This is a genomic window from Alteromonas gilva (genome assembly GCF_028595265.1).
In the GTDB taxonomy this organism is placed as follows: Bacteria; Pseudomonadota; Gammaproteobacteria; order Enterobacterales; family Alteromonadaceae; genus Alteromonas; species Alteromonas gilva.
On the sequence record NZ_JAQQXP010000001.1, the window covers coordinates 692058 to 807400 of the forward strand.

At 48.7% G+C, this 115343-nt stretch carries 103 protein-coding genes and 1 tRNA gene (2 of these 104 cut by a window edge); 64 read left to right on the forward strand and 40 right to left on the reverse strand.

Going from position 1 to position 115343, the window contains the following annotated elements; genetic code table 11:
* The 7 genes in view from mreC to tldD are tightly spaced (each overlapping or abutting the next) and all read left to right on the forward strand, a layout consistent with a single transcriptional unit that may run on beyond the window.
* Positions 1-598, forward strand: the 3' portion of a protein-coding gene (mreC, locus tag OIK42_RS03080) for a rod shape-determining protein MreC (RefSeq protein WP_273638297.1). The gene continues 269 nt to the left of window position 1, outside the view; 598 of the gene's 867 nt are visible here — the last part of the coding sequence; its start codon lies off the left edge, out of view; its stop codon occupies positions 596-598.
* Positions 591-1070, forward strand: a complete 480-nt coding sequence (gene mreD, locus OIK42_RS03085) for a rod shape-determining protein MreD (protein WP_374211837.1) — start codon at positions 591-593, stop codon at positions 1068-1070. Before mreC ends, mreD begins: the two co-directional genes overlap by 8 nt.
* Complete coding sequence (locus tag OIK42_RS03090) at positions 1067-1648, forward strand: Maf family protein (protein ID WP_273638299.1); 582 nt, start codon at positions 1067-1069, stop codon at positions 1646-1648. The genes mreD and OIK42_RS03090 overlap by 4 nt, the downstream gene beginning before the upstream one ends.
* The gene (rng, locus tag OIK42_RS03095; protein WP_273638301.1) at positions 1645-3111 is read left to right on the forward strand and encodes a ribonuclease G; all 1467 of its coding nucleotides are present in this window, start codon (positions 1645-1647) and stop codon (positions 3109-3111) included. The genes OIK42_RS03090 and rng overlap by 4 nt, the downstream gene beginning before the upstream one ends.
* Positions 3108-6983: a YhdP family protein gene (locus OIK42_RS03100; protein WP_273638302.1), complete on the forward strand. Its 3876-nt coding sequence runs from the start codon at positions 3108-3110 to the stop codon at positions 6981-6983. The genes rng and OIK42_RS03100 overlap by 4 nt, the downstream gene beginning before the upstream one ends.
* Positions 6970-7803: a carbon-nitrogen hydrolase family protein gene (locus tag OIK42_RS03105; RefSeq protein ID WP_273638304.1), complete on the forward strand. Its 834-nt coding sequence runs from the start codon at positions 6970-6972 to the stop codon at positions 7801-7803. The genes OIK42_RS03100 and OIK42_RS03105 overlap by 14 nt, the downstream gene beginning before the upstream one ends.
* Entirely contained in the window at positions 7787-9229 is a 1443-nt protein-coding gene (gene tldD, locus OIK42_RS03110; protein ID WP_273638306.1) for a metalloprotease TldD, read from the forward strand. Before OIK42_RS03105 ends, tldD begins: the two co-directional genes overlap by 17 nt.
* Here the strand turns inward: tldD and yjgA are convergent.
* The gene (yjgA, locus tag OIK42_RS03115) at positions 9226-9777 is read right to left on the reverse strand and encodes a ribosome biogenesis factor YjgA (protein ID WP_273641388.1); all 552 of its coding nucleotides are present in this window, start codon (positions 9775-9777) and stop codon (positions 9226-9228) included. The two genes, tldD and yjgA, sit on opposite strands and share 4 nt — an antisense overlap.
* A gap of 71 nt (positions 9778-9848) precedes the next feature.
* Between yjgA and pmbA the strand changes: the two genes are divergently transcribed.
* The 3 genes from pmbA to OIK42_RS03130 all read left to right on the forward strand — a co-directional run bounded on the left by pmbA (position 9849) and on the right by OIK42_RS03130 (position 15258).
* Positions 9849-11180, forward strand: coding sequence for a metalloprotease PmbA (pmbA, locus tag OIK42_RS03120; protein ID WP_273638307.1), 1332 nt, complete (start codon positions 9849-9851; stop codon positions 11178-11180).
* Positions 11181-11396: 216 nt separating this feature from the next.
* Positions 11397-12356, forward strand: a complete 960-nt coding sequence (locus tag OIK42_RS03125; RefSeq protein WP_273638309.1) for a choice-of-anchor A family protein — start codon at positions 11397-11399, stop codon at positions 12354-12356.
* Between the two features lie 82 nt (positions 12357-12438).
* Positions 12439-15258, forward strand: coding sequence for a tetratricopeptide repeat protein (locus tag OIK42_RS03130; RefSeq protein WP_273638310.1), 2820 nt, complete (start codon positions 12439-12441; stop codon positions 15256-15258).
* Positions 15259-15379: 121 nt separating this feature from the next.
* Here the strand turns inward: OIK42_RS03130 and arcA are convergent, their stop codons facing one another.
* The 5 genes from arcA to trmB form a co-directional block, all read right to left on the reverse strand.
* A complete protein-coding gene (gene arcA, locus OIK42_RS03135) occupies positions 15380-16087 on the reverse strand; it encodes a two-component system response regulator ArcA (RefSeq protein WP_273638312.1) in 708 nt (235 codons plus the stop codon).
* A 147-nt stretch (positions 16088-16234) separates the two neighbouring features.
* Positions 16235-17890: a sensor histidine kinase gene (locus tag OIK42_RS03140; protein ID WP_273638315.1), complete on the reverse strand. Its 1656-nt coding sequence runs from the start codon at positions 17888-17890 to the stop codon at positions 16235-16237.
* Between the two features lie 111 nt (positions 17891-18001).
* Positions 18002-19435 carry a glycogen synthase GlgA gene (glgA, locus tag OIK42_RS03145; RefSeq protein WP_273638317.1) on the reverse strand — a complete coding sequence of 478 codons (1434 nt, stop codon included), beginning with the start codon at positions 19433-19435 and terminating at the stop codon, positions 18002-18004.
* 71 nt (positions 19436-19506) lie between these two features.
* On the reverse strand, positions 19507-20592 hold the full coding sequence (locus OIK42_RS03150; protein WP_273638319.1) for a methyltransferase: 1086 nt from the start codon (positions 20590-20592) through the stop codon (positions 19507-19509).
* Positions 20589-21308, reverse strand: a complete 720-nt coding sequence (gene trmB, locus OIK42_RS03155) for a tRNA (guanosine(46)-N7)-methyltransferase TrmB (protein WP_273638321.1) — start codon at positions 21306-21308, stop codon at positions 20589-20591. Before trmB ends, OIK42_RS03150 begins: the two co-directional genes overlap by 4 nt.
* A 124-nt stretch (positions 21309-21432) precedes the next feature.
* Between trmB and OIK42_RS03160 the strand changes: the two genes are divergently transcribed.
* Positions 21433-21939 (forward strand): NUDIX domain-containing protein, encoded by a 507-nt coding sequence (locus tag OIK42_RS03160; RefSeq protein ID WP_273638323.1) that lies wholly within the window; start codon positions 21433-21435, stop codon positions 21937-21939.
* On the opposite strand, the gene OIK42_RS03165 is transcribed toward OIK42_RS03160, so the two are convergent.
* Positions 21928-22617 carry an alpha/beta fold hydrolase gene (locus tag OIK42_RS03165; RefSeq protein ID WP_273638325.1) on the reverse strand — a complete coding sequence of 230 codons (690 nt, stop codon included), beginning with the start codon at positions 22615-22617 and terminating at the stop codon, positions 21928-21930. The two genes, OIK42_RS03160 and OIK42_RS03165, sit on opposite strands and share 12 nt — an antisense overlap.
* A gap of 111 nt (positions 22618-22728) precedes the next feature.
* On the opposite strand from OIK42_RS03165, the gene mutY reads away from it, so the two are divergent.
* The 3 genes from mutY to OIK42_RS03180 all read left to right on the forward strand — a co-directional run bounded on the left by mutY (position 22729) and on the right by OIK42_RS03180 (position 24279).
* Positions 22729-23769 (forward strand): A/G-specific adenine glycosylase, encoded by a 1041-nt coding sequence (mutY, locus tag OIK42_RS03170; RefSeq protein ID WP_273638327.1) that lies wholly within the window; start codon positions 22729-22731, stop codon positions 23767-23769.
* Between the two features lie 28 nt (positions 23770-23797).
* Positions 23798-24076 (forward strand): oxidative damage protection protein, encoded by a 279-nt coding sequence (locus OIK42_RS03175; protein WP_273638329.1) that lies wholly within the window; start codon positions 23798-23800, stop codon positions 24074-24076.
* 127 nt (positions 24077-24203) lie between these two features.
* Positions 24204-24279, forward strand: a tRNA-Phe gene (locus OIK42_RS03180).
* 194 nt (positions 24280-24473) lie between these two features.
* On the opposite strand, the gene OIK42_RS03185 is transcribed toward OIK42_RS03180, so the two are convergent.
* The gene (locus tag OIK42_RS03185) at positions 24474-25958 is read right to left on the reverse strand and encodes a sensor domain-containing diguanylate cyclase (protein ID WP_273638331.1); all 1485 of its coding nucleotides are present in this window, start codon (positions 25956-25958) and stop codon (positions 24474-24476) included.
* Positions 25959-26877: 919 nt separating this feature from the next.
* On the opposite strand from OIK42_RS03185, the gene OIK42_RS03190 reads away from it, so the two are divergent.
* From OIK42_RS03190 to OIK42_RS03210, 5 genes are all read left to right on the forward strand, one after another.
* The gene (locus tag OIK42_RS03190; RefSeq protein ID WP_273638333.1) at positions 26878-27498 is read left to right on the forward strand and encodes a DUF4402 domain-containing protein; all 621 of its coding nucleotides are present in this window, start codon (positions 26878-26880) and stop codon (positions 27496-27498) included.
* A 217-nt stretch (positions 27499-27715) separates the two neighbouring features.
* Positions 27716-28039 (forward strand): hypothetical protein, encoded by a 324-nt coding sequence (locus OIK42_RS03195; RefSeq protein ID WP_273638335.1) that lies wholly within the window; start codon positions 27716-27718, stop codon positions 28037-28039.
* Positions 28040-28048: 9 nt separating this feature from the next.
* Positions 28049-28891: a fimbrial biogenesis chaperone gene (locus OIK42_RS03200; protein WP_273638337.1), complete on the forward strand. Its 843-nt coding sequence runs from the start codon at positions 28049-28051 to the stop codon at positions 28889-28891.
* A 56-nt stretch (positions 28892-28947) separates the two neighbouring features.
* Positions 28948-32151, forward strand: a complete 3204-nt coding sequence (locus tag OIK42_RS03205; RefSeq protein WP_273638339.1) for an SdrD B-like domain-containing protein — start codon at positions 28948-28950, stop codon at positions 32149-32151.
* Between the two features lie 7 nt (positions 32152-32158).
* Positions 32159-32881, forward strand: a complete 723-nt coding sequence (locus tag OIK42_RS03210) for an SPOR domain-containing protein (protein WP_273638342.1) — start codon at positions 32159-32161, stop codon at positions 32879-32881.
* Between the two features lie 3 nt (positions 32882-32884).
* Here the strand turns inward: OIK42_RS03210 and OIK42_RS03215 are convergent, their stop codons facing one another.
* Both OIK42_RS03215 and OIK42_RS03220 read right to left on the reverse strand, forming a co-directional pair.
* The gene (locus OIK42_RS03215; RefSeq protein ID WP_273638343.1) at positions 32885-33511 is read right to left on the reverse strand and encodes a FlgO family outer membrane protein; all 627 of its coding nucleotides are present in this window, start codon (positions 33509-33511) and stop codon (positions 32885-32887) included.
* Positions 33501-33995: a FlgO family outer membrane protein gene (locus OIK42_RS03220; RefSeq protein ID WP_273638344.1), complete on the reverse strand. Its 495-nt coding sequence runs from the start codon at positions 33993-33995 to the stop codon at positions 33501-33503. The genes OIK42_RS03215 and OIK42_RS03220 overlap by 11 nt, the downstream gene beginning before the upstream one ends.
* A gap of 387 nt (positions 33996-34382) precedes the next feature.
* Here OIK42_RS03220 and OIK42_RS03225 point away from each other — a divergent pair, with 387 nt between their 5' ends.
* The 3 genes from OIK42_RS03225 (at position 34383) to OIK42_RS03235 (ending at position 38267) form a co-directional block, all read left to right on the forward strand.
* Complete coding sequence (locus tag OIK42_RS03225; protein ID WP_273638345.1) at positions 34383-35000, forward strand: hypothetical protein; 618 nt, start codon at positions 34383-34385, stop codon at positions 34998-35000.
* A gap of 260 nt (positions 35001-35260) precedes the next feature.
* Positions 35261-36901 carry a methyl-accepting chemotaxis protein gene (locus OIK42_RS03230; protein ID WP_273638346.1) on the forward strand — a complete coding sequence of 547 codons (1641 nt, stop codon included), beginning with the start codon at positions 35261-35263 and terminating at the stop codon, positions 36899-36901.
* Positions 36902-36959: 58 nt separating this feature from the next.
* A complete protein-coding gene (locus OIK42_RS03235) occupies positions 36960-38267 on the forward strand; it encodes an alginate export family protein (RefSeq protein WP_273638347.1) in 1308 nt (435 codons plus the stop codon).
* Positions 38268-38402: 135 nt separating this feature from the next.
* Here the strand turns inward: OIK42_RS03235 and OIK42_RS03240 are convergent, their stop codons facing one another.
* From OIK42_RS03240 to OIK42_RS03250, 3 genes are all read right to left on the reverse strand, one after another.
* On the reverse strand, positions 38403-40268 hold the full coding sequence (locus tag OIK42_RS03240; protein ID WP_273638348.1) for a DUF885 domain-containing protein: 1866 nt from the start codon (positions 40266-40268) through the stop codon (positions 38403-38405).
* Between the two features lie 111 nt (positions 40269-40379).
* Positions 40380-41546, reverse strand: coding sequence for a pyridoxal phosphate-dependent aminotransferase (locus tag OIK42_RS03245; protein ID WP_273638349.1), 1167 nt, complete (start codon positions 41544-41546; stop codon positions 40380-40382).
* 21 nt (positions 41547-41567) lie between these two features.
* Positions 41568-41999, reverse strand: coding sequence for a hypothetical protein (locus OIK42_RS03250; protein ID WP_273638350.1), 432 nt, complete (start codon positions 41997-41999; stop codon positions 41568-41570).
* A 414-nt stretch (positions 42000-42413) separates the two neighbouring features.
* On the opposite strand from OIK42_RS03250, the gene OIK42_RS03255 reads away from it, so the two are divergent.
* Both OIK42_RS03255 and OIK42_RS03260 read left to right on the forward strand, forming a co-directional pair.
* The gene (locus tag OIK42_RS03255; RefSeq protein WP_273638351.1) at positions 42414-44702 is read left to right on the forward strand and encodes a TonB-dependent receptor; all 2289 of its coding nucleotides are present in this window, start codon (positions 42414-42416) and stop codon (positions 44700-44702) included.
* Complete coding sequence (locus OIK42_RS03260) at positions 44703-45935, forward strand: dipeptidase (protein WP_273638352.1); 1233 nt, start codon at positions 44703-44705, stop codon at positions 45933-45935. It begins immediately after the preceding gene.
* 82 nt (positions 45936-46017) lie between these two features.
* Here OIK42_RS03260 and OIK42_RS03265 read toward each other — a convergent pair whose 3' ends face one another.
* On the reverse strand, positions 46018-46188 hold the full coding sequence (locus tag OIK42_RS03265; protein ID WP_273638353.1) for a DUF6435 family protein: 171 nt from the start codon (positions 46186-46188) through the stop codon (positions 46018-46020).
* Between the two features lie 249 nt (positions 46189-46437).
* Between OIK42_RS03265 and OIK42_RS03270 the strand changes: the two genes are divergently transcribed.
* From OIK42_RS03270 to OIK42_RS03310, 9 genes are all read left to right on the forward strand, one after another.
* Positions 46438-46914: a YHS domain-containing (seleno)protein gene (locus tag OIK42_RS03270; RefSeq protein WP_273638354.1), complete on the forward strand. Its 477-nt coding sequence runs from the start codon at positions 46438-46440 to the stop codon at positions 46912-46914.
* 5 nt (positions 46915-46919) lie between these two features.
* A complete protein-coding gene (locus OIK42_RS03275; RefSeq protein ID WP_273638355.1) occupies positions 46920-47246 on the forward strand; it encodes a thioredoxin family protein in 327 nt (108 codons plus the stop codon).
* A gap of 13 nt (positions 47247-47259) precedes the next feature.
* Positions 47260-47547: a BufA1 family periplasmic bufferin-type metallophore gene (locus tag OIK42_RS03280; protein ID WP_273638356.1), complete on the forward strand. Its 288-nt coding sequence runs from the start codon at positions 47260-47262 to the stop codon at positions 47545-47547.
* A gap of 25 nt (positions 47548-47572) precedes the next feature.
* Complete coding sequence (locus OIK42_RS03285) at positions 47573-48466, forward strand: MbnB/TglH/ChrH family RiPP precursor modification enzyme (protein WP_273638357.1); 894 nt, start codon at positions 47573-47575, stop codon at positions 48464-48466.
* Positions 48463-49215: an HvfC/BufC family peptide modification chaperone gene (locus OIK42_RS03290; RefSeq protein WP_273638358.1), complete on the forward strand. Its 753-nt coding sequence runs from the start codon at positions 48463-48465 to the stop codon at positions 49213-49215. The genes OIK42_RS03285 and OIK42_RS03290 overlap by 4 nt, the downstream gene beginning before the upstream one ends.
* A 216-nt stretch (positions 49216-49431) precedes the next feature.
* Complete coding sequence (locus OIK42_RS03295; RefSeq protein WP_273638359.1) at positions 49432-49983, forward strand: acyloxyacyl hydrolase; 552 nt, start codon at positions 49432-49434, stop codon at positions 49981-49983.
* Positions 49984-50087: 104 nt separating this feature from the next.
* Entirely contained in the window at positions 50088-50591 is a 504-nt protein-coding gene (locus OIK42_RS03300) for a TlpA family protein disulfide reductase (RefSeq protein ID WP_273638360.1), read from the forward strand.
* Positions 50592-50603: 12 nt separating this feature from the next.
* Positions 50604-50849, forward strand: a complete 246-nt coding sequence (nrtS, locus tag OIK42_RS03305) for a nitrate/nitrite transporter NrtS (RefSeq protein WP_273638361.1) — start codon at positions 50604-50606, stop codon at positions 50847-50849.
* Between the two features lie 62 nt (positions 50850-50911).
* The gene (locus OIK42_RS03310; protein WP_273638362.1) at positions 50912-51508 is read left to right on the forward strand and encodes a TetR/AcrR family transcriptional regulator; all 597 of its coding nucleotides are present in this window, start codon (positions 50912-50914) and stop codon (positions 51506-51508) included.
* A 110-nt stretch (positions 51509-51618) separates the two neighbouring features.
* Here the strand turns inward: OIK42_RS03310 and OIK42_RS03315 are convergent, their stop codons facing one another.
* The 7 genes from OIK42_RS03315 to OIK42_RS03345 form a co-directional block, all read right to left on the reverse strand.
* Positions 51619-52623: a hypothetical protein gene (locus OIK42_RS03315; protein WP_273638363.1), complete on the reverse strand. Its 1005-nt coding sequence runs from the start codon at positions 52621-52623 to the stop codon at positions 51619-51621.
* A gap of 15 nt (positions 52624-52638) precedes the next feature.
* The gene (locus OIK42_RS03320) at positions 52639-53112 is read right to left on the reverse strand and encodes a DoxX family protein (RefSeq protein ID WP_273638364.1); all 474 of its coding nucleotides are present in this window, start codon (positions 53110-53112) and stop codon (positions 52639-52641) included.
* 113 nt (positions 53113-53225) lie between these two features.
* Entirely contained in the window at positions 53226-54092 is an 867-nt protein-coding gene (locus OIK42_RS03325; RefSeq protein ID WP_273638365.1) for an AraC family transcriptional regulator, read from the reverse strand.
* Between the two features lie 29 nt (positions 54093-54121).
* Positions 54122-54958, reverse strand: a complete 837-nt coding sequence (locus OIK42_RS03330) for a helix-turn-helix domain-containing protein (RefSeq protein WP_273638366.1) — start codon at positions 54956-54958, stop codon at positions 54122-54124.
* Positions 54959-55179: 221 nt separating this feature from the next.
* Positions 55180-55656 (reverse strand): nuclear transport factor 2 family protein, encoded by a 477-nt coding sequence (locus OIK42_RS03335; RefSeq protein ID WP_273638367.1) that lies wholly within the window; start codon positions 55654-55656, stop codon positions 55180-55182.
* Between the two features lie 26 nt (positions 55657-55682).
* On the reverse strand, positions 55683-55847 hold the full coding sequence (locus OIK42_RS03340) for a hypothetical protein (protein ID WP_273638368.1): 165 nt from the start codon (positions 55845-55847) through the stop codon (positions 55683-55685).
* 350 nt (positions 55848-56197) lie between these two features.
* Complete coding sequence (locus tag OIK42_RS03345; RefSeq protein ID WP_273638369.1) at positions 56198-57169, reverse strand: AraC family transcriptional regulator; 972 nt, start codon at positions 57167-57169, stop codon at positions 56198-56200.
* A 498-nt stretch (positions 57170-57667) separates the two neighbouring features.
* Here OIK42_RS03345 and OIK42_RS03350 point away from each other — a divergent pair, with 498 nt between their 5' ends.
* The 4 genes from OIK42_RS03350 to OIK42_RS03365 all read left to right on the forward strand — a co-directional run bounded on the left by OIK42_RS03350 (position 57668) and on the right by OIK42_RS03365 (position 61654).
* A complete protein-coding gene (locus OIK42_RS03350) occupies positions 57668-58525 on the forward strand; it encodes a Rossmann-fold NAD(P)-binding domain-containing protein (RefSeq protein ID WP_273638370.1) in 858 nt (285 codons plus the stop codon).
* A gap of 6 nt (positions 58526-58531) precedes the next feature.
* Positions 58532-58969: an anthrone oxygenase family protein gene (locus OIK42_RS03355; RefSeq protein WP_273638371.1), complete on the forward strand. Its 438-nt coding sequence runs from the start codon at positions 58532-58534 to the stop codon at positions 58967-58969.
* Positions 58970-59539: 570 nt separating this feature from the next.
* Positions 59540-60847, forward strand: a complete 1308-nt coding sequence (locus tag OIK42_RS03360; protein ID WP_273638372.1) for a GGDEF domain-containing protein — start codon at positions 59540-59542, stop codon at positions 60845-60847.
* A gap of 90 nt (positions 60848-60937) precedes the next feature.
* Positions 60938-61654 (forward strand): hypothetical protein, encoded by a 717-nt coding sequence (locus OIK42_RS03365; RefSeq protein WP_273638373.1) that lies wholly within the window; start codon positions 60938-60940, stop codon positions 61652-61654.
* 51 nt (positions 61655-61705) lie between these two features.
* On the opposite strand, the gene OIK42_RS03370 is transcribed toward OIK42_RS03365, so the two are convergent.
* The gene (locus tag OIK42_RS03370) at positions 61706-62170 is read right to left on the reverse strand and encodes an Lrp/AsnC family transcriptional regulator (protein WP_273638374.1); all 465 of its coding nucleotides are present in this window, start codon (positions 62168-62170) and stop codon (positions 61706-61708) included.
* Between the two features lie 222 nt (positions 62171-62392).
* Here OIK42_RS03370 and OIK42_RS03375 point away from each other — a divergent pair, with 222 nt between their 5' ends.
* Positions 62393-63232, forward strand: a complete 840-nt coding sequence (locus OIK42_RS03375) for a PhzF family protein (protein ID WP_273638375.1) — start codon at positions 62393-62395, stop codon at positions 63230-63232.
* Positions 63233-63284: 52 nt separating this feature from the next.
* Here the strand turns inward: OIK42_RS03375 and OIK42_RS03380 are convergent, their stop codons facing one another.
* Together OIK42_RS03380 and OIK42_RS03385 are read right to left on the reverse strand one after the other, a co-directional pair.
* Positions 63285-64547 (reverse strand): tryptophan 7-halogenase, encoded by a 1263-nt coding sequence (locus OIK42_RS03380; protein WP_273638376.1) that lies wholly within the window; start codon positions 64545-64547, stop codon positions 63285-63287.
* Entirely contained in the window at positions 64544-66082 is a 1539-nt protein-coding gene (locus tag OIK42_RS03385; RefSeq protein WP_273638377.1) for a tryptophan halogenase family protein, read from the reverse strand. Before OIK42_RS03385 ends, OIK42_RS03380 begins: the two co-directional genes overlap by 4 nt.
* A gap of 366 nt (positions 66083-66448) precedes the next feature.
* Here OIK42_RS03385 and OIK42_RS03390 point away from each other — a divergent pair, with 366 nt between their 5' ends.
* From OIK42_RS03390 to OIK42_RS03410, 5 genes are all read left to right on the forward strand, one after another.
* Complete coding sequence (locus OIK42_RS03390; RefSeq protein ID WP_273638378.1) at positions 66449-67474, forward strand: EAL domain-containing protein; 1026 nt, start codon at positions 66449-66451, stop codon at positions 67472-67474.
* Positions 67475-67683: 209 nt separating this feature from the next.
* Entirely contained in the window at positions 67684-68100 is a 417-nt protein-coding gene (locus OIK42_RS03395; RefSeq protein ID WP_273638379.1) for a hypothetical protein, read from the forward strand.
* Entirely contained in the window at positions 68097-68306 is a 210-nt protein-coding gene (locus OIK42_RS03400) for a helix-turn-helix transcriptional regulator (RefSeq protein WP_273638380.1), read from the forward strand. The genes OIK42_RS03395 and OIK42_RS03400 overlap by 4 nt, the downstream gene beginning before the upstream one ends.
* Before the next feature lie 13 nt (positions 68307-68319).
* Positions 68320-68532, forward strand: a complete 213-nt coding sequence (locus OIK42_RS03405) for a hypothetical protein (protein WP_273638381.1) — start codon at positions 68320-68322, stop codon at positions 68530-68532.
* Positions 68533-68764: 232 nt separating this feature from the next.
* Positions 68765-69211: an STAS domain-containing protein gene (locus tag OIK42_RS03410; protein ID WP_273638382.1), complete on the forward strand. Its 447-nt coding sequence runs from the start codon at positions 68765-68767 to the stop codon at positions 69209-69211.
* Positions 69212-69308: 97 nt separating this feature from the next.
* On the opposite strand, the gene OIK42_RS03415 is transcribed toward OIK42_RS03410, so the two are convergent.
* From OIK42_RS03415 to OIK42_RS03430, 4 genes are read right to left on the reverse strand one after another with little or no spacing between them, the layout of a single operon-like run.
* The gene (locus tag OIK42_RS03415; RefSeq protein WP_273641390.1) at positions 69309-70580 is read right to left on the reverse strand and encodes a sugar MFS transporter; all 1272 of its coding nucleotides are present in this window, start codon (positions 70578-70580) and stop codon (positions 69309-69311) included.
* 38 nt (positions 70581-70618) lie between these two features.
* Positions 70619-71752 carry an N-acetylglucosamine-6-phosphate deacetylase gene (nagA, locus tag OIK42_RS03420; RefSeq protein WP_273638383.1) on the reverse strand — a complete coding sequence of 378 codons (1134 nt, stop codon included), beginning with the start codon at positions 71750-71752 and terminating at the stop codon, positions 70619-70621.
* On the reverse strand, positions 71753-72751 hold the full coding sequence (gene nagB-II, locus OIK42_RS03425) for a glucosamine-6-phosphate deaminase NagB-II (protein WP_273638384.1): 999 nt from the start codon (positions 72749-72751) through the stop codon (positions 71753-71755). It lies immediately after the preceding gene.
* Positions 72751-73635 (reverse strand): glucosamine kinase nucleotide-binding domain-containing protein, encoded by an 885-nt coding sequence (locus OIK42_RS03430; protein WP_273638385.1) that lies wholly within the window; start codon positions 73633-73635, stop codon positions 72751-72753. The genes nagB-II and OIK42_RS03430 overlap by 1 nt, the downstream gene beginning before the upstream one ends.
* A gap of 455 nt (positions 73636-74090) precedes the next feature.
* Between OIK42_RS03430 and OIK42_RS03435 the strand changes: the two genes are divergently transcribed.
* The 5 genes from OIK42_RS03435 (at position 74091) to OIK42_RS03455 (ending at position 86907) form a co-directional block, all read left to right on the forward strand.
* Positions 74091-75116 carry a LacI family DNA-binding transcriptional regulator gene (locus OIK42_RS03435; protein WP_273638386.1) on the forward strand — a complete coding sequence of 342 codons (1026 nt, stop codon included), beginning with the start codon at positions 74091-74093 and terminating at the stop codon, positions 75114-75116.
* A gap of 73 nt (positions 75117-75189) precedes the next feature.
* Positions 75190-77700 (forward strand): carbohydrate binding family 9 domain-containing protein, encoded by a 2511-nt coding sequence (locus tag OIK42_RS03440; RefSeq protein WP_273638387.1) that lies wholly within the window; start codon positions 75190-75192, stop codon positions 77698-77700.
* A gap of 386 nt (positions 77701-78086) precedes the next feature.
* Positions 78087-80801 carry an aconitate hydratase AcnA gene (gene acnA, locus OIK42_RS03445; protein ID WP_273638388.1) on the forward strand — a complete coding sequence of 905 codons (2715 nt, stop codon included), beginning with the start codon at positions 78087-78089 and terminating at the stop codon, positions 80799-80801.
* Between the two features lie 364 nt (positions 80802-81165).
* Entirely contained in the window at positions 81166-83721 is a 2556-nt protein-coding gene (locus OIK42_RS03450) for a putative bifunctional diguanylate cyclase/phosphodiesterase (protein WP_273638389.1), read from the forward strand.
* A 249-nt stretch (positions 83722-83970) separates the two neighbouring features.
* The gene (locus OIK42_RS03455) at positions 83971-86907 is read left to right on the forward strand and encodes a bifunctional diguanylate cyclase/phosphodiesterase (protein WP_273638390.1); all 2937 of its coding nucleotides are present in this window, start codon (positions 83971-83973) and stop codon (positions 86905-86907) included.
* Between the two features lie 117 nt (positions 86908-87024).
* On the opposite strand, the gene OIK42_RS03460 is transcribed toward OIK42_RS03455, so the two are convergent.
* Together OIK42_RS03460 and OIK42_RS03465 are read right to left on the reverse strand one after the other, a co-directional pair.
* On the reverse strand, positions 87025-87930 hold the full coding sequence (locus OIK42_RS03460) for a sugar phosphate isomerase/epimerase family protein (RefSeq protein ID WP_273638391.1): 906 nt from the start codon (positions 87928-87930) through the stop codon (positions 87025-87027).
* Positions 87931-87963: 33 nt separating this feature from the next.
* Positions 87964-88989 (reverse strand): LacI family DNA-binding transcriptional regulator, encoded by a 1026-nt coding sequence (locus OIK42_RS03465; RefSeq protein WP_273638392.1) that lies wholly within the window; start codon positions 88987-88989, stop codon positions 87964-87966.
* Between the two features lie 309 nt (positions 88990-89298).
* Between OIK42_RS03465 and OIK42_RS03470 the strand changes: the two genes are divergently transcribed.
* The 8 genes from OIK42_RS03470 (at position 89299) to OIK42_RS03505 (ending at position 97935) form a co-directional block, all read left to right on the forward strand.
* The gene (locus OIK42_RS03470) at positions 89299-90426 is read left to right on the forward strand and encodes a Gfo/Idh/MocA family protein (protein ID WP_273641391.1); all 1128 of its coding nucleotides are present in this window, start codon (positions 89299-89301) and stop codon (positions 90424-90426) included.
* Between the two features lie 39 nt (positions 90427-90465).
* Positions 90466-91524 carry a sugar phosphate isomerase/epimerase family protein gene (locus tag OIK42_RS03475; protein ID WP_273638393.1) on the forward strand — a complete coding sequence of 353 codons (1059 nt, stop codon included), beginning with the start codon at positions 90466-90468 and terminating at the stop codon, positions 91522-91524.
* Positions 91525-91577: 53 nt separating this feature from the next.
* Positions 91578-92804, forward strand: coding sequence for a nucleoside permease (locus tag OIK42_RS03480; protein WP_273638395.1), 1227 nt, complete (start codon positions 91578-91580; stop codon positions 92802-92804).
* Positions 92794-93732: a hydroxypyruvate isomerase family protein gene (locus OIK42_RS03485; protein WP_273638396.1), complete on the forward strand. Its 939-nt coding sequence runs from the start codon at positions 92794-92796 to the stop codon at positions 93730-93732. The genes OIK42_RS03480 and OIK42_RS03485 overlap by 11 nt, the downstream gene beginning before the upstream one ends.
* A 54-nt stretch (positions 93733-93786) precedes the next feature.
* Positions 93787-95472 (forward strand): GMC oxidoreductase, encoded by a 1686-nt coding sequence (locus OIK42_RS03490; RefSeq protein WP_273638397.1) that lies wholly within the window; start codon positions 93787-93789, stop codon positions 95470-95472.
* A 1-nt stretch (position 95473) separates the two neighbouring features.
* Entirely contained in the window at positions 95474-96091 is a 618-nt protein-coding gene (locus tag OIK42_RS03495; RefSeq protein WP_273638398.1) for a gluconate 2-dehydrogenase subunit 3 family protein, read from the forward strand.
* Positions 96092-96147: 56 nt separating this feature from the next.
* Positions 96148-96903 (forward strand): 3-keto-disaccharide hydrolase, encoded by a 756-nt coding sequence (locus OIK42_RS03500; protein ID WP_273641393.1) that lies wholly within the window; start codon positions 96148-96150, stop codon positions 96901-96903.
* Between the two features lie 156 nt (positions 96904-97059).
* A complete protein-coding gene (locus OIK42_RS03505; RefSeq protein WP_309568752.1) occupies positions 97060-97935 on the forward strand; it encodes a DMT family transporter in 876 nt (291 codons plus the stop codon).
* A gap of 28 nt (positions 97936-97963) precedes the next feature.
* On the opposite strand, the gene OIK42_RS03510 is transcribed toward OIK42_RS03505, so the two are convergent.
* Positions 97964-98407: a DUF2177 family protein gene (locus OIK42_RS03510; protein WP_273638399.1), complete on the reverse strand. Its 444-nt coding sequence runs from the start codon at positions 98405-98407 to the stop codon at positions 97964-97966.
* Between the two features lie 233 nt (positions 98408-98640).
* Here OIK42_RS03510 and OIK42_RS03515 point away from each other — a divergent pair, with 233 nt between their 5' ends.
* Both OIK42_RS03515 and OIK42_RS03520 read left to right on the forward strand, forming a co-directional pair.
* Positions 98641-99171: a helix-hairpin-helix domain-containing protein gene (locus OIK42_RS03515; RefSeq protein WP_273638400.1), complete on the forward strand. Its 531-nt coding sequence runs from the start codon at positions 98641-98643 to the stop codon at positions 99169-99171.
* A 145-nt stretch (positions 99172-99316) separates the two neighbouring features.
* Entirely contained in the window at positions 99317-100216 is a 900-nt protein-coding gene (locus OIK42_RS03520; protein WP_273638401.1) for a hypothetical protein, read from the forward strand.
* Positions 100217-100790: 574 nt separating this feature from the next.
* On the opposite strand, the gene OIK42_RS03525 is transcribed toward OIK42_RS03520, so the two are convergent.
* The 6 genes from OIK42_RS03525 to zapE all read right to left on the reverse strand — a co-directional run bounded on the left by OIK42_RS03525 (position 100791) and on the right by zapE (position 109700).
* On the reverse strand, positions 100791-101660 hold the full coding sequence (locus OIK42_RS03525) for a cation diffusion facilitator family transporter (protein ID WP_273638402.1): 870 nt from the start codon (positions 101658-101660) through the stop codon (positions 100791-100793).
* Positions 101661-101703: 43 nt separating this feature from the next.
* A complete protein-coding gene (locus OIK42_RS03530) occupies positions 101704-104814 on the reverse strand; it encodes an efflux RND transporter permease subunit (RefSeq protein ID WP_273638403.1) in 3111 nt (1036 codons plus the stop codon).
* 12 nt (positions 104815-104826) lie between these two features.
* A complete protein-coding gene (locus OIK42_RS03535; RefSeq protein ID WP_273638404.1) occupies positions 104827-106008 on the reverse strand; it encodes an efflux RND transporter periplasmic adaptor subunit in 1182 nt (393 codons plus the stop codon).
* Complete coding sequence (locus tag OIK42_RS03540; RefSeq protein ID WP_273638405.1) at positions 106001-107296, reverse strand: TolC family protein; 1296 nt, start codon at positions 107294-107296, stop codon at positions 106001-106003. The genes OIK42_RS03535 and OIK42_RS03540 overlap by 8 nt, the downstream gene beginning before the upstream one ends.
* 47 nt (positions 107297-107343) lie before the next feature.
* Complete coding sequence (locus OIK42_RS03545) at positions 107344-107715, reverse strand: hypothetical protein (protein WP_273638406.1); 372 nt, start codon at positions 107713-107715, stop codon at positions 107344-107346.
* 524 nt (positions 107716-108239) lie between these two features.
* Positions 108240-109700, reverse strand: a complete 1461-nt coding sequence (zapE, locus tag OIK42_RS03550) for a cell division protein ZapE (RefSeq protein ID WP_273638407.1) — start codon at positions 109698-109700, stop codon at positions 108240-108242.
* 671 nt (positions 109701-110371) lie between these two features.
* Between zapE and rpsF the strand changes: the two genes are divergently transcribed.
* The 3 genes from rpsF to rplI are packed head-to-tail and all read left to right on the forward strand — an operon-like array spanning position 110372 to position 111490.
* A complete protein-coding gene (gene rpsF, locus OIK42_RS03555) occupies positions 110372-110770 on the forward strand; it encodes a 30S ribosomal protein S6 (RefSeq protein ID WP_273638408.1) in 399 nt (132 codons plus the stop codon).
* 12 nt (positions 110771-110782) lie between these two features.
* Positions 110783-111010 carry a 30S ribosomal protein S18 gene (gene rpsR / locus OIK42_RS03560; RefSeq protein WP_273638409.1) on the forward strand — a complete coding sequence of 76 codons (228 nt, stop codon included), beginning with the start codon at positions 110783-110785 and terminating at the stop codon, positions 111008-111010.
* Positions 111011-111037: 27 nt separating this feature from the next.
* The gene (gene rplI, locus OIK42_RS03565) at positions 111038-111490 is read left to right on the forward strand and encodes a 50S ribosomal protein L9 (RefSeq protein WP_273638410.1); all 453 of its coding nucleotides are present in this window, start codon (positions 111038-111040) and stop codon (positions 111488-111490) included.
* Between the two features lie 78 nt (positions 111491-111568).
* On the opposite strand, the gene OIK42_RS03570 is transcribed toward rplI, so the two are convergent.
* The 3 genes from OIK42_RS03570 to OIK42_RS03580 form a co-directional block, all read right to left on the reverse strand.
* Positions 111569-112288, reverse strand: coding sequence for a 3TM-type holin (locus tag OIK42_RS03570; protein ID WP_273638411.1), 720 nt, complete (start codon positions 112286-112288; stop codon positions 111569-111571).
* Positions 112289-112296: 8 nt separating this feature from the next.
* On the reverse strand, positions 112297-112836 hold the full coding sequence (locus OIK42_RS03575; RefSeq protein ID WP_273638412.1) for a glycoside hydrolase family 108 protein: 540 nt from the start codon (positions 112834-112836) through the stop codon (positions 112297-112299).
* Between the two features lie 337 nt (positions 112837-113173).
* On the reverse strand, positions 113174-113818 hold the full coding sequence (locus OIK42_RS03580; protein WP_273638413.1) for an MOSC domain-containing protein: 645 nt from the start codon (positions 113816-113818) through the stop codon (positions 113174-113176).
* Between the two features lie 147 nt (positions 113819-113965).
* Here OIK42_RS03580 and OIK42_RS03585 point away from each other — a divergent pair, with 147 nt between their 5' ends.
* The 3 genes in view from OIK42_RS03585 to OIK42_RS03595 are tightly spaced (at most 11 nt apart) and all read left to right on the forward strand, a layout consistent with a single transcriptional unit that may run on beyond the window.
* Positions 113966-114544: an RNA polymerase sigma factor gene (locus OIK42_RS03585; protein WP_273638414.1), complete on the forward strand. Its 579-nt coding sequence runs from the start codon at positions 113966-113968 to the stop codon at positions 114542-114544.
* Positions 114537-115034, forward strand: a complete 498-nt coding sequence (locus OIK42_RS03590) for a hypothetical protein (protein ID WP_273638415.1) — start codon at positions 114537-114539, stop codon at positions 115032-115034. The genes OIK42_RS03585 and OIK42_RS03590 overlap by 8 nt, the downstream gene beginning before the upstream one ends.
* An 11-nt stretch (positions 115035-115045) precedes the next feature.
* Positions 115046-115343 carry the 5' end (the start) of a DUF4097 family beta strand repeat-containing protein gene (locus OIK42_RS03595; protein WP_273638416.1) on the forward strand. It continues 680 nt past the right edge of the window, so only the first 298 of its 978 coding nucleotides appear in the window; it begins with the start codon at positions 115046-115048; its stop codon lies beyond the right edge, outside the window.

Consider the following 115343-nt stretch of genomic DNA (forward strand, 5'->3'; position numbering starts at 1 on the left):
ATTGCAGCGTTTTGAGGTGCTCGAAAAAGAAAACAACGAGCTGCGTCGGCTTCTTGGCGCGCCGGTGCGTAAAGACATGCGAAAGATTGTGGCTGAACTCATGGCGGTGGATAACACCCCTTACAGTCAGCAGATTGTTATTAATAAAGGCGCTATCGATGGCGTTTACCTTGGCCAGGCGGTCCTCGATGAACTGGGTATTGTCGGGCAGGTTATGGAAGTGGGTACAACCAACAGCCGGGTATTGTTAATCAGCGATGTTACCCACTCTATCCCGGTCCGCTCAGTTCGCAATAACAGTCGCTTTATTGCTACCGGCGCTGGTGTTATTGACGAGCTTTACCTTACGCATGTGTCCCACAGTACCGACGTGGAGGTGGGCGATGTGTTAGTGTCATCGGGTCTGGGCAAGGTGTTTCCGGAAGGGTACCCGGTTGCTGAGGTGACCCAGGTACTGCGTGATGAATCACGGCCGTTTGCGCAGGTGACGGTTGTTCCCCGGGCGCACTTAAACCGGTTGAAGTACCTGCTGTTATTGTGGCCGGAAACAGCACCGACCGACCCTGAACCTAGCGAAGAAGACCAGTCGGATGATTAAAGTACGTCACTACGCTATTGCGCTCTCTCTGCTGGTGGCAATGGTTTTTCAGATCATTCCGGTACCGGTTCAGGTTGACCTTTATCGACCGGACTGGGTGTTGATTGTGTTGTCGTACTGGGTGATGGCGTTACCGCACCGGGCCAATGTGGGGGTCGCTTTTGTCAGTGGACTGGCGTTGGATCTGCTGTTGGGCACTGCTATGGGGGTGCACAGCTTTGCCCTGAGTGTCTCGATATACGTGCTGGCCGCCAATTACCAGCGCCTGCGTAACTACTCTGTCTGGCAACAGGCAATTATTATCGGGGTTATCTCGGCACTGTATCACTCCTTATTGTATTGGTTGTTACGGTTACTCACAGATGTAGCCTTTAGATTTGAAGAGTTGTGGCCAGTGCTCACCTCGATGGCTTTGTGGCCCTGGATGTTCTGGCTATTACGTAAAGTAAGACGCCAATTGAGGATTACATGAATCAACTGCGTGAGCTGACACTGGCTTCTGCGTCGCCGCGGCGCGCCGAACTTTTAACCCAGATTGGTGTCGAATTTACTAAGCGACCGGTAGACTTAGACGAGTCTGCATTACCAGCCGAGCGGCCCTCTGAACTGGTAATGCGCTTAGCGGGTGCCAAGGCGAAGGCGGCGGCTAAACTGCTGCAAAGTACAAACAATGTAATACTTGCCTCCGATACGATAGTGGTACTTGATGATGAGGCGCTGGGTAAACCGGTGGATTTTGCTCATGCCAGACAGATGCTGTCTTCTTTAAGCGGTCGTTCGCATCAGGTGCTAACCGCGATTAGTGTGAAGGACGCATCCCGCCAAAAAACGGTGTGTGTGGCGACCGATGTTCACTTTGCCACATTAAGCGATGAGGATATCGAGCAATACTGGGCCACTGGTGAGCCGGCAGATAAAGCCGGTGCCTATGGTATTCAGGGCATTGCGGGTCAGTTTGTTCGCTCTATTGGGGGCAGTTACAGTGCGGTGGTCGGTTTGCCGCTTTATGAAACCGTGCAGTTGCTGAAAGAGTTTGAGGTTATTAAATGAGCGCAGAATTACTGATTAACGTTACACCATCGGAGTCTCGTGTGGCGCTGATCGAAAATGGTATTCTGCAAGAAGTACACGTTGAACGTCACACCAAACGTGGTCTGGTGGGTAATATTTATCGCGGTAAAGTGAGCCGGGTATTGCCCGGTATGCAAGCCGCTTTCGTTGACATCGGCCTCGACAAAGCCGCGTTTTTACACGCCTCCGATATTGTAATTCACAATGAAGTGGTGGGTGAAGTATCAACCAGCCATATTGAAAAGCATGATATTCGCGACCTGGTGCGTGATGGCCAGGACATTGTGGTGCAAGTGGTGAAGGATCCCATCGGTACCAAAGGTGCACGCCTGACAACCGACATTACCATTCCGTCGCGCTATCTGGTATTTATGCCGAGCGTCACCCACGTGGGTGTGTCCCAGCGCATCGAAGATGAAAAAGAGCGCGAACGCCTCAAAGAGCTGGTTGCCGAGTTCTGTGACGAGGAAGGCGGTTTTATTCTGCGCACGGCCGCAGAAGGCGTCAGTCAGCCTGAACTAAAAGCTGACGCTGCGTTTTTACGTCGCTTATGGAGCAAAATACAGCAGCGCCTCAAGAAGAGAAAATCCCATGTGCTGTATGAGGATTTACCCCTGGCGCGCCGGGTGTTGCGCGACTTTGTGGGTACCGAACTCGACCGTATCCGCATTGACTCAAATTTATCGCATCAGGAACTAAGCCTGTTTACCAAAGAATACGTGCCGGAAATGCACCGTAAGCTTGAGTACTACCCGGGTGAACGGCCTATTTTTGATCTTAACGACGTTGAGAACGAAATGCAGCGGGCCCTGGAGCGCCGTGTCGATCTAAAATCCGGCGGCTATTTGATCATTGATCAAACCGAAGCAATGACCACCATCGATATCAATACCGGCGCCTTTGTTGGCCACCGTAATCTCGAAGAAACCATTTTTAATACCAATATCGAAGCCACACTGGCCATTGCCCGTCAGTTACGTCTGCGTAACTTAGGCGGCATGATCCTGATTGATTTTATCGATATGACCAACGCCGATCATAAGCGTCGGGTGTTGAGTAGTCTTGAGGCGGCAACCGCCAAAGACCGGGCTAAAATTAATATTCATGGCTTTACGTCGCTGGGGTTAGTTGAAATGACCCGTAAACGTACCCGCGAGAGTCTGGAACATATTCTGTGCAGCGACTGTCCGGTCTGCAAAGGTCGTGGGTCCGTTAAGACTATCGAAACCATTTGCTTTGAAATCATGCGCGAAATCGTGCGGGTGAACCGCGCCTACGATGCGGATATGTTTGTTGTTTACGCCGCGCCAATTGTGGTTGACTACCTGTTAGGTGAAGAGTCACACATGCTGGCCGAATTGGAAGTCTTCGTTTCTAAACAAATAAAAGTACAAACAGAAACCTTGTACAACCAGGACAAATACGATGTGGTAATGATGTGAACCGCCCCCTGATTATCGCCACTTATATTGTTAAAAAACTTTGGCTGATATTTGCCATTGTGCTGGTTATGTTTGCGGTTTTAGTCAGCGCATTACGCTATACGCTGCCCTATCTCGATGAAGAGAAACAGCTGCTGGAAGACTACCTGAGCGATCAGTACGGCATTCAGCTTACCATAGACAGCCTGTCTGCCGCCTGGCAGGGCACCGGTCCGAGCATCGTGTTAAATGGCGTTAAGTTTTTGCAGGGCGATTTGTCGCCGGTGGAACTGCGCCTTGAGCAGGTCTACGTCGAAGTTGATTTCTGGCAGTCAATTCAACAACGAGAGTTATCCTCCAAACGTTTCGATTTAGTCGGTCTGCATGCACAAATCGATACGCAACGCATAGAAAAAAGCGGCGAGGGCGAGTTTCCTATCGTTGAGGCGCTGCGCAGTCTGTTTTTGGATCAGTTGCAGAGCTTCTCACTGCGTAATGGTGAAGTTACCCTGGTGACACCGGAGGAAGAGCAGGTAATTGAGTTGTCCCAGCTATTCTGGGTAAACAAAGACGAGCGACACCAGGGACGCGGAGAAATCCGGGTGCAGGATCTCACTAATAACTCAGCCTCTTTTGTACTGGATCTCTATGGTAAAAAAACAGATTTGTCCGGCACCTTATACGCCAAAGGCGAAGCGCTGGATATTTCTCCCTGGGTCAGTGCGTGGCTGCCAACGAATTCTCCGGTTAAGCATAGCCGCGGCAATTTTGAATTCTGGGCCCAGCTAGACAGTAGCGAAGTCAGTGCTATTCAGATTGAATTTGCCGACAGTGATATAGCATGGCAACTTCCCGAAGAAGACCATATTTTAGAGACCCAAATTCGTGGCGGCAGTATTCAGGCTTTACCTACTGCGTCGGGTTGGTCATTACGGGTCGATCAGCTTACTCTGCAGGCAGATAACAATACCCTTATTACCGATTTAGTTGGCCAACTTGATCACAATGGCAACGTTATTGTGAATACCGTTAAGCCACTTACCCTGTCCCCAATACTGGCCATGACCCCCATATTTACCGGTGGCGATAAACTATTAAAAACCTTAAGTCCAAGCGCTGAGCTGGCCACTTTGCAATTGCAGTGGCAGCAAAAGCAACTTTCCGTGGCGGCTAAAGTCTTCGATATGCAGTGGCAACAAAGTGGTCATTTGCCAGGTGTGAATTCACTCGATGGTGATTTTTACTGGTACCAAAACCAGGGCGTACTGGAGCTTGATGGCAGCGGGGTTGAACTGGCTATAGACGGTCTGCTGCCAAATGATTTAACGCTGGATGCCATGCACGGCAAAGCCTATATCTATGCGACTGCTCCGGGAGACTGGGTGTTGGAAGTCGACGATTTGCAGCTCAGCAGTGCGCTGGTAAATCTGTCCCAATCCATGCGTTATGAATTTGGCAGTGACTTATTCATCGCAGCGCTCAATGTTGGTAGCATGCCATTGTCAAAGGTGCCTGAGCTATTCCCGGAAGACTATATGGGCAGCAATACAGTCAGCTATTTGCGCCGGGCGTTTAGCGGTGACGGGCAGGTAGAGCGGGCCAGTATATTGTGGTATGGCAACCCCGGGCAGTTTCCATTCGCCGATGGACAAGGGATCTTTCAGGCCGCGGTAGAGGTCAGCGATGCCGAATTTACGTTTGCGCGGGAGTGGCCAGCACTGTCGGAACTGGACATGCGGCTGCTGTTTGAAAACGAAGCGCTGATAATGACCAGCGAGGCGTCTACCCTGCACGGCATTGCCTTGTCGGATCTTCGCGCCGTTATTCCCCGGTTGGCAGGTTCGTCGGTACTGACTATTGACGCAAAGGGCGCCGGGACAGGTAAACAGTTAGCCAGTCTGATGCTGCAATCGAGTTTACAAAACTCGTTAGGGAAAGTGCTTTCTGAGGATGTTAAGGTGAGTGGACCACTCACCAGTGATATAAAACTGGAAATTCCGCTTAACGGCAGCAATGTGCAGGCTTCAGGGGTGGCTGCATTGCCGGGCAATACGGTCAATATTAGCAGTCTCGACTTAACCTTTGCCGATGTTACCGGCGAGGTTGCGTTTACCAATGCGGCAATTACTATTGATGCGTTATCGGCCAGCTTGTTTGAGCAGCCGGTTACGGTAAACCTCTCCGGAGTGCAGCAGGACAGTGACTATTTGCTCGACATGGCCGTGGACGCAAACTGGCGGGTACAACCGCTGATAGCGCAGTTGCTGCCCTCTTACGGTAAATACCTGGCAGGCGCGGCAAGCTGGCAAAGCGATATTTCAGTGACCCTGGGCGCAGACGGCTTTGAATATACGGCCAGTATGACCAGTGATTTACTTGGCGTAGCGTCAACCCTACCAGCGCCTTTTACCAAAAGCAGCGAGCAACCCAGGGAGCTTGAGGTACGCGTCAAAGGCAATACGGACACCTCGGGTATTAACCTTAATATCGGCTCAGAAGTTCAGTTTACCGGCGTATTGCCCCATGCTGAAAAACAATTTTCGCGTGCGCACCTGGCATTGGGTAACAGTGGTGTTGTGGGCCTGGGCACCGGCTTTAATATATCTGCTGCCCTGGAGCAGGTGGATCTGTCTCAGTGGTATCAGGCAATAGCTTTATTGGTTAATGACCTGCCAACCACCACGGTACAGGATAGCCGTAAGTCACCACCGGTATTTACTGTACCGCAACGTATTTTTGTCGAAACGGCCAATCTGGTTATCGCCGGGCAAACCCTGACCGATGTCACGCTTTCGGCCCGGCAGCAAAATAGTAACTGGTTATTAAACGTGGTTTCTTCTCAGGCCACCGCGCAGGTTAAGCTTTTTGAAGACTGGTTAGAGCGCGGCATTGATGTCGATGCCGACTTTATTCGCTTAACGCAGTGGCACACTGACGATGACCAGCAGGGGCCGGTTGGCGAGCAGTTACAACCCGACTCGCTGCCGCCAATTCGTTTTCAGTGTGGTTCCTGCGTTATTCTCGATAAAGACTTTGGAGCTGTCGATCTTGAAGTCACCCGCGCTCAGCACGGACTGCAATTAACGCGCCTGGCTGCAACCAACAATTTTGGTGAACTGCGTGCCACGGGCACGTGGTTAAAAACCGATGAAGCAGGCTCGCGAACGCACTTTGAAGGTGATATCAACAGCGACAATATTGGCGGAATGTTAGCCGGATTGGGCGTTAACTCGGGGATTAAGGATTCTCATGCAGACATCGAATTTAACCTTGATTGGAATAGCTCGCCATTTAACTTCACCTTTGACAGCCTAAATGGCTCTGTTAGCACCGAGTTAACCGACGGCTATCTGACGCAGGTGAGTGACAAAGGCTCGCGTATTTTTACATTGTTTAGCCTCAACTCGCTCATTCGTAAGCTTAGCCTCGACTTTCGTGATGTGTTTGCACAAGGTTTCTTTTATGACGATATAAAAGGCAGTCTGGACATCGTTGACGGTGTGGCCAGCACGTCTGATACGGTGGTTGATGGTGGCGCCGGTGAAATAGTGATTAACGGCTACACCAACCTTGAGCAGCAAACCTTGAACTACAATGTGAGTTTTACGCCTAATGTCACCGGCAATTTGCCATTTTTGGTGTACTTTATGGCGAATCCGCCGACCGCATTGGCAGCATTGGCTCTGGATCAGGTGTTGACGTCAGCGAAAGTCATCTCTAATGTGAATTACCGAATAACCGGCACCCTGGATGACCCGCAACTTGAAGAGGTCGGTCGCGATAGCACCGAAATTGAGCTTCCTGCACAGCAAAGGGAGACGCAGCCTGAGGTCATTGATGGCGTACCAGTGCAACCTGATAACCCGGAGGAACCTGACAATGCCGACAGTTAATCTAGTGGCTTTGCAAATGACATCCGGACCGGATGTCGACACCAACCTTGAGTTTGTAGAGACACAATTGGCCAGCGCGGATCTGCCCGCCAACTCGGTGGTGGTGTTACCTGAGTGTTTTGTTTGCTTTGGTACACGTGACGGATTCTTACTCACGATCGCGGAACAACCGGGGCAGGGCGCAATACAAGAGCGCTTATCTGCCATGGCCGCCCGGTATCGTTGCTATTTAGTTGCGGGGACCATGCCCGCCCAAAGCGCCAGCCCCGACAAGTTTACCGCCAGTTGCTTTGTTTACGGCCCCAACGGCGATGAGCTTGATTGTTATCAGAAAATTCACTTATTTGATGCAGCAATTGCCGATAACACCAAAGCGTATAAAGAGTCTAAGTATACCCAGGCGGGTGAACGCGTTGTCGTCATTGATACTGACGTTGGTCGCATTGGTGTGGCGGTGTGCTATGATGTGCGCTTTCCGGGGCTGTTCAATGCCATGGGCGAGATTGATATTTTAGTCTTACCGGCTGCGTTTACGCAAGTCACCGGGGCTGCCCACTGGCATACGTTATTGCGTGCCAGAGCAATTGAAAAGCAGTGCTATGTGGTCGCTGCGGGTCAAACCGGTACGCATGAGAACGGCCGGGAAACCTATGGCCACAGCCTGATTTATTCGCCCTGGGGTGATTTATTGGCCGAGCGGCCGTCTGCGCCTGGGCTCGTTCACCAAACCGTATCGTTAGCGGATATCAAAAAATACCAGCAGGCCATGCCACTGGCTCAACATAATCGTTTCAGGAGTCACATTGATAAATCAAGTTGAAACTCATTTGCTGGCTGATTCGGGGTTAACCCGGCAATCGCTGGACGCTGCACTTGCTTCGATTCACTCTCATCAAACAGATTACGCCGATCTTTATTTTCAATCCAGTCAGCACGAAAGCTGGGTAATGGAAGATGGCATCATCAAAGAGGGGAGTTTTAATCTGGAAAGAGGCGTCGGTGTCCGCGCTATTAGCGGCGAAAAAACCGGTTTTGCCTACTCAGATGAAATCAGTCTCGACGCTATTACCAAAGCGTGTAAAGCCGCCCGCAGCATTGCGCCATCGGGCGGCGAGGTAAAGGTCGCAGCCTTAAGCGATGTCACCCCCGTCGCGCGCTATGCGTCGGATAATCCCATTCTGGCCATGGCCGAAGCTGAAAAGATAGCCTTGCTAAAAGCGGTGGATGCCTACATACGCAAGCAAGACGGCAGTATTAACCAGATTGTGGTGTCATTGACCGGTGTGTACGAAGAAGTGCTTATCGCCGGTAGTGATGGCACGCTGGCCACTGATATTCGCCCGCTGGTGCGCTTAAACTGCTCGGTATTGCTGGAAAATGGTGACCGCCGTGAACGCGGCAGCGCGGGAGCCGGCGGCCGTCATACCTACGCCTTTTTCGAACAACAGTCAGATGGTAAACCTCTGTATGAACAACTGGCCGATGATGCACTGCACATGGCTCGTATCAATATGCAGGCCATTGCTTCGCCAGCTGGATTAATGCCGGTTGTACTGGGTAACGGCTGGCCCGGCGTATTGTTGCACGAAGCGGTAGGACATGGCCTGGAAGGCGATTTTAACCGCAAAGGCGCGTCTACGTTTTCTGGCCGCATGGGCCAGCGGGTCGCATCGAAAGGAGTAACCGTCGTAGACGATGGCACTCTGGATAATCGCCGCGGCTCATTAACCGTTGATGATGAAGGAACGCCCACAGCGCACAATGTGCTCATTGAGGACGGCATTTTAACCGGCTTAATGCAGGATAAAATGAATGCCCGTTTGATGGGCGTAAAACCCACCGGTAATGGCCGTCGCGAGTCGTATGCTCACCTGCCGATGCCGCGCATGACGAATACCTTTATGCTGGAAGGTCAGTACAGTCAGGAAGAAATCATTGCCTCTATCGACAAAGGCATTTATGCGCCTAACTTTGCTGGCGGTCAGGTAGACATTACCTCCGGTAAGTTTGTGTTCTCAAGTGCTGAGGCTTACCTGATTGAAAACGGTAAAATTACCGCACCGGTGAAGGGCGCAACCCTGATTGGTAATGGTCCTGAAGTCATGCAGAAGATTTCTATGATCGGCAATGACGTTGCACTCGACAGAGGCGTTGGCGTGTGCGGCAAAGATGGTCAAAGTGTGCCGGTTGGTGTTGGTCAGCCCACGCTTAAGATTGATGAACTGACCGTTGGCGGAACCAGTTAATCCTGGTCCGTTGTATGTTCTTTTAAATACTGAAATAACTCGCGATAGGCTTTTGGCGGAGCGTTTTTAGCCCGCTCTTTGTTTATCGCACGGTGATACTGACGTAGCTTTTGACGTTCCAGTGTTGGATACGCGTCGAGGGCCTGTTGAATGGCGGTGTCGCCTTTATCCGCGATAGCATCGCGAGTTTTTTCGAGCTGATGAAAGCGGGCATTTTGCGCCTGATGTTGATTTTGAAGTTTGGCGAGGCCTGCTTCAATAGGCGCTAAATCACGGTTACGCATTAATTTGCCGATAAATTGTAGCTGACGGCGAAAGCCATCTTTTTTGCGGTTTATCTTGTTGGCCAGCGCGATTGCACCTGCCAGTTCATCATCCAGCGGGATGGTTTTCAGGTGCGCATCAGACAAATTAACGAGTTGCTCTCCAATTTTCTGACATAAGGCAGATTGGCGTTTTAGCTCAGATTTACTAACGAATTCGTCTTGGTCGGGATAGCTGTCGTTATTATCCCAGTTGGCGTCATCATTCTGACTTGGGTCGTTCATAGGACTCTCGTGAAACTCTGATAATGCGTCAATTGTAGCCATGAACAACGGACATTTATAGCGAAACTTCTATGCAGATTGAACAACAGCTAGCAGAAATACAATCGAAGGTTGCCGATACATTAAAATTGGCCCTACAAAAAGGCGCCACTCAGGCCGAAGCGAGCATGTCTAAAGTAGAAGGCATTGCGGTGTCGTCACGACTACGCGAGGTTGAGAACATTGAATTTACCAATGACGGCGGCCTGGGGATCAGCGTGTATGTGGGGAAACACAAAGGCAGTGCATCAACAGCGGATCTGAGTCGCGAAGCGCTGGCGCTAGCGGTAGAAAAGGCCGTTGATATTGCACGCTATACCAGCGAAGATCCCTGTACCGGGCTGGCTGATGCTGAACTTATCGCTACCGAGTTCCCCGATTTGGATCTCTATCATCCTATCCCACTGGATCCGCAAAAGGCCATTGAAACCGCTATAGCAACAGAATCCGCAGCGCTCGACTATGACCCGCGAATTACCAATTCAGATGGCGCCAGCTATAATGCCAATATTGGCATGCGTGTTTACGGCAATACCCACGGCATTAATGCTGGCTATACCAGTAGCCGCTACAGCTTAAGCTGTATGGTGATTGCCAGCGAAAACGACGACATGCAACGCGATTATGCTTACACGGTGAGTCGCGATGCCAGTAAGCTCGACTCAGCGCAAAGTGTTGGACTTGAGGCTGCAAAGGCGACAGTTGCCAGACTGGGTGCGCAAAAAATTAAAACGGCGACGGTTCCGGTGCTTATTGATAAGCAGTTAGCCTCGAGCTTGTTTGGCCACTATGTTGGCGCAATCAGTGGCGGTTCGCTGTATCGTCGCTCGTCATTTTTACTCGACAAGCTGGGTAGTCAGGTGTTTCCTGAATGGCTGAATATCGTTGAACGTCCACGTTTAAAGGGCGCGTTAGCCAGCAGTAACTTTGACAACGAAGGCGTGGCAACCAAAGACATGACCATCGTGGATGGCGGCACGTTAGCGACGTATCTGTACACCAGTTATTCGGGCCGCAAGCTTAATGCTGTGAGCACCGGACACGCCGGTGGCATCCACAACTGGATAGTCGGTGACTCAGGCCACTCTGATGCTGATTTGCTAAAAACCATGGGCACCGGCCTGCTAGTCACAGAAATGATGGGCCAGGGGGTTAGCATAGTTACCGGCGATTATTCGCGGGGAGCTGCGGGTTACTGGGTCGAAAATGGCGTGATCCAGTATCCTGTACATGAAGTAACTATTGCCGGCACTCTACAGGATATGTTTGCCAACATAGTGGCGATTGGTAAAGAGCGCGATGAGCGGGGGAGTATCAGTACCGGCGCAGTGCTGTTGGAAAATATGACCATTGCCGGCGCGTGACGTCGGCGCCTGATCCGGCATTGGTACCCGTGGCTGTCGAATAATTTTACAGCCAGCAGTCACTCTTGTCAGATTTAAAACTAACCATATGATATGTAGTTAGATTATAATGTGGAGTGATTCTTGCAGAACATTGTTTGCAAGCTACACTTTGTACTTGCAAATCGTACTGTGTCTTACGATAACTAATGTGTGTTTTTTTTCAGAGGTCCTGAATTGAATTTTTCGCGAGCCAGGTTGTTATGTTTCTCTGCACTTTTTGTGCTGTCGGGTGCTGCGTGGGGCTCGGTAGATAACGTAGGGACTTACAACCTTATTCTAAAAAATGATTTGAGTACGTCAAGTGATATTGAAGGGCGAATCATGATTGGTGGAAACATCAATGGCTCGTCGACCGACGTAGGAAGTCGCATTCCTCTGGACGCCGATGTGGATGCTGTGACTGTGGTAGGCGATATCAACGCACCCAGCCTTAAAGCCCAAAATGGTCACATTGTTTATGGCGGTAATGCCAATACCAATAATATCATTACTAACAGCAGCACCGGTCAGATTATAAAAGAAGACCAAAGCCTGTTGCAGACCCGTTTTGATGAGATTTTTCAAAGCGTTATTGATGACAGTTATTACTATAAAAATCTGGCAGCAAACGGGACCTTTAATACCTCAGATCAAAACAAAAAGTTATTTGATTCTGACGCTACCGACGAGTTGTTAGTCTTTAACATCGACGGTGACGATTTGCGCTATGGCGGCCTGGAATTTAATTTTATGCCCAGCGTCCCTATCATTATTAATGTTGCCGGTACCGGTGAATTAAATATTAATGCTAAAGCGCAGGGCAACTATTTTAATAAAGATACCGTATCACCGCTGGTTTTGTGGAATTTCTACGATTACACCAAGTTGAGTTTTAACGGTGACGGCTGGAATGGTTCAGTGCTGGCTCCCTACGCGGATATTTCCAGTTACACGGGTAGCCTGGATGGTGGTATTGCTGCACTGTCTTATACCGGCGGCGTTGAGATCCACAATAAACTATTTACCTTTGAACCGAATACAGCCGGCCCTAAAGACGAAGAAATTCCCGTACCGGAACCCTCTACCTGGCTTATCTTTGCCGGTGGTTTTTGGCTGCTGTTCAGGCAATATAAACTGAACAGCGCGCGTAACTAGCGCAATTATTTGCCAACCGGTACTTAATTGGTGGCTATAAAATGTAATAATACCAGCAGTATTGTTGTGCTTAGCGGGTAATATGTTGCTGCTTAATGTTATTTTTTGGGTTTTATTTTTAGCTACTGCCCTGGTATCGCCGGTCGCGACTGCGCAAGACGAAGAAAAGCCTGCAGGCGTGATAGAGTGCGAAAAAGCAGAGTTAGCCTACCTCGATAAGAAAGTAAATGAAGCGCTGATATATTTGCAGCGTTGTCGCCAGGCGTTGCCTGATTATCTGCCTGCCCTGACCTTGTTAGGTAAAATTCAAAGTGAGTATTCGCGTCACGATTTGGCCGTTTTAACCTTTTCGCAAGCCTTGTCCGAAGGGGCAGACGCCGAGCTCTTCGCCATTCCCTGGTCGCGCTCTCTTTTAGCCAGCCGCAATTATAAAATACTCACTGATTACAATGGTTATGAAGAGTTTGACGCATCCGTGCGTATTGAGTGGCTGAAGGCCCGAGCCATTGCCTGCCTCAAACAAAATGAACATACCTGTGCACGCTCAAGCTATGCCAAATTAGCTGCCCTCACCACCGATATCACCGTGCCATTAGGCTTCGCGGGCTTAGCAATACGCGATAAAAACTGGCAGGAAGCAAGCAAACAACTCGATAGTGCCGCGGCGATTGATGCCAATGACGTGCGGGTGTGGCTGGCATATAGCCGTTTGGCGCTGAGTCGGCAACAGCATGATGATGCACTCGATTACGTGAATAAAGCATTTAAGATGGAGCCCGAAAACCCCAGAGTACTACGTATGCTGGTGGATGTTTATCTGGCCAATGATCAGCGCGAACAGGCAACCGCAACGCTTAAGATGATCATTGGTCAGTCGCCTGACGATCCGTTTGCTATGTTAGTCAGCAATAGCCTCTCTTATAACGAAAAATACGCGGCCATGCTGAGTGAATTAAAGGTGCGTATTGATCAGTTCAGCCGCGAGTCTAAAGCCGATAACAAGGAGTTGTATTATCTTCAGGGATTGATTGCTTATCAGGAAGGGCGCTATGAGCAGGCGCTGAAAAACTTTTTATTATTGCACACCCAACGTGCTTACCTGCCGCAGTCCCTGATTATGCTTGCCCGAACCTATGTGGCACTGGAAAAGCCGGCAGAGGCCATAAAGATCCTTGAAAGCGAGCAGGAAATGTTGCTCGATGGCGCGCCAGAATTGATGGCGATGCTGATTGAACTGTTCATCGAGCAGGGAACCGTGTTTAAAGCCCTGCCGAGCTGGACAAAATACGCCGAGCGTTACCCTGACCGCCTGGATGTCCATCTATTAGAAATAAAAATCCTCTTTAAAAGAGGATTACCGGGTGCTATGGACAAGCTCGATGCGCTGTACACACGTTATCCCGATTCTGAAGAAGTAGCCCGCGTATATGCGGTAATGTTAACGCGGATCGGTGAATCCAAGAAAGCGTTGGACATTGTTAATCACATGCTCGATAAAGCTCAGAACGAGGCTGCCTGGTATAACTTCAAAGGTGCCTTGCATTTAATGCTTAAACAGCAGGAAGAGGCCTACACGGCCTTGAGTAAGGCGCTGTCCTTAGATGAAAGCCTGCTAACAGCCCGGCTTAACCTCGCATGGCTTCAGTATGAAAAGGGAGAGGTAAACGAAGCGCTGGGCGAAGTGGTGAGTTTGATTGCACAATACCCGTCTAAGTTGTCAATCAAGCAACTGTATGCCGGCATGCTCCTCTCGGCAGGTAAATTTGCCGAGGCGAAGACTGAGTACGAAGCACTGTACAGTCTGGACAATTCACAGCGAAGCGTCATTGAAAGCCTGATCACGATTTATCAGCGGGAAGACCAGCAACGCAGAGTGATTGACTTAGTTAGCCGCCTAATTGAGCTTGACGTTGATGTCGGTAACAATTTGATTCGACGTGCACAGCTTTACGTGATCGATAAACAGCCCGCAAGGGCATCGGTGGATCTTTATAAAGCGCTATCGCTGGCCGATGAAGATAAAGCGCAAATCTTAAGTATTGCGAATGTTAGCTTGCAGGCAGGCAATGAAAAACTAACAGTCAGGTCTCTGAAAACTGCAATAGAGGTTGCCCCGGAAGATCCCTTGCCGCTGGTTAAATTGGCAGAGCTGTATTTAAATCTGGAGCAGACCGATAACGCTGAAAGCTTACTCGACGCATCACAGGCTAAATTCAGCGATGTACCAGAATACTGGATTTTACAGGGGCGTCTGGCCGAACAAAAAGGGCAACTAGAGTTAGCGGCAGCGCATTATCATCAAGTGCTTACTCTCAACCCGTCTTTTGATTTAGCCTTTGCCAAACTTTATACGTTAACCCGTTATAATGTAGGTGTTGAGGCCTTTGAGACTGCCCTTAAAGAGCATGTTGCCAACCACCCTGACGGCAATTTCAGCCGTAAACTGCTCGGTCAGTATTACTATTATCGAGGGCAATTTGAAGCGGCAGCCGAGCATTATCAGGTGTTGGTAGATAGTGTTGAGAAAGATCAGGGTAAAGCAGCACTGGCACGCAGATTAGCGCAGACCTACTTCCATTTCGATACGGTTAAAGCCCAGGAATTAGTGGCCACAGCGTTGAAACTCGATAAGGACGACCCACAAATAATGGCCCTGGAGGGATGGTCTTTGGTACAACAAGGGGCGTTAGAAGAGGGGCTCAAACGACTTCGCGAAGCTTACACCCTGTACGGCGATAATCCCGACACGCAGTATTTCATTGCTTACACGCTGGCGGAGCTCGAACTCTATGATGAAGCCTTTGAAATCATCCGCCAGTTGCTCCAGACACAGGTACACTATTCTTACCAGAATCAAGCGATGGCATTAAACGCCAGGCTCGCTGAACGCGCCAATTTATAGCTGCTTGTTAAAACCAGAACGCTGTATGCGGGGAGTAAAACACAAATGCCAGCCCCGTTTGTCGGTGCTGGCAATGTGCGAATGTAAAAGAGCGTAGGCGTAGCTAGAAGTAGCTAAACGATTAGCTGTCTACTGAACCGCAAAAACGATAGCCTTCGCCGTGGATAGTGACAATCAATTCTTCATCGTTAGGCTCTGATTCGAAATGTTTGCGTATACGTCTGATGGTGACATCAACAGTACGGTCATTCGGGCGAAGTTCGCGGCCGGTCATTTCCATAATCAGCTGTTCGCGGGTAAGTATTTTTCCCGGATTGCTCAAAAACAGGTGTAATGCCCGGAACTCACTGCGCGGCAAACGAAATTCATTGCCACTTGGCGCAATCAGCGAACGACTGTCACCATCCAGCGTCCAGCCATTAAAGCTTACACGGCTTGGCAGATCATCATCTTCACTGCTGCTGGTCGTGCGGCTTAGCAAGTTACGCGCACGAATGGTCAGTTCACGAGGGTTGAATGGTTTAGTCAGATAATCATCTGCACCAATTTCCAGTCCCAGAATACGATCAACGTCGTTATCGCGGCCAGTCAGGAATATTAAACCAATGTTCTTGCGGTCGCGAACCTCGCGGGCCAGGATCAGGCCATTTTTACCCGGCAGGTTAATATCCATGATAACCAGATTAATGGTGTGGTTTTCAAAGAAATCATGCATTTGTTCGCCGTTTTCAGCTTCGAAAACGTTATACCCTTCGGCTTCAAACAAACTCTTTAGTGTGGTTCGGGTGACCACTTCATCTTCTACAATTAATATATTGGGCGTTTGCATGTTCACACTCTATTTACAAATATTAGTACTCTGTACAAAGTTTATCAGATTTTATTGATATCGATCTTTTTATCTTGTAAATAAATAGCCATTTCCGTAAAAATATTACTAATGACCGGTTTTTTACAAGAAAAGGGCGGCAAAACCTTATTGTTTTTTTAAGCCCACTGGAATTATCACGGTAAATTCAACACCGTTACCTTTTTCGCTCTTGAGCGTTATATTGCCATTAAGTGCTTGGGTTACCAAGTTAAATACCAGGTGCATACCCAACCCGGAACCACCTTGCCCACGTTTTGTTGTAACAAAGGGATCAAAAATCCGGTTTTTTATATTATTTGGGATGCCGCTGCCATCATCACTGTAAATTATTTTCAGTTTTTGCTCATCCGTCAACCTCACTGTTATGTCTATATGGCCAACTTCAATATTTTCAAAGGCATGGATCAGTGAATTCATGACTAAATTGATTAATATCTGATTAAGTGGTCCGGCTTTACAGGTAACGTTGAGAGTGGGGGCGCAATCAATATTTATGACATGGTTTACTTTCTTCAGCCTTGGCTGCAAAGACATTAAGGTTTCATCGATCAACTGCTGTACATTGATATCACGGGGTTCCTCGCTCGATTGATCGACCGCAACCTGTTTAAAGCTCGAGATCAATTGTGCAGCGCGGTCCAGGTTTCGGTAAATAATATTAAGGTTTTCGCGGCTTTCGCTAATGAACTTTTGCATGCTGCTGGCCTTTAGCGTCTTGTCTTTGAATTGCTGATCGATGACTGCCAGCCTGTCGAGCATCATCGTTGACGCAGTAATACCTAAACCGATAGGAGTATTGACCTCATGTGCAACGCCGGCCACCATGTCTCCCAGCGATGCCATTTTTTCGTTTTCAACAATTTGATGCTGAAATTGGTGGAGCTTTTCCAGGGTACTAATCAGCTCTGAGTTAGCGGATTTAAGCGCGACCGTTCGCTGACTCACTTCCTCTTCTAACCGGCTGTTGAGCTCACGGTGTTGGCGCTCCGCAAGTTGTTGTTTTTCTACGTACTCTTCAACTCTCGATAGCAACAGATTGATCGCATCCAACATGAGGTTGTATTCGCGGATATGGCTTTGCGTAAAACGAATTGAATAGTCACGGGTTCGGCCTACTTTTTGTAGCAGAATAACAATGCCCTGAATGGGGCTAATGAGCATCTGACTGTATTTAAAAGCGACCATAATCGCGATCAACAATATGAGGATGAATGTGGCGCCTTGCAACATCAGGATATTTGCGACAAAGTCCAGATAAGACGCTGCTGAAACTCTGAGGTAAACATACCCGAGTGTTGTATCGTTTTGATTAATAGGCCGTATAATTTCAACGACATTCTCTTTTTCGTTGATTCTGGCGGTAAAGTAACGCGCCATTTCATTGATCTTACTGGATACAGGCGTTGCCGCTGAATTAGTGTAAGGCGCACGTAATTCTGGTGTGCCGGATTGTCTGGCGCTGTAGATATGGGCATTGAGCACGGTAGGGAAGCTTTCTAATCCACTGAGAATTTGCGCCAGGTGTTCATTTTGTAGCACCTTGGCTTCAAAATCACTAGCGTCAGTGAGCAAGACGGGCTGTGATGTTGATGCCAGCATCGACGCCAGAGAATGGACTTCACTTAATAATTGCCGTTTCACTTCTTCGTGTTGAAGATAATTGGTGATGAGCGTGGCAACGAGTATCGCACCGGCAGCGACAGTAATGACTAGCCATAAAAGGGTGTTTTTTATTGAGAATCTGGCTGGAGACAGCGACATTGCGTAAGGAAAACCCAAATAAATGCGTAAGTTAATAGTGGCTCAAAAGCGACAAAACTGCAAAAAGAAAGCTCAAATCAAGCTTGTAATGCGTTTTCCCGCGTAGGGGCTTTATTGGGGCTGTTGTAAGCTTTGATAAAGCGCTAAATATTGCTGAGCTGATGCTTGCCAGGTAAATCGCGTTTGCATGCCACGTTGCTGCATGGCGCGAAATGAAGCAGGACATTCATAGTAGGCGAGTAACGCGCGACGAATGCAATTTAGCAATGCTTCCGGACTAGGCTGATGAAACACAAAACCCGTGGCATCCACTGGATTGTCCTCAGGATCGATGACGGTGTCTTTTAAGCCTCCCACTGCTCGCACAATTGGCACGGTTCCGTAGGCTAAACTGTACATTTGATTGAGTCCACAGGGTTCAAACTGGGAAGGCATAAGAAAGAAATCAGCACCGGCTTCGATAAGATGGGCGTGTTCGGTACTAAAGCCATTAATAAATGAGAACTGTTGTGGATGTTGTTCCGCAAATTCACCCAAGTCCTGACACACGCTGGGATCGCCGGTACCAATGATCACCAATTGCAGTTTGTGCCTGATCAGCCGGTCAAGGATGGGGATGAGATAACCAAAACCTTTTTGTTCGGTTAGTCGGCAAACCATGCCAAAGACCGGGATGTCGGGTGCCTGAGGGAGCCCGGACTGACCCTGTAGCTGATGTTTGCAGTCAGCTTTGCCGCTGATATCGTCGCTGTTGAAATGGGCCGGAATGTACTTGTCGGTCATCGGGTCCCACTGGCTGTAGTCGCAACCATTCAATATGCCCGATAAATCGCGTTGTCGCTGCATGAGGCGTTCGTGTAAACCGTGGCTGCCCAGATCGGTGAGCAACTCCTCTGCATAGTTTGGGCTCACGGTGGTAACTTTGTCGGCACACTCTATAGCCGACTGTAATAAGTTTATATAACCGCCATGAACCTGACTGCTAATGGCCGGGTGATGGTGTAACAGCGGGATCTCGTCAATACGATGAACGCCCTGAAAGGCGGCGTTGTGAATGGTAAATACAGTTCTGGTGTCAGCAAAGTAACCGGTATTATCGTTGCGCATTAAATAAGGCAACATGGCAGTATGCCAATCATGACAATGAATGACATCTGGTTGAATACTCAGCGCCTGTAGCGCATTGAGAATGGCGGCACAAAAAAAGCTGAATCGCTCGCCATTATCCCGATAGCCTTCGTAGGCGTTGTTGTAAAGCCCGTCACGATCAAAATATTCAGGATAATCAATGAAGTATATCGTTATGCCGTGCCAGTCCAGTTGGCGGACAGTGTAGTGATAAACTTTGCTTTGGGCGAACACCGTTTGACTTGTGCATGACTCAGATAGTGAAAATTGTTCTGCAATAGCGCGGTAGTAAGGCATAAAGATACAAACGTCGTGCGCCATGCCTTTAAGTGCCAAGGGCAATGCTTTGCCGACATCTGCCAAGCCGCCGGTTTTTACCAAATCTTCAACTTCTGAAATAGCAAAGACGATGTTCACACTGTTCTCCTACATGGTAAATCCTGCTCATCGCTGTTATCAAATTACCACATAAGACAGTTTTTGGAACGTTAACTTTGCACAAAATATACGGCGAAGCGATTATCCTGAGCCAGCATTGACGGTTGAGCGAATTGCTCTTCAAGCAATTCGGCATAGGGTAAAAACCGGTTTGCCACAACAAACAGTTTACCCTTGGAAAGCAAGTGTTGTTTGGCCGTGTTAATAAATTCACGGGTAACGCGATAATCCGTTTTTACGCCGGTATGAAAGGGCGGGTTCGTAACAATTGCGCTGTAGCGGCCGTCGATACCCTGCAGGGTGTCGGCGCCAATAATAATGCCCTGACAATGGTTTAAAGCCAGTGTCTGGGCACTGCTCCATAGGGCCAGTGCGCTGACATCGAGCAGTTGAAAGGAGGCTTTACACCCCAAGGTTTGCAAATAACTGGCGATGACGCCCGCGCCACAGGCAAAATCCAACACTTTACCCGACAGGATAGCAGGCAGTTTACTGAGCAACATTGCCGTGCCCTGATCCAGCTCGCGATGGCTGAAGACGCCAGGCAGTGAGCATACCTGCCATTCATGATTGTTGTGTGTATAAGTATCAACGGCTGACCAGTCATGGATGTCAAACCCAGCGGGTGCGGAGCTAATATCACAGGTTAACCAACTGCAATGGCGCGCGGAATCGAGTTTACTGACATCGCCCAACGGCGTGAGTATTTTGCCGGCACTTTTAATACCGCCTTTGTTTTCTCCCACAACATGCACTCGCCCGCCATTACCACAAAGGGCTGCAGCCATATTCAGCAGCATGGTTAGATGGGCTTTGGCTTTAGGCATAAAAATCAGCACATCGCTGGCGTCCACCGCGCTAATGAAAGGGGCAAATACATGAGTGTGTAAATCGGCTACCCGTTCAACGCGAAGATTAGCGCTGTCAGCAACGATATCGCGACTATCAAAGGTGACAGCCGACTGAGTATTGCCGGACTGACTGAAGACATCAAAATACTGATGTAACACGGTGAGCTTAACGTCGGCCAGCAGGCTAAACAACGCGGCATCATCAGGGTTGATGATTAACCAGTTGCCGTGCTCAAACTGGTCGATATTGCGTTTTATTAACTGACTTTGCGGCGACAAACTCATTGCTTACGCTCGAAAATAAGATCCCATACACCGTGCCCCAGTTTTTGACCGCGCACCTCGAATTTGGTGATCGGCCGGTAATCCGGGCGACTCACGTAGTTTCCTTCGGCCGCGGTATTGCTAAAACCCGCTGCGCTATTCATGACTTCAGCCATATGTTCAGCATAAGGCTGCCAATCGGTGGCCATATGAAAGGTGCCACCAATTGCCAGCTTTTTGCGCACCAGTTCAACGAACTCAGGTTGCACTATACGGCGTTTGTGGTGGCGCTTTTTATGCCATGGATCAGGAAAGAACAACTGTAATCTGTGCAGGCTGGCATCAGGGATCATGTTGTTGAGCACCTCAACGGCGTCGTGCTCCATGAGCCGGATATTCTCGACATTCAGCTCGGCTGCATCGGCCAGGCAGGCACCCACGCCAGGACGGTGTACTTCGATACCAATAAAATTCAGCTCAGGCGCTTCGTGAGCCATGGTGACCAGCGACTTACCCATACCAAAGCCAATTTCCAGCACTACCGGCGCACTGCGGTTGAACACGTCGTTAAAATCGAGCTCAGACGCCTGGTAATCAATGCCTCTGGTTGGCCAATAGTCGTCCAGGGCCCGCTGCTGAGCCTTGGTTAAACGGCCCTCACGCTTTACAAAACTTTTTATTTTACTGATATAGACACCGGCCGCTTCTGCTTCGGCCTGAGATTTAAATTGTCGCATGGTAACCTGTCACCTGTTGATTGCAGCGGCATTATCCACGTCGCGTACAAAATTGCAACGATCAAGCGCTATACGCCGCGTAAACACTGATTAAGCGTAAGCCAAGGAAGAGGATTATAACAGCATGCCAAAGAATTATTGTCCGCGTTGCGGTAGCCTTGCTCTGTTGAGCCATGATGGCAATCAATACGGCTGTGAGCAATGTGATTTTGAATTGTTTCGCAATGTTGCGGCTGCGGTAGGTGTAGTACTGGTACACCAACAACATATTTTATTGGTTAAGCGCAGTAAAGCACCGCAGGCCGGGATGTGGGACTTGCCCGGTGGGTTTGTTAACCGCGGAGAAACCGCTGAGCAGGCATTACGCCGGGAATGCCAGGAGGAACTGGCCATTCAGCTCGATAGTGAACTGGCCTTTTTGGGCGCGTGGCCAAATCTTTATGCCTATAAAGAGCTGGAATACCCGACCCTCGATATTTTTTATACCGCTACGCTGACTAACCGGCCGCAACTCACCGCCGATAACACTGAAGTGTATGACGTTACCTGGATGAGCAGTGATGCCTGTCGCACCCTTGATATGGCATTTAACTCTGGCGCCCTTGCCATTGCGGCTTACTTACGACGGTGATACCAGAGTCTCGAGTAACTCCGCCACGGCTTTGGGTTGCTCAAGAAGCATCATATGGCCGCTATTTTCAATAATGGTTAATTCAGCCCCGTTAATTTGCTTACAGGCGGCTTGCATTGCCGGCAATGGCGCGACGGTATCCTGCCTGGCGGCAACCAGCCTTACCGGACAGTCCAGCTGACTTAACGGTGCCGTGAGATCCTTGCGTGGCGTGGTACTTTGAATATGCGCTTTGAGTGTGGCACTGCCTAAATCGTCGGCCATGTCGGTGAGAACGGGTAATAAGGTCTCTTGATGCGGTGCCAGCAGCATATTTTGCAAATAGCCTTGTGCCGTGACGTTTACCTTACCTGTTGCCAACTGCCGGAGCAGTTGCTGGCGGCGTTGCAGCTCTGCTTCGGATAAACCGCCGGGTGCATACCCCAGAATAGTTAACGAAGCCACCTTTTGCGGAAAAGTAAGGGCCCATAGCGCTGCGATATAACCCCCCATAGAATGACCAATGAGATGGCTTTTGCCGTCCGGATCTGTGCGATCGGTGGTGAGTGCGAGCATTTCGTCTAACGAGTTTGCCCACTGTAAAGGTACGTAGGCCCGTGACGGCAGACTCAACTGCTTCCATATTGGCAACCAAACCCGTTCGTCACATAAGGTGCCGGGTAAAAATACGTAACGCATAGTCTGTCCTTTAGATTCAACAAGGCGAGCGTATCAGGCACTACGGTATTGGTGCAATCACTGATACACTCAGGGCCAAAATAATAGAGCTGTCATTCAGAGAGGAGCAGTGTGAGTTCATTTTCAGACCGGGTATTAACATGGTTCGACGCCAATGGCCGTAAACACCTGCCGTGGCAACAACAAATTTCTGCATACCGGGTATGGGTGTCAGAAATTATGTTGCAGCAAACTCAGGTGACTACCGTGATACCCTATTTTGAACGCTTTATGCAGCGTTTTCCTGACGTTGTGTCGCTGGCTGATGCACCCCAAGACGATGTACTGCACCTGTGGACCGGTCTTGGCTACTATGCGCGGGCGCGCAACCTGCATAAAGCGGCGCAGCAAATTGCAGTGCAACACAACGGTGAATTTCCGCAAACGCTGGAGCAGGTCATGGCGTTGCCCGGCATAGGCCGTTCAACGGCAGGGGCGATACTATCGATTGCCTGTGGGCAGTCACACCCCATTTTAGACGGCAACGTAAAGCGCGTATTAGCGCGGTATTATGCTGTTTCTGGCTGGCCGGGTAAGCGTGCGGTAGAAGACACGCTGTGGCAGCATGCTACGGCGAATACGCCTGCCACCCGAACGCATCACTACACACAGGCCATGATGGACTTGGGTGCCATGATTTGTACCCGCAGTAAGCCGGCGTGCGATCAATGCCCGCTGCAAAGTGATTGCATTGCCTACGCTCAGGGGCAGCAAAGTGATTATCCGGGTAAAAAGCCGAAAAAAATCTTACCGGTAAAGCGTACCATCATGTGGATCCCGTTTTATCAGGGCAGTGTGCTGTTAACCCAGCGACCACAAAGTGGCATATGGGGCGGCCTGTGGAGTTTTGTGGAAGGTGACACCGACACCAGTTTACCCCATGCACTGAGGTCGGTTACCGGCAGTGACTTTAACACCGATGCGTTACCGGGTTTTCGTCATACCTTTAGTCACTATCATTTGGATATTCAGCCCATACTTATTGAATGTCGGTCGTTACCAGCCGGAATTAGCGAAGACACCCATCGCTGGGTTGATTTGAGCCAGTCACTGACCATTGGCGTACCCACACCAGTAAAAAGAATCCTCACAGGACTAACCAAACAGTTATAATGAGGGCAAAGCCCCACGGAGAATGATTATGCCTAGAACTGTACATTGCGCCCATTTCGATAAAGAAGCCGACGGGCTTGATTTTCAGCTTTATCCCGGAGAACTGGGAAAGCGAATTTTTGAGAGTATTTCCAAAGAAGCCTGGGGCGAATGGCAAAAAAAGCAAACCATGCTGATTAACGAAAAAAAGCTCAATATGATGGAACCAACGGACCGCAAGTTTTTAGAAGCGCAAATGGAAGCCTTCTTATTTGAGGGTAAAGAGCCCACTATTGAGGGCTATGTTCCGCCAAATAAGTCAAATTGAGCGCAATTTGACTAAAGAACGCGCAGTCGAACAAATTTCTTCGAAAAAACGGTTGACTTAAAAGCGCGAAACTCGTTAAATACGCACCCACAGCGAGACGGCAAACGTCAAATCGCTAAACAGTTTCGCCTCGATAGCTCAGTTGGTAGAGCAGCGGATTGAAAATCCGCGTGTCCCTGGTTCGATCCCGGGTCGAGGCACCATCATTGGAGCCCTTGCAGAAATGCGAGGGCTTTTTTGATCCTGATGTCAAAAACTCTCGGTAAATTGTACACGCGGGCGTGCCGCCTGCCGGTAACCGTGAGTCACGATCCCGGGTCGAGGCACCATTCTTAAAAAGCCTCGCTTGAAAATGTGCTTTGCTCTCTCGTTGTCAGCGGGGTCGCAAAAACGCAGCCTATAAATTGCTGATGATGATCTTGTTTCTGCCCGTTTTTTTAGCTTGGTATAACGCATTGTCAGCATCAATCAATAACTGATCCCGCGACCAGTTGGTGGCCGACTGGGCCGCAAGCCCAAAGCTACAGGTAACCCGAATTGTGACGTTTTCATTTTTGTAATCGAATGGAATGGCCAGTTCAGCGATTGCTCTTCTGCACCGCTCGAGACAGCTCTGTGCCTCTTCAAGGCGGGTATCAGGTAATAACAGTGCAAATTCTTCGCCTCCCAGGCGGCCTAAAATGTCTATATCGGCGCGAATTTGTTGCTTTATCGCATTACACACCGCGATTAGAACCAGATCGCCCGCAGCATGACCATACCGATCGTTGACCTGTTTAAAATAATCGATATCCATCATGGCCAGGCAGAGCGGGTTTAAAGATCGTTGTGCCTTGATCATTTCACTGTCGACTTGTTGCTGAAAAGCCCTTCGATTAAGTACTTCCGTAAGTGAATCGATGGTTGCCAGACGCTCCATTTCTAGCGCAATTCGTTTATTCGCTGCTACCTCTTCAGCCAACTGTTCGGTGCGCAGGTTAACCCGGTTTTCCAATAGATCCCTTTCTTCCCGGAGGTTTTTTAACAGTTGCATTCGTTGTAAATTAACTGCATGAACCACATAACCAATTAGTATCACCTGAGTAATATAGTGTTGATTACTTAGCCAGAGATTGGCGGTTAAATCGCCGTCAATAGAACTAAGAATGGCAAGCAATGCACCTGAACAAACCAATGTATAGTTGATGCACAAATAATGGGTTTGCTGCTTAAAAGCCAGTAACAAAACCAGAGGGGTTAATATCATGCTTACAATGTAATAACCCTGATGGGCTAACAATTGAGTTTCACCCATTACCCAAATGACCAGGATGGCTGTCAGGATTGGCAGAATCCGCAATAATATTTCCCCCGATGTTATACCCTTATTCGGCTGCTCAAAAATAATTAGCAAGGGCGCGAGCATAATCAGGCCTGTATAATCACTCAGGATCCACAGCCAGATTAGTTCGGGCCAATCTTCAATTTTATAAACGTAAACCATTATGCTGCCCCCCAGGATGGCTCCTGAGACTGCAAGAGTGAGAAAGCCACCAAACACCAGGGCGATGATATGAGGGAGAGAAGTAAGAGGATTGTTTTGGGAATTAAAGCGTCTTTCTACCAGTACCCCAAGGTAGGCAGCGAATGCATTAGTAACCGGTACTAAATAGGCAAGTGGTAGAATGTTGAGGAACAAATAAGCATGAAAGCTTTCGGCAATGATTATTGGCAACAGAGCGCGTTTGCCATATTTTCGGGCAACCCAGTAAGTCACCGCAGCTGAAGGCCAGATAGTGACAATATTTTGCGTTGCAAAACCTAGTTTATAGGTCACTGCAATTACAAAAAAAGTGAGTAGACTAACTCCTAAAAATTGAGGGAGTCCGTATCTTTTATTCATTACCCGCTCTGTTGTTGCCCGTGCCTGTTTCACATCACATCTTAAATAGTAGCTAAATAATCACCTTAGTCAGTTAAAAAATGAAATGTTGCTCAAGTTTAACGCCCAGTTGCGGTGAAGCGCTGCATTATCTGCAAACAATGCCAGAAGCTATTGGTCACAGTACCCGCACCAACAGCTTAGTGTGGCGGTCGCAGATGATATAGACGGTAACTCGCTCCGACAATTACCCAAAAGTTTAAAAAACGAGCATTAGTAAAATGTTTCGATTTGATACGCCGTTCCCGGCAATTTGAAACCATGGCTGGATGTAAAGGCGACACCGGCAGGATCAGTAAAAAGCATATAACGATCGATACAAAGTTATAGATCGTTATACTCATCAACCACAAAATTCCCGCCTGCAACATTAAATAACTGATGCCTGATTGACGATGAAACGACGAAACGCTTGCTCAGGGAGCGTATAGCAAATGTCACTGATGGCAACGGCTCAAGCCATGTGATCATGCGCTGGTTAGCGCAATACGTTTGATGTGGTGTTCGACAATACGCTTAGGCTCAGGGAATATTGTCAATGCTTCTCGTCATCGTTTGGCAACACGTTTTAATATAATAACAATGTCAACCTTTTTTTTTAGGCTACACTTTTTTTGAGATGTCTACATTATGCCGCAGTATTTACCTTTTGGCCGAGTTGAGCAAATATTAACCGTTGTTGGTTACAGGTGATTTTAACTGATTACCGCCCGTATTTGAATTCGGCGACGAAATGTAAGATTCGCGCGGAAAAGCTATAAAAATCAAATTTATGGCTAAAGATTCGGCGCGGCATGCCGATACAGACTCCGGCGCTGGGAGTTATCCACATATAAAAGATAACTAAAAAGCGTTGTTTATTACCTAATTAGGATTTCATATGAAAACTTTTAATAAAAATTTATCGGTAATTGGTACCGCGTTAATTGCTACCCTGGCCGGTTCAGCTTCTGCAGAAACTGTAACTGTACCCGTTACGTTAACGGTCGATAATACCATTGCGTTTACCCAAACCGGTACTCTTGATTTTGGTACCCTTCGCGCCACTGCCGATGGCTCAGCAGCTGTAAATTGTGTTGGTTTAACCATGCCGGCAAACCCTGCTTCTGCTCTAAACGCAACGCTTGGAACCGCGGGTTCAACGGCGTGTACTGCCACAGGTACCGCGGTTATCCAAAACGTTGGCGGCACGCCTACGCGTCCTGAGTTCGCAGTAGCCGGTCTGGCACCATTTACCGTGCTTACTTTAACGTTGCCAACAACGGCAGATTTGGCCCTTAACCCGGCTCCGGCAGGCGCGCCAATCTTCAGGTTACTTGATTTTACCGCGTATCAGTCTTCAGGCACGCCGGGCGCAGTAACCACCACTGTGACTGCTGATAATGTGGGTGATATTGCCTTTACCGTTGGCGCAACGATCATTACCGATCCGACTACCGCCAGCCTTCAATACGAAAACACCTCTTATACTGGTGATTTTGACGTAACTGTAAGTTACTAATTACTAAATTCATGAAAATTCAGGCTAAACGATGTATGCTTAAAGCATTCCTTGTTTGGCCTGTTATTTTATGTGGTTAATTAACAATCGCAGTTGCTGTATATGCTTACTAGGGTTGTTTTCATGCTTTTCTGTGAAAGGCGAGCTATTAACCGACAGCCCTTTTAGTTTTGGTAGAATAGCCGTTACGAATAACAGCTCCGTGAGTAGTGTGCAAATGTCGCGGACAGGCCGGGCAAGTGCAACAAATAGTATTTACATTTTAGAGCTGGGAACCCCCGGCGTATATTCTCTTACCGATCTGCCTCCGTATACGGTCATTAATCTGACTGCCAATGTGCCCGCATATTCTTCTTCAACAATTCCTGGTACACAGCAGTTTGTTTTACGCGCCGTTGACATGCCCGCGTCGGTGAATGCCGGACCGGCAGGTATCGCACAATTTTCTATTGGTGGTGTTCTTGAAACCTCGGGTTTGGGAGGCACGTATATTAGTCCTGCGTCCTACAACATCGACCTGGCAATTGACATAAGTTACTGAAGGTACAAAATGAAAAAAACAATAACCCTTCCTTTTATTATCGTAGTCTTATTGCTCGCTACGTTTAATGCAGCCGCAAATTTATTAATATATCCGGTGCGCGTTTCGTTTGACGAGAATGAGCGTACTGCAGAGTTATCGCTGACGAATACCTCCCAGGCAACCAATACCTACCGATTAAGTTGGCGAGAGAATATCGCCTTAGCGGAAGGGGGTTATGAGGAGGTCAAAAAAGAAGACATCAGCGGGTTACCGTTAGCGAGCCCGATGCTCAGATTTGCACCGCGACAGGTAACGCTTAAGCCTGGTGAGCGACAAGTGATCAAGCTGGCATTGCGACGCCCACGTGACCTGGCGGATGGTGAGTACCGCTCCCATTTACTGTTTAAAGCGTTACCGTCGTCAAATGATAACAGCGGCGCTGGCTCCGGGACCTCCATGCAAATCAATATGACGGTAAGTTTTGCGGTGCCGGTGTCAGTACAGCAAGGGAGTTACGATAGTGCTGTTAAGTTAGAAGACACCACCTTGGCTTATGACCCTAATCAAAGTTCGGGATCAGTCACCGTTAGATTATCTCGCCAGGGGTTACATTCATCCAGCGGTGATATTTCTGCGTTCTGGACGCCGGATGGTGGCAAAGAACAGCTGATTGCTAAACGTGCCGACTATAATTTGTGGGCTGAACTTGATGATGCGACAACACAGCTGGTTTGGGCTAAAACTGACTTTGAACCCCAGGACGGCACACTGCGAATTCTCTACGAGGGAGTCAGAGATTTTAAAGGGATGGTATATGTCGATGAAACGCTGCGGTTTAATAAATCAGATATTGATGTAATATCACAATAACACTATTGCTCATATGTAGCTGAATAACATTGAATATACTACGGTTGCTCTTGCGATTGACCATACCAGCAGCAGGTAAGCTGCTGGTCGCTGCCGTGATAACGATAGTTAGTGTTATTTCTCAGGCCAGCGCACAAATTGTGTTACCAGAGGATGTGCGGCAAACCATCAAGCGTATTAACACTATTTACCAGGCGCGGGCACAGAACACCACAACACCACAGACCGCGCAGAACAAATCAATGCCCGAGCCGTTGCAAACGCCTTCAGACGCGCTGCAAACCAGGACTGAGACTGCCGTTCAACCTGAGCCTCAGCCGCAAGTTCAGAATCAATCCAATGAAAGCACTGTTGCGGTCGGCGCTGACCAGGTAGCTAACGCACCGCCAAGCGCTTTTGAGAGTCGTTTTGCGGTGGGCGAAGAGCTTATCTATTCGTTGCAACTGGGTGATTTGTTTTTGGGCGATGTATTCGCTATTCGCAGTCCCAACGGATATCGACTCGGGCTGCAGGAGTTTACGCAGTTGGTCGATTTTGCCATCGATGTTGATATCGAAAACGTAACGGCATCGGGTTGGTTTATCGCCCAGCAAAACAGCTTTGCGTTGCAGCAACAGGCCGATGAGTCGCTGTCGGTGATGGCAGGCTCTGAGCTCTATTCTGTTGCGCCGGCGCGATATAACATCCAGGACGATATATACATCGAACTGGCTGATATTGAGCGATGGTTTGGCATCAATACGGTTATTGATGAGGCACAGTTGAACATTGCGCTCACATCCAGCGAGCCTTTTCCCATTGAACAACGTTTGGCCAGACAGCGAAAACGTTTCGATAAAAATACCTCTTTCTCAAAGTCAGTCTTACCCGTTAAAGAAAACGGTTATAAATTGCTGTCAACACCGTTACTGGATGTCCAGGCATCTACCCGAATTAAAGAATCAACGACCGATGCGTCTTACTCGCTGCTTTCAAGCCAGGATGCCGGCTATTTTTCCAGCCAGGTCTTTTTGTCGGGTAACGACAACAATGGTTTAGTTGACGCGCGCCTGAACTTATCAAGACAATCAAATAACGCAGATTTACTGGGGCCGCTAAAAATGACCGAGTACGCCTTTGGCGACGTTACACCGGTCAATATTGGCGCGGGGGATACGCAGGCGCAGGGACGGGGGTTCAGAATGAGCAACGCCCGCTACGGTATTGTCGATAACCGGCGGGTCAATCTGGTCGGTGAAATCCAGGTTGGCTGGGATATAGAGTTGTACAGAAACGGTGTTCTGATTGACAACCGCACCAGTGTGACCGAAGGTCGATACGAATTTAACGATGTAGAACTGGGGTTTGGGCAAAACGATTTTGAATTTGTATTTTATGGCCCTCAGGGGCAAATAGAGCGTCGCCAGGAGTCATATTATGTTGACTCTAACATTGCTGAGCAGGGCGAGAGTTTATTGCAGTTTTCGGCGGTGCAAAGTAACGAGTCACTGTTAGGTGTGGGAGATTTCACTGATGATCCAACCCGTTTGGGGCCGTTAGTAAGCTTGTCATATGACTATGGCGTAACCGATTGGCTGTCATTTGGCGTGGGCGGTTCTTACTTTTCACCGGAGCAAGGCGACAAGGTCGAAAGTCTCGCCCTGCGTTCAAATCTGGTGCTGGGTGGATTGGGTTTAATCAATAGCATTTTTCAGCTTGAAAATGATGAGCGCCGAACCATGCTGCACTCATTCCGCACGCAGATTGCCGGGGTGAGTATAGATTCCACCTACCGTCGAAGTGAACTGCTCAATGAATCATTGCTTGAGCAACCGGGTGTAGTTCAGCCCATTACCGAAGACATTAATTTGCGCTTCTCCGGGGCATTGTTTGCCAGCTTTGGCACGCCGCTTAACTATCAAAATGTATGGACGCGCTCCGAACTGCCTAACGGCGGTGTCAATCAGCAGTTTCAGAATGCCTTAGGTATTAACTCTTCCTGGGGATCATTTTCTCACGGTGTACTGTGGCAAAAGGAAACATCGCCTGGTGCCGAACCCGATAGCGCTGCGCCAATTGAGTCAACGCTCGGTTCGCTGGCCTATCGGAATCGCTTTGGGCCGGTATTTACACGCTTTTTTGGCGAGTATGAAATTGATCCTGATACCCGTTTTAGCTCAGTCGGTACGTCCCTGAATTACCCAATTACCAATAAACTTACCTCTGAACTGCGTTATACCTACGATGTGAGGTCAGAGCGTTCGCGCTACGATCTTCGCTTAAACTGGCTGGGCGATAATGTTTCATTGAGCGGTGTTGCTAACTATGCCGAAGGACAGGACTGGAGTATCAACCTGATACTTCGGTTTGGCCTTGGCTACGACAGTGCGACGAACACGTTTTTTACTTCGGGCCGGGCCTTGTCTCAATCCGGCGCGGTTGTGCTCAGGATGTTTGAGGACGAAAACCTCGATGGCACTTATAATGAAGGCGAGCCTACCCTGGAGAACGTTGAGGTAAGTGCCACGCAAGCCTTTCGCGATCAAAAGACCAATGAGCAAGGCCTGGCAGTACTTAAGTCGCTGCCGGCTAACAGACGCACTGATATTGTCGTGGATGAGTCGTCTTTTACACATCCGAGTATGACGGTGGCGACCGATGGGTTCGCAGTGGCGAGTCGTCGTGGCAGTATTCAGCAATTTGACATTCCGGTCGTCCGGGCCGGTGAGCTGGACGGGGTATTGTACTGGCGCACCAAGAACGACGAAGAGCAGGCCGCGCCTTACGTAAGAATGAATATGGTGAATCAGGAAGGCGAGGTCGTTGCCACTACCCGTACAGAGTTCGATGGCTATTATTTGTTTACAAAAATCATGCCCGGCACTTATGCTATTGAAGTTGATACGTCTGCCGGACGGCAGCGCGGTATGACACCTGAGCGCTATAAGAGTGTGACGGTGTCAAATAAAGGCGATTTAATTACCGGTGTTGATATGACCCTGCGCGAGCTACTCTCTGCAAGAGGGTTTGTTGCCGCGGCGGGCGAGTTTTCGTCATTACCCATGCTCAAACTCTATCTCAAGCTGCTGGACCGGCGTCTGGACTCTGATTTACTCAACAATGTGTTTTATTATGTATCAGAGTCAGACAAGTACATATTGGGCATTGCCTATCAAGAGGGGCAGAGAGAGCAGGATAGCGCCAGTATGATGGACGTGTGCAAACTAATGCGAGCGAAGAATGTGGCTTGCAACGTCAATACGGTAGAGTTTAACTATTAGGATAACAATGAAGAGACAGTATTTCGGAGCCATTGGGCTGATACTGGGAGCGCTGTTGAGTGGCTGCGCTAACCAGCCTGCGAATCAGCAAGCACCTGAAGCAGACTCAACTGTTGCACCGCTGACCGCTGAGGAACGCGCAGAAATCAGAACTTTGCTGGCTAATTATCCGCAACACAACGATGCCATTAATGCCTGGCAGGCTCGTCGCGGAGATGTCGAGCGGTTATTGGCGTTGGAAGACGAGTTTAAAATACTGATCTCCCAATTGAACGCGCTGGCGGTGTCTGCAGAGCCTGCCACTACCACCAATGCCAATAGCAATGAACAGGTCACTCCGGTGCCTGCGCCAACCACGGCGAGTAAAGCAGAGCCTCAGGCGGCTAAAAAAATGGCGCCTGTTTCTGAGAGTGTCAGGGTCGAAAAGACCGACGCGCAACAGACCGAAGCCATTGCAGGTCAGTATGGTGTGCAACTGGCGGCAATGACAGAAAAGCAATCCCTGGTGGCGTTATGGCGCAGCCTCAACAGTCAGGCGCCGACGGTTTTTTCAGCGCAAACACCGCGCTATCAAAAGCTGACGGTGAACGGCAACGACATTTTCAGGCTAAAAACCGGACTGTTCGGCAACCGGACCGGCGCCGATGAGATGTGCCGGCGCGTGAGAGCGTTACAAAGAGTGTGTATTGTAACCCAGTATGATGGCTCTGAGCAGGCGCTTACGTGGTAGGCGTTAGCGCGCGCTGACCTGACCAAATTCCTCGGCAATAAAATACGGTATAAGCTGGCTGTTAGAAGCCAGTACCCGCTTCGTCTGCAACTCCAGCAATTTGGTATTTACTTTTACGCCGCGACGTTCGTAAATAAGGTTGCCGCTTAATACGCAACATATGTCGCGGGCTAACTTGCCAGCATCGCGGTTAAAGGCAAAGCTACCGTTCGCATTCATTGAAATTGCGTTACTGGTGGTAATATCCATCATTGGATAGCCCATGTTAGACATTTCAATTAATACTGCTTCAGCCAGCTGATTGCCCAAACCGTTGGTGGTCGTCAGGTTGTCATCAAATTCAACGTATGAGGCAACGGCGATAGGCTTATCAAACTGACCGCGCAATTTTAATTGCATAACAATTTGCTCGGCGTAATCGGACAGTACTTTATTGTGATTAACCGGTGAGTATACAGAGTAGTCACGGTTTGGGGGGGCGTTTTGAACAGCAGACGCTGCTTGCTCATTGGCAAAAATGTCCAACACAACGTCTTCTGTTGAGACCTGCTCAGCGCTTTGACAGCCCGCCAGGAACAGGGCGAACAACGCCACACCAAACAGGTTTTTACCGTTGCGATTAACTCTCATAGTGAGCTCCGCTATTTTTAGGGTGGCGCAAAACATACTGCAAATACTCCGGCGGAATGGTCGTTTCGCCTGTCGCCAGTACGGTTTGCGAGGAAAGTTCAACAATTCGGGCATGTACACTAATGCCATTGTGCTGTACCAAATAGGTGCCCAGTAAAGCATAGGTTGCTGAAATACTTTCTTTGAGTTCAAGATAATCGCGGGTCATTACAAAGTCGCCCTGTTCAGTGACGCGAATATAATCGGCGGCTTTGAAGTCTACGGTTGTCAGGCCGAATCGGTGTAACTCCGACATAAACGCTTCGGCAAGCTCAAAGCTTAGTGTCGAACTTTGCGTGAGATCGGAGTCAACCCGCACAAAGGTGGTTACTGCGATTTTTCCGTCGGGATCGAGGTTACGCATATTAATGGCCATTTCGTCGACCATTATTTTAGCGTAGCCCTGAATGCTTTGTGATAGGCGCGGGGATTGCGAATGCTGCATGGTGCCCAACTGATATAAATTAGCTGTGCTGGCTGATTGGCTTGTCCCATTTGTATTGATTAAACTGCAGCTTTGTAAGCTGGCAGCGAGTATCAATAGCACGAGCTTAATATTCATTATCGAACCTATAACCGTTAGTAGTACAGAACTAATAATAGCAGAAAGCATGCCATGTATATTTTAAAGTGGCGTATATCTTGCGTGGCTTATTTTTGTGTACGATTACACTCACAGATAACCGAAGCTTTACAGGAGCTCACCTTAATGCCGCATAGTTTGATGTTGTATTGCAGAAGTCACTCACGGATTGTGCTGAGTCTTGTTGCATATATTGCGTTGAGTATCAGCGGCTGTACCAGTCAATCAGGCACCGCAATACAGGAGCCGATGACAGCAGAGGAGGTGACGGTTTTTATCCAGGAGTGGCAAAACGTAAAGCCACAAATTAATGAGCTTGCCGCCCTTAAAGCAGATCTTGCCATTATATTAGCCGAAGTGAACAGGCAGTCGGAGCTTACCAACCTGCCGCCACAATACGCCGGGCAACTTCAGGTTGACCACATAGAGGCAGAAGAAGATGACTACCTTTTGGATGAAGCATTCGAAAGCGACCCGTCGACGGTCGCGGAAGAAGGAGACGACATTTCCGATGACGCATCTGAAGGCGGCATGTCGATGCCCGCTGAAGAGGGTAATGCGCAACTACAACGGCAACCCTATGCCGCTCACCTGGCTTATTTCATAAGTTTGCCGGCAGCCAGACAGGGCTGGTCCAGAGTCACGCGTCAGTTTCCTGCTCTGCAGGGAGCCGTGCAGGTAAAAGTATTTACTGAGAGAATGGGGGAGCAAATGCTGCATAGTCTGAGAATCGGCCCCTTTGAAACCGAAATGGCCTCAAACCGAGTGTGTCAGGTATTTAAAACGCTTAATTTTAAGTGTAGGGCCGTTATGTTTGAAGGTGAAGATATAACGGTTGGCGACGATAATAGTCGTGTTACCGAATAGTCTGCAGGACGTCGTCTAATCCAATAATCGGGTGCTTTGCCGGATTAGCGCTCAATTGGTTTTTCCCTGATGTAACCCTTGTCCTATGACTATTAACTCTGTGTTTGACCCCTGGCCTGCTCCCAATGTTGTCGATCGTTTGATCTATAGTAATTAACTTTCACCTTAGAATTTATAATTAAACTTTAGTTTATTGCAAACAGCGGATTTTGTGCCAAGCTTTAGTCACGATAAGAGTGTCAGAGGTCTTGGGGCGATATATGATAGATTTTAGTCAGTTCTCAATAAGAAATAAATTTGCTCTTCCGTTGGTTATCATTTCTGCATTGTTTGGTGTGGTAGCAGTGCTGTCAATTTTTGCGTTAAGTAATATTGCAAGTAACGCTGAATTGATTACACAGCGTTACCTCAATGCTGTCGGACTTACCTTAAATGCCGATCGCGATTTATATCAGGCTCACACAGCATTGCAGGATGTACTGATATTAAGTGACGGCAACCAAAACATCGATTCAGCCGTTACCGATTTTGAAGATAATGCACAGCAAGCATTGGATAGAATGAAGCAAGCCAGAGCACTTGTTGAAGATGAAATAGCGGCCATCGGCAATCTGAGTGAGTTTCAACGGGATTATGACAAGTGGCTTAGCGGGGCAAACCAGGTTGTCACACTGGTTAAAGGCGGACAACTGGCAGAAGCAACAGTACTTCGCGCCAATCGGGTCTCAACCGAATTTGAGAAACTACGCGGACATTACGATGAACTCGGCGAGTCGATAAATAACGCCGCTAACGCCCTCGACAAAAATATGCAGGCAGAATCACAAAGCGGACAATTTACCCTGGTGATAGTCGTTGTGCTGGTGTTGGCGGTGTGTGTCTTGTCGATCATTTTTGCCCCACGGCTGATTACCGATCGTTTAAATACGCTGATTGCGGTAATGCGGGACATTAGCCAGGGAGATGGTGATTTACGCAGCCGTCTCGACAGTAAGGGCAAAGATGAGCTGGCGACACTGGCCTCTACGTTTAATCAGTTTATGAGTAACCTACAGGAACTCATCATTGTTATTCAACAGGATACAGAAGATCTTAAAGGTTCTGCCGCTAATCTTAACGATGCCTCGGTTAAGGTTAAGTCATCCACACATAAACAAAATGAAAACCTCGAACAGATTGCCACGGCGGTGAACGAGTTAACCCATGTTGTCGCCGATACGGCGGCTAACAGTCAGGGGGCAATGGAAAAAGTTAAGCTTGCATCAGAAATTAGCAGTAATTCTAAGGTTGTCGTAAATGACTCGGTGCGTAATGTATCGAATTTGTCGACGTCAATCAGTAATGCCAGTGATGTGATTTCCAGCCTTGCCAAAGAATCACAAAATATTATCGCGGTGTTAGATGTTATTCGGGGGATTGCCGAGCAAACTAACCTGCTGGCGCTCAACGCTGCCATTGAAGCGGCACGGGCCGGAGAGCAGGGGCGTGGTTTCGCAGTGGTGGCCGACGAAGTGCGCACACTGGCTAGCCGAACTCAACAATCCACCGAAAACATAAATGAAATGCTCGGTCGCCTGGAGCAAAGTGTCAGTAACGCCGTGTCGGCCATTGAGCAGGGAGCGGGCGAAGTAGAGTCTGTGGTGACCATCTCCGAGCAGTTAGCCACCGCCTTTGAGCAGGTTAATGACGCGGTGAACCAGGCTAATGAAACCATTTACCAAATTGCCGCAGCAACGGAAGAGCAAAGCCAGGTTGTTTCTGACATCAACACTAACGTGAGCAATCTCAACTCGCTTGGCCATCAGAACCAGAAAACCATTGAAGACACCGATCATATTGCGAATGATGTGAACAATACAGTGCTCCAGCTCGGCCAAAAGATCAGCCGCTTTAAAACCTGACATACCGGTCAGCGCTTAATCATATAAAAACCAAAAGTGAAGTTACGGGAGACACCGCATGAGATCACTGAATCCAAAATTTACCCAATCACTGAGTATGGGGGCTATCATACTTGGGTTGTCCTCGCCCGCCGCGGCCGAATCTCCTGCCTTTGACGTGTCGGGGCAATGGAACCTGCGTTATGAAAGCTTAACTAACCCGTTTTTCCCGACCACTGATGAACGCTTTCATCAACACAACCAACGCCTCTCCTCTAAGTTACAAGTGAAAGGCGTGATGTCATGGTCGCGGTTTGAGCTGGTAGGAGAACTCGGTGACTCAAGAGTTTACTTAGATAACGACGATCCGACGCTGGGTCGCTCGCAGGTGAATACACTGGAACCTGTTCAATTACATTTTTCGTTTTTGGGGGAGGCCGATACCAATAGCGATTTAAGTATGAAAAAAACCAGCGTTGGCCGGTTTTTGCTCGACCACGGTAGCCGCCGGCTGATTGCCAGTGCCTATTTTCGTAATGCGCTGAATACCTTCGACGGCGTCGTGAGTGACTGGCAGTGGCAAGACTGGAATGTCAGAGCGGTTTACCTGTTGCCGGTTACCCGTTTGCCTGGCGATGCAGCAAGCATTGATAATAACGAGCGAGCACTGGATAAGTCTTATACTGAGCGCAAGCTATATGGCTTTTATGCGTATTCTCCGGGCAAAACCTGGCAGTTGCAAAGTTACTGGTTAGATGAAAAAGACGGTCCTGATCTGAATACCGCCAACCGCCAGTTCCTCACCGTGAGTGCACATTACACGTTACCGAATACCACTGACTGGCGCGCCGATGCCGAAGTGATTTTGCAATCCGGCACCCGTCATCGAACCACGTCACCGGCTGACACCACAGAAATCGATCAACGCGCCTGGTTATTTCATGGCGCATTAGGGCAGATGATCACCGACAACACTTCGTTGCAGGTCGTGGCCGACCTTATTAGCGGCGATAACGACAGTAGTGACGGTACTAATCACGATTTTGACGGGCTGTATGGGGTGCGTCGCTTCGATTTTGGTCCTACCGAGGTCTATCGCGCGCTGCCGCGCCGCAACCTGGTATCGGTCGGGCTCAAGATGGTGAGCAAATTCACCAAGAAAGATAATTTGTTGGTCCGTTACCTTAACTTTAGTTATCACAAAACCCCGGTCGGCAGCGCCGATGATATTGGTAATCAAATCGAGTTTCGCTGGCGCCATCAGTTATTGCCCAAGTTTCGTCTGGAGTTTGGTGGGGCGTACTTATTCAAGGGTGAAGCCTTAGAGCAGGGCGACTACCCGGATAATACGGTGTATGGTTATACTGGCTTTCAGTTAAAGTTTTAACGGTTCGCTCAACCCGCAGCGCTGATGATGCAGCCTGATGTTGTTGATAAGCCTTATGGGCAGGCGTTAACAAAAAAAGCCGGTGACAGTCACCGGCTTTATAGTATGCATGAATAAGTCAATAGACCCTGATGATCAGGCTTTGCGTTCAGCAATCCAGTTATCTACCATACGTTCCAGTATCGTCAGCGGCACAGCCCCACTGCCCAGAATCACATCATGAAACGCGCGGATATCAAACTTATCACCAAGTTGCTGCTCTGCTTTAGCGCGCAGCTGCTGAATTTTGAGCATGCCAATCTTGTAAGACGTCGCTTGTCCTGGCCACACAAAGTAGCGTTGAACTTCGGCTTTAATCGCACCATCTGAAATCGGTGAGTTGTCTTTAAAAAACTGTTGTGCCTGCTCTTCTGACCAGCCTTTGGCATGAATACCCGTATCCACAACCAGACGAATCGCGCGCCACATTTCTGATACCAGACGGCCAAAATCAGACATTGGATCCTGATACCCGCCCATTTCCTTGGCAACAGATTCGGCATAAAGGGCCCAGCCTTCTACGTAGCTGTTAAAGAATGACTGGGTACGAAACTTGGGTACGCCTTCAAGTTCCTGCGCAATGGATATTTGCATATGGTGGCCGGGGTTGCCCTCGTGATAAGCAATGGCTTCCATTTCGTTCTTTGGCATGCTGGTCATATCCAGCAGATGCGCGTAGTACACGCCAGGCGTACTGCCATCCGGCGAGCCGGCAAAGTAATGCTGCGGCGCACCCGCTTGTTCACGGTATGACTCTACGCGTTTCACCACCAAATCGGCTTTGGGTAAAATGCCAAAGAACTCTGGCAATTTAGACTCAATGTTGTCCAGGTAAGCCGTGGCATCGTCAAGATAGCCCTGACGGCCTTCGTCTGTATTCGGATAATAAAAACGTTCATCGGAGGTGTCAGATTTGATATAAGCGAAGAACTCTTTTAGTGAACCATCGAAGCCTTCCTGCTCTTTTATTTTTTTCATTTCACCGAGAATTCGTTCGACTTCAGACAAACCGATTTGGTGTATTTCATCGGCTGTCAGATCGGTGGTGGTGCGATAGGCCAGCATTGAGTTGTAGTAGGCTTCACCCTGCGGTAAGGAGCCGGCGCCTTTGGCTTCCCGGTCGATATTGGGCAGATCATTTTCAAACCAGCTGATGAGCTTGTCGTAGGCTGGCATTACATGCTCGAGCAGGGCCGTTTCTGCTTGCAGGGTAAGTGTTTGCGCTTCTTCTTCACTTAACTTGCCGGCTTCAACCAGCGAAGCTATTTTACTTTTTACATCGGCAAGCAATGACGAGTCGGTATCACTTTCCGGCTCAAAAGGATAACCGGATATCACCGCTTTACTTTGTTTAATTACCCCTTCGTAAGCAAAATACGGTGCTTTAACGCCCTCGTCGGCATTAATTGCAACCCGGTCGGTCAGTTGCTCAACGGCACGGCCGATCCCTTTTAAGCGCGACACATAGGCATCCACATCGGCAGGCTCAGACACCTTGTGGTAGTTCATGATGAGCGTTGGCAGCATGGATTGCATACCATTCATTTGCGTTAACACGTAATTGCGGCGTAAAAACTCAGCGCGTTCTTTAGCCTGTTGATATTGAAATATCCAGAGGTCATAGGAGATCCTGGCGTTTTCATCCAACTTGTCGTAGTCGAAGGATTCTTTAAGCTCCTTGACGGTGGCAGCACGCCAGGCAAGCTGTTCGGCTTCGGCTTGTTCCGACATATCATCAATTTGATCGTATAAGTCTTTGCGACCCTGCCGGGTCAGTGAAAGCGGAGAAAACTGCAGCTGTTGTTCGTATTTTTCTTCAAACCAAGCGTTTAACCGCTCAGTTTCAGACTCTACAGATGCAGATTGAGTCACCGGCACCTGGGTTGTTGCGCTGGGCGGCGGCGCTTCTGAGCAGCCAGCCATAGCGAGCGAAATAGCACTTAACAGTAATAGTCGTTTCATTGGTGATTGAAGTCCCTGGTTGGTTATTATTATATTGGCGTGTGTAATAGCTGTTTAGTTAACGCTTTTCTCCGGCTAATATCAATAGGCTCGTGAACCTCGCCCACAAGCCTACAATGTACTCACAAACATTTTTATACGGGCAAGGCCTTCAACAAGGGCAGATTCAGAGGTCGCGTAGGATAATCGCACGTACTTTTCGGCATCTGCGTTACCAAAATCATTGCCAGGTGTCAGCGCAACGCCCTGCTCATCTAGCAGGCGCTGACAAAAAGTCATGGCGGTTAAATCGGTACTACTGATATCAATGTAAACATAAAACGCGCCATCGGGTGTCACAGGCACATGCAGGCCAATGTCAGCCAGACCGTCGAGTACAAGCCTGCGGCGCTGTAACAGCGACTCCCTGCGTGCTTCGCATAAGGTCAGTGTGTCTGGTGTAAAGCAAGCCATGGCGGCGATTTGTGCCGGTGTGGAAGGGCAAATATAGAGGTTTTGTGCCAACCGCTCGATGACCGCAACCATGCTTTCCGGCACTACCATCCAGCCAAGGCGCCAGCCAGTCATGCCAAAATATTTTGAAAAACTGTTGATGATAATAGCGTCATCGTCAAAGGCTAGCGCCGTCTGCGGCGCGCCGTGTTCTCCATCACTTAAATTCAGGTATATCTCATCGATAATTCGCCATGCGTTGTGGGCTTTGGCAAACTCGCACATAGCAGCCAGTTCAGCGGCCCTAACGGCGGTGCCGGTGGGGTTTGAAGGGGTTGCTATCATCAGTGCTTTGGTATCTTGCTGCCAGAGTTGCTTTACTAACGCGGCGGTCAATTGAAAGCGGCTGTCTGCATCGGTTGGAACTAAGTTAACCTTGCCACCAAAGGTGGTAACAAACTGACGGTTACAGGGATAAGCGGGATCGCCCATCATCACTTCATCACCGTTATCGACCAGCGCCGCACATACCAACAATAACGCCGCTGAGGCGCCGGCCGTGACAATAACCCGATTGGGTGCAATGGTCAGGCCGTGCTGAGTTTGGTAAAAACCAGCAATAGCAGCGCGCAGCTCTGGCGTGCCCAGTGCGCTGGTATAGGGTAACTCGTTGGCTGAGATGGCTTGTTGCATAGCCGCCTGCACAGCAGGAGGTGCGCCAAAATCAGGCTCGCCAATATTAAACCGGATAACCGATTTACCGGCAGCTTCGAGGGCGGCTGCTCGCTCGCCAAATGCCATAGCATAAAAGGGCGCTACAGATTGCGCCCGCTGGGAATATTGCATGAATAACTCGTTTGATTAAGGTTAGTGCAACCAGCCAGCTTTAACACCACGCTGACTAAATAGCACAAGAAACAATGCGATGCTGGTTACTATGACAGGCATAACCACAATTCCCAAGCCCATGATGCCAATGGCATCTACGACAATAAAATTATGATACTGCTGCACCAGCACCCCGGCAAAAGACATTACCAAAAGAGGAAACGCCAGCTTTTTGCCCAGGGCTAACACAATGGTGCCGAGCAAGCCGCCAAATACAGCTAACGCATAGGCGGCATAAGACCACGCCGGGATATCTCGATAAATCGTTTGTTGCGCTTCTGGCAGGGTGGCGATGGTTTCTGGTGTCATCATGATCTGACTAAAAAAAGCGGCCACGCCAATAGCGTTCCAGAGCACCATTATCCAGGCGAATATTTTCATGCCGGTGGTCATTTTCTTCGCGTTTTTCATGGGTATTCCTTGTCGCTGTGAATGGTCACTACTATACGAAAAAATGCTGGCAGAGCATAAGGAATTCTGCCGCTTGGTTAATGTTGGTGCAACGGCGCATTAAATGCTCCCCGTGACTGTGCAGCGGTGAATCTGGTTATATAACAAATGTTAAATAATCGTATTTAAAATAATGTATACGGTATCAAGTATGCAGGTTGTCTTTATTGATTGTTGTTTCGTCTTAATTCTCTATTTATTTCAATGTGTTGGTATGTTGTTTGATTGTTCCTTGATAGTTTGCACCGCAAAAGGAATTGCGCAGAATAAAAAAAGGGGCACCCATAAGGGAATTTTCACCTGATTGAGAACACATACAATATGACCAATAAAAGCCTAGCTAAACCCTTTACTTTATCTGTCTTAGCCGCTGTCATGAGCCAGCTCCTTATTGTCTCGGAAGTTCAGGCGCAATCGTCTTCTGATGCGCAGTCGGATAGCGACGAAAAAATCGTGGTGATTGGCCGCCGTATCTCACAAACCGATATTGCCATTGGTACCGATGAGGCCACCAATACCCTGGCAGTAACCCGTGACGAATTACTCTCTGCACCGTCTGGTATCTCTGGTTTGAAAATGCTTGAGAGTCTGCCGGGGTTTAATGTGCAAACCGACGGTGCACTGGGCCTGTATGAATTTGGTAATTCCGTACAAGTGCGGGCTTTTCAGTTAAGCCAAATGGGGTTTGTGCTCGACGGTGTGCCGATGGGGCGTTCTGATGCCTTCGGCGGCAGCCCCATTTTCCGCTATGTTGATAATGAAAACCTCGGCGCGGTTATCGCGTCTCCGGGGGCCGGTGATGTGTCGGCACCCAGTTATGCATCGCTGGGGCCTATCGCTGAGTACAGCACTATACGCCCTTCGGACGAAATGGGCGGTATGGTAGCTGTGACCGTTGGCGATTTTGATCTACAGCGCACGTTCGTTAAGTTGGAAACCGGTGATCTGGATGGCTTTAAAGCCTATGTGAGCCGTTCTAAAACGGACTCAGACTTATGGCGTGGCCCGGGCACAATAGATCGGGAGCACATAGAGGCCAAAGCGCTTTACGAATTTGGTGACAGCTATATCAGGGCCACCTACGTCGCCAACGATTTTTTTGACTATGACTCACCTTCTGCACCGGCCTCCACCTTTGCAGAAGATTACTACTACAGCTACGCAGACAGTATTCCGGAAGGATGTATCGGAGCAAAGCCCGGCGTGTATGATTTTAATGGCGACGGCAGTATTGATGACAGTGATTTTACCCCGGTTTTCACCGGTTCAAACTGCACCAGCTATTACGAAGATCGCATCAATATTCGCGACGATAAACTCTATTCTTTAGCATTTGGCACCTATATTAGCGAAGATGTTCAGTTTGACGTTACCGCATACTATGAAGATAAGGACGGCTACGGCGTGTCGCCCGACAGCTACAGCAATACGCTGGGTATTTACACTCGTCAGGCTGCAGCCGGTCTGGATGTCGTTCATCCGCGCGGTGTCCAGTATGGTTTGTCGGGCGTGGGAGGCGAGCGGGAAGGTTTAGTCGGTGGATTCACCTGGTTTATGGGCAATCATAAAATTGCCTTTGGCGGTTGGATTGAAGAAGACACCTACAACCGTACCCAGGCCCGCCTGAATAAGACCGGTGGCAGTGCCGATGGTGACGTGATATACGATGAAGTGGCTTATTACCGCCGTAATTACACCGCGGTACGCGATACCACGCAGCTCTATTTGAAAGACAATTTCAGCATGATGGACGACAATCTGATGCTGGAAATTGGCGTTAAGTCGTTATCAATTGATTACTCACTGGACGGTTATCGTGATTATGCCGACTACGAAATTGACGGTCAGCCGGGTTACGGCCCACAGTCTGTCGAAGCGGAATATACCGATAACTTTTTACCGATGGTGGGGGCGGTTTACCGTTTAAATGACACCGATCAGCTCTTTGCCTCGTTTGCACAGAATTTCGCTTTACCGGCCGGTACCGATGATATCTTTGATAATGCAGTAGGGTTTGCTGCCGACGCGCCAGAAGGTGAAGAAGCCGATAACTATGAGTTAGGCTTTCGTACTAACCGCGAAAACTACAACGGGGCAGTCGCGTTGTTTTACACCCGTTTTGACAACCGTTTAATCGCCAGCAGTGTTATTAACCCGGCGACAGGTCAACCCGAAACTTTCTATGTTAACGCCGGCGCATCAAAGGCTTACGGTGTTGAATTAAGCGGCGTATTTCAGCCTGAAGCTTTCGACCGTCAACTCTATTTTAACGCAAATTTATCCTATAAAAAGGCCGAGCTGGTAGATGGCTTTGGCAGCAATCCGGCAGGCAGTCAATTGCCGGACAGTCCCGAGTGGTTACTTACAGGTGGCATCACTTATGAGCCAACCGAATGGCTGGTGGCCAATATGTCGGCCAAGTATACCAGTACCCGCTATACCGACTTCAGCGAAACGTATGAACTTGAGAGCTACCTGGTGACGCAGGCTTATCTGGATATCGGTGGTCCCAATGATTTCGGTATGCCAGAAAATATGCGCCTGCGGTTTAACGTTGATAATTTGTTCGACAAAGAAGTGATGTCCTTTGGTTTTACCGGCTCTTCATTTGGCAGGCCGTTAAGTCCGCGGACTTTCCAGGCGACGTTAACGGTAGATTTTTAAATGAAAAAATATATCAAAACGACATTGTGTGCGTTAACGGTGGCTGCTGCTGGCAGTGCCGTTGGCGCTACCACCACGCCGCCGACAAAGGAAGCTTTGCATGAGTCGCTGGTGGTCATGGATACCCATCTGGATACCCCGGCGCTGCTGGTGCAACCGGGCTTTGACATTATGCATGCCCATACCTTTGACGATGATTTTTCGCAGGTCGACGTACCGCGTATGAATGAAGGTGGACTGGACGGTGGCTTCTGGGTGATTTACACCCCCCAGGGGCCGGTGACACCGGATGGCTTTATTGCAGCGCGGGACACTGCATTACTGCGCGTTATGGCCATTCACAAAATGGTGGCGGCAAACTCCGACACCTTTGCTCTGGCTACGGAGCCAGAAGATGCAAAGCTGATTGCACAGCAGGGCAAGAAGATTGTCTATATCAGCATGGAAAATGCCTATCCATTGGGTGAGGATCTCAGCCTGCTGGAAACGTTTTATAAAATGGGCCTGCGCATGGTGGGGCCGGTACATTTTAAAAACAACCAGTTTGGCGATAGCTCTACGGATCCTGATGGCACGCAGTATGGTGGTTTGTCACCTCTGGGTAAGCAACTGGTTAAAAAAGCCAACGAACTGGGTATTGTTCTGGATGGTTCTCACGCCCACGATACGCTGCTTGAAGACATGATAGAGCTGTCAAAAACGCCGGTGATTTTATCACATTCCGGTACCAAGGCGATTTACGAGCATCCGCGCAATATTGATGATGCGCTGCTTAAAAAGCTGGTAGATAGTGGCGGCGTCATTCACGTCAATGCCTATGGCTCTTATCTTAAAGAACTACCCAGTGATCCACAGCGTCGCAAAGCCTATGGTGCCCTTTATCAGCAAATGGGCAACATTGCCAGTATGACGCCTGATGAGGTAGCAGCATTAAAAGCGCAGCGCAAACAAATCGATATGGAACACCCCGCAGTACGGGCGACCTTTGAAGATTATATGGCGCACTTTCTGCACATTCTTGAAGTTGCCGGGCCAAAGCATACAGGCGTTGGTGCGGACTGGGATGGCGGTGGCGGTGTTGAAAAAATGATGGATGTTGCCGCATTACCGCTGATAACCGAACGTTTACTCGCCGAAGGCTACACCGAGCAAGACTTAGCCGATATCTGGGGAAACAACGTTTTGCGCCTGTTACAACAGGCTAAGGATTACGCTGAGTCACTCAAACAGTGATTCATTAACTACGTTTTTGCTTGTTCTCCGTAAAGCAGCAAGTAGGGCACACTGTCAAAGGTGTGCCTTTTTTATATCTGCCCTAGGATTTTTTAGCTGCTTCAATCTGTGCCCACAGCGTTTCAGCCTCTGCCGTCAGCATTGAGTAGGTTTTGATGTCGCCTTTGCGTTGGGCAAGCATCGCTTTTTCCTGCAGTGCGGCATGTTGCTTACGTAATTTCGCGGTTGGATCTTTATTAAATAGTCCGAACATAAATGGTCGCCAGGTTGGGTTTACCAAGTAAACGGTGCCCGGCCGTATAAGGATCAGAACGGATCAGCTTTAACAGCCACGAATCAACCCTAAAACCCCCATTTTTACCCCTTTGGACGAATAGCGCCATTTTGTGGCGGTTCTGTTTCCTTCACAGAGTCAATCTTTCATACCTTATACATCAGGGAATACATGCGCACTAAGCGCTCCCCAAACTCTGTTTACGTTAATCCATTAAAGGAAAATATTATGAAAATCTCTCGTTTATTCACTATCGCTGGCCTGGCCGGTTCTATTTTATTTAGCAGCTTGTCTTTTGCGTCGGCAGTTAACCTGGGCGACAACGATGTGGCCATCCATGGTTACGACCCGGTGGCGTACTTTGTAAAAAATAAGCCGGTTGAAGGCTCGGCGATGTATACCGCTACCCATGAGGGCGCTATCTATCGTTTCGCAAGTGCTAAAAATCGCGACATGTTCAAAGCCAATGCCGACAAGTATGCGCCTCAGTTTGGCGGTTACTGCGCCATGGGTGTTGCCTTAAACAAGAAGCTTGATGTTGATCCGGCGGCTTTTTACATCGAAGACAACAAGCTTTATCTCAACCTGAACAAAGCCGTACAGCAGAAATGGTTTGAAGATGTACCCGGTAACCTGAAAACCGCTTATCGCGTTTGGGATGGTATCGAAGCGCTGTCAGTAGCCGAAGCCAACGCCGAGGAGTAATTGCAATGGAATCAGGCACTCAGGGAATCTCCAATAATGGTCATCAGTATCCTGAGCCCGTTGTCATGCTGTGGTTCAGCGCCCAATGGTGTGGTCCCTGTAAGCAGGTTGCGCCGGTGATCAATATGATCGAGCAGGCGTATGCCGGCACTGTGCGCATTGTGAAGGTTGATGCAGATGAAGACTTTGAACTGGCCCATCGCTTAGGCGTACGAGCGGTTCCGACTCTCATCCTGCTCGACCACGACAAACGTCTCGACACTAAGGTTGGGGCGGGAAGTTACGCTGAGCTGACTCAGTGGATTGAAGCAAACTTAAACTTAGTAGCATAACGAGGTAAAGACTATGAATCATAAACGAACTATCGCAGCTGCCGCTTTAGCCATGGCGCTGACAACCGTGGTTTCTGCGCCGGTACATGCGGCCGGTAAAGAGAAGTGCTATGGCATTGCGGCAGCCGGTCAAAATGACTGCGGCAACCTGGCGGGTACACATTCGTGTGCCGGCCAGTCAACCATGGATAAGGATCCGGGCGAATGGAAACTGGTTGCCAAAGGCAGTTGTGAGAGTATGGGCGGCATGCTCAAAGACGAAGCTAAAAAGCGTTACGAAGAAAAAAAGCGTAACGGTTAACCAATAATTTCGATGGAGCATAGCGATGACTGCAATACACCCCATACAACAGGCTCAGACGAATACGACCCCGATTGGCGTTGGTCTGCGTCACGAGCACTATTCGGCGGCGTTATTGTCGTCGTCGCACTCCGTCGATTTTGTCGAAATACATGCTGAGAACTTTTTTGCAGAGGGCGGTGCGGCCAGCCGGTTACTCGACCAAATCACCGAGCGATACAAGGTGAGTATACACGGGACAGCCATGGGACTGGGTTCTGCAAAGGGGATTCAACCAGAGTATCTTAAAAAATTTACGCGTTTAGTAAACCGGGTAGACCCGCTGTTGGTATCCGATCATGCCTGTTTTACCTGGGGAAACATTAGCGATACGCCGGTTCATGCGGGCGATTTACTGCCCTTAAAGTTTGACCAGGCAACACTTACCGTACTTGCCAATAATATTGATCGCGTCCAGCAGGCGCTGGGTCGCCAACTGTTAATTGAAAATATCGTCAGTTACAAACAGTTTCCGGCCGGTGATTACAGCGAGGCGGAATTTCTCGCCACGGTTGCCGAAAAGACCGGCTGCGGGTTGCTGGTGGACCTCAATAATGTGTTGGTGAACTATCATAATTTTACCAACGGAAATGCGCTGCAACTGGCTCGTCAGTGGCTGCGGCACATACCTGCAAACGCGGTAAAAGAAATTCATTTAGCCGGCAGTTCGCCGGTAGCGCCGGGTATGTTAATTGTTGATGATCATGCCCAGCCGGTATCGAATGAATGCTGGCAATTGTTCGATGATGCCATGACGCGTTTCCCCGCTGCCGCCACATTGATTGAATGGGATAACGACCTGCCTTCCTGGCCCCGGTTAGTTTATGAAGCGGATAAAGCGCGCTGTCGTCAGGCTATGGCTGCGGAGCTAATGGCATGAGTGGAGTAAAAGCCAGGGCAATGGATTACCAGTCGCAGTTACTCAGTGATATTTATCGGGCTAAGTCAGCGCACGACGACAAGGGGCTGCAGATATACCAAAACAATTTGCACATGACTGCCATGCGCAGTTTGTCGGTGACCTATCCGGTACTGGAGCAGATGGTTGGCGAACAGGCAATGTTCGTCTTGTCGCATCGATTACTACAACGAGAGCTACCGGATAGCGGTGACTGGGCAGACTGGGGGCGGCAACTCCCCGAATTAATACACAACAGTGAGCTGTATGCCGAGCACCCGTACCTGGTTGATGTTACGCACTTTGAATGGGCATTTCACCAGGTGTCACGAAAGGCGTTTTATGCTTTGGATAGCGCTTCGCTGAATCGCTTAGCCGATGGCGCGCTGGAACAAACCTTCATTGCGTTACAACCCTCTCTGACCTGCTTGCGCAGCAGCTATCCGGTGCATGGGTTGTGGTTACTGCATCGCTCGAAAGCCGGGCAGGGAGGACCATCCAAACAACAACTGGAGGATGTGATGAACGAGCCGGAAACCGGATGCTATGTAATAGCACAAGGTGCGAAAAACACTCATGTCACACAAGTGAACGAAGAAGAGTTTAACTGGGTTCAGGGGATATCTGACGGCCTCAGTGTGGCGGCGTTGCTGGATGTGTTTCCTGCGTTTGATTTTGCAGCCTGGATTGCCAGTGCTATCCGGCATGACTGGATAACCCACTTAGAATAGATTTTTTGTCAGGGTGTCTCCCGCCATTTGCGGTGCTAGTTAGCACCGCTTTTTTTTGTCTTCTGGTTACACAAAGTTAAGTAGACATTTCTGTGCATTAAAATTAATTTTTGTTGGTGCGGATCTGGTAATAATTCAGTACGGACGGGCAATTTTTTTAGCACCTCATTTATACACTTTGCATCCTGTCAAAGGGCTATTTTTGAGGAATGCAAAGTGAAATATTGGGTAAGAATTTATCGCCGGGCAATGTTGCCTGTGGTCATGTTGATCAACCTTACAATGATCGGTTTTCCAGCAATGGCAGACTCCTTGTCGTTGGATTATATCCGCGGTGAGGGGGATGTAGAAGGAGTTAAACTGGCGTATCAGTTTTATGAACGATCCCTTGATGAGTATGTGAAAGACCTGCGGGTTTATGTGGAAACCAGCGTGAATTTCTGGGAGTACGGAACACCGCGCCAGCACGATACGAATTTTATTCTGGCGCTGTCGCCGGTATTACAAAAAACGTTTTGCTATTGCGGCAGTGGGCGGATTTTTGGTGAATTTGGTATTGGTATATCGCTGCTCGATGATACCCGTTTTGCAGGTAAAGATGTAAGCACTCACTATCAGTTTGAAGATCGCCTTGGTATTGGCTATCAGTTTGGTCGCGATGAGCAGTACCGGCTTGCGCTGCGTTATTTTCATTACTCCAACGGGGGTGTTAAAAAACCCAATCCCGGCCTCGATTTTATCAGTTTCTCTTTTGCTATGCGGTGGTAAGGCGCTTTGGTATCAAAGTGACGCGCATCTGTGGCCTTTGTGGGGCCTCATGTCATTAAGCTGGTATTCGTTATACCACCCACCTTATTAACCGGAGACGAAACATGAAAATCGAAGACGTTATGAGTCAGCTGCGTAGCTTTATCATCGCTACTGGCATCGCGTTACTGAGCGGCCTGGCTTACGCGCAAATTGCCGATGATCCGCCGCCGCCCGCGCCGGCGTTTACCTTCAACAGCCTTAGCGGCGAGCAGTTTGAAATGCCCGGCTATCAGCAACAAAAACCCACCTTACTGTATTTTTGGGCGACCTGGTGCCCCTACTGTAAAAAAGCGACGCCGCGTGTTGTTGCCCTGCATAATGATTACCGCGAGTTCATTAATGTGCTGGCTATTAATGTTGGTATCAATGACTCGGTTGCCCTTACTCAACAATACATTGAGGACTACGACATCACCTTTCCGGTGATGTTTGATCACGATAGCAGTGTGAGTGGGTCATATGGCGTGTTTGGCACGCCTGTCTTTGTGATTGTCTCTGACGATGGCGGCATCCTGTACCGCGGACATCGCTACCCCGATGGTTTAGAACGTGCACTGTCACTGTAACGGAGTCAGCTAATGCAACAATTTATCGCACTGCTGCGTGAACGCTCGCGTGAGCGAGTCTCCTTGAGTGTACTGTTTAGTGCACTCAAAACCGCATTAGTGGTGGGAACGGTGCTGACCACCATTAACCAGTTTGAGGCGGTGGTTTACGGTGAACTGCCCTTGCAAGTGGTGAAGGCCCTGCTTAGTTATAGCGTTCCTTTTATGGTATTTCTTTATGGTCGCCTCACGGCGCCGACCTTCCGTTCCACGCCGTAAACAGGCCTTTTAAAATACCAGCTTTTATGTATACTGGTCTGTGTATTTATAGGGGGGAGTTAATGACCGCAACACGCAAAAGTAAACGTGAGCACCTGGTAGAAACGGCACAACAGCTATTTTACCGTGAAGGTATTAAAGGTACAGGCATCGATACCGTGCTTGAGCATGCGGGCGTGGCAAAACGAACCTTGTATAACCACTTTAAATCAAAGGATGAACTCATCATTGCAACGTTGCAGCGACGCGATGAAGAGTTTATGGCAATGCTCAAAGCCGGTGTTAAAAAATATCGTGATCGCCAGCAGGGCGCTGCTGAGTTTGCCGGCGTACTGGCATTTTTTGATGCCATTGATGAGTGGACCACATCCAGCCAGTTCAGTGGTTGTATGTTCATTAATGCATCGGCAGAGTACCCTCGCCAGGACCACCCTATTCATGTGATTTGTGCCATGCACAAGCGCCTGGTGATCCAATACATTGAAGAACTGATGACCCCCCTTAAACTGGAAAATGCGCATGCCCTGGCAGTGCAGTTTGCTGTGTTAGCTGATGGTGCCATTGTTAATGCTCATACCACCAGTAATAGCAGCGCGGCGCAGGTTGCCAAACAGATTGCCTTGCAGTTACTTGAGCTCAATTGTCAGACATCTCACTAAGGGCGTTAGCTGGCGGGCCTGCCCGGATAAACCGGGCAATATTATCGTTTACTGACTGCAGTGCAACGCCGTGGGGTTGGCCTGGCGCTTAGGTTCGCGTTTGCCGCCGCTCAGCAGCTGCTAAACTTGGGTGGAAATCCCGCCAGGGTGTTAATGGGGGGGAGCTTTTGTTGCAGGTGCCAGGCCAGCTTCTGAGTATCAATATGGGGTGCCCGCGCGGCATCAATACATGCATTGTGTTGCTCGAGCTGCATATAAAACTGTGCAGCTTTTTTACCTTTAAGCTGTTGGCGTGTTTGCAGCGATAACCCGGCGAGTTTTTGCACCGACATGTCGCGGCTAAAACGGTTTACCTGACGGTAGCAAAAGTGCTCATCAACGTAGCGGTCGCTGCGTTCAATCAGCTTCTCCATAAGCGCAAATAACAATTCGTTGGTACTTGGAGTGGTCAGTATCAGGGTAAAGCTCGCGTCATGGCTTTCGGGCAATTCCGTCTGGGCCGATGCAGTGAGGGTTAAGTCGATTAAAATCTGTCCGCTGCGTCTGGTTTCGATGTTTACCATATTAACGGCACTATGATCGAACCTGATCTGCTGCAACAGTCTCTCACTGGCGCAGCGAAAGCTGTCGGTACTGTCGTGGTGTTGGCCGGTACCAAGCCTTACTGCCTGTGAAGCAATGAGTGGCAAGTCCTGATGGGTACTGAAGGGTGAGCTGTGTCGGCCGGTTATACATAGCTTAAAACGTTCGCGAACCTCATGTTCCCGTGCCTTTTTAATTGCCAGAAAGATAGTCTGAATTAACTCAGAGGTAGGAAAATGCCGCTCTACCCGCCATCGACGGCCATATACAATTTTCTTTTCCGACTGGGCTGTGCGCGGTTTGTAGGTATCATAACCAATGATACCGATTTGAATATATAGTCCCTGTGCGTCTTCTGCAGCCATGATCAAATAATCATCATCAAAATCACAGTCGAGTATGATCTGCTCCAGGGTTTGCCGGTTGTGAGCATAGGCCAGATAGTGTTGAGGGATGCAAACTGCGCCGTTGTCCAGGCGAACAACAGGCGCATTTTTAAGTGGCTGCTCACCGTTCAGAATGTCCCACTTCATGAGGTGATATACCTGTTAAACAGACGCGAGCGACGTGGAGGGTTGCTGGCGGCGTGCGATGAAATGATCAAACGACAATTTACCTGCGCCCCAGATGGTAACGTGAAGTAAAATAAGCCCCCAAATTACGTGACCGTACAAGGCCGCAGCAGGGATATCTTCGAGGCTGATAACGGCTACGATATTGACAATACCAAGGCCCAGCGCACTAATCCGACTGGTTATGCCCAAGGTTAACAATACCGGTAACAACAGCTCGCCAATGGTGGCAAGATAAGCCGCTAAAACAAACGGTAGCAGTGGAACATGGTATTCATATTCAAATAGGAACAGGGTGGTTTCCCAGTCATTTGTTTTGGTCAGGCCTGAGGCGAAAAATACCCAGGCGACATAGAGTCGTCCTGCCATCACGAGCAACGATTGCAGGGGCGAAAACAACTGGTCTGAAACGAGACTGAGTTTGGCAATATATTGTGTTAATGCATTCACGGTGTGATTCCTTAGATTAAGCAAAAAGTCTGGTGTCGTGCTGGTCAATTCCAGCACCGGTAATGTAAAACGATAGGCGCGGGCTGAAGAAACCAATCGTCCTGACTTTATATCTATTCGTTTGAATCCCCGGGCACAGAGCGTAACGGCTGATTGTTACCCTGCTCAGGTAGCTTTAGCCATTGTTTAGGCGATAACCCCAGCTTTTTACGGAATAGCCTGGCGAGTGCTGAACCATGTTCATAGCCGACCAAATTGGCGACTAAATTGACCGGTTTTTTATCTTTTAGCATGTCCTGGGCAATGGCGATGCGGATATCAGTGAGGTAATCATTGGGCGTGACGCCGACCACGGATTTAAAGGTTGCGGCAAAGCGCGAGCGGGACATGGCCGCGAGATCAGCCAGCGAGTCTACGGTCCAGTTCACTTCAGGTTTATTATGCATGGCACTAATCACTTTGGCCATCATCGGATGGGTCAGCGCCGCCAGTATGCCGCCTTTGGCCAGATCATTTTCAAGCACGTAGCGCAGTACCTGCAGCAGGAATATTTCGCTGAGCTTATCGATCATCACGCCTCGCGTAACGGAGCGGCTAAATGCTTCCTCAAACAGCCATTCAGCCGTGCGCCCGATGTAGATTTCCGCATCTAATGGCAGAGCCAGCAATGGCGGTAAGGCCTCCAGCAACAGTTTCTGATTAGCTGACTCCATGCTAATGGTTGCGCACACCATTTCTGCCCCGGCCGAATCCTGCGCCACAATGCGGTGCTCCAACGGACCCGGAATGAAAATCACTGACGGAGTGTCAATGACCTGTTTGGTGCCATTACGCATCAGTAACGTCAGGCAACCTGATTTAAGCAGGTGTAAATGTCCTTTTTGTTCGGATGAAAAAGACTGAATACCGCACAGCTTGCCACTAAAAAATACTTCGGCGGTAAGCGAGATACGCCTGATAATATCGGCTATGTTTTCCATATGTGTCCTAATTTTATGCTGCTGGAGACCTAGGCGTTCAGCACTGCTGAAGACTGACGTGCTTGCTGCAGCCATTGTCGTGGCGATACCCCGAGTTTTTTCTTAAATATGCGTACCAGCGCTGAGCCATGTTCGTAACCGACTTCGCTGGCAACAAAATTAACCGGCTTATCACTTTTCAACAGTTTCTGTGCGCGGGCCAGGCGAAGATCAGTGATGTAATCATTCGGTGTCTGGCCGACCAGGGATTTGAAACATTCGGCAAACTTAGACCGGGACATCGCGGCAATACTTGCAAGGCCGTTTAAAGTCCAGTGATAGCCAGGATCTGTGTGAATGGCGTCAATGACTTTACGCATTTGTGGGTGATTTATGGCGGCCAGTGCGCCCTCATGAAGACTGCCCTGCTCGGTGGCATGTCTGAGCATCTGCAACATAAAAATTTCACCAAGCTTGTTGATCATCAGCTCTTTACCAAAGCGTTGCTCAAACACCTCTTTAAACAGCCATTGCACTGTGCAGGACATGGAGCAACCAGGGTTTACCTGCAAATACATCATGTCAGGGAGCGCTTTGAGAATCATGGATGAATTATTCAGGCAAAAAGAGACGCTGGCACTAATGAGCGAAACCGGCGCGTCTCCCTTCGCTTCTAAACGGTGAGGTACAGCCGTAGGCAGCAACACAATCGACGGACGGTCGAGGAGCACTTCGCTGCCGCCTTGCTGAACAATTTTTACCGTGCCGGATTCAAGCATATGCAGGCGGCCACTGTTGTTAAAATGACGAACGCCACTAAATGAGCCGCTGTGATCAACGGTTGTGCTGAATACATGTTGGTTGAGTATTCCATTTAAGTTATTCATACCTTATCTCTCTTAACTCTCGATATGGTGTGCATAGCGATTGTAGGGTTGATGAGATAACCTCAAACGTCATGACCACTTAATGATGACGTGACCACTGTTACCTAAAGTATACAGACCTGTTTACTATTAATTTAAAAGTGCGTTACGCTTTTAAATGCTTCTAGCCTCTTTTATTAAGTAAACAGACTGGTTTTTTTGTGCTGGTAAAGCCCGGCTTCTTATAAGCCAAGCTCTGATAAGCCGGGATAATCGTCGGGCCTGCGTCCTAACGGCCAGGTGAAAAGGCGGTCCTTTTCGTTAATGGGCAAATCGTTGAGTGAGGCATAGCGGTTTACCATCAGGCCATGTTCGTTAAACTCCCAGTTCTCGTTGCCGTAAGAACGAAACCAGTTTGATGAGTCGTCGCGCCATTCGTAGGCATATCGCACCGCAATGCGATTGTCACTGAATGCCCAGAGTTCTTTGATCAGGCGATACTCCAGTTCCTTGGCCCACTTGCGTTGCAGAAACTGTCTGGCCTGTTCACGCCCCTGGGTAAATTCGGCACGGTTTCGCCAGCGCGCGTCAACGCTGTATGCCAGAGCTACCCGCTCGGCATCCCGAGAGTTCCAGCCGTCTTCGGCTAAACGTACTTTTTCGGTTGCGCTGGCAAAATCGAAGGGCGGCAGCGGCGGTCGTTGTTGTGGTGTAGTCATAAGTGTATTCCTTGCTGATAATTCAATTAAACCGGCATAACCAATGGCAAGTCAGCTTTGCTATGGGGGCCGGTGGCTGACTGATGTGCCAGGTTTGTGGCACGGATGCGCTGCACTTTGGTTAGCCCTGGTGCCTTTTGCTGTGCTGGCAAAATGCCTATTTTTAGAACGCTAAAAAACACATTGAACATAGCCTTGCTCCCCGCTGGTTGATGTCATTCATTAAGTGAACGAATTTGAACAATTGTTCACTGTAATATTAAAATACACAGAACTGTCTACTTTGCGCAAGGTGTTTTAGCGGTTTTTGGGTTAAAAATAGGTAAGTATTTGTTTAATTTATAAATATACTTATCTGTCTACTTTTGTGCGAAGAGGTAATGTGTAAGCACGGAGCAATAACGGGCGATTTAGTACAGCGAGTATTCAGACCCCGGCAAGTTGGACACCGGCGAACAACCACAGGGCATTTACCGTGCGACAGGCACCAAGCAGGGCGTTATTAGGGTAGGAAAAGGGACGACCGTGTCTAACTGACTGATTACTTTGAGTGATTTTCTTCACTGACGGTGGAGCTTGGCGAGAAACCGATAACGCGTTTGAACGCACGCGAAAAAGCCGCTTCTGACTCGTATCCACAAGACAGCGCCAACTCAATTAACGGTACTTTGCGATTACGTAGCTGATAATGTGCCAGTGTGAGTCGCCATTCGGTAAGGTAACTCTTAGCGCTTTTACCGACGAGTTCAGTAAACCGGGCAGCAAAAGCCGATCGTGACATACAGGCCACGCTGGCCAGACGCTCCACCGTCCAGCGCTTCTCAGGCTGTTGATGAATGGCCCGCAATGTTGCTCCTATGCGCTCATCGCGCATGGCGGCAAACCATCCTTCTTTGGCGAGAGGGGAATGATCCAACCAATGACGAATAAGCTGAATCATCAGTATTTCTGCCAGCCGGGTGATAATAGTTTCACTGCCCGGCACCAGGTTTTGCGCCTCACGCTTTATTAAATCCAGGGTCGACGTCAGCCAGGCCGCGTCACTGTATTCGTCCGGTTGCAGGTATAGGATATACGGCAGTTGCTCCAGTAAGTACTGACCGATTAATGGATCGAAAGACACCACGCCACATATTAATTTGGTTGTATCACCCGGACCGGGAATATCGAGGACTTCAAGGTTTGGCGATAAATGCCTGACGCCAGAATCAAAGAAGGGGATCGTACTGGCGTTAATACCGGACTTTATACAGTGCCCTTTACCATGGGGAATTAATACCAATGAACCTTCTGCCAGCGGAACCTGCTCATCATTATGCGTAATAACGCAGTGACCATTGGTCACGATATGCATCATCAGACGACCGGGCATAGCCGGTAACTCCAGGCCCCAGGGCGCCGACAGCGTTGAAAAACAATATAAACTGTTCAGTGGTTTTAGCTGCTCAATAAAGACTCCAAAGGGATCCTGGTTTTGTGGGAACCGTGGTTGAGAATCGTATGCTTTGGTCATAGTCAGTATGGCGTCTGGTCAGCGTTCAGGGTTGATAATTTTATAATATACGCGGACTTTCTGGCGAAAGTCTAATGCCTGACTCCAACTGTCACATACATTACTTCGATGTTTATTCCGGACGAACGGTCAGGTTATCCGGATTCCGGGATATGTTGCTGAAAGCGTCGCAGGTTTATCCTAGGGCGTGTTGACCTTTGCTGTGCATTTTTGCAGCAGTTTGTGCGTCATTTAGGCAAGGCGGGTGTTTGCAGGTCTAGTGGGCCTAAATCAAAAACACCCAACGCAGTATAAATGACGCACAAGCGCTGCCCGAAGGGGTCGTCATGAAAGCATTTTACTCTTTGTCACAGCCCTTTGACTTAGAACCACTAGGCCTGCAGGGCTGTTTCGCGATTAAAATGCTTTCATATAGACCAAAACTCGTACAGCAAAGGTCAACACGCCCTAATGATATGGAAGCAATTACTGCTGATTATTTAATATTCAGGAGTCACTATGACAACACATCATCAATTATCATGGCGCTATTTGGTGCTCGGGAAGCAGGGTAAAACAGGGCGGCGGGTGTGTCAGCAACTTGAGCGCCTCGGTGCCAGTGTCACGGGCGTATCGAGAACCACAATGCCGGCATTTCATTGGCAAGACAAAACTTTAGTCTGGCAAAACTTATTTGCCGGTTTTGACGCTATCTACATTACCTACCAACCCGATCTGGCGGTACCAATGGCTGCGCAAGACATTGCCAGGCTTACCATTGCTGCGCGTCAGGCGGGAGTTAAGCAACTGGTGCTACTGTCAGGGCGCGGCGAACCCGGCGCCCAGGAAGCTGAGCAGATCCTGGCTCAAAGCGGGCTGCATCACCATGTCATTCGAGCAAGCTGGTTTAATCAGAACTTTAGCGAAGGGTTTATTGCTGAAATGGTTGCTCGTGGCCAGGTAATGCTGCCACAGGGGCATATGCCCGAGCCGTTCATCGACGCCAACGATATTGCCGAAGCTGTGGTGCAGTGTCTGACTAACCCGGCTATAGAACCCGGAATTTACGAGGTTACCGGTCCGCAGTTACTCACGTTCAGTCGGTGCATCGAAATGATTGCGCAACAGCTGGGAAGGCCGGTTGGGTTTTGTGATGTTGAGGTCGACGATTTTTTAGCCGTGCTGAAGGAGCAGGGCGCAACCGACGATGTATTGTGGTTAATGAAAACACTATTCAGCGATGTGCTCGACGGACGCAATAACTACACCACCGACGTGTTGGAACAGCTGCTGGGAAGGCCCGCGACGACCTTTTCTGAGTACGTCAGTAAGGCTTTTGGTCAGCCGTTATCTGCTCTGCCAGCCAGCGTGGAGTAACCTCTCATGTATGAACTGCTATTAATAACGGCGGTAGTTACCATTGCTCTGATCGCAGGTGTGTACCTGGCTTTTTCCGTGATTGTGATGCCAGCGCTCAAACAGGTGGCCGACGAACAAGGCTCGGCAGTGATGCAGATTATTAACCGTGACATTTTAGGTTCAGTGTTTATGTGGTTGTTCTGGGGCTCATCCCTGCTCAGCATAATACTGCTGCTGATGTCACCGCAATGGTTTGTAAAAGTAGCCTGCGTGTTGTACCTGGCAGGCATGACGGGTGTCACCGCTGCTTTCAATGTGCCGCTCAATCAACAACTGGCTGGCGCTACTGCTCATACTCTGCCACTTATCTGGCGACGTTATTTAAAACGTTGGTGCTGGTGGAACCATTGTCGCGCGGTGATTAGCTCAGTGGTGTTCATAATTTTGGTGGTGGCGGGATAAGCGTCGCGGCTTTGCATATTGACGGGCCCGGCGCCCGGGAGCGATACAATGAAAAACTCTGAGTCAGTCTGGCGTATTTCGGCAATCATTTGTTTGGGGTTAATTTGCCTCTGGGTGGGTTGGTCCGACTGGACCTATACACGCCCTCAACTTGACAGGGCGCTATTGCAGCAAAGCATTCGCGATACGATTCGCTTTGCCATACAGTTTTCAGTGCAGTGGATGGTACCGCTCGCGTGTGCAGTGCTGATTGTTAAAAACGTGTTTAAAAGGTAGTCACAAATTCATCTTTTGAGGGGATAACAAGCAGATGAAAACTCTGGCCGCATGTTAGTGTTGGCGGTGTCTGCATCTCCGAATATTCCTCAACTGGGGAGGGGTGAGGCAGTTGCCGGGATTAGCGTCTGGTGGAGCTTCAACCCAACGAACTGTGCCGATAATGCTATTCCATAAGTAATGTAATATATATGTTAATTGTATCCCCTGGCTACTGTCGCTAATATCCGCGGTTGGTTGTAATAAAATGTGCACTACAATTAAGCGTAAAGCTAGCGTGGCGGTATCTGTCTGATGAGTGAAGTAAAGCAAGCTCCTGGTAAAATTAGTGTTGTAGAGTGGTTACTGGCTGTTTTAGCTTGTATATCTGTGGGGTTGCTACTCATCCCCAGCGATTTGATTAGCCGCAACAAAATGCTTTATGCCAAAGATTATCCTGCTCATCTCTACACTGATGCCAGCCAGGGCGGTCAAAGTGAAGCCAGTTGGGTTGATCAGAGCAATCTCAAATGGCAATGTCGCCTCGAAGATAAAACCCTATCTCCCTACTGTAGTATGCAATTGGACGTTGCTGGTTTTTCTGGCCAGGGGCTGGATCTCAGCGATTTTGAAAAAATGACAGTCTGGCTTAATTATTCCGGCAACGCGGAATTTGTTCGCATTTACCTGAGAAACCGCAACCCTAATTACTACCGCCCGGAAGACATTACCTCGACAAAATACAATGTGGTTGAAGTGCCTGTGGTTGAACTTGCCAGCGGGCTTACCATTGAGATGGATACCATTTTTGTTGCCGACTGGTGGTTAAGTTCACGCAAAATCCCCTTGAAATACGCCCATCCGGAGTTTAACGATATTATTTATATTGAGATCCAGACCGGCTCGCAGGTCAGGGATGGCACACATCAACTGCAGTTAGACCGGATAGAATGGAGTGGCGCCTGGATATCCCAGGCTGACTTGTACAAGTTGATTATTGTCGTGTGGATTGTGTGTATCTTCGCGATTTTATTATATCGAATCGTCAGGCTTAACATTCAGCTCAAGCACAATCAGCGGTATCAATCCGAGTTACAATCAATCAATGAACTACTTAACTTCAAGAACAAGAAGTTTGAGGACTTAGCCAATACTGACCAGCTAACCGGATTACTCAATCGTTTAGGCATTCGCGAAGCACTCTATCAGGGCCAGCATAAATGGAAGTCGGAACGACAGCCGTTCTCATTTATCCTTATTGATATCGATCATTTCAAGAAGTTAAATGATACCTTTGGTCATGACGCAGGTGACAGTGTACTGCAGGCTGTGGCTGAGACCTTATCAGGCAATATTCGGCGTACCGACTTCCTCGCCCGATGGGGCGGCGAAGAATTTTTACTGGTGTGCCCGAATACTACGCTTAAAGAAGCGGAAGTCGTTGCCGAACAGTTGCGTCAGAAAGTGGCAGCGATGGAGCATCCTGAGGTAGAGCCGATTACAGCCAGTTTTGGGGTTTCGTCGATGACCGAGCCCGATCTCAAGCTGTTATTTAAAAACGCAGACAATGCGCTTTATCAGGCCAAATCCGCCGGCCGGAATAAGGTCGTATGTAATATCTGATGCCGGGCTGACACTTGTTACTATCGCTTAAGAGCGATCGTTTTTAATTGATGGTTGGTATAAATTACACCGCAACAAGGTCAGTCAGCAGTGTTAACGCTCAGAATCATCGCCGTAATCGCCGCTTTAAATTGTACTGCCGTCGCTAATGCCAGCGACCGGCAGAGCTGTAGTGCTCCCGCCTACCAAAAATATATCGATGCACAATATGCCCGGATAGAAGCAAGAAGTCGCCGCGCACTGGTTACCTCGCGGCGCGATTATGAACGCAGTGTGGAGAATGGTGCCAATGTTTACCGGGTTATTGCTGATTTAAGCCGTCACCTTATTTACAGCGCCCAGTTTGAGCCTGCACAAACCGTTAATAAAAAGATTGCGCTCATTTTTGAACTTGGCAATACCCTAAGCAGAGCACAGCAAATAGCCGGGGAGGTGTTCGATAGTTTTAGCCGTGAATCGCACTCTGTTAGCATCGCGCAGGCCTGGCTTGCCTACCGCCAGGGTAAGCATGCGATGGCGTTTGAGAAACTGTTGAGCTCGATAGATATCACTGACTCAGCGGTTTTAAGCTCGTTTGGGCCAGATTTTAATCTTGTTCGCCAAATGTACCTTGATGGGCATGTCGCGCCCGTTGTTGCCTATATCAGAAAAACGCAGACATTCTGGAAGGGGCAACGTGCAGATGAACAACGTAACGTGTGGCTCAACATGATCAAAGCCGGTTGCCCACTTCAATTTGACTCCGTTGATGTAATAAAAGCGGCAGAACTGGGTATTTCAGTCACAACAAGTCATATAAAGCATTAATACGTAGGCCGTTGGTAGCTGTTTAAGACTGCATGGAAATCCAAGGCAAACTTATTCAGCCTGACCTTTAATATTAATCGGTGGAATGCGCGGCTTAATGACCGATGACTTGACTATCGATGTATTGGTTTCAGCGCAGTCGTGCAATGGCAGCATAACGTCATCGAGTTCAGCAATATCCCGTAACGCAAGCCGTGCAATATAGCAATCTTCACCGGTAACGCGGTCACAAAACATAAAACGGGGCCCTTCGCTGATCAATTTTTCAACTTTACGTAGCTGGCCACTGAGTGGTTTGATGCGCACCAGTGCTTCGATACTATAGCCCAGGGCGCGCAGGTTGAGGTTTACGCCAAAGCTATTAATTACCTGCGTGTTGATCAATGTTTTTATGCGCTCACCCACAGCGGGGCCAGAAATGCCAACCTGCTTGCCGATTTCGCTAAGGCTAAGGCGTGAATTGCGGTTAAGCACCTCCAGAATAGATTTGTCCAGATGATCTAATACTCTTGCCATATCACCGCTTCTTTTAATTCGTTAGCTAATTACTAAAAAATAGCATCAATCAAAATAACAATCGATGTATTTGCCTTTATATAACAGTGATTGTTGTTAGATCCCAATGCTATTATTTATAAAAGATGACACGGTGAGTAGTCGCCCTGAATAGTGCTGTAACGTTCAGGATTGCGCGGTGACAAAGCATATTTTACCGATAACAGATTAAAGGTTTGAGCAATGAATATACAAAAAATAGCGGCATTCAGTGATGGCGAAAAGGGCGGCAATCCGGCCGGTGTCGTGCTGCTTGATTCAGCCCTGGATGAGCAAACCATGGCCGCGGTCGCCGCTGAGGTCGGCTATTCAGAAACGGCGTTTGCTTACCCGCTTACCACCGCCGCCGATACATGGGGGGTACGTTATTTTTCGCCAGAATCTGAAGTGCCCTTTTGCGGTCATGCAACCATAGCCCTGGGGGCAGTACTGGGCAAGGACGTCGGTATTGGCCAGTATAAGCTTGAGATCAATGATGCCAGTATTGGTGTGGTAGCGAAGCAACACGCCAATGGCATTGCTGCTGAACTCACATCGCCAGCGACGAAAAGCCGCTCTGTAACGCAACAGGAGCTGACATCCGTGTTAACACTGTTCGCATTGCAGCCAGACGATTTAGATGAGCGACTGGCACCGGCTTGGATCCATGGCGGGTCGAACCATATCGTACTGGTGCTAAAGTCGAGACAAACGCTGGCGCAAATGCGTTACGACTTGGCTGCTGGAAAAGCGCTTATGGCTGAGCTTGGGTTGGTAACCATCATGCTGGTGGTTATTGAACACGACACCCTGTTTATTGCCCGCAATGCCTTTGCCTCAGGCGGAGTGTTGGAAGATCCTGCAACCGGCGCTGCTGCGGCGGCATTTGCCGGCTATCTGCGTGATCAGCACTGGCCGCATACTGGCAGCTTTACTATAAAACAAGGTGAAGATATGGGCGCGCCATCGTTAATTTATGTTGCCTTAACAGATGAACCGGGTAGCCCTGTCTCGATCTCCGGTTCGACCAGAGCCTTAGTTTAGCCCTCTAAGGCCACAGGTATTATAACAAGCCTTCAGAGCAGGCAATGACTAACTATTGACCAACCGTGTTGGCTGCCCTGGCGAATTGCTGCAAAAATGACGAATAGGCAGGCATGGCTTTAGCGGTGCTGTTTATATGTGCAGTGACTTTTTCAACCAGCGGTAAAATAGTACTGTCAGGATCGTTCGCCAGCGCAATACTGGTGCTGGCCGGTACAATGCCTTTTCCGCACAATAAACAAAACCATTGCCAGCGAGACACGGCATCGGTTTCCATGACCGGTAGTCGCGCACAGTCGGCGAATAACTGCTCCGCCATTACTGGCGGATTGCCTGGCATTAATGCCTGATTAAACGTGCCAAGCTCATCACTATAACGCTGCATATGCGTGTTGTAGGCGGCAGCATTTGCCGGTGCGGCGGCCTGCGCCGGCCATTGCTGAAGCAGTTGTTCGAGACTGGCAACTAAAAAGGTGGTGGGCGGTACAACCGCTGTTAGCGCGGGCAAGTCAATGGTAACGGTATTGTGTTGCCATGTGGCAGACAGCCTTGATAACGGCATGCTGTTGAGCCGGTAGCGAAATTCGTGGTGACCCAGCCATAGCCTTTTTTCGAGCGCCTCTTCGTGCATTAATAATGTTGTGACAGGCTGGGGGGGCGTTGCCGTAAAGGATGCCGGGGTGACCTGTCGCGGCGGCGCGGATGAGTCGGTCAGGTTTATCCACAAATCAATGGTTGGAGCTGAATCTGACTGACGCAAACTGCTCAATTCTATGTCAGCGGCGTTATGCTGATTGACGCCCTGCGCCTTGTTATAGTTTGTAAGTAGTTCGCAGAGTTTGCTGGCATCGCACTGCACGGTGAATTTCATGCTGTCGGCCCATTGCTGCTGCTGGCGCGAGGCGAGATTAAAATGGCCCAACCGGGCTGCCTGTCCGGCAATCGAGAAGTCACTCACCGGACGAGCTGGCTGTTGGGCTTTGAGGCGCAAAACGCCGTGTTCAAATTCGTGTTGATTGGCATTGAGCCCCCACAGGGCTGCACCAATAAAACCATCATCAGCTAACCAGTCGCAGTGCACGCCCCAGCTAAAGCCGCCATTACAGCGAGACAACCACTCAAGGGGCGAACTTTTTAACTGCTGGCAAAGTTTAAGTAGTGTGTCGTCCCATTCACATACCGTGACTGATGAGTCGGCCTGCGTATTAAACGCGTGCACCTGAACACCACTATCTCTTAAATGGCAGTGTAATAGCGCTGCACTCACCTGCAATGCCAGACCATGACCATAAATTCCAACATGGCGAATTGTCATTTGTTATTTGCCCCGTAAAGACTGCGCGACGCTGCCGGGTAGTGCGCGGCGCCATTTTTGGTCACATCAATAGCGTGTTGGTGGGTAGGCATGCTGGCTACCCAATCGTCCAGCTGCGACGCGTCGCGATTCAAACGCTGCGCAATAGCGCCAGACTCTATATGACTAATACGCGGGCTAACCGCTTGTGGCTGCAGGCCTTGTCCCAGGGCCAGGGTTGTCCACGACACCGGCATAAACAAGCCTTGTCGATAGGCATTAAAGTGGCCTGATTCCCTAAACTGTGCGAGCCGCGCTTGCAAAGAATCGGGTAACTCAATGGCTGACATGGCTTGCCAGAACGGCTCTGGCCGCTGATTTTGATAATAATGAAAAATCAGGAAATCGCGTACGCGCTCGTACTCGGTATCGATGTAGTGATTAAAGGCTTCCCTGGCACCCTGACATTGCTCTGTCGCCGGAAAGTACTCAATGAGTTTTTCGATGGCGGCCTGCACCAGGTAGAGGCTGGTTGACTCCAGTGGCTCCAGGAAGCCACTGGATAAACCAATTGCCACACAGTTATGCAGCCAGCTTTTTTTACGTTTACCCGTAACAAATCGCAACTGGCGGGGCATATCGGCACTGTCACCAATAGCGCCAAGGAGTTGCTCACTGGCCTGCTCGTCGGATAACCACTGACTGGCATACACAATGCCATTACCCGTGCGGTGCTGTAATGGAATTTGCCAGCGCCAGCCAGCTTGATGAGCTGCTGACAGGGTGTAAGAGGGAGGATTGTCGATAGCATCTGACGCGGCAGCCTGAGCACTGTCGCAGGGTAGCCAATGTTGCCAGTTTTCGTAACCGCTGGCCAGCGTCTGCTCAATCAGACGGCCGCGAAAGCCGCTGCAATCGATAAATAAATCGCCATGCAATGACTGCCCATTGTCGAGTAACAGCGACGCGATATCGCCACTTGGATGCTGCACAACATCGGTGACCCTGGCGTCAATAAAGCTAACGCCGCGGGCTAAGCTGTAGCGTTTGAGATACGCTGCGTAGAGGCTGGCATCAATATGAAATGCATAGCCGAAATGACTGCGGGCATCGCCGGTATTATCCTGTGGGTAGTTAAAACGGTGAGCGCGGGCGGCCAGTGCAGCGATATTGTAGTTGTCATAATGACCAAGTTTTGCAGCGCCGCCGGCACGCAAGTAATAATGATGAAATTCGACGTCGTTAATCACTTCGCCGCTGTAGCCAAATCCATGACAATAATCGCTGTCTGATTTGCCCCAGCCTTTAAACCGAATAGCCAGTTTATAGGTGGCGCCGACTTCTTTTATAAACGTGTTTTCGTCGATCCCAAGTAGCTCATTAAACTGGCGGATGTGCGGAATTGTGGCTTCACCCACGCCCACAGTGCCGATCTCGGCAGACGCGATTAACGTGATATTGTAGTGTCGCGCAGGAATAAATTTCGCCATTGCCGCAGCGGTCATCCAACCGGCGGTGCCGCCGCCCAGAATGACGATGTTACGTTTTGTGGTCACTACCGGATACCTGTGGTTGTTTTTCTGTGCCACGGGCAAAGACATAACATGTGATTACCCTTAGCTAAATTAACATTAATATTACATTTTGCCAGATAACGCTACCCGATGGGCCGGTAAATGCATTATTGTTTTTAGTAATTGAATAATTTTTTAACACGCCTAAAGGCCCGTAAATTTGCGCCTTACAAGTGAACCTTATCGTCCGATAACAGGTATTGATAGGGGTGGTGGCTCGTAGAGAGCAATATTCAGGAGACTTAGATGTGGTGCGCTGACTGCGAAACAATTGACGATTATTTTTTTAATACAACCTGGTTCTGGTTTTTTATGCCGACCACAGAGTCCGTGACTAAGCTGACGGACATGTGTAAATCATGTGGCTACAGTGCTGAAGTGACTTCCAGTCACTGTGTACGAGTGAAGGTTGCGTTAAGTGATATCAAATCATTTCTTACCCAATTAAATGGTTGTCTGGACGGGCCTGAGTTTGGGCAGGCAAAAGTGACGACAACCGACGAAGACAGCCTTTCTTCAATGGCGGCGATTGGTCGTATGACAACGGCGGAAATCCTGACCCGGCGCTTTCAGGCTAAATGGCTGGTAGATGCCATCCAGAAACATCGCTACGAAAGCTGGTTTCAACCCATTGTGCATGCCAGTGGGGACTTAGATTCGCCATCGGTGTTTGCCCATGAGTCGTTGTTTCGTATTTTTGACGAGAGTGAAACAATGATCCCGCCGGCGTTTGCTTTTTCGCTGGCGGAGCAGGGCGAGTTACTCTTTGCCCTGGATCTCACCGCCCGACGTTCAGCTGTTGAGTATTTTTCCAGAGCGCGACTCGATGGCAAAGTCTTTATAAACTTCAACCCATCGAGTATTTACGATCCTGCCTATTGCCTGCGGGCCACGGCATCGGCAATTTACGATCTGGGATTAAAACCGTCAGATGTGGTGTTTGAGATTGTCGAAACGCACAAAGCCAGCGACATGAACCACCTCAAAGGGATCCTCTCTTTTTATCGTAACAGTGGTTTTGGTGTGGCAATCGATGATATTGGATCGGGCTGGTCTGGTTTAAATCTACTTGAGCAGTTACGGCCTGATTACATTAAAATCGATATGGAGCTGATTACTGGCATCGATCGTAATCCTTACAAGCAAAATATCGTCGAACACCTGATAGAAATCGCCCGCCATAATCGTATTAAAGTGATTGCGGAAGGCATTGAAACCCGCCAGGAAGCAACACTGCTGCAGGCGCTCGGTGCTGACTACCTGCAAGGGTATTATTTCGCAAAACCCAAACCGTTCAGCGACCGGGTGACGGATGCCGAGCGCTCTGAGATTGAGCAGTCGGTTAAGTCGATTGGTGTGAAGCTCGGCGTTTAGTCGTTGTTGTAAAACTGGCTGCGATAAATTGCCGATAGCTTAACTGAATCAACAGGAGATGCGCGACATCTCCTGTTGGACTTCTTTGCTGATAGCCGATAACCCTTCCAACAATATACCAGCATAAAAATGACAAGTAAGCTTTACTTTATGTCATATTTGGCTATATTGTGTAAAGTGTGTTTTACTTTATGGGTGGTTTTATAGACATGAAAATAACTAACAAAACGCCGTGGAGAGAGCAGAACCGGGTAAATCGAAATCGCCTGGCGCTCTGGACCTTACTATGGTTGGTGTCGCTGGCCGCGGTTTATTTCGGCCATCGTTATGTGTGGCAGCAACAGTCAGTAGTAACCGGGCTGATGGTAATGGTTAATATCGTTATTGGCTTTGTCATGATTTGGGCGAACAAAACCATGCTGAACGGCCTTGATGAACTGGAACAGAAAATACAGCTGGCAGCGATGGGGTTGTCACTGGGCACCGGCCTGGTGCTGGGCTTCGCCTATTCTGCCCTCTCTGACACCGGTTTGATCAGCTTCGAGGCGCAAATACCTCACCTGGCGGTATTAATGTCGCTCACTTATCTGGCTGGCACGTTTATCGGGGTGAGAAAATACCAATGAAAAATCGCTTGAAGGTACTGCGAGCTGAGCGGGACTGGACTCAGGCTGACCTGGCTAACCGGCTGGATGTGTCACGACAAACCGTCAATGCGATCGAAAAAGGTAAGTTTGATCCGAGTTTGCCGCTGGCGTTTAAGGCATCGCGTTTGTTTAATTTGAGTATAGAAGAGATATTTCAGGACGACTCAACGTCGTCCGCTGAATAACAGGGGAAAAATAATGAAGAAGTTGGTTAACAATGAATCCCGGACGCAACTGTTGCTTGCTTTGACGTTTGCCGCCTTGATGCTACTGGTGAGCTGCCTGGTGGGTGACCATGAAAATGCCAACACAGTATTGTTAATGCTGATTGGTGCCTACGCCATGGTTATGCACTTACCCGGGATCCGAGCGGGTGATTGCACTGGCAAAACGCAGGGTGACGATGCTTAAACGCCGCTGTAAAGGCAATGGCAGGCTGCCATGTTGTCTGCCTAAGCCCCGACAGGGTAAATAACCAGAATATCCCATAGCAGTTATAGCTGCCTGAGAGTTAAGTATTTTCGTATTTAACTGGCGTTCACCGGGCGTTGCATACAGACATTTTTTGGACGACAACCACGCATAAATCGAAATATCGACTACCCTTACACTACAAATGTCATAGTAGTGAATAAGGATATTTATGCGGACAATATCGAAAGGTTTGGTCTCGCTCAGAGATAATGCTGCGCAAGGCGCAAAGAACCAGAACACTGACGAACAAAGTTGCGGTAAGTGTTACTTGGTTCGTGGTGGTTTATCCACCGATACATCAGATTGTAAAGAATGTTTTTCGGGTACTTCAGCTCGCCCTGATACACTAATATTACCGCGCGTGTGGACCGGCATAAATGCCCGTTCGGTGCTGTTGGCAGTAGAAGATCTCTACATCCAGCCCACGCCGGAAAACAGAATCAATATCGACCTCTCGCGTGTTGAGTATATTGATTCGTCTGGGCTTGGCGCGCTGGTGGGGATTCGTAAAACGATTGCCAAAAAACAAATGACAGTAAGGTTGATTAACGTCGATAAGCATATCCAAGGGCTGTTAGAAACGGCGAATTTCGACCGTTTGTTTGAGATAAACTGAGGCATTGGGCCTTATAGTTAGCTCAGGGTATGGCGTAAAAGCCAAAATGCCCTGCAAAGCAGGGCAAACGGTCATACATAAAATGTATTTTATGCACTTACCAGACGCGTTTTTTGTGCCCCAGTAAAGCGTAATAGCCGATAAAGAGATAGCAAGGCAACATAATCACGTAGGCAAACTGCGATGACATCAGGTCGGATAAGCCACCATAGGTCAGTGGTAATATAGCGCCGCCTGCAATCCCCATGATTAGCACTGCCGAACCTTGTGGCGTGAACTTGCCCAGACCATCAAGAGCGAGTGGCCACAGCGTTGGCCATACCATGGCGTTAGCTAACCCCAGCAGCGCTATCATGGTGACGGTATCCGGTAACACCGGTAAACCACTCCAACCCCACAATACACTGGCAATGGCTGTTGTATCGTTGGCGCCGAACATAATAAACAGCGTGAGTATTAATCCCAGCGTCGCCGAGCCCGCCAGTGCTTGCGGTTGTGTAATAAAACGGGGAATACATATAAGGCCAAGAAAATAGCCAATTACCATTGCTGTCATGGTGTAAGAGGTTAATGAGGTGGCGTTGTCCAGCCCCAGCGACGACCCATACAAACCTATAGTGTCACCAGCGATAACTTCGACACCGACATAACAAAACAAGGCCACCGCGCCTAAAATAAGGTGAGGAAACTGCATAATAGTGCCGGAGACTTTATCGGCAGGGGTGTTGTTGTCGGTAAACTTAATATCCGGCAGATTGATTTTTGCAAGGCCCGCTGCCAGCACTGCCAGCGCAATGGCCATGCCAATATAAGGCTGGATAAGCTGGTTAGACATTTGTTTTAGCTGTTCAAGACGCTCCGCTTCAGGCAACGCAGCCAACGAAAGTTGGTTAACATTGCTAAAATCGCCCAGTACTAATGCGGTAAATAATAACGGGGCAAGCACGCCGGCAAACTTATTAAGCAATCCCATAAACGCAATACGTGCAGCGGCACTCTCCTGCGCCCCCAGATGCACAATGAAGGGGTTCGAAGCGGTTTGCAAAATAGTCAGTCCGGAGCCAACTACAAATTGGGCGAACAAGAATATGGCAAAGGTTTTTGACAACGCCGCGGGAACAAATAGTAAGCAACCGGCGGCAATGAGCAGTAAGCCCAGAACCATGCCTTTTTTGTAGCCCGTTTTCTCAAGAATACGGGCCATAGGCAGCGCCATAACCACATAGGCAACATAAAAGCAGAAGGCGATAAATAACGCTTCAATCTCGCTTAATTCACAAACCATCTGTAAAAAAGGGATAAGCGCGCCGTTCAGCCAGGTAACAAATCCGAAGATAAAAAATAGCAGGCCAATGGTCAGTATAGGCATCAGACTTTGCAGGCCTGTGCGAGGTATGGTTGCAGTATTCACTGTGCGTCTCCGGTTGCCAGTGACACGGGTTTACCGTGTAACCAGATGGTGTTGATATTGAGTTGATCATCGAGCAGCAGCATATTGGCGCATTGGCCAGTAGCAATGCTGCCATGGGTTTGACCTAACGATAAAAATTCTGCGGGGGTTTGACTTGCCATAGTGCAGCTATCGGGCAGTGACACGCCAAGATCGCGATGGCAATTAAGTACCGCCTGATGCATATCCAAACACGAGCCAGCCAGTGTACCATCCGGTGTCATCAGTTTATTACCGTGGCGCTCAATAACGGTATCAAAGAAAGCCAGGCTGTTTAATTCACTGCCAACGTGCGCCATAGCGTCGGTGACCAGCATAATACGCTGTGCTGATTTAACCTTGATTGCCAGTGCGGCACTGCATGGATGCACGTGGTGATGGTCAACAATCAGACCACAATAGGCAGCGTCATCGTATAAGGCTGCACCCACCATGCCCGGCGCCCGCGACTGTAATGCTGACATGGCGTTAAACAAGTGGGTAAACCCGGTCGCACCCGCCTGCAGGGCTGCCTGGGTTTGCTCAGCGGTGGCGTTACTGTGGCCGAGCGCAACGATAACGCCCTCGGCCGTTAACTCGCGAATAAAGCCGGGCGCTACATTGTCAGGGGCTACGGTGACCAACACTTTGCCCAGATCCTGACGGGTCAGAATGGCAAGTTCGGAATCTTTTGGGCGGCGAATAAAGCCGGCATCGTGAACGCCTTTTTTGCTGACATTTAAAAACGGACCTTCAAAATGCACGCCGACAATGGTCGGGTGGTTGTCAGCAATCACCTCGCTGATGGCATCGGCAGCCTGGTGCATCGCTGCCTCTCCGTCGGTAATCAGAGTTGGCAACATGGAGGTGGTACCAAATTGTAAATGTGCGTTTGCCAGGGTATTGAGGCTGGCAGCATTGAGGTTTTGGTTAAATAAAATACCACCACCGCCATTAACCTGCGTATCAATAAAGCCAGGCACCAGCGTTCCGGGCAACGGGTTGTCAGCGCTGTTGGCCTCAACCGCGGTAATTTTGCCATCGCTTAGCGTTATAGTGGCATTGTCAATGACACCGTCTGGCGTCAGGACACGCTGAACACTGATATTCATTTATACTGTTTCCGTTACTTTGTTAAGACCTGGAGGCGAATCGGGGTCCAGCCCCATACTGACAGCAACCTGCTCTATATCAAGGTAAAAACGTTGCATTAGCAGTAAAGGTAACACTCTGGGATGGAGTTTATAATCGCCACAGTTTAAATTAACCAGGCGGGCGCCACGTCGTTTAACATCTTCAATCATGGCGTTATGGTATTTTTCTGACTCATCGGGTATCGCTAAGTCAACAATTGAAAGTGGCTTTTCGGCCAGGGTTACCGGCCCGTGAATAAATTCAGCGCTGCTGAAGGATTCAGCATGGATACCCAGTACCTCTTTTAATTTGAGGGCGACCTCTCTGGCAATGGCATAGCCAAATGCCCGGCCCAGCACAATACAATTTTGCACATTGGCCAAATATTCGAGGGTTAGTTGTGGTGGTTGCTCGCAGACATCTTCCATGGCGCCGGGCAGTGCTTTTAACGATGCTTCGAGTGCTTCATTGCCAGACCATACCGCACAGAGCTGGAGCAGGGCTGATAAGCTGGCCAGATAACTTTTGGTGGCTGCAACGGCCTGCTCTTTGCCGGCGCGGATCGGGATGAAACTATCGCAAGTCTCTGCCAGTGGCGACGTAGCATCATTTACCAGTGCCACAGTATAGGCTCCGCCTTGCTTGGCAACTTTGGCCTGATTGAGGATATCCGGGCTGCGGCCCGACTGGGAAATAACAATCACCAGCGCATTGGATAAATTCAGTTGCTGATTAAATATACCCGACACCGAAGGCGCTGCCGCGCATACCGGAATGCCTAACTCTACTTCAAATAAATACTTGGCAAATACACCAGCATGGTCTGAAGAACCTCGGGCAATAATCATGATCATCGACGGTTTAATTTTTTGCAGGGTCTCAACTAAACTGGCACAAACCGGTCGGTTTTCAACTAATTGGTTGGCAATAACTTCGGCTGACTGGCGAGCCTCTTTAGCCATAATACTAATCGTCATTATAATTCTCCTGCTGTTATAGCTTGCTTGGCGAGCAAAATAGCGCCTTGTTCGGGTATGAGTGCACAGGGGGTAATTCGCGCCTGTACTGCCTCACTCAGGCGCGGACCATAAAGTTCGGTAAGGCCGCCAATCAGGCATAAATTCATATCTTGTTGACAGAGTGCTTTATCTGCCAGTGCTTGTAAGTATCGAAGACCTTCATTAAATAAACCGACGACGGCCTCATTGCGACTGTTGTAAAGTGGCAACAAAGCGGGCACGATGGCGGCATAGTCGTTCGAGTTAAAACCCGCACACGCCTGCACGATTTCCTGGGAATGAGTGGATTTGAAATGCCCCGCAACCGCATCGAAAAGTGCGTCTTTGGGCGCCAGGTCGTCGTAGCCTAACAGGGTGAGTTTGACAGCTTGCAAGCCAAGCCATGCACCGCTGGCTTTATCGCCGATAGGAAAGCCATGGCCGCCAAAGTCAGTAAATATGCCATTGGCAAACTGAGTGGCAGAGGATCCCGTGCCGCAAACGATCACGGCGCCCTCTTTACCGGCATGCGCACCAGCACACGCGGCGTGTAAGTCGCTGACAACAAACACCGCTTTAAAAGGCCAGTTTCGCTTTACAAATGCCTGTTGCGCCACGTTAACATTGGCTCCGGCGAGTCCGGCACACAAGATGACTTGCGACGGGCTTATCGCAAGCTCTGCCGCGTTGAGTGCCTTATTGACGGCATCAATAATTGACGCCTCGGCGATTTCAGCACTGCGTATAATATTCGCCGGACCGCTCTGCGCCGCAGCCAACAGATTACCGTCCTGGTCCTCGAGGCGAGCCCGGCATCGGCTCCCCCCGCCATCAATACCGATGAAATAGGTGTCTTTACTCATTTTTTATTTACTCAAAGTGCGTGGTTGGACGCTTGCACAACCAAACAGAAATTAATCGTTAGTATTACCCTGAAGTAGCGGTTTTTCGCTGCGAAGACATGATTGTATGTTCGTCATATTTTCCCGTCTCTGCTGCATTCCAGCCTGGGGTTGAGTAACAACTGTCGTTATCCCGGCTGATTTATATAAACGCTGACGTGCCATCATTTTTTGGCTATTGCATCACTGAAGCACTTGCTATCAGAATGCTATGACAGCGTTGTCATAATAATTAAAATAAAATAACAACAGCATAATTTTGACATTACAAGTCTGATGACAGCGTTGTCATTAAATGGTAACCTACAGCAAGAAATTACCCTTTGCAAATGCAATTTTTTAACGGTATTAATTTTTGTTTTTTAAGCTTTTGAAAAATATAATTAAAATCGGGTTTAAAATAATATGGAGGCATCGTGTCTGCCACAATAAAAAGTGTCGCTGAGTATGCTGGTGTATCTATTAAGACCGTATCACGTGTGATCAATAACGAGGGAACGGTAAAACAGGACACGTTGGTCAAAGTGCAAAACGCCATTGCTGCGCTGAACTACAAACCAAACAAAGCGGCGCGTGATTTAGCAGGGCGAGACAACTACGTTTTAGGGTATGTTTATGATAACCCCAATGCGTATTACATTCTGGCCATGCAAAACGGTATTCTCGATGAATGTCGGGCCTGCGGCTATGAGTTGCTGATCCATCCCTGTGATGCCAATAGCCACAGCATTATTGACGAGTTACTCGCGATGGTGGAAAGTGCCCGGTTGGCGGGAGTGATTTTGTCGCCTCCTTTGTCAGAAATGCCTGACATACTCAGTGCGCTGGATGAGAAGGGCATTTTGTATGTGCGTATAATGTCGGGAGAGGAAGCTCTCGGCACTAAGCATCCCTGCGTACTGGTAAACGACTTTCGCGCTGCGTTTGCGATCACCGAACACCTGATTAAACAAGGGCATCGGGACATTGCGTTTATTGCGGGTGAACAGAAGCATAATTCGACACGGGAACGCCAGCGCGGTTATTTAAGTGCGCTGCAGACCTATGGTATTGACGTCCAGCATGCGCATATGTTGCAAGGAACCTATTCCTTTGGCACGGGCGTTGAAAAAATTAAGCAACTTCTCGCTCAGTCAGACAGACCTACAGCGGTATTTGCCTGTAATGATGAAATCGCCGCGGGGGCCTTATTTGGTGCCCGTATGGAAGGGGTTGATGTGCCGAGTCAACTGGCTATCGCCGGTTTCGAAAACAGCCCCTTCTCACGGCAAACCTTTCCACCTTTAACGACGGCATCGCAGCCCACCGCGCAAATAGCCCAACAAGCCACTGCGTCGCTCATCCAGTCGCTGCAAAGCCGACGCCGTGGAGGCAATACGCAAGTTGGCGCTTCACATGTATTTGTACCTGAACTCGTGGTACGTGAGTCTACGAGCCGGTAATTAATGATTCAAACCAGCCATGCCCCATGGTTATTGTTGGCGATGGCAAGCTGGAGGGGGCACGCGGCTTACCTTGCTAAACAGTGGCGCCACTACTACCGCAGCCAACACCGCAATAAAAGTAAGCAAGATCATCAGCGGTGAACCTTTGGTCGTGTCAGCTCCGGTGTTTATCGAAATTAAAAACGCGAACTGCCTGAGTATGGCAAAGTCTATCCTTAAAATTACAAAAACAGCACTGAACGACATTATGAATTATCGATTCTGGATAGCGTGCATCACATTGATGTGTAGTCTCTCGTTACATGCCGACGAAAAGCCACTGGCGCTGGCAACGAATAGCGCAAATAAGACTGTGCTCAATCATATACCGTTTATTGCCGGCGAAGTCGCCATTGATGGCAAAGCAAACGAAGCTCAGTGGCAGCATGCGCAGGTTATTACCCTAGATTATGTTACGCGGCCGTATATTAATACTGCTGCGCCGGTTAAAACGGAAGTCCGTATATTCGAAAACGGCGAAACCTTGTTTATCGTCTTTATCGCCAGCGATCCTGAACCTGAAAACATTCGCGCCTTCTTTCGCGATCGTGACCAGGTCTGGAGTGATGATCTGGTGGGGTTAAAGCTTGATACCTTTAATAATGGCCGTTTGGCATACCAGTTTTTTGCCAATCCATTAGGTGTGCAGACAGATGCCGTCGAAAATGAAATGACCGGCAATGAAAGTGATAGTTGGAATGCGATATGGGAGTCAGCAGGAGCGATCAACACACAAGGATATATTGTTGAAATGGCCATCCCGTTAAGGGTGATGAATTTTAAAGAAGGTGAACGCAATAAAATATGGGGCGCAGAGTTTGTGCGCTTTTACCCGCGCGAAGAACGTCTGCGAATCGCCAATATTCCCCTTGACCGAGACAATGCCTGTGCCTTGTGTCAATTAGGGCAGGTCGCGGGGTTTGAACAAGCCACTCAGGGGCGTAACTTAGCCCTGGTACCAACCCTGGTGCTAGGGAAAGGGCGTGAGCGTGATCCCTTCAGCAGCAGTAGCTGGCAGGATTATGAGGTGACAGAGCCGGGGTTGGACATTAAATGGGGCATTACTCCGGAGATGTCGTTGCAGGCAACGCTGAACCCGGACTTCTCTCAGGTGGAAGCCGATGATGCGCAGGTCAGTATTAATAATACGTTCGCGCTGTTTTTCTCAGAAAGACGGCCTTTCTTCGTCGAAAATGCCGATTACTTTTCCTCCAATCAAAATTTAGTTTATACCCGCAATATTGGCGCTCCCGACTACGGGGTAAAGCTTACAGGCCAAACCGGCAAACATACCTTTGGTGTATTTCTGGCCGATGATGCCAATACCACTTTTCTGATACCGGGTAACCTTGGTTCGGGTGTTGCCGTTATTGACGACGAGTCGATTAATGGTGCACTGCGCTATCGATTTGATTATAACAATGACTTTTCAGTTGGCACGGTTACAACACTTCGCCAGTCCGGCGATTATCATAACCATGTGAATGCTATTGACGTGAAATACCGGCTTACTCAGCAAGATACTATTCGTGCTCAGTATGTTAGCTCTGATACACAATACCCCGAGGGGCTCGTTGACAAATTCTGTGCTGACGACTGCAGTAAACCTGGCGACTATTCAGAAACTGCATTGCGGGTGCAGAAAAACGGCAGTTTTACCGGTAGCGCCTGGCGGCTAAACTATCGCCATGAAGTCCGTGACTGGTACTTCCGCGCTGATCACTACGCTAACGACAAAGATTTTCGCGCCGATCTCGGCTTTGAAACCAAGGCTGATTATCATAAAAGCGTACTGGGAACCGGCTACTATTGGTGGAACGAAAATAGCTGGTGGAACCGAATCCGTCTTAACGGTGACTGGGATATTACCCATAATGACGAGGGCGAATTGATCGAGCGCGAAGTGGAAGCTTATGCAAGTATTCGGGGGCGCTGGCAGTCTTTTGTGGAGATTGGCGCAGTCAGGCGTGAGCGCGTTGGGTTACGTCATGATGCCAGCCAACTAACCATTACCGGCAATACCGATCGTTTTGAAGAAACCTCTGGCAGTGTTTACGTGGAAGCCCGCCCTAATCCAACCTGGTTTTTTAGTACGTTTGTGCGCCGTGGTGATCAAGTTGATTTTGCCAATAATCGCTTAGGCGAGCAGACTTTCTTAGAGTCGCGCCTGGATGTGAACATTGGTAAGCATGCCCAATTGCGGGTTAAGCACATATACAGTGACCTTGATGTTGCAGATAAGGCGCTCTTTACCGCCCGGATCTCGGATATTCGTTTAACTTATCAGCTCGACGCCCGTCAGTTTGTGCGTTTTATTGGTATTTATAACAATACCAGCCGGAATCGAGACAATTATACGTTTGCTGTGACTCCACAAACCCGTTCACTTGGCGGCCAGTTGCTGTACTCGTATAAGCTCAACCCGCTTACCCGCTTCTTTATTGGTGTCGCCAGTGCAGCGTCAGAAGAAGAGCCCCTCGATGGTCTGACAACAAGTGAAAAATCAGTATTTATGAAATTCAGCTATGCCTGGTTGAGTTAGCGGCAGCTGGCGTATAAGACTATATGTTGAGTGGCCTGACCGGGCCATCAACAATATATTTTGTGTCAGCGGTTGCGTTCGCTACCCATGACGGTGTCTGTTTGGGCCCAATCCCCGTCTTTGCTATAGTGATAACATACCTGACCGAATTCGTTGGCGATACAGGCTAAGCATGGTGTTGACGACTACCCATGGCGAAACGGCTGGATTTTGCACTATTTACATGCCTTACTAAGTATATATTTCACAGCTACTCTGTAGTGTTAACCTGAATTTTTGTATTTGTCTGATATTTATTGGTTTTTTTGGATGGTCAGGAAAATGCATTGAGAGAGGATTAGCTGTGCTCAATGTATTCATGTTTAACCAGAAAGGAATGAGATTAAATGAAATACCAAACATTTTCGTCACTTGAGGTAAACAACAAAACATACTCCGCGATTGGTTTTGATAAGCTTGCCGACGAATATGACCTCTCCAGGCTGCCATTTTGCATCAAAATACTCCTCGAAAATTTGATCCGACACGAACATACGGATTTTGTTGCAGAAAAAGATATCCAGACCATCGCAACCTGGGATACCGCCGATACCGAGGATCATGAAATTTCTTTTGTGCCGGCCAGGGTCATCCTGCAGGACTTTACCGGTGTGCCTGCAATCGTCGACCTGGCCGCCATGCGCGATGCCGTTAACCGGCTGGGAGGCGATGCACAGTCCATTAATCCGCTCAACCCGGTTGAATTAGTAATTGACCACTCTGTGATGGTCGACCATTTTGGCGGTGAAGACTCTTTTAGTAAGAATACCGCGATTGAAGTTGAGCGAAATAAAGAACGCTATCAGTTTTTGAAGTGGGGGCAGTCCTCGTTTGATAATTTTAAAGTGGTTCCCCCTGGCCGCGGCATTGTGCATCAGGTCAATCTGGAATATCTGGCGCGCTGTGTGTTTGCCACAGAACAAGGCGATGAAACACTGGTTTATCCCGACACCTTAGTCGGCACAGACTCCCACACCACCATGATCAATGGCCTGGGCGTGCTGGGTTGGGGCGTGGGCGGCATCGAAGCCGAGGCCGCCATGCTTGGCCAGCCGGTAACTATGCTACTGCCTAAAGTGGTCGGTTTTAAACTGAAAGGTAAACTCAAGCCCGGCGTAACCGCGACTGACATGGTGCTGACCATTACCGAGCAGTTGCGGGCGCACGGCGTGGTCGGCAAGTTTGTTGAATTCTTTGGTCCCGGTTTAGGTTCGTTAACCACCGCCGACCGCGCGACAATTGCCAACATGGCGCCAGAGTACGGAGCGACCTGTGGTATTTTTCCGCTCGACGATGTAGCGCTGGATTATCTGCGTTTAACCGGTCGCGACGAGCAGCAGATTGCTCTGGTAGAAGCCTACGCCAAACAAACCGGCTTGTGGCATGACGACAACACTAAAGATGCTCAATACCATGAAACGCTGGAACTCGATCTGGACGAAGTAGTGCCATCAGTGGCAGGACCGAAACGCCCTCAGGACCGTGTGGCGCTCGATAATGCCGCGCAGGCCTACAGTAAATGGCTGAGTCAGCAAATAGACGTAGCGGAGGTGAGCGAGGAAGCTAAGTTTGTTTCCGAAGGCGGCACTGCACCTGATGTTGACGAAGAGCATGCCTCTTACGTGCGTATTGGTGATGAAGCGTTTAACTTAGAAGATGGCGCAGTGGTGATTGCCGCTATCACCAGTTGTACCAATACCTCGAATCCTTCGGTGTTAATTGCCGCGGGCTTAGTGGCCAAAAAAGCCGCCGAACTGGGCATGACCCGCAAGCCCTGGGTTAAGACATCTCTGGCTCCCGGTTCCCAGGTAGTGACGCAGTATTTAGAAGATGCCGGGCTGATGCCACACTTAGAGGCGCTCGGTTTTAATCTGGTAGGTTATGGTTGTACCACCTGTATTGGTAACTCGGGCCCATTACCCGATGCCATTGAAGGCGCTATCCGCAAAGCTAAGTTGTCAGTGACCTCGGTACTTTCCGGTAACCGTAACTTTGAGGGGCGTATCCACCCCGACGTGGCGGCCAACTATTTAGCCTCACCGCCATTGGTGGTAGCTTATGCATTGGCTGGTAACATGAAAATGGATATCGCTAACAGCCCCTTAGGTAAAGACCGCAACGGCAACGATGTTTACCTCAAGGATTTGTGGCCTTCACAAGAGCAAATTCAGCAGTACATTGCCGATAATGTGTCTGGCGAGTTATTCAAGGCAAAATATGCCGACGTTTTCAAAGGCAGTGAGGTATGGAACGAACTAAACGTATCCGATGCCACGGTTTACGACTGGCCGGATTCTACTTATATTCAGCACCCGCCCTTTTTTGAAACCATGTCAACAACGCCGGAGCCGGTCAGCACCATTGAAGGCGCACGTTGCCTGGTGAAAGTGGGTGACTCGATCACCACCGACCATATCTCACCTGCTGGTTCGATTGCGCCGCAGAGTCCTGCCGGTGAATATCTTCAGTCTTTGGGTGTTACGCCTGAACACTTCAACTCTTATGGTTCGCGGCGTGGTAACCATGAAGTGATGATGCGCGGTACCTTTGCTAATGTACGCCTCAAGAACCAGCTGGCGCCGGGTACCAGCGGCAGCGCAACAACCCACTTCCCTAGTGGGGATGCTATGTCGATTTATCACGCTGCAATGCGCTATAAGGAAGAACAGGTTCCGGCGATTGTGATTGGCGGTAAGGAATACGGCACTGGCTCCAGTCGTGACTGGGCGGCAAAAGGGCCTTCCCTGATGGGCGTGCAGGCAGTGGTAGCCGAAAGCTTTGAGCGTATTCACCGCTCTAACTTAATTGGCATGGGCATACTGCCTCTGCAATTTAAACAGGGCGAAAGTGCCGAATCCTTAGGTATTGAAGGCAATGAAAAATTCTCGATTGCCAGCGTAAGTGCCGGGCAGAAGACGACTACCATGACCATTAACAAGGCTGACGGCGGTCAGTTGAGCGTGGAGCTGTTGGTGCGCATTGATACTGCCAATGAGTTTACCTACTATCAGCACGGCGGCATTCTGCACTACGTGATCAGAGAATATCTCAAAGCCGGATAACCATAGCTGTTATATCAGACTGCATCACACGAGGGCCCGGGTATATAAATTACCCGGGCTCTTCTTTATTACACAAATTGCAAAAAACCATTTTGCAAAAATCATTCACACCAAGCCTTCTCTCATAAAGCCCGGGTGGTTAACCTTAAAAGCCCTGTTGCGATGGGCCAATAAAAACAGCATTTATTAAATAAACTTTTTAGATCATTACGTTATATTCTTTTCTGCTGACTTATTACCGTGTTATTATCACCGCATAATTTTTAGTCAGTTTATGTTTATGACGAGGCGAAGCCCGAAGAGGCAGGAAGCCAATAGATTCTGTTTGCCTGCAGGATAAAGCCACGTCATTCAGGGAAAGCCAATGCTTTTTGAAAATGGCACTGTGTCAGCTTTGTTTTTTGCGTCAATCGCAATGAATTTGCTGATGACCATTTTGATTGCCATATTCTGTGTTCGCACCAGGCAAACCAAGTATATCGCGTTGCTCGCGTTTACGCTTTTGGCGACGGCATATCAGGTTTTCTCCTGGTGCTACCATTCCTCTACGGAACTTCAACAGGCACTTTTTTGGCTTAAATGGCATTCCAACACGGTAACGCTTCTGCTGATTGCCTATTATCTGACTTTTGCCTTGTGGCTAGACGACCGTCGTTTTATTAAGTTCACGCTGGTTGTCGCCGCCTGCGGGGGCGCGTTATTGGTCTGGGGGCTGCTGAAACCGTTGCCACTTCGGTTTGATACTATCTCCGCTCTGCAGCACATCAGCGTATTTACGACTGAAAAAGTTGCCGTTGTTCGGGGTGAGCCCGGTATTGCTGGCTATTTTCTCCATGCTTACGCTCTGAGTGTTATTGGCTTGATGATGGTGATGTCAGTGGTGACGTTTGTTAGCCGCCGGCGATTTTATGGTTTTATTTTACTCATGGTCGTGCTTATCCAGTTGACCGGCGCCATGATAGGTGTGCTCATAGACAATGGCCTGATAAACCTGTTTTACGTCGCCGGATTCGCGGTTATTTTAATCGACATACTGATTTGTTTTGTACTGGCAATTGAATCGTTAGCCAACACAGACTCGCTTTACAAAGAACTTGACGAACGAGCCAGACTTGAACATGCAATCACTCAACTGGCAGAAGGGTTCAGAGTGACTGACTCAGAGCGATTTTATGAATCCATGTTGCGAAGTCTTTATGAGCTCAGCGGCGCCAGATACATTTTTATTGGTCTAAAACATGATGACACCGCCGTGCCACGTATTAACACGCATTGCGTGATGAAGGATGGCGTTGTTATCGATAATTTTTCGTATACCCTTTCTGGTACGCCTTGTGAAGTAGCCGCTCAGAGCGAAGTTTGTGTCTATTCAGAAGGCGTTGCCAGGCTCTTTCCTGAAGACAAAATGCTGACAGATCTGCAGTTGGAGTCGTATATTGGCACGCCTCTGCTTGGCGATGGGGAGGTTGACGGGCTTTTGGTGCTGTTGCATGACACCCCTTTTATCCCAGACAAAAAGCTCCTGCAAGCGATCGAAATATTTGCAGCGCGGGCAACCGCCGAGATTCGACGTGAACAAACTGAGATAAGATTGCGCCAGATGGCCTATTTTGATTACGGTACGCAGTTGCCGAATCAAGCGCGTCTGTTTGAAGTGCTCAATAGCAGTTACGCCCACAGCCAGCAGGACGGCACCACATCAGTGATGATGTTATTTGATCTGGACCGGTTCACCGAAGTTAATCGTAATTATGGTTATGACACCGGCGAGCACGTGTTAAGAGTGCTCGGACTGCGGCTGGGTAATTATGTTGGCGATGATATTTTTATTGCCCGTAACGCGGGCGATGAGTTTGCCGTGGTGTTACAAAATTTAACGGCTGCTCCCGAAGCCGCGACGAAGATCCATTGGGAGGCTATCAGAGCGATCATTCGCCAGCCCATTGATATCGAGGGTATTGCGCTGGTGGTTGATTGCTCAATGGGGGCGGTCCTGTATCCTAATCAAACCCAAAACCGCTACGATGTGATTCGGGCAGCTGAAACGGCATTGCAGCAGGCTAAACACGGCGGACGCGGCAGCATGAAGTTGTTTGATCCGCAGCAATTGGCGCATTTGGATCGTCAGCGTGAGATAGAACGTGGATTAGTTATTGCGCTGCAATCGAGCGCGCAGCTCAGCGTTGCTTACCAACCTAAGGTCACTCAGCACGGTCAGTGTCATGGGGCCGAAGCCTTATTACGTTGGGAACATCCAACCCAGGGATTTATTTCGCCAGCCGAATTTATTCCGGTTGCAGAGAACTCTGCGCTCATATTAAAACTGGGCGATTGGGTGATTAACAACGTCTGTGGCCAACTGGAAGCTTGGTTTGCTCAGGGGCTACCGAGTTCCTTTGTGGTGTCGGTTAATGTGTCTGCTTTGCAATTCGCTGAAGATGACTTTGTTAGTACTATTCTGGACACTGTTGCAAAGTATCAGGTTAAACCGGCAAACATTGAATTTGAGTTAACCGAAACTGGCTTACTACAGAATATGGACTTCGCGGTACAAAGGTTAAACCGGCTCATCGAGGCGGGTTTTTCTGTTTCATTGGATGACTTTGGAACAGGTTACTCGTCGTTGTCTTACTTACGCGAGCTGCCGTTACATGTTTTGAAAATTGATAAATCATTTGTTGATAAAGTTCATGACGAAAGCTCTGCGGAGCTGATTCGCTCGATTATCTCAATTGGCCATCATATGGATTTACGGATCGTGGCTGAAGGTACTGAGACAAGTGACCAAGTTGATTTGCTCTCAGAAATGGGCTGTGAGTTTTTCCAAGGCTATTATTTTAGCCGTCCCTTGCCGCCTCATCATTTTTTAAACTGGTGCATGGATGGGCGTCTGAGTGAATGCCTCCTTTGTAATTTGTAATAGCCTCCCAATTTGAAACATCGCGGCCATAGTGCCCCTAAACTGCCATTTTATCGGCCGCTGTAGTTGAGTGAAAATAACCAAAAGTGTATTACACTTATCCCTAGGCTCAAGGTCACCAAAACGCGACTTTCAACGGCCTTTATTTTCATCCTGAACCATACCTATGAGGGGCTCAAGCAGCATGGCATGCGCAATTGCCGGTAACATAATGCGAATATCTTTACGTATGACTCACGCTGGTTTGTAATGAAACATACCGCGCGCTTAACCAAGCGCTACTCGAGAGCCAGGTTCAGCCTGATTGTAAATAGCCTGTTGTCAGTCACTTTATTGGTGGTGCTGGCGCTGCTTGGTGAATATTTTTGGGCTGAAAGAAACAAGCAGGCGAATATTAAAGAAGTTTCCGAGCAGCTGTACGAGTACAGAGCGGCAGTCGAGTATCTTGTTAACCAAAACCTTGAGTTAACTCAGGGAATTGCGGCCTACATTTCACTACATCCTGAGCTCTCCCAACAAGAATATAGTAATTTCGCAGCGCAATTAATGCAGGGCCAACATCAGGTAAAAAATATCAGCGGGGCCAGAGAAATGGTAATAACTCACATGTACCCGTTATCTGGCAATGAAAAAGCATTAGGGCTGGACTACCGGGATAGCCCCGAAGAGATAGAGGTGGTGCTAAAAGCCATTGAGTTAAATACCACTGTTCTTGCCGGACCAGTCAAGCTGGTGCAGGGGGGGACGGGCTTAATTGCCCGCAAGCCTGTTTTTATAAATGCCACAGGTGAACTGTGGGGGCTGGTTTCAGTAGTGTTGGATTATCCGGCTATTATGGCTGCTAGTGGCATCTACCGGCAGCAAACCTTGAATATCGCTATCAGACGGGAAACCGCGCCCGGTAGAAAAGGCGAGGTTTTTGCCGGTGCCGCGGCTATATTTGAGTCGTCACCCGTTCGAATGTCGGTGCAACTGCCGGGGGGAAGCTGGGTTATGGCAGCCGAACCTAAACAGGGTTGGAACCAGTTTGTTGTGCACTACCCAATATGGCTTACCGCCTTATTGCTGGTAATTGTTTTGCTCGGGCTTTTACACCGGCGTTACCGAAATCAAGCCTTTTTTAATCAGTCGGTGACCAATCTAATTGAGTCTGAAGCCAAGTTTCGAACTATTTTTCATGGTCATAACGCTGTGATGCTATTGATTGAAAAAGAGTCGGGGCAAATTGTCGACGCCAATGATGCGGCAGTGCAATATTATGGCTACAGTCATGCCCAACTAACCAGTAAAAAAATACACCACATTAACCAGTTAGATCCAGAAGAAGTTAAAGCCTTGCGGGCTAAAGCGGCAAACAACCAGGATAACTTTTTTGTTTTCCCGCATAAACTCGCCAGTGGACAGATCCGTCAGGTCGAAGTGCATTCATCCCCGGTAACCGTGCAGGGAATTACGCTGCTATTTTCTATTATCCACGATATTACTCAACGCATCGAAAATGAGCAGCGACTCAGATTAGACGCTAAAGTGTTTGAGCATTCCCAGGAAGGCGTTTTAATTACCGATGCACACCTCAAAATTATTTCAGTGAACAAAGCCTTTACTGATATTACCGGTTATCAAGAGGAAGAGGTGGTGGGCAGGAGTCCGCGTTTTTTGAGTGCCAACAAAAACAAGCCTGAACTATTTGAGTTGATCAAAGCGTCAATTCTGCGCGATGGATTCTGGAAAGGCGAAGTGTGGAGCCGCAAGAAAGACGGTACTGTTTTTCCTGAGTTGCTGTCGATTTCAAAGCTTGAAGAACCGTCGGGCGAGATAACCCACTTTGTCGCAGTGCTGTCTGATATTAGCAAAATCAAACAGTCGGAGGAGCGTCTTGAGCACTTAGCGCATTACGATACGCTCACTGATTTGCCCAATCGATTGTTGCTAAAGTCGCGTATTGAGCACGCGGAATCGCGCACTAAGCGACATTCAGAAGATAAAATAGCCCTGCTGTTTTTGGATCTTGATCAGTTTAAATTGGTTAATGATAGCCTGGGTCACATGATGGGCGATGAACTGCTCAAGCAAGTTGCCACACGGTTGACATCGATTATCAGAGAAGATGATACGGTGTCGCGATTAGGCGGCGATGAATTTGTGATTTTGCTGGAAGAAGTCAGGAAAGTCGAAGATCTGGAAAAGGTGGCGCAAAGTATTCTGCAATGTATGAATCAGCCCTTTTCATTGCATGGCAAAGAGGCTTTCGTCAGCGTCAGTATTGGTATTGCGGTTTACCCCAATGATACCAGGGACGCCGGCCAGCTCCTGACCTTTGCAGACGCAGCCATGTATAAAGCCAAGCAGAGCGGCCGAAACTGTTATGCTTTTTATACCGATGCGATTACCAAGCTTGCTGATCGGAAGCTTAAAATTGCCAATGAGCTTAAAAAAGCCATACAAAATGACGAGCTGGAGCTTTATTATCAGCCACAGATTAATTTACTCACTCAGCAAATTGTTGGTGCAGAAGCGCTCATCCGGTGGCATCACCCTGAAGAAGGTTTGTTGGCACCTAATGCCTTCATTGGGATCGCAGAAGAAAGCGGGATCATTCATGAGCTATCCAAGTGGGTATTGCGCAAAGGCTGCCAACAGCTAAAAAAATGGCAGGATAACAAGCTGAATATAAGCTTATCGCTGAATGTGTCATCCAAAGATTTTAATTTTCCCGACTTCATCACCGATATTGGCGCCCTGATCGAAGAGCACGCCATACAGACTCAGTTTCTGGAGCTGGAACTTACCGAAACCGCGATTATGGAACATCCCCAACAAGCGTTGTTTACCTTAACGCAAATAAGAGAAATGGGCGTATCGGTGGCCGTGGATGATTTTGGCATTGGTCACTCAGCGATTGCCTACCTGAAAAAATTTCCGGTCACCAAATTAAAAATAGATCGCAGTTTTATTCATGAGCTAGAGAGCGATGAGTCCAACCGAACCCTGGTTGCCACTATTATTAATCTAGCCAAAAGCTTCGACTTAAGCGTGGTTGCTGAAGGGATTGAAATTGCCGCGCATGAACAGGTATTAATTGAACTTGGCTGTGACATAGGCCAGGGCTACCTTTACAGTAAGCCTGTTCCGTGCGCTGAGTTTGAGCAACTACTGGGTACCGTCAACCCTTGCCATGTCGACTAAGGTTTGCTGTAGCAAGGGCGCACCGTAAACTGTGGTGAGCATAAAGTGATTCGATAAGCCCCTACACCCGAATGGGTGCGGGGCGACAATGGGTAAAGTTGAATCCCAACGCAGGCGTTAGTATTTATCGTTTAAGCGACTAACCGCCAGGTATCCTTGTTTGATGGTTTCAACCAAATTGTCGGTTCTGTCACGTTCAACAAATTTATGCTCGATGCCAGATAGCTCAGCATTAGCAAAAATGTCATCAAAGTTAATGGTGCCCTTACCAACATCGGCGAATTCACCGTTTTTGTCCATGTCTTTAACGTGCCACAATTTAAAACGACCAGGGTTGCGTTTAAAGTAATCCACCGGGTTGAAACCGGCTTTTACCGTCCAGTATAAGTCGAGCTCCATGGCCACCAGGCTTTCCTCACATTCATCCAATAAGGTGTTGTAGGGCAGTTGGCCATCGATATTTTCAAACTCGAAGTCGTGGTTGTGATAGGCAAGTTGAATACCGTTGGCTTTACATTTTTCGCCAAACTGATTCAGTTGTTCGGCCAAACGTTGCCAACCGGCGATGTCTTTACTGCGTTGCTCCGCAGGTAACCATGGCACCACCATATATTTGTGTTCCATGATGTTTGCAATTTCAATTTGCTTATCGATATCCTGCTCTAATAACTGCAGCGGAACATGGGCAGAAGGCGCGGATAAACCCAGCTCATCAATAAGGGCTTTCACTGCAGAGGGGTTATTGTCGAAGAACCCGGCAAACTCCAGCTCTTTATAGCCCACATTGGCAACCAGTTTAAGGGTGTCACTGACGCTTTTTTCCATCATGCTGCGTAACGTGTAAAGCTGCAGACCTACGCGATTGTCACTGGCCGCAGTGGTCATGGTGGTGGCGCTTCCGCAGGCCGAGGCACCAAGCAGTGCACTCATACCGGTGGCCGACCATTGCATAAAATGGCGGCGACTCATTGAAGCCGAGGCTAAATCGGCGACGGTAGGTCTGGTTTTGCTATATTTTGACATAAGTGTTACTCCTTGCAGTACCGCGTATCGGGGTTATTGGGTAAAATTAACGGGTGTTTTTGGTGCTGGGCCGGTGCTTTTACGAGCGACAAGATCGAAAGGTAAAATCACCTTCATTGCTCTTTTTGACTTGCCTTTGAGCACGTCAATCAGCAAATTGATAGCCGTTTCGCCAAATTCTTCGGCGGGTTGAGCAATGGTAGTCAGCGGTGGATCGCTATAGTTGGCAAAGGCGATGTTATCGAAACCTGACACAGAGATATCCTCCGGCACTCGCAACCCCGCTTCTTTGAACCGACAAATGGCACCCAGAGCCATTTCGTCGTTCTCACAAAAAACAGCCGTCACCGGCAGATTTTGAGCAATCAGGCGATCGGCTGCCTCGTAGCCTGAATGCAGCGTAAAGTCGCCGGCAAACATCAATTCTTCACAATAAGCGAGTCCGGCCACCTGCAGCGCATCTTTAAAACCCAGCATGCGCTCGCGGGTGAGAGGGCTGGCTTTGGGGCCTTTGAACATCGCGATACGGCTGTGGCCCAGCTCAATTAAATGCTCAGTCATTGCTGTGGCAGCGCGGCGGTTATCCAATGAAACAGTGGGACAATTGGGCGCGTCGAGAACCTCACAGGCGTTCACCATGGGTAAAAGATCGTCGTTATCGGACGGCGCCTCGTCAAAGGGATTGAAAGCGCGTAATTGCACCACGCCGTCGGCCTGAGATGTATGCACCATCTTGGCGTATTTTTGCTCGGTATCATCGTCACCCATGGTGTTTACCAGGAGTAACGCGTAGCCTTCCGCGGCAGCCGCCTCTTGCATCCCGCGAATAACCCTGGCGAAAAACACGTTGGCCACGGTAGGCACCAATACAACGATATTGTAGGTTTTGCCGGACCGAAACTTCACGGCCATAAGATTTGGCTTATAGTCGAGTTGCTTAATCGCACTGGTGACTTTTGCACGTGTTTTAGGTGACACTAAGTCTGGCTGCTGGAGAGTACGTGACACTGTTGCCACTGAAACACCGGCTAAATCAGCTACCGCTCTAATATTTGACAAGACATATCCTCAAAAACTTCACTTCTTATACCGATGATGTAACCGATATCATTACTACTTTTTTCATGTTAACAAAATATTGCTTTGTCACCACTAAAATCCGCACTGCTCACTGACTAAACCAGCTTTAATGGTCTATTTTTAACAAAGTTGTGATTAATTTAGACTAGATCTGCAAAATAAACTTGATATACTCAGATGTAATCCGTTACATTTTTACATCATTAACAAAAAGTACACAAGTGCGTTTTGGGCTGATACTGCAAATTGAGGTTAAAAGTGGCAAAAACTGAAAAAATTCGCTTAGGCATGATTGGTGGTGGTCAGGGGGCTTTTATAGGAGCAGTCCATCGCCATGCGGCCGGGCTTGATGGTCATTACGAGCTGGTCTGTGGCGCTTTTAGTCGCGACGCCGACAACAACCAACAAACCGCCGACGAACTCAGCATTGCCAGTGAGCGTGCGTACGGCAGCTGGCAAATGCTTATTGAAGAAGAGTCAAAACTGCCTGCTGACCAGCGCGTGCAGGTACTTGCTATCGTGACACCAAACCATTTGCATGTTGAGGTGGCGAAGGCTGCGCTGGCCGCCGGAATCCATGTTTTTTGTGAAAAGCCATTGGCGATATCGTTAGACGAAGCCAAATCATTGCAACCCGTTCTGGCATCTCAGCCAGTGTTGCTGGGATTAGCGCATACCTATATTGGCTACCCCATGGTATGGCAGGCACGCCATATGATTGAAAATGGTGAGCTGGGCGATATTCGAAAGGTATTTGTAGAGTATCCACAGGGCTGGTTAAGCAGCGCGCTTGAAAAAGACAACAAGCAAGCCAGTTGGCGCACCGATCCGAGTAAATCGGGTGGCAGTGGTTGCATGGGGGATATTGGTACTCACGCACTTAACATGGCCGAGTTTGTCACCGGCGATAAGGTCACCAAACTGTGCGCTGATATGCACACCCACGTCGAAGGACGCCGTCTTGATGATGATGGTGCAGCACTGCTGCGTTTTGCTGGCGGGGCGTCAGGCGTACTCATTGCCAGTCAGGTGTGCGCAGGCGAAGAAAACGGTCTCAAAGTACGAGTGTATGGCGAAAAAGGCAGTATCGAATGGTTTCAGATGCGCCCCGATTCACTGTTAGTGCGCTCGGTTGATGCGCCAATGGTGACGCTGCGTGCCGGCCAGGGAATGCCCGGATTGTGCGATGAAGCGCTAAGTCGATGTCGTATTCCTGGTGGTCACCCGGAAGGCTATTTAGAAGCCATGGGCAACCTGTATACGTCATTTGCCAAAGCCGTTCGCGGTGGTCAAACAGGCAAAGCGGATGGTGTGCCTGGTTTAGTTGACGGTCTGCGTGGGATGGCATTTATCGAGACGATGCTAAGTAGCACCGGTAGCGAAGCAAAATGGACCGATTTTGTTGATTGCGCCTAAACGTTCACATTACCTAATTCATAAAGCAGGGGAATAAATATGTCTGCGATTAAAGGCCCGGCAATATTTCTGGCCCAATTTCTGGCCAATGAAGCGCCATTCAATAAGCTCGATACCATTGCTGCCTGGGCAGCCGAAAATGGTTATAAAGGAATACAAGTTCCTACCAGTGACGATAATATCTTTAATTTAAAACTGGCGGCAGAAAGTCAGGATTATTGCGACGAAGTGGCGGGTATTTGCCGCGAAGCCGGGGTTGAGATCACCGAATTATCAACCCACTTGCAAGGTCAGTTGGTGGCGGTACACCCGGCCTATGACGAACTGTTTGATAATTTTGCACCGTCACATTTACACGGCAAACCGCAGCAGCGTACCGAATGGGCCATTGATCAGCTTAAATGCGCGGCAATCGCCAGCAAACGGTTAGGATTAACTGCTCATGCGACGTTTTCCGGTGCATTACTTTGGCACCTGGTTTATCCGTGGCCTCAGCGTCCGGCTGGTCTGGTAGAACAAGGTTTTGCCGAGCTGGCTAAGCGCTGGAAGCCCATTCTGGACGTGTTCGATGAGCAAGGCGTTGACGTATGCTACGAAATTCATCCCGGTGAAGATTTACATGATGGCGCGACCTTTGAGCGCTTCCTGAAAGCGGTAGATAATCACCCGCGAGCCAACATCTTGTTTGACCCCAGCCATTTTGTTCTGCAACAACTAGATTATCTGGATTTTATTGATCGCTATCACGACCGAATCAAAATGTTCCACGTCAAAGATGCAGAATTTAATGCCACCGGACGCTCAGGCGTATACGGAGGTTATGAAGATTGGGTAGACCGTCCGGGACGATTCCGCTCTTTGGGTGATGGTCAGGTCGATTTTAACGGTATCTTCAGCAAGCTCACCCAATACGGTTTCGACGGCTGGGCCGTGCTTGAATGGGAGTGTTGTTTGAAAGATTCGGCTCAGGGAGCCGCCGAGGGAGCGCCTTTTATTCAGCGTCATATCATTGAGCGCGCCAAGCATGCCTTTGATGACTTTGCGGGTGCACAAGCCAGTGAAGAGCGAAATCGCCGCATACTCGGTTTAACAGACTAAACATAAAACTAGCAGTAAAGTACTGAAGTAAAAGGACAATTGGCGGGGAGCCTATGAACACAATAACAATACGTCTGAGTATTATGATGTTTCTCCAGTTTTTCATCTGGGGAGGCTGGTTTGTCACACTGGGCACCTTTTTAGGCAGTACCCTGGGGGCAAGCGGCAGCGAAATGGGGATGGCTTTTTCAACGCAATCATGGGGAGCCATTATAGCGCCCTTCATTATTGGCTTGATTGCCGACCGCTTCTTTAATGCTGAGAGGATCCTGGGCCTGCTGCATCTGGCTGGTGCGGCACTCATGTACATGATGTTTGTGTCTACCGATTTTGCGGCGTTTTACCCCTATGTACTCGGTTATATGATTGCCTATATGCCTACGCTGGCGTTAGTCAACTCAGTCTCGTTCGGTCAAATGAAAGATCCCAGTAAAGAGTTTGGCAAAATTCGTGTCTGGGGCACCATCGGCTGGATCGTGGCTGGTCTTGTTATCAGTTACGTATTTTCATGGGATTCGCAGCAAGCCATTGCCGATGGCATGTTACGCAACACCTTCCTGATGTGTGCGATTGCCTCGTTGGCACTGGGTATCTACAGCTTTACGCTACCGGCCACGCCGCCAGCTGCCAAAGGTGAGAAGAGCACCGGTTTAAGTCAGTTACTGGGCCTCGATGCGCTGGCACTGCTCAAAGATCGTAACTTCTTAATTTTCTTTGTCTCAAGCGTGCTCATTTGTATACCGCTGGCTTTTTATTATCAAAATGCCAACCCGTTTCTGACCGAGATAGGGGTTGAGAACGCGACCGGTAAAATGACCCTGGGTCAGGTCTCTGAAGTGCTGTTTATGCTGGCGTTACCGATCTTTTTAAACCGCTTTGGTATTAAGGTAACACTGCTGCTGGGCATGGGCGCCTGGGTATTACGTTACGCACTGTTTGCTTTTGGCGATGCCGATTCAGGCTTGTTCCTGTTGATTATCGGTATAGCACTGCACGGGATCTGTTACGACTTTTTCTTTGTATCGGGTCAAATCTATACCAATGCGAAGGCCAATGAGCAAATTAAGAGTGCTGCACAGGGGCTTATTACTCTGGCCACTTACGGTGTGGGTATGCTGGTGGGCTTCTGGGTTGCCGGCCAAATTACCGATAATTATGTCCTGGGTGGCGCGCACGACTGGCAGCAGATTTGGCTGTTCCCGGCGGGCTTCGCGGCAGCAGTATTGGTCTTGTTCCTGATAGTCTTTAAGGCTGAAGAGGTTAAAACCGATGACGTCTGATAACAGCACTAAGCCGGTAATTACTCAAACTGATACGTCGCGACGCGATCTGCTCAAGCAGTTAGTGTTTGGCATTACCGGTGCCAGTTTGAGTCACTCGGCACTGGCGGCGCTGCCTGCTGTAAGTGAGCTTGCCGGAGGTCAGCCGCTTAAGCTAAAGGGCAACATTAAGCATTCTGTGGCACGCTGGACCTATGGCGATCTCAGTGTTGAGGAGCTGTGCATCGTGGCCAAAGCCATTGGCTTTAGTGCTATCGATTTAGTAGGGCCGGAGGGTTGGCCCATCCTTAAAAAATACGGAATCGACAGTTCGATGTGTAACGGTGCGGAGCTTAACCTTGAAGACGGTTGGGCAGATGCCAGGTTCCACGATGTGCTGGTTGAGCGCTACCTAGCACACATTGACCTGGTCGCGGATGCCGGCTACCGCAATTTGATTTGTTTTAGCGGCAACAAACGCGGCGCCACACCCGAAGAGGGGCTGGTGCACGCGGTTAACGGCTTAAAAAGAATACTCGGTCACGCCGAAAAGCGTGGCGTGGTACTGCAAATGGAGCTGTTTAACAGCAAGGTTAATCACCCTGACTATTTTGCGGATAACTCTGCATGGGGGATTGAACTGTGCAAGCAGCTCGGTTCAGCTAACTTTAAGCTACTTTATGATATTTATCACATGCAAATAAGCGAAGGTGACATCATACGTACTATCAACGATAACCATATGTATTTTGGTCACTATCACACCGCTGGCGTGCCCGGCAGAAACGAAATTAACGACACTCAGGAGCTATTTTATCCGGCCATCGTAAAAGCGATAAACGCTACGGGCTTTGATGGATACGTCGCTCAGGAATTTTTACCAACTCCAAAAACCATTCAGGGTCAGATTGAATCGCTGCGCGAAGCCATTCTGATTTGTGATGTGTGATTGGGCAACACACAAAGTCGGCAATGAGAAGTCACCGATTTAAGGGGATAAGTAATGGCAGATAATGTCTATGATGCAATCGTCGTGGGATCCGGGATCAGCGGCGGCTGGGCAGCCAAAGAGCTGGCCGAAAAAGGCCTTAAAGTACTCATGCTGGAGCGTGGGCGTAACATTGAGCACGTTAAAGATTACGTCAACGCGCACAAGGAGGCATGGAACTATCCACACCGGGATTTGCCCACTCAGGAAATGAAAGCCAAAGAGCCGGTGCTGGCACGAGACTATGCGCTGAATGAGTCGACCAATGATATGTGGGAGAGTCACCAAACATCGCCCTATGTCGAGAAAGAGCGCTTTGACTGGTACCGCGGCTATCATGTTGGCGGCCGTTCTTTATTGTGGGGACGCCAAAGCTATCGCCTGAATGAAGAAGACTTTCTGGCTAATGCCAAAGAGGGCATCGCTATCGACTGGCCGATCCGCTACAGCGACTTAGCGCCCTGGTATGACTATGTTGAACGCTTTGCCGGGATCAGCGGTAACCGCGACGGACTGGACGTATTGCCTGATGGTCAGTATCAGCCTCCGATGCCGTTAAATGTGGTCGAAAAAGATCTCGCCAAACGTTTACAGAAAGCCTTTAACGGTACACGCCATATTATTAATGGCCGCTGTGCAAACATGACGGAGCCCAAGCCAGAGCAAAACCGGGTTAACTGTCAGTATCGCAACAAATGCTGGTTGGGTTGCCCGTTTGGCGCGTATTTCAGCACGCAGTCTTCAACGCTACCTGTCGCTATGGCAACCGGTAACCTGACAGTACGCCCGTTTTCTATCGTGACCCGCGTGCTCTATGATAAAGACAAAAAGCGCGCGACCGGCGTAGAAATACTCGATTCAGAAAACAACCAAACCTATGAGTTCAAGAGTAAAATTGTGTTCCTCAATGCCTCGGCACTCAACTCCGTGTGGATGTTGAAAAACTCTGCCACCGATGTGTGGGATGGCGGCTTAGGCAGCAGTAGCGGAGAGCTGGGTCATAACATTATGGACCACCATTTCCGCGTTGGTGCATCTGCCGAAGTGGAAGGCTTCGACGATAAATATTATTACGGTCGACGTCCGTCAGGTTTTTATATTCCTCGCTTCCGCAACTGGCATGACGATAAGCGCGATTATGTGCGAGGCTTTGGTTATCAGGGCTCTGCCAGTCGTCAGGGCTGGAGCCGCAATGTGGCCGAAATGGGGATTGGTGCCGACTTAAAAGAAACGCTGGCTGAGCCAGGTGGTTGGAACATTGGCATGACTGCCTTTGGTGAAATGCTGCCGCATCATGATAACAAAGTCACCCTGAGTAAAACCGTAAAAGACAAATGGGGTTTGCCGGTGCTCGAAATGGACGTGAAGATCAGAGAAAACGAATTTGCCATGCGTAAAGACATGATGAACGACGCTGTGGAAATGTTCGAAAAAATGGGTCTTAAAAACGTTCACGGCTACGAAGGTGATTATGCTCCGGGTATGGGTATTCATGAAATGGGTGGCGCGCGTATGGGCCGCGATCCTAAGTCATCGGTACTCAATGCACACAATCAGGTGTGGGATGCGCCCAACGTTTTCGTTACTGATGGTGCTGCGATGACCTCGGCTTCTTGCGTGAACCCGTCGTTAACCTATATGGCCTTAACCGCCAGAGCAGCTGACTTTGCTGTGGCAGAACTGAAAAAGGGGAATCTGTAAAATGGAAAGACGTGACATTTTAAAGATGATTGCCACTGCCACTGGTGCTGCGTTTGTTGGCGGCAATGCCATGGCCTGGGGCACTAAAGTGCCGGCCACCAGCCCTCAGGCTGCGGGATTCAGCGATGATGATCTCAGTCTCATGAGCGAGATTGCCGAAACCATTGTACCGCGGACCGATACGCCTGGGGCCAAAGACGCAAAATGCGCGGCCATGATGGCGGTGTTCGTGGCTGATTGCTATACACCGGTTCAGCAGCAAACCTTTAAAGACGGTTTAACTAAAATCGATCAGGCCAGCATGAAGCAATTTGATGCGCCGTTTTTAGCGCTGAGTAAAGTGCAGCGTCATGAACTGCTGTCAGCGCTGGATCAGCAAGCTAAAGCGCACAACGCAGAATATGGTATCTGGGGCGCGGCAACGCAAAAGCCCAGCAGCCGTGACGCCGATGACACCGGCCCTGTACCGCATTACTTTACGCTGATGAAGCAGCTTACCCTGTATAGTTTCTTTACCTCAGAAGTCGGCGCGACCAAGGTGCTCAGGTATGTGGGTATTCCGGGCAAATTTGACGGCGATATGCCTTATGAGAAAGGCGACAGAGCGTGGGCGACCTAGTGATTGTTGGTCTAGACTTGTTTAAATCCGCCTATAAAAGGACAAACATGAAACCTATGAATAAGTCATTGAAGTGGGCGCTGGGTATGGCATTAACTGCCCCGACGCTGGCAGCCTGTGCTACCCCGCAGGAGGAACTTGAACCCTGGCAGCAGGCGGCGAAAACCGAAGTGTGGGAGCCTGTACCCAAGGCCGTCGAGGCGCCGGTTAAAGGTGTACCATCAGATGCCGTTGTGTTATTTGATGGAACAGACTTAAGTGCATGGGAGTCGATAAACGGCGGCCCTGCAGCCTGGACAGTGAGCGACGATGCTGTAACGGTTAAACCTGGTACGGGGAACATTCGCACCAAACAATCGTTTTGCGATGTGCAGCTTCACATGGAATGGCGGGCGCCAGCTCCTGAAGACGGCATGGAAGGTCAGCAGCGCAACAACAGCGGTGTGTTTTTCCAGGAGCGCTACGAAATTCAGGTATTGGATTCTTACCAGAATCCAACCTATCCCAACGGTCAGGCAGCTTCGGTTTACAAGCAAACTATTCCGTTGGTAAATGCAACCCGTCCACCGGGACAATGGCAGGAATATGACATTGTATTTACGGCGCCAAAGTTCGATGGTGAAACGCTTACGACACCGGGTTACGTTACCGTAATTCATAACGGTGTAGTGGTGCAAAACCATGTGGAAATTCAGGGCACCACGGAGTGGATTGGTGCGCCTAAGTATAAAGCCCATGGTTGTGCGCCTATTCAACTGCAGGATCATGATAACTTAGTGAGCTTCCGCAATATCTGGTTGCGCGAACTGTAGATAGCTTATAAAGCCAACAGGTTATAAAGCCCGGTTACTTACCAGTACCGGGCTTTTTATTTTGCCTTTGTGGCAAAAAAGGGTAGGCTCCTCAAATATTATTAAGCCGCAGTGAATAACCCCTGTGTTTTTGACATCCGTGGATACACACAAGCTATGATTGGCGAAATAGCCGCGCTGTCGGCGGCACTCTGCTGGGCGGTGTCAGCCCGACTGTTTCAGGTGTTGGGTAAGGCGTTTTCGCCGCTAGCGCTCAACTTTTGGAAAGGCTGCGTAAGCATCGGCATATTGCTGGTGATGACCCAGGTAATGCTGCCCGCGGCACCACTGTCACTAACGGTATGGGCCTGGCTGTTGTTTAGCGGTGCCATCGGTATTGGCCTTGGTGATACGTTTTTCTTTCAGGCGCTGAATAAAATTGGTGATGCGCAAACAATATTAATCGCCGAAACCTTCGCGCCAGTGTTTACCGCTTTATTGGCACTAGCCTGGATTGGCGAATGGCTGAGCTGGCAACAATGGCTCGGCGTTGCGCTGGTGATCCTGTCGGTGGATGTGATTGTTAAAATTCAAAAGCGTACGGCACTGACGTTGTTCGCGCCCAGTGGTTATGTATATGCAGCGCTTGCTGCCCTTTGTCAGGCGGTGGGGGCAGTAATTAGCCGCGATATGTTTACCTCTTATCAGCTGGATGCCTTTAACGCCAGCCTTATCCGGCTGCTGGGCGGGATCGGTATAATTACCGTATTAATGCTGCTGACTAAACAGCAGTGGTTACCCAAAACCGAGAATAAAATTAAAACCTGGCGGTTGTTGGCGCTGGCTGTGATTATTGGCACTGCTATGGCGCTAACATTACAGATGCTGGCGTTTAGCCATACCAAAGCCGCGATTGTTCAAACCCTGCTGGCTGCCAGCGTGGTGTTTTCTCTCGGGGTCGCCTGGGCGCTGGGCGAAAAAGTGAACAGCAAAACCACTTTATGGTCAGCTTTGGCTTTAACCGGTGTAGGGATTTTGCTCTGGTTTGACTAGCGCTAGCGTTGTTTTGTAACTTAACTCGTCATGCATTGGAAGATTGGCTTTTACGCATAAGCTGAAAGCCCAGCCAACCGCTGACTGCACTGGCTGAGGTTAAGAAAATGCCCCATACCCAGTCAATCATCATGATAAACAGGGAAAAGCCTTCTATTATGCTGTAATTGGTAAGGTTGTAGGCGCCATAGCTGGCTAAGCCTAACAAGCCGCCATCGATGGCCGCATAATAAAAAGGTTTATCGCGGTTAGCCACCACGGCCAGCACAAACACCACACCACCGTAGGTGACATAAAACACCAGCCACGGCCAGGTAATAAACTGTGAACGCAACAAACTGTTCATTTCAGTTTGATACCAGCCCTGGGCAATCCAGCCCAGCCATAACGCGTCCAGTATTCCAAAACATATAAAAATAGCGAACACTGACACCATAATACTTTGTGAAAAACGAAAAAGATTCTGCCACATACCTGTTTGGGGTGTATCGCTTAACGTAAGCCCAGTGTGCCATGTTATTCCGCGCTGCGGCAATATAAAGGCTGATCATCAACACAAGCAAGCCCAAAAATATTATTTGCCAGTGGCTTTGTTTATGACAGGTGTAAAAACTGTGCAAGTCGCGGTGGTTATTTGAGCAAGGGTGCGGCACAATAAGTACCGAAACATAAGAAACATAAGAAATAAAAAAGGGAATCACATTCATGATTAAACTGATAATAGCCATCGCATTAATTGCGGGTGTTGTTTACTTGCTGAATAGAAGTCGTCGCTACGGCGAGAGTAGTGAGGAGAAAAACGACAACGATAGTAGCCCGGCCATTAATGATGATAGCGGCACTGAGGACGATAAACACTTATCTGAATCGCAAGAAACGCAACCGGCTGATGATAATACAGTTGCTTTCCCCGAGCAGTCTAACGATGAAGCTCAGCACTCTCCCGCTGCAGAAGACGATAGCATTGAGAAAAACACTCAAACCGTGACGCCCCAGCCAACCCAAGAGACTGAGCAAAGCGATGTGCGTGATGATAATCCGGTGAGTTTCCCCGAAACTGCCGTGACCAACGCCGATTCTGCCCTGGCTTCACTGCCGAAAAATATTCAGGATGCGCTCTCTGCTGCCGGCCTGACCAGCGCTGCTGCTGTTGCCAGTACCAGCGACAAGGAATTGCTGGCCATTAAAGGTATTGGTCCTAAAATGCTGGACAAGATCCGCGCCGCCACGCAGTAGGCCGATTAAATACGTTACGCCCGGCGGCGTTTGTGAGCTAGTTTACAGACGCCGCCAGAGACCATGTTAATGCGCCAAAGCATATACATGGCATTAAAACCTCTTATACACAGGGCCGCAAGTACCCTGCAAAAAGTAGATTCCAATGACAAAAAATAAAGTGAATAGGTTGGTAGTACTGAGTTTCTTATTAGCACTAGCTTGTTCACTTTATTTTATACTTGAAAGCGCGTCATCGACGGAACCGAGGTACTCTGGCTTGGTTTCGCATTCCATTGATAGGTCAGTTTGGTTGCTTAACAGTACTGTTGATAAAACATATCAGCCAGTCAATGTGTATTTTAATGATCACCAAGATTATTTAGACTGCGAACCTTTAAGACAATACGCAAAGCAATATTTTAAGGATAATGTTTACGGTGTAAATCTAGGCCAATCGTGCGAGCAATTATTTTCATTAGTAAACTTGCCCAACTCAGTTAGAAATATTCCCTTAATTGAAGATTTTATAGCAGCCCATGAAGCGTTTCATATATCGGTTCAGTTCCAAAGCGTAGGAATACTTTACGAGTATTCTATTTCTGAGTCACCAGATATAGGCGCTTTTAACGAAGGGATATCGCCACTACTAAATTTGCCTGTAAACAGTGCTCAATGCGAAGCATTTGAAGGGATATTGGACGGTTTCGACGAATCGCATCAAAAATTACTAATTTGGCGAGCTACGTATGAATGGGTTGCTGAATTTTATGCAAAAGAAAAAGTATTTGGAAATGATACGGCCGCCTATATAAGCCTGCGAGACAACTCAATAGAACTTCACTCTACAGGCGTTCCGGTAAACATACAGGACTCTAACCAATTTTATAAAATGAGTTTAGACGTCATTAAGGTAATTGAATCTGCTATAGATCGAGACACATGGCAAAAGAGAGTTCATCAAGGCGAATCAATATTTGACATTTTTATGGAAGTGAATGGCTGTAAAACTTATACCGATGATTGGCCAAGGTATTCATTATCCGAATACAATCTAATTGAATAAACGGTGTTGCAACTGGATGCTGTTATATATGGCCTTTACCCTGACTTCAGCGTTTAACATTAGATATTCCCTTTCGCACACTCGCTGAACACAGTTTGTATCAGCCAAATATTGTTGGCGGCGTGCTCGAAAAAGAGTGCCTAGAGCTTTTTCGCCGGTACATTTACTCGTACTGAGCCGGGCAATGAGTCGCAGTCCTCTGCATTTTCGGCAGGCAAATGTTGGGCAAGTTGACTCTTTTACAAGTAACACTTAAAGAGTTTGTTTTGGTCAGTTGTTGGCTTGCCACAGTTAATAGGTGATCGTCTGCTTTGTACGTATAGCAGCCGTTGGCCTATTGTAACTTTGAAGGCAGTTAGGAGCGAGTTGAAGTTATTCAGCAATAGCGGCTTGGCAGGCGATGAATCGCACTAAGCGGTCATCCCCTCAACCTAATGTACAAGTATAAAAAGGAAAGTAGATGTTTAATAAATTAGTATCGATTCACACAGTTAAAATGGATGGTGAACATTACTGAAGTAAAAAGTCGTTTCATAGTGGCTACACCGCCCATTTGTTATATACAAAATTAATACTAATCAGCATTCCGACATTCTTCGCTGGTTAGCTCAATTTCAATAGTAGTATGCGATAATTCAAACTCTTGCAGCGCGTTGGATACACTTTCTTTTAGTTCGAGGTATTCAGCTTTCGACTCAAACTGACTAACGACGTGAACTGTCGCGACATGGTGCTCACCATCTAGTGACCAGATATGCAGGTGATGCAGATCGCTAACAGCATCAAGTTCAAGCAGTCTATCAGTCACGTTTTGTAAAAGACTGTTGTCTGGTGACGCTTGAAAAAACAGCTTCACGGTGCTGACGAGGTTTCGGATAACATTGAATAAAATGAAAAGCGTAAATCCGATAGAAAGGACAGGATCCAGAACGGGCCAGTCTTTGAACTGCATAACAATAGCGACAATGAGTACCGCTACCCAACCTAAAACGTCTTCCAGCAAGTGCCAGTTCAGAACTTTTTCATTCAGCGATTTACCACCGTGTAATTTATAAGCGGCGAATCCATTGACCAATACGCCAAGAATAGCCAGTACAATCATGCCTTCTGTTTCTGGCATCTCCGGCTTACTCAGGCGTGGCACAGCTTCATAAAGGATCCAGGCGGAACCAACGATTAAAACAATGCCGTTTATCAGCGCCCCAAGTAAACTCAGCCGGCGATAGCCATAGGTAAACTCTTTCGTCGCGCTTTTAGTGCCGAGTTTATTCAGAAGCCACGCACTGCCAATTGACAATGTGTCACCTAAGTCATGCACGGCATCCGCCATAATAGCGGTACTGTTTGTTAACCATCCTCCAATGAACTCAATGATAGTGAAGCCAAAGTTAAGGAAAAAGGCCCAGCCAATTTTTTCTGAGCTATGGGAATGTGAGTGCGCCATATATACTCCTGTAGTGCCCTGGTTTTATCCAGGGCATTGTTTTTTACTGTTTATCCGCTTTCCTGTGCACCAATTGGTATAAGCTTGGGAGCACGAACAATGTTAGTAAAGTTGATGAGATAATGCCGCCGATAACTACCGTCGCGAGCGGGCGTTGAACCTCAGCACCAGTGCCTGTGTTCAGTGCCATAGGCACAAAGCCAAGACTTGCTACCAGGGCAGTCATCAAAACAGGACGAAGCCTGACTATTGCCCCCTCAATGACAGCGGTGTAGAGATCGCCTTTTTCAAACCACAACTGCCTGATAAAGGCGAGCATCACTAAACCATTCAATACGGCGACGCCTGACAATGCGATAAACCCTACACCGGCAGAAATAGACAGCGGCATACCCCGAATCCACAGTGCAAGTACGCCCCCAGTCAGTGCCAGCGGCACACCAGTGAAGATGATTAAAGCATCCTTTACTGAACCAAATGCAAGAATAAGGATGCCGACGATGAGCGCCAGCGTCACCGGGACCACCCAGGACAGCCTTTTGCTTGCCGATTCCAACTGCTCGAACGTTCCGCCATATTCCAGCCAGTAGCCATCTTTTAGTTTCAAGTCTTCATTCAACGTAACCTGCAACTCTGCGACAAAACTGCCTAGATCGCGCCCGCGAACGTTGGTTGTAACGACCACGCGGCGTTTGCCGTTTTCCCGACTGATTTGTGCTGGCGCGGGTTTGACTTCTAATGTGGCCACCTCCTGTAGAGGCACATACCCATCGGGTGTCGGGACTGGCAGTACCTTAAGCTTTTGAACGTCGCGTCGTAGTTGCTCTGGTAGGCGAATTACCAGTTTAAAGCGCCGGTCTCCCTCATAGATCAAGCCTGCTTGCTGACCACCGATACTGGTCGAAACCAGAGACTGAATGTCGATGATGTTCAGGCCATAGCGTGCCATCATTTCACGTTTGGGAATTACCGATAGCATAGGCAGACCGTCTACCTGTTCTACGCGGGTATCTGCTGCGCCTGGTAAGCCTGTCGTCAGTGATGCGACCGAGTTTGCTGATGCCAGTAAGGTATCCAAATCATCACCAAACACTTTAATCGCGACATCAGCTCTGACACCTGAAATTAACTCGTTAAAGCGCATCTGGATAGGCTGCGTAAACTCGTAGTTATTGCCCGGTAGCGCAGTGACTGCTTTCTCAAGCTCCTTAATGAGCTGTGATTTGGGCTTATCCGGAGTGGGCCACTCAGAGCGGGGCTTGAGCATGACAAAGGTGTCAGCGACATTAGGTGGCATAGGGTCGGTGGCCACCTCTGGCGTCCCTACTTTGGCATACACCTTGTCAACTTCTTCAAAGTCGATAATGGTTTTTTCAAGGAGTTCCTGCATTTCAACAGACTGCTCCAACCCCGTGCCTGTAATACGCAATGCATGCAGTGCGATATCCCCCTCGTCCAGCTGTGGAATGAACTCAGAACCTAATGTGGAGGCAAGCCATGAGCAAACCACAACGAGACCCAGCGCGCCTGCCAGAATAAGCGAGTTGAACTTAAGCACCCACTCAAGCGCAGGTCGATAAATGGCTTTCGCCCCGCGGATTATGATGCTCTCTTTTTCGCTGATTTTTCCGCGCATAAATACGGCTATCGAAGCAGGCACAACTGTGAGTGATAATACCATCGCACAAAGCAATGCGATTACCACCGTTGTTGCCATGGGGTGAAACATTTTCCCTTCTACGCCAGAAAGGGTGAATATCGGGAAGTACACCGCGGTGATGATACCCACGCCAAACAAACTGGGGCGGACAACTTCAATAGTGGCGTCTTTGACTTCCTGTAAGCGCGCTTTAAGCGCCAGTATGCCGCCTTGTTGCTTTTGCGCCTCTGAGAGCCTGCGAATACAGTTCTCCACAATGATGACAGCGCCGTCCACAATCAAACCAAAGTCCAGCGCGCCGAGACTCATCAGGTTGGCGGATACCCCCCGCTGAACCATGCCGGTAATAGTCATCATCATCGCGATAGGAATAACAGCCGCCGTGATAAGGGCAGCACGGATGTTTCCTAACAGTAAAAACAAAATAACGATAACCAGCAGTGCGCCTTCCAGAAGATTTTTTTGTACAGTCTGAATGGCTTTGTCTACCAGCGTAGTGCGGTTATACACCACCTCCGCCTTAACCCATTCAGGCAATGATGTTTGTATTTGCTGAAATTTATCATTGGTAAGCGCTGCAACTTCACGCGAATTTTCCCCTACCAACATCATCACTGTGCCCATCACGGTTTCTTTCCCGTTTCGGGTTGCTGCCCCTGTGCGTAACTCTTTTCCCAATCCCACTTCGGCGACATCCTTGACTAAAACCGGCACGGAACCCTTACGTCCGACAACAACATTTCTGATGTCCTCAATGGTTTTTAACTGGCCCGGTGAGCGAACTAACAATTGTTCGCCATTGTTCTCTATATACCCGGCTCCAGCATTGTCATTGTTGCTTACCAACGCTTTGCGGATATCTGCCATAGTCACACTCATTTCCAGCATCTTCGCTGGATGTGGCATCACGTGATACTGCTTGTCGTACCCCCCTATGGTATTCACTTCCACCACGCCCTTAACCTGAGCTAGTTGTGGTTTGATTATCCAGTCCTGAACTTCACGAAGTGCCATAGGCGTAACGGGCGAGCCGTCCGTCATTTTGGCGTCGCCTTTCGCTTCCAGCGTGTAAACGAAGATTTCACCCAGTCCTGTTGCAATCGGTCCCATCTCAGGTTCAAGCCCAGGCGGCAGAACGCTTTTCAGCGTTGCCAACCGCTCATCTATAAGGTTCCGCGCAAAGTAAATGTCAGTTCCTTCTTCAAATACCACGGTGATCTGAGAAAGTCCGTAACGTGAAATAGAGCGCGTATAGGACAAATTGGGCAGACCATACAACGCCGTTTCAACCGGAAAGGTGATCCGCTGCTCGGCTTCAAGTGGCGAATAACCTGGTGCTTCGGTGTTTATCTGAACCTGAACATTAGTAATATCCGGAACCGCATCTATCGGTAGCCGCTTATAACTCCAGATGCCGATGCCTATGATGACAAGCACCAGAGTTAATAGCAGGTAACGCCGCTCGACTGAGAGGCGAACAATATTATCTATCATTTGTCTCTCCCATCAGTGCGCGTGTGATGCGCCAGATTTTTCTATATCCGCTTTGATTAAGTAGCTGTTGTCGACAACATACCTTTGTCCGGCGGATAGTCCTGCGACGACTTCGGAAAAGTTGTCGTCCTGCAGACCTAAGGTTATAGGTGTTGCCTGATAAGCATTGCCTTCATTCAGGAACACAACCAGCTTATTGTTAAGGGTTTGAATGGCCCGATTTTCTATTTTTACCGGCACCGCTTTTTGTTGAGAGTCGACAATGCCTGTGACTAAATCGCCGGGAGAGAGTAGACCGTCCTTGTTCACCACTTTTACCAGTGCTAGCTGGTAGGGTTGCCCTTCGTGAGAAGGAATAATGCTGGTAATCGTGCTATCAAGTTGACAACCATTTGCAATAATGTGAACAGGTTTGCCTTCAGCAACCTGACTGCGCTGAGCTGGAAATACCTTTAATTCCGCCCAAAGCACTGAGGTATCAACAATCGTAAAAAGCGGGGTTGTGCTGGTAAGCTCTCCGATATTCAGGTTACGCGATACCACAACGCCATTGATTGGCGCTTTCACATCGTAAGACTGGAGGCTGTCATTCGACTGTACCCGAGCCAATGGCTCACCAGCTTTCACAGTCTGGCCAATATCAGTAAAGAGCTGCTCAACAATTCCCGTAAACCGGGCGTGAACCTCGGCTCGCTGTTGTGGCGGTATAGTCAACTGACCATAAACCTCGGTGTGCTTTTTTATTTCACCGCCCGTAGCAACGTTTGTGGTTACGCCAGCCTGACTGGAATACGCATCATCTATCTGAGTTCGAGCTTCGTACTTTTTCCAATCCCACGAAAAGCTATTTTCTCCCAGTGAGAGTGTAATATTGGCGAGAAATGAGTGCGGCTCAGCGATAAAACTTGTGGACCTGAGCCCATTTTCATAGCTTTCAAAATGGATGATGTCCTGACGTCCTCCCATACGATTGAGCGTGACGTTAAGCGCGTCAGGTGGCAGCGGCTGGGAGCGATCAGCCCTTTCGGCCAGTAAATATGCTCCCTCTTTCGTATCCTTAATGCGTAATGTCAACGATATGCTGCTATTGGTAATTGTTTTCGATTCAGCCGCGTGGGATTGTTTACCACTTGCTGCGGCATTGGCATCTGTTAGGCACAGTAGAAGTGAGATAATAACTAATAGTCTATTCATGGTTATTCCGGAATTCTTGAGTATGAGACGCCTGACCGGATACTCCGGTCCACTGTTCAACGAGTGACTGGTTCACTAACGCGCTTTCGCTTAATTCGATGACCTTTGCACGTGCGCGTATCAACGCATCTCTGGATGCAATCCAGTCCTGGTAGCTGTATGCCCCTCGCTGGTAACCTTCGAGCACGAGCGTAGTAGCAGTTTCAAGGTCGGGCAAAACGACGTCGTTGATATGCTTTACAGCATCAATGGTGAAATTGAGATATTGCTGTGCTTTAAACAGTAATGCTTTTATCTCCAGTATTTGACTGTCTCTGGCAATTACAGCGGCTTCTTTCTTCGCCAGGGCAGCCTGAGTAGCGCCTTGGTTTCTTTGTTCGGCAAAAAACGGCATGGAAACAGCAGCAACAACAGACGTATCCTGAACTGCCTGAGAGCGCCGTACACCTATGCGCCATGAAATATCAGCACTGGCATTACTTTCTACCAGATTTTGTTCAGCTTCTTTCACATTGATTGCTTGGGTGAATTGCTCCACATTTGCTGATTCAAGAAACTGTTGATAAACAGCGGAATACTGCCGCTTTGCGGGAAGGTTGCTCAGTGAACCCGATATTTTATCGATTGCCTCAGCATCTCCCTGCCAAAATAGTGCAAGTGACTGCTTGGCAATAGCTAGCGCCGTTTCAGCGGATGCTTTGTCGATTTTGGCCTGATTGAGAGCGGCTCTGGCGCGCAGAAATTCAGCTTTATTGGTTGCGCCTTTCTCAACACGCTGTTTCACAATAGATAAGGCTTCATCAGCGAGAGAAACAGACGTTTGTGCCAATGTCAGCCGCTCTTTAGCTGCGAGTGTTTTTACATAGTGCCGGGTTAGTTCACTTAACAGTTTGAGGGAAGCAACATAGCGCTCTGACTGTAACAGGGATAAATTGGCGTCAACCAAAGATATCCTTGCACCGCGCTTTCCTCCCATCTCGAAAACAGAAGAGAGTGAGACCGTCAGCTCAGCATTATTAATGCCTGATGCATCTCCTGAACCGAGCAGGTTCTCTGCTTCAACGCCAACGTGATAAGCCGGAGTGAGATTAGCCAGCTTTCTATCTGCCTCTGTAGCAGTGAGCAGCGACTTGTATCGCTGTAAATCTGGGTGTTGCTGCAATGTCAGGCGTGCCGCTTGTTCGAGCGTTATCGCTTTGCTCATTGCAGTGGGAGATATGAATAGCAACACACTACTCACGATCAAAGTGCACATACGCTTGCGCGCATGCGAATAAAAAGAGTTCATATTGTAAATCCTGGTCAGTAACTAAATAGGTAAAAAATGACTAGGATTCAGGCTCTGGGAGGACGGTCGATACCAGGTTGTAAGTGAGAGGGAGGGAAAGGACGGTACGCAGCTAGTGCCATCTCGCCAAATTTTCCTAAATGGCTATCAGTATTTTTAAATAATACGATATGGGTAAAATGCCCGTGACAAGAGCAGCAGTGGTCACATTTGTCTGTGCCTACGTTGTCTGCAGAATCTTTATCTGGCTGGCAAACACTGGAGTCCTGAACACACAATTCGTGGTGTGATTCTGAGGCGCTTTCGAAGAAGCTATCAAAAGCAAACGCATCTGAGGCAAACAAAAACAACTGTGCAAACAGCATCAGGGCGGTAATCACCACCTTGCTGTTAGTTCTGTTGTTTTGATGCGATTTCATTGCGTTCCTCGTTCTATTGGCAGCGTTAACCTATTATCTTTAGCGCAAGAGATCAAGTGAAGGCTTAAGTCATACTGAATTTTGTGGTTATTACAACAAACTTTTATGCACAAACAATTGCGTTGGTAAACATGGTGGTTGCAATACTCTTCGTTATATATTTACGACTGAGCTTTTACTAGCTGGATAAGGTAACCAAACTATTTAAGTATTACTGGGGCATCTATCAGTGCAAACAGTGCAGATATACACGCTTGCAGTAAAACAAGGGTCTCTTGAAGGGAGAGGCTCTCTATATTAATAGCGCTAGGAGTGACTTATTTATTATTACCCCAACTGCCGCTTTACGCAGTGAGTTGCCGCACGCGAGTTGTCGTACCAACGGCAGCAACTGACACCAATCGGAAGTTTGAAAAGCTCAGTGTCGAAGGTCTGCTCCTTGTCTTTTGATGCCAGTCAGCGCAGCTCGTGGGTCTTCAAAGTACATTGTGTTCAATTAGTGAATGCAAGATAAAGATATTTCGTCATTGCCGTCCCCATTCCTTTCCACCCATTTCTACCAACCGAGACGCGGCTCGCCGAAAGGAAAAAGCGAGATCATTGGCGGACGATAATTGTGCCAGTGACACGCCAATTCGACCCGTCGCCGACCACTCATAATATTCCCCCTCTTTGGTGCGAATCATGGTCGTCGCAAAGGAACTCGAGTTCCCCCCCTTCTCACTGACAATCAATTCTCCATCTCCATCACTGCTTTCGACTTGCGCTTCAAAATCAACAAACAATTCGTCGAGCGGGACTTGTGCCGCCAGCACCAAGCGGGTGCGAGACTCATAACACGCGTCAATGAGGGTCACGAACCGTCGCGCTTCGTTGAGGTGATTGGCATCTAGTTGGGGGACGCGTTCAATAATAATGACCGGAAATCGGCTACAGAGGCAAATATAATCGGCCGCCCCGAGCGGTTGGTAGCACAGCTCGGAAAAGTCAAACCAGGCGCACCGGTCATTCAATCGGGCGACCTGGACGGTGCGACCAAAGAGAACAGGAATAGTCTCAGCCTCAGTTTCGGATGCAGTGCCACCAAATATTTCTTCCAACTGCGCCTGTATGTTGTCAATACTATTATTATCGCCATGAACATCCTTGTTTGACCAAAAATAGGATTGACCATCCGCTCGAGTTTCGAGTCGATAATCCTTGGCGGAATCCTCCATGGAAATAATGTCGAACGTGTGTTTTAACATGTCTATGAATGGCAAAAAGAGGGATCGGTTAATACCTCCCTCATACAAGGCATCGGGGGCGCGATTCGAGGTGGCCACCACCACGACATTCCAATTCAATAATAGTAAAAACAGTCGTTTCAAAATCATGGCATCGGCAACGTCTGTCACTTGAAATTCATCGAAACAGAGGAGTTGGGCCTCTTGTGCCAATTGCTGCGCAATGACGGGAATCGCATCATCTCGTGGGTGCTTCTGTTTGTAGACAAAGATTCGATGATGAACGTCTAGCATGAATTCATGAAAGTGGACGCGGCGTTTGGTAATTTTTGCGTATTTGAGGCTGTAGCTGTCATTATTGCAGCAAGAATCATCATCAGGAACAGTAATCGACGCGTAAAAGAGATCCATTAGGAAGCTCTTGCCGACCCCGACCGGTCCATGAATATATATGCCTCGCGGTGGTGGACCAAAAGACCACAAATGGAACTTCTTTCGAAGAAAGGACTGGGCGGATGCCAGGGGGCGCGCCAGTAAAAGTGAACTGCTGCTTGTACGGCTGCTCTCTGTCGGATTTTCAGTGCGCACGGCTACTGGTGGGAGCGAGGCAAGAGACTCGTGCAGGACATCGAGTTTTGCCGCCAGAGCGACTTGCGCGTCATCTCGTTGCACCTCCCCCGCTTCCACCTTGAGTTCATAAGCCGCTGTAACGGGGCCTGTCGGGTTGGACCGCCGAGCGACGCGATGTTTTGTTGTCATATTCTTCATTATGGCCCTGATGTGTTTATCAACATAATGATGTTGTACACCAGATTTCTGGATGGGTATCAAATGGATTTGTATTAAAGACTCAAGTTTCCGAGACAAGCGCCCCTTAAAGTTGTGCAAGCCAGTTTTGAATATCTTTTTTATTTTAACAGAGTTTTCTGAGGCCAAGTTTGATTAACAGTATGATGATTCTTCGCTCAATATAGTCTTATAGTTCGAATTTTCTAACGTCAGCTTTAGGTCGTTAGTTGTCGTTTTACAGGGAAATAAAATGGTCTGCTTTTGACACAGACCGGAGGCTTGAATACAAAGACCTTAACGTCTGCTGTTTGTCTTTAGCAGACGTAGTAAACCCTTTTAGAAACCCAGCATCTAAACTTCGTAGGCGTTTTAATATTGCTCCGGGCAACACTAATTTGTGGCGTTGGCCTGGTAAGTTTTCGCTGTAATTTTGCTTAGCGGCAGTAAAAAATAAATTCTACTCACTGCTTTTTATAAAAAATGACCAGCTTAAAACCACCACGTCACACAAACCATTGAATAATGCTTGTACAGCTGCGAGAAGCTCTATATAATGCGCGCCCTTACAGCCACCCAAATAAGTTCCTTGTCTCCATACAGCTGGCTGTTCTGTCGAGACTACAACCGTAAGGAGCGTTTCAATGCGTCATTACGAAATCGTTTTTATGGTTCACCCTGATCAGAGTGAACAAGTACCAGGTATGATCGAGCGTTATACCACAATTCTGAAGCAAGATGGCGGACAAATCCACCGCTTGGAAGACTGGGGCCGTCGTCAACTGGCTTACCCAATCGAAAAATTGCACAAAGCACACTATGTTCTTATCAATGCTGAAGCCAACGCTGAAGCCGTTGAAGAGCTGGAAACTGCTTTCCGTTTCAATGACGTTATCCTGCGTAACATGGTTATGCGTACTAAAGGTGCGGTAACTGAACCTTCACCTATGATGAAGGAAGAGCGTCGTGAGCGTCGTGAAGACTCAGCCCCACGTGGCGAGCGTTCAGAAGCTAAACCTGCATCTGCTGAAAGCGAAGAATAAGGAGAATTAACCATGGCTCGTTTTTTTAGACGTCGTAAATTCTGCCGTTTCTCTGCAGAAGGTGTTACTGAGATTGATTACAAAGATATCGCTATGTTGAAAAACTACGTAACTGAAAGCGGTAAAATTGTACCTAGTCGTATTACCGGTACCAGCGCTAAATACCAGCGTCAGCTGTCTAGTGCTATTAAGCGTGCACGTTTTCTTGCACTGCTTCCGTACACTGACTCTCATAAGTAATTTGGCGAAGAATAAGGGGTAGCATCGATGGAAATCATTCTACTGGACAAAATCGCCAACTTAGGCGGTCTGGGTGACACAGTCACTGTTAAAGCTGGCTTTGCACGTAACTTCCTTTTCCCACAGGGTAAAGCGGTTCCTGCAACTAAAGCAAACGTTGAAAAATTTGAAGCGCGTCGTGCTGAGCTTGAAGCGAAAATCGCTGAAGAGCTGGCTGCTGCGCAGGCTCGTGCTGATAAAGTAGCTGAGCTGGGTGAAGTAACTATTGCTGCACCAGCTGGCGAAGAAGGCAAACTGTTTGGTTCTGTTGGTACACAAGATATCGCTGATGCAATTACTGCAGCTGGTGTTGAAGTGGCTAAAGCAGAAGTTAAACTGCCTACCGGTACACTGCGTGAAACTGGCGAGTACGACATCGACCTGCAATTACACTCTGACGTAATGGCTACTGCTAAAGTAGTTATCATCGCCGAAGCGTAAGCGCCGACCGATTTAAAAAAAACCGCGCAACAGCGCGGTTTTTTTGTACCTGAAAATAGCCTTCCCGGCTAACAAGCGTTAACGGCGGCCTAATCGTCGCGGACCAAAGCGGCGGCGCGACACCACATCCTCGTGACTTTCCTGGTTCATTTCGGCAATCTTCTCCCTGAGCGCTTGTTTACTTTCTTCCTCATCCACTGCATTGCTGTCTTTAATGTGGATAAGCGCCGCCTCGACTACCTGGTTAACCTGATTGGCCCGGGTCTCGTCAAAATTAGACTGCTTTGCGAGCGTATCGCCGAAAACCTTATCCGGTTCGTCGTTGTCGAGTTCAAGCTTGCGAAACTCGGCTTTGGTTTCGATAAGGGCTTTTATGGCGTGGGCCTGGGTCTTATTGAAGCTAAATTGCTGGCTTTTAAGCTGCATCCGGCCACCAAAATAAAACGCAATGATCACACTCAGCAGCGTCCAGTAACCGTCGGGGATGGAGCTCATAGCCAGGGTTATTTCTGCCATATGCGCGGGGGAAATATACGCAATCACAAAAATAAATAAAATGAGCGACACAATGAGCGGGCGGATCAGGCGGTTAAAACCATCGGCGATTGAGTCTATCCATGTGCGATTTTGGCGCGCGTTAAACTCAGCCTGATAAGACTGTAAAAGCGCCATTTGCTCGTCGGCAGTACGCTGAGCGTCTTTTTCTTTGTTAGTGGTAAATACTCCGGCAACCGTTTCTACGCCTTTAGAAACAGAGTCGGCAATAGCGGATATTGGGTTTTCAATGAGTTTGCTCATACCAGCTCCTACGCCACTTGGTAGTTGGGTAAAAAGCTTCTGGCCCGCGCCAGCCAGCCGCGTAAAAAGACGTTCTGGCTGGCGTCACTGGTAACGATGTCGGCGTAAAACATTTGTCGCTCTTCCACTAACGCCACCAGCATCCAGTCGCCCAGTTCCTGCAGGCAGGCGTAACTTTGCGCTTTGGTTTTAGGGCCCATCAGGCCATCTACCACCAGAGCGCCAAACCCTGCATCGTTACATACCTCTTGTAAAAATTTAATGGCCCGGCGCGGGCCATGGTTAACCGCCGAATCAAACAAAAAAGGTTGTAATGGCTCCGGCAGTTGGTCAATACGTGGTATGCGATAATAATTTAACGCATAGATGTCACGAGCGGTTTCTACATCCAGTGCTTTTACCATGTCGGCGGTTACCACGACTTCAAGGTAACGGGACAGGGTTTTTTGCGTAATGCCAAAGTTGGTGGGGCCACCGCGGTCGGCCGGGTGATTCACATAACCGCCTTCTTTGGCGAGAATTTCATCAATCATTGCGTTAACATCCATGAGCGCCTCCTTGTGGTGACTGATTAAGCGTTGCCTAAATATTAAACACATAAAACAGCGGATTTGCCAATGAAATGAGGGTTTTTTGTACAGCTCGAGCGTGGTACGTGGGGAGGGCGCAGCAACTATGGCTAAATGAGTTAAGCTGCACATGGCGATAAATGGGGGGGTAAACTTGTTGGTTTGGCATTGTGCCCGCGGCACGACCTTAGCAAGGCGTGACCTTAGCAAGGCGCGAGATTATCTGCAGCGACAGTCACCCTTACTGGTGTACATACTGAACTGTCTTTCACCACCGTAAAAGACAGCCACAGGTTATAAAGCGCTGCCTTAGCGGTTAGCTATTTTGCTGCCTGGCAATGGCCTTTTCACATTTACCGCGCCATTCGTCATCGAGTACTGGCAAGCCCACGTAGGATTGTGCCTGCCAAAAGTGGTCTTTATTATATACCGCGCGCATTAGCGCACCCACGCTGACACTTTGAGCCGGTCGTTCAAGCAAGGATACCGGATCGTTAACACGCATCACGCCAGGCTGCTTGATACGGTAATACCAGCCGGTAACGCCATGATCACCCGTAAATCTATCGAAGTTTTTTATCCCAAAGCGCTGGTTGATTTTATTGCAGGGGGCCCGTGGCGCGCCTACCTGAACAATAACTTCACCTATGGCATAGGTATCACCAATAAAGACATTCTCATCGTTCATGCCGGCTACGCTTATGTTCTCTCCAATAGCGCCTGCCACAGCGGTATCTTCAAGCTCCGGGTAGTGCTTATTGATCAGCGCGTAACCGTCCGGACTGTATTGATGTAATACTTTTTCAGGGCCACCATGGAGTCGTTTATTCGCCTGTTCATCTTCATCGGTACGATCCCAATGCACATTAAGCTGTTCCACCGGGTGCTTACAAATGGCTGAAAGAGCTTTGCGTGGCCCCAGAGGAGCAGGTTTTCCAGCAAAAAGCGCGGCAACAAACATGACAATTCCTTCTATTTAGCGGGTCTGCTGGTATTGTAGCGGAAATAGTAAAAAAAGGTTTATGGCGTTTAAACCTTTTGCAACCCAACGGCGACTAACGCTTTGACAACATAATGATAAGACACTGATTGGAACAATTGAAAAGCAATGACAGCAAGTGCAGGAACTATCGTGAATGCCGAAAAGGCCTTCACACAACAACAAATACTGCATCAGGTGCGGCTGGCACAGGGTGGTGATACCGGCGCCTACCGGCAACTCTATGAGCGTTTCGTAGGGCAGGTATATGCGCTCAGCTACCGCTTAACGGGCGGTGATGCCGGCATTGCCGAAGACGCTACCCAGGAAGTGTTTGTGCAGGTATGGCTGAAGCTGGCAAATTTCTCTGAGCAAAGCCAGTTTTCAACCTGGCTACACAGTGTGGCGGCCAATATTACCATTAGCTATTTGCGTAAACAGCGTGGCTGGTTAAAGCGAATGTTTACCCTGGAAGCTGAGAGTGAGCAACAGCTCCAGGCAGAGGCAATCTGCGATCTCAGTGAGCTGGACAAATGCATTGTAAGGCTACCAGAGCGCGCCAGATTAGTGTTCGTATTACATGCCATTGAAGGGTACCGGCATGAAGATATTGCCCGCATGTTAAAAATGGCAGTAGGTACCAGTAAGGCCCAGTACCACCGGGCCAGAAAGTTATTAGAAGAATGGTTAGGTGAACAGCATGACTAACAAGTCAGAACATTCCAGTAAGCTTGACGAAAAATTGCAGACGTTGCCTGAGGAAATCACGCCAAACCGTGATTTATGGCAAGGCATAGAGCTGGCGATAACCAGCGAAACCACCGCTGCCAAAGGACGCCATAAATATTTAGCCATAGCGGCCAGTGTGTTAGTGCCTGCAGGCCTCATTGGCATGTTGCTGATGGGAGGGCTAGCGCCCGACGAACATTCGGATACTAAGCCAGGCATAGCAGCCCAGCTTAGCAGTGAGTATGAGCGCCAGAAAGCAGCATTATTAGTGACTTATAGCGACCAGGAAGCGGTAACCGATAACTGGCAAAGTCAGCTGAATGAGCTCGAAACGGCAGCCGATGCAATTAAGGCTGCGCTAGAAAACGACCCGAATAACCGCACTTTGCTACGTATGTTGCAAAGCGTTTATCAACAACAAATCGACCTGATTGAGCGAGTGCACGCGCCCAAATGGCAACAAATCTAATAGGTGAATTTATGCAAACTAACGTAATGAAATACGCCCCGAAACGCCTGGCGTGGGGCGCAGCAGCAATGGCTATCTTGTTTTCGCAAATAACCATTGCACAGCAAAAAATTGATCAAACACTGGATACCACTAGCAGCCCGGTTGTCGAAATGGAGCATGTGCAGGGTAAAGCTGACATTAAAACCTGGGACAAAAACCAGGTCAGAATAACCGGCACTCTGGGTTCTTTAACTGAAGAGTTTACCTTTGAAAAACGAGGTAATACGGTGGTGATTGACGTTGAAGTAAAAGATAACCACTACCGCT

Excerpts from the sequence above, each read along its gene's own strand:
- mreD (WP_374211837.1), top strand. The coding sequence starts at position 591 with ATGATTAAAGTACGTCACTACGCTATTGCGCTCTCTCTGCTGGTGGCA.
- OIK42_RS03090 (WP_273638299.1), top strand. The coding sequence starts at position 1,067 with ATGAATCAACTGCGTGAGCTGACACTGGCTTCTGCGTCGCCGCGGCGC.
- rng (WP_273638301.1), top strand. The coding sequence starts at position 1,645 with ATGAGCGCAGAATTACTGATTAACGTTACACCATCGGAGTCTCGTGTG.
- OIK42_RS03105 (WP_273638304.1), top strand. The coding sequence starts at position 6,970 with ATGCCGACAGTTAATCTAGTGGCTTTGCAAATGACATCCGGACCGGAT.
- yjgA (WP_273641388.1), bottom strand. The coding sequence starts at position 9,777 with ATGAACGACCCAAGTCAGAATGATGACGCCAACTGGGATAATAACGAC.
- pmbA (WP_273638307.1), top strand. The coding sequence starts at position 9,849 with ATGCAGATTGAACAACAGCTAGCAGAAATACAATCGAAGGTTGCCGAT.
- OIK42_RS03130 (WP_273638310.1), top strand. The coding sequence starts at position 12,439 with ATGTTGCTGCTTAATGTTATTTTTTGGGTTTTATTTTTAGCTACTGCC.
- arcA (WP_273638312.1), bottom strand. The coding sequence starts at position 16,087 with ATGCAAACGCCCAATATATTAATTGTAGAAGATGAAGTGGTCACCCGA.
- OIK42_RS03140 (WP_273638315.1), bottom strand. The coding sequence starts at position 17,890 with ATGTCGCTGTCTCCAGCCAGATTCTCAATAAAAAACACCCTTTTATGG.
- OIK42_RS03150 (WP_273638319.1), bottom strand. The coding sequence starts at position 20,592 with ATGAGTTTGTCGCCGCAAAGTCAGTTAATAAAACGCAATATCGACCAG.
- trmB (WP_273638321.1), bottom strand. The coding sequence starts at position 21,308 with ATGCGACAATTTAAATCTCAGGCCGAAGCAGAAGCGGCCGGTGTCTAT.
- OIK42_RS03160 (WP_273638323.1), top strand. The coding sequence starts at position 21,433 with ATGCCAAAGAATTATTGTCCGCGTTGCGGTAGCCTTGCTCTGTTGAGC.
- OIK42_RS03165 (WP_273638325.1), bottom strand. The coding sequence starts at position 22,617 with ATGCGTTACGTATTTTTACCCGGCACCTTATGTGACGAACGGGTTTGG.
- OIK42_RS03175 (WP_273638329.1), top strand. The coding sequence starts at position 23,798 with ATGCCTAGAACTGTACATTGCGCCCATTTCGATAAAGAAGCCGACGGG.
- OIK42_RS03185 (WP_273638331.1), bottom strand. The coding sequence starts at position 25,958 with ATGAATAAAAGATACGGACTCCCTCAATTTTTAGGAGTTAGTCTACTC.
- OIK42_RS03190 (WP_273638333.1), top strand. The coding sequence starts at position 26,878 with ATGAAAACTTTTAATAAAAATTTATCGGTAATTGGTACCGCGTTAATT.
- OIK42_RS03195 (WP_273638335.1), top strand. The coding sequence starts at position 27,716 with ATGTCGCGGACAGGCCGGGCAAGTGCAACAAATAGTATTTACATTTTA.
- OIK42_RS03200 (WP_273638337.1), top strand. The coding sequence starts at position 28,049 with ATGAAAAAAACAATAACCCTTCCTTTTATTATCGTAGTCTTATTGCTC.
- OIK42_RS03210 (WP_273638342.1), top strand. The coding sequence starts at position 32,159 with ATGAAGAGACAGTATTTCGGAGCCATTGGGCTGATACTGGGAGCGCTG.
- OIK42_RS03215 (WP_273638343.1), bottom strand. The coding sequence starts at position 33,511 with ATGAGAGTTAATCGCAACGGTAAAAACCTGTTTGGTGTGGCGTTGTTC.
- OIK42_RS03220 (WP_273638344.1), bottom strand. The coding sequence starts at position 33,995 with ATGCAGCATTCGCAATCCCCGCGCCTATCACAAAGCATTCAGGGCTAC.
- OIK42_RS03225 (WP_273638345.1), top strand. The coding sequence starts at position 34,383 with ATGACAGCAGAGGAGGTGACGGTTTTTATCCAGGAGTGGCAAAACGTA.
- OIK42_RS03230 (WP_273638346.1), top strand. The coding sequence starts at position 35,261 with ATGATAGATTTTAGTCAGTTCTCAATAAGAAATAAATTTGCTCTTCCG.
- OIK42_RS03235 (WP_273638347.1), top strand. The coding sequence starts at position 36,960 with ATGAGATCACTGAATCCAAAATTTACCCAATCACTGAGTATGGGGGCT.
- OIK42_RS03240 (WP_273638348.1), bottom strand. The coding sequence starts at position 40,268 with ATGAAACGACTATTACTGTTAAGTGCTATTTCGCTCGCTATGGCTGGC.
- OIK42_RS03245 (WP_273638349.1), bottom strand. The coding sequence starts at position 41,546 with ATGCAATATTCCCAGCGGGCGCAATCTGTAGCGCCCTTTTATGCTATG.
- OIK42_RS03250 (WP_273638350.1), bottom strand. The coding sequence starts at position 41,999 with ATGAAAAACGCGAAGAAAATGACCACCGGCATGAAAATATTCGCCTGG.
- OIK42_RS03255 (WP_273638351.1), top strand. The coding sequence starts at position 42,414 with ATGAGCCAGCTCCTTATTGTCTCGGAAGTTCAGGCGCAATCGTCTTCT.
- OIK42_RS03260 (WP_273638352.1), top strand. The coding sequence starts at position 44,703 with ATGAAAAAATATATCAAAACGACATTGTGTGCGTTAACGGTGGCTGCT.
- OIK42_RS03265 (WP_273638353.1), bottom strand. The coding sequence starts at position 46,188 with ATGTTCGGACTATTTAATAAAGATCCAACCGCGAAATTACGTAAGCAA.
- OIK42_RS03270 (WP_273638354.1), top strand. The coding sequence starts at position 46,438 with ATGAAAATCTCTCGTTTATTCACTATCGCTGGCCTGGCCGGTTCTATT.
- OIK42_RS03275 (WP_273638355.1), top strand. The coding sequence starts at position 46,920 with ATGGAATCAGGCACTCAGGGAATCTCCAATAATGGTCATCAGTATCCT.
- OIK42_RS03280 (WP_273638356.1), top strand. The coding sequence starts at position 47,260 with ATGAATCATAAACGAACTATCGCAGCTGCCGCTTTAGCCATGGCGCTG.
- OIK42_RS03285 (WP_273638357.1), top strand. The coding sequence starts at position 47,573 with ATGACTGCAATACACCCCATACAACAGGCTCAGACGAATACGACCCCG.
- OIK42_RS03290 (WP_273638358.1), top strand. The coding sequence starts at position 48,463 with ATGAGTGGAGTAAAAGCCAGGGCAATGGATTACCAGTCGCAGTTACTC.
- OIK42_RS03300 (WP_273638360.1), top strand. The coding sequence starts at position 50,088 with ATGAAAATCGAAGACGTTATGAGTCAGCTGCGTAGCTTTATCATCGCT.
- nrtS (WP_273638361.1), top strand. The coding sequence starts at position 50,604 with ATGCAACAATTTATCGCACTGCTGCGTGAACGCTCGCGTGAGCGAGTC.
- OIK42_RS03310 (WP_273638362.1), top strand. The coding sequence starts at position 50,912 with ATGACCGCAACACGCAAAAGTAAACGTGAGCACCTGGTAGAAACGGCA.
- OIK42_RS03315 (WP_273638363.1), bottom strand. The coding sequence starts at position 52,623 with ATGAAGTGGGACATTCTGAACGGTGAGCAGCCACTTAAAAATGCGCCT.
- OIK42_RS03325 (WP_273638365.1), bottom strand. The coding sequence starts at position 54,092 with ATGGAAAACATAGCCGATATTATCAGGCGTATCTCGCTTACCGCCGAA.
- OIK42_RS03330 (WP_273638366.1), bottom strand. The coding sequence starts at position 54,958 with ATGAATAACTTAAATGGAATACTCAACCAACATGTATTCAGCACAACC.
- OIK42_RS03335 (WP_273638367.1), bottom strand. The coding sequence starts at position 55,656 with ATGACTACACCACAACAACGACCGCCGCTGCCGCCCTTCGATTTTGCC.
- OIK42_RS03340 (WP_273638368.1), bottom strand. The coding sequence starts at position 55,847 with ATGTTCAATGTGTTTTTTAGCGTTCTAAAAATAGGCATTTTGCCAGCA.
- OIK42_RS03345 (WP_273638369.1), bottom strand. The coding sequence starts at position 57,169 with ATGACCAAAGCATACGATTCTCAACCACGGTTCCCACAAAACCAGGAT.
- OIK42_RS03350 (WP_273638370.1), top strand. The coding sequence starts at position 57,668 with ATGACAACACATCATCAATTATCATGGCGCTATTTGGTGCTCGGGAAG.
- OIK42_RS03355 (WP_273638371.1), top strand. The coding sequence starts at position 58,532 with ATGTATGAACTGCTATTAATAACGGCGGTAGTTACCATTGCTCTGATC.
- OIK42_RS03360 (WP_273638372.1), top strand. The coding sequence starts at position 59,540 with ATGAGTGAAGTAAAGCAAGCTCCTGGTAAAATTAGTGTTGTAGAGTGG.
- OIK42_RS03370 (WP_273638374.1), bottom strand. The coding sequence starts at position 62,170 with ATGGCAAGAGTATTAGATCATCTGGACAAATCTATTCTGGAGGTGCTT.
- OIK42_RS03375 (WP_273638375.1), top strand. The coding sequence starts at position 62,393 with ATGAATATACAAAAAATAGCGGCATTCAGTGATGGCGAAAAGGGCGGC.
- OIK42_RS03380 (WP_273638376.1), bottom strand. The coding sequence starts at position 64,547 with ATGACAATTCGCCATGTTGGAATTTATGGTCATGGTCTGGCATTGCAG.
- OIK42_RS03390 (WP_273638378.1), top strand. The coding sequence starts at position 66,449 with ATGTGTAAATCATGTGGCTACAGTGCTGAAGTGACTTCCAGTCACTGT.
- OIK42_RS03395 (WP_273638379.1), top strand. The coding sequence starts at position 67,684 with ATGAAAATAACTAACAAAACGCCGTGGAGAGAGCAGAACCGGGTAAAT.
- OIK42_RS03400 (WP_273638380.1), top strand. The coding sequence starts at position 68,097 with ATGAAAAATCGCTTGAAGGTACTGCGAGCTGAGCGGGACTGGACTCAG.
- OIK42_RS03405 (WP_273638381.1), top strand. The coding sequence starts at position 68,320 with ATGAAGAAGTTGGTTAACAATGAATCCCGGACGCAACTGTTGCTTGCT.
- OIK42_RS03410 (WP_273638382.1), top strand. The coding sequence starts at position 68,765 with ATGCGGACAATATCGAAAGGTTTGGTCTCGCTCAGAGATAATGCTGCG.
- OIK42_RS03415 (WP_273641390.1), bottom strand. The coding sequence starts at position 70,580 with ATGCCTATACTGACCATTGGCCTGCTATTTTTTATCTTCGGATTTGTT.
- nagA (WP_273638383.1), bottom strand. The coding sequence starts at position 71,752 with ATGAATATCAGTGTTCAGCGTGTCCTGACGCCAGACGGTGTCATTGAC.
- nagB-II (WP_273638384.1), bottom strand. The coding sequence starts at position 72,751 with ATGACGATTAGTATTATGGCTAAAGAGGCTCGCCAGTCAGCCGAAGTT.
- OIK42_RS03430 (WP_273638385.1), bottom strand. The coding sequence starts at position 73,635 with ATGAGTAAAGACACCTATTTCATCGGTATTGATGGCGGGGGGAGCCGA.
- acnA (WP_273638388.1), top strand. The coding sequence starts at position 78,087 with ATGAAATACCAAACATTTTCGTCACTTGAGGTAAACAACAAAACATAC.
- OIK42_RS03450 (WP_273638389.1), top strand. The coding sequence starts at position 81,166 with ATGCTTTTTGAAAATGGCACTGTGTCAGCTTTGTTTTTTGCGTCAATC.
- OIK42_RS03455 (WP_273638390.1), top strand. The coding sequence starts at position 83,971 with ATGAAACATACCGCGCGCTTAACCAAGCGCTACTCGAGAGCCAGGTTC.
- OIK42_RS03460 (WP_273638391.1), bottom strand. The coding sequence starts at position 87,930 with ATGTCAAAATATAGCAAAACCAGACCTACCGTCGCCGATTTAGCCTCG.
- OIK42_RS03470 (WP_273641391.1), top strand. The coding sequence starts at position 89,299 with ATGATTGGTGGTGGTCAGGGGGCTTTTATAGGAGCAGTCCATCGCCAT.
- OIK42_RS03475 (WP_273638393.1), top strand. The coding sequence starts at position 90,466 with ATGTCTGCGATTAAAGGCCCGGCAATATTTCTGGCCCAATTTCTGGCC.
- OIK42_RS03480 (WP_273638395.1), top strand. The coding sequence starts at position 91,578 with ATGAACACAATAACAATACGTCTGAGTATTATGATGTTTCTCCAGTTT.
- OIK42_RS03485 (WP_273638396.1), top strand. The coding sequence starts at position 92,794 with ATGACGTCTGATAACAGCACTAAGCCGGTAATTACTCAAACTGATACG.
- OIK42_RS03490 (WP_273638397.1), top strand. The coding sequence starts at position 93,787 with ATGGCAGATAATGTCTATGATGCAATCGTCGTGGGATCCGGGATCAGC.
- OIK42_RS03495 (WP_273638398.1), top strand. The coding sequence starts at position 95,474 with ATGGAAAGACGTGACATTTTAAAGATGATTGCCACTGCCACTGGTGCT.
- OIK42_RS03500 (WP_273641393.1), top strand. The coding sequence starts at position 96,148 with ATGAATAAGTCATTGAAGTGGGCGCTGGGTATGGCATTAACTGCCCCG.
- OIK42_RS03505 (WP_309568752.1), top strand. The coding sequence starts at position 97,060 with ATGATTGGCGAAATAGCCGCGCTGTCGGCGGCACTCTGCTGGGCGGTG.
- OIK42_RS03510 (WP_273638399.1), bottom strand. The coding sequence starts at position 98,407 with ATGTGGCAGAATCTTTTTCGTTTTTCACAAAGTATTATGGTGTCAGTG.
- OIK42_RS03515 (WP_273638400.1), top strand. The coding sequence starts at position 98,641 with ATGATTAAACTGATAATAGCCATCGCATTAATTGCGGGTGTTGTTTAC.
- OIK42_RS03520 (WP_273638401.1), top strand. The coding sequence starts at position 99,317 with ATGACAAAAAATAAAGTGAATAGGTTGGTAGTACTGAGTTTCTTATTA.
- OIK42_RS03525 (WP_273638402.1), bottom strand. The coding sequence starts at position 101,660 with ATGGCGCACTCACATTCCCATAGCTCAGAAAAAATTGGCTGGGCCTTT.
- OIK42_RS03530 (WP_273638403.1), bottom strand. The coding sequence starts at position 104,814 with ATGATAGATAATATTGTTCGCCTCTCAGTCGAGCGGCGTTACCTGCTA.
- OIK42_RS03535 (WP_273638404.1), bottom strand. The coding sequence starts at position 106,008 with ATGAATAGACTATTAGTTATTATCTCACTTCTACTGTGCCTAACAGAT.
- OIK42_RS03540 (WP_273638405.1), bottom strand. The coding sequence starts at position 107,296 with ATGAACTCTTTTTATTCGCATGCGCGCAAGCGTATGTGCACTTTGATC.
- OIK42_RS03545 (WP_273638406.1), bottom strand. The coding sequence starts at position 107,715 with ATGAAATCGCATCAAAACAACAGAACTAACAGCAAGGTGGTGATTACC.
- zapE (WP_273638407.1), bottom strand. The coding sequence starts at position 109,700 with ATGACAACAAAACATCGCGTCGCTCGGCGGTCCAACCCGACAGGCCCC.
- rpsF (WP_273638408.1), top strand. The coding sequence starts at position 110,372 with ATGCGTCATTACGAAATCGTTTTTATGGTTCACCCTGATCAGAGTGAA.
- rpsR (WP_273638409.1), top strand. The coding sequence starts at position 110,783 with ATGGCTCGTTTTTTTAGACGTCGTAAATTCTGCCGTTTCTCTGCAGAA.
- rplI (WP_273638410.1), top strand. The coding sequence starts at position 111,038 with ATGGAAATCATTCTACTGGACAAAATCGCCAACTTAGGCGGTCTGGGT.
- OIK42_RS03570 (WP_273638411.1), bottom strand. The coding sequence starts at position 112,288 with ATGAGCAAACTCATTGAAAACCCAATATCCGCTATTGCCGACTCTGTT.
- OIK42_RS03575 (WP_273638412.1), bottom strand. The coding sequence starts at position 112,836 with ATGGATGTTAACGCAATGATTGATGAAATTCTCGCCAAAGAAGGCGGT.
- OIK42_RS03580 (WP_273638413.1), bottom strand. The coding sequence starts at position 113,818 with ATGTTTGTTGCCGCGCTTTTTGCTGGAAAACCTGCTCCTCTGGGGCCA.
- OIK42_RS03585 (WP_273638414.1), top strand. The coding sequence starts at position 113,966 with ATGACAGCAAGTGCAGGAACTATCGTGAATGCCGAAAAGGCCTTCACA.
- OIK42_RS03590 (WP_273638415.1), top strand. The coding sequence starts at position 114,537 with ATGACTAACAAGTCAGAACATTCCAGTAAGCTTGACGAAAAATTGCAG.